Raw genomic sequence first — 115,343 nt, 5'->3', positions numbered from 1 at the left:
CTCGTTGTGTCTCCATATTTGTGCTGAAGCTCTGTCTGTGGTTTTAGAACCATCTTCAAAAGTAAATTCCACAATCAGCGGCATTACCAGTCCGCCTTTGTTGGCGAAGTCTACCTGATAAGCGTAAGTATCTTTAAACTGCTCTTTGTCTTTTCCTGTCAGGTTTTCAGATGCCGGAGTTTTTACTTCGAAAGTTTTGTTAGGATCTACTTTTTCCATACCTCTGTCATATCTCCAGTAGAAATCCTGTGCTTCCTTATCTTTATCGGTATAGAAAGTAATCTTCTTGTCCTCGCGGTTTCTGACTTTTGAAATATCATCGAATACCGGAAGTTCAGGTTTGGCAACTTTTACAGAAGTTGATTTCTCCACAGATTTTGTATCGGTGTCAGCTTTTGCAACGCTTACTTTCTCTATGGCGATATCTACAGGATCCGTTCCGTAGAACCAGCCTCTCCAGAACCAGTCAAGGTCTTCAGCGCTGGCATCTTCCATTGTTCTGAAGAAATCTGCCGGAGTAGGGTGGCGGAAAGCCCATCTTTTAGCATAGGTTTTAAATGCTTTATCGAAAAGCTCGCGACCCATAATGGTTTCCCTAAGAATATTAAGTCCGGTTGCCGGTTTGGAATAAGCATTAGGACCAAAACGGGTAATATTTTCGGAATTGGTCATAATAGGTTCCAGCTCGTCCTTCGGAAGTTTCATATAATCCACAATAGTATGCGCCGGTCCTCTTTTAGACGGGAATTTATTGTCCCAAAGTTCTTCTGTTAAGTATTCCACAAAGGTGTTAAGTCCTTCATCCATCCAGCTCCATTGGCGCTCGTCACTGTTTACAATCATCGGGAAGAAGTTGTGTCCCACTTCATGGATCACCACACCAATCATTCCGTTTTTAGTAGCTTCGGAATATGTACCGTCTTTTTCTGCTCTTCCGTAGTTGAAGCAGATCATTGGATATTCCATTCCGTTAGAGGCTTCTACACTTTGTGCTACAGGATATGGATAAGGAATGGTAAAGTCTGAATAGGTCTTAATCGTATGTGCTACAGCTCTTGTGGAAAACTTGCTGTAGATAGGATAAGCTTCTTTTCCGTAGAAACTCATACACATTACCTTATTATTGTTCTCGGCGATAACTTGTGGCATAGCATCCCATACAAATTTACGGGAAGATCCCCATGCGAAGTCACGCACGTCATTGGCTTCAAAGATCCAGGTTTTTCTTTCTTTGGATTTATTTTTCTCCGCTTTTTTAGCCTCGTCCAGTGTAACGATTTCTATAGGTGCAGTAGCGCTTTGTGCCTTTTGCCATCTTTGTTTCTGTGCAGAAGACATTACCTGGTCGTAATTCTTACATTCGCCGGTAGCGCCTACAATATGATCTGCAGGAACATTGATGCTTACTTTGTAATTACCGAAAGGAAGTGCGAATTCACCACGTCCTGTAAACTGGTGGTTCTGCCATCCCTGGAAATCGCTGTATACACACATTCTTGGGAACCATTGCGTCATAGTGAAAAGATAATTACCATCTTCAGGGAAGTATTCGTAGCCACCACGGCCGCCATCTTTCATTCTATCAGAAATGTTGTAGTTCCAGTCTACTTTAAAGACTATTTTTTCTCCCTTCTTCAGAGGCGTGGTAAGGTCTATACGCATCATGGTTTTGTTGATGGTATATTTTAGCGGACTGCCATTAGCATCCGTAACTTTTTCTATTTTTACACCGTAGCCATTATCTTTTATCGGATATTCCGAAATCTTCAGTTTGTCTGCAGTAACAGCCTGTGGAATCGTACTGGAGAATTCGAATCCTGCATTGTTCACAGAGCTGTGCTCATTTTCATCCAGCTGTAACCACAGATAGTCTAAAGTATCGGGAGAGTTGTTGTAATAAGTAACGGTTTCGGATGCTTTCAGGTGCTGCTTGTCTTCATCCAAGTAAGCGTTGATATTGTAATCTGCGCGTTGCTGCCAGTATTTTTCACCTGGTGCACCGCTGGCAGTTCTGTATACATTGGGAGTAGGAAGTATAGTTCCTAGTTGTTCGAATTTGTTTCCGTGATTGCTGCCCGGATTGTTCTGAATATTCTGTGCAAAGGCACCAAGGCTGCAAAGGGATAATAAATACAAAGACTTAAATTTCATGGTCGAAATTATTTTTATTTCAAAGGTATAAAAATGCAGGTGTATTTTCTGCAAAAAGGAATGAACTTTTTTACAGAATTATTTGATATTTGTTTTATAAGTGTTGAATCCTTAAAAAGGAATTCTTTCTAAAGCCATCTGCAGGGATAATGCAAATACTCCGGAGGAGACAAACATAATCCAGTTTTTACGATCCAGTTTGAAGATAGTTGTTAGTAAAAACAGAATAATAAGAACGGCAAGTACTACAACAATCTGTCCCAGTTCAAGACCTATATTAAAACCTAATAATCCTGTCGCAATGCTTTGCTCTTTGGCCAATGTTATCCGGATAGAATTGGCAAAACCCATTCCGTGGATGAGCCCAAAAAATAATGCCAGAGAGTAGTTGAGCTTCATTTGCTTCTGGACATTGTTTTTGCCAAAAATATTAATCAGTGCAGTAATAGCTATGGTACACGGAATAAGAAATTCTACCCATGCAGAAGGAACTCTAAGAATATCGAAAACACTTAGCGCCAGTGTAAGAGAATGGCCAATCGTAAATGCAGTAACTAAAATCAGTACTTTTTTGAAATCCTGTATGGTATACACTGCGATTAGTACCAGAATAAATAACTGATGATCCAGTGCGTCTTTACTAACAATATGATCCCAGCCCATCCTGAGGTAAAACATAAAATCGTTCATGGCGTCGTTTTTGCGAAAATATTGATTATTTTTGAATTAGCTTAACAGCAAAGCTTCTTAAATACGAATAATTATAAATGTGTGCAGATGAAAATATTTTTTAGGATCTTTTTGTTGATTTCGGGAATTTTGTTTTTTTCTTCTGCAAAAGCAAAAGATGTTCATCCTTATCATGTAGGCTCTGTAGAGTTCAGTTACAATGCCAAATCCCAGACTTTTGAGATTACCGGAAAGTTTTTCATAGACGATATGGAAAATGCTCTGGATAAAAAGTATGCGAAAAAGGTGTTCTTTAATAATCCGAAATTTAAAAGCGATATGCAGGCTCTGCTGCAGAAGTATTTTGAGGAATACCTGAAACTGAAAGTGAATAACAATCAGATCCGGATAAACTTTTTGGGCTACGAAGAAAATTCTGAAGCTGTAGACGTCTATCTGGAAACCGAAAAGGTAGTGAATCCTAAAAAGATTGAAACAGCAGTGAGTATACTGTACAATTTATTCGACGATCAGATGAATATTATACATATTGTAGTCGGCGGACAAAGAAAGAGTACTAAACTATTGTACCCTGACCGCTACCAATATCAGCAGTTCTAAACTTTCAGATTTTCTATGTGACTTTTCAGATCCGGAAAAAACTCATCATAACATTCTTTCAGGAAATATTTTTCTTCCATAAATGAATTGAAAACCGGAATATCTTTTTCCAGATACCTGGCCTTGTTCAGAACATTTTGCAGGCTGTATTTGATACCCCAGTCATACCGGTAATTGAAGAGCCAGTCATCGGCTTCCATTTTAGGGAGAATGTGGAGAAACCTTTCCGGAAGTATTTCTTCATAATTCCACAATGTGTTGTATACATGCTTTGTATGTTTCTTCCAGTCGGTTTCGTCATGTATTGCCACATCGTTGGCAAGAAAGTAATCCATGCTGACATCTACAAAAGCGCCAGAATATAATCTAACCAAAGGCTGAAAAACTTTTTTGGCCTTATGCGTAACAGGATGCTGATCGGTATAGGTGTCGATTTCTCTGTGGATAATAATGCCTTTTTGTACTTCTACAGGAAGTTTTTCCCGGTCGGCATTTCTAACGTAGTCCGCAATCATATTGCCCACAATTTGTCCATCGGAAAACGATAAATAGGAATGAGCAAGGAGATTCATCTTTATTTTATTTGAGTAAAGGTAGCGAATTTGTTCAGAACAAATTGTAAAGGTCTTTTCCGAGCAGCTTAAAGGAATGATCTGATATTTTACCTTTAGGTAAAATTTTTGTGCCCTAAAAACCCTTAGTACATTAATATTTCTTTTGTGCCTTTTGTGGTTTATTCTAAATTCTTAAACCACATAGGAACATAGCATAAGTATCTCTTGTGCCTTTGTGTTGATGTTATAATTTTAGCGAAAGGAACGTAAAGAGTTTTAATGTTTCTGGTTTGCTTTCCGAAAGTCTGTATTGAAATAATCTGAAGCTTCTTTTATAGCGGTTTCAATGGAATGGTACTGTACATTGAGCTCCGTTGCTGACTTGTGATTGGTATAATAATTTTCAATACACAGCGATTCCATATTTGGCGTACACAGATCCGTTTTAATATTCAGCTTTCTTAGCAGATCTCCGAAAAGGCCTGCTATTCTCAGAACGAATCCGGGGACTTTTATCATCAAAGGATTCTGGTTGTTTATTGTATTCAGTTTCTGAAAGAAATCTTTATAGCTTATATTCTCATTGCAGGCGATGTATTTTTTACCATTTTTAGCATGGGGTATCGCATTGATAATGGTTTGTGCAACATCTTTTACATACACGAAGTTCTTTCCGCCCGGTGGATAGAGAATAAGCTTTTTATGAAGCCCCATCAGGATAATCCTGCCAGAGCTGGGTTTGGTGTCAAAAGCGCCTAGCATAAAAGTGGGACATATGATGACCGTTTCTGTAGCATTGTTTTGTTGGAGGAGATAATCTTCCGCCGCTTTTTTGCTCAAAGCATAAAAAGATTTTGTGAATGGGAATTTCATCGGTTTATCTTCATTGCCCAAACCATCTGAATCTGCAAAGCCGGAAGTATTAGCGGTACTCACGAAAATAAACTTCTTTACATCTGATTTTACAGCAGTTTCATATAAATGATGTGTGGCTTCGTAGTTGATTTTATAATAGTCTTCGTACTGAAGTATATTTTGCTTGGTTTCGGCAGCAATGTGGATAACAATGTCGGTATCAGAAAATATTGTGGAATAATCATCGAAAAGGTTACCCTTCAGTAAAGTGAGATTTTCATTTCTGGTGCCTGTAAAGCTGTCGGGATTCCGGATAAGTCCGGTAACTCTGTAGTTCTGTTCCAAAAGAAGGTTGACAAGATTGGTGCCCAGAAGTCCGGAAATGCCGGTGATAAATATATTCTTCATTCTTTTAACGAAGCAGCTCTTGGTACTGCTTTTTTGTGTTCAGTATATTGTTCCAGAATTTCTTTTTTACTGGCTTCGGAAATTAGACGTGTTTTTAACCAGTCCGGAGCATAATTCATCACCAGCCAGCTTAGTTTGTTCAGGATAATTAGTGATCTGCCTTTTAATAGTTGAGCTACACATACTCGGGCATTTCTCTCCGGTGTCGACATCAGAAATTTTCCCAAGGCTCCTTGTCTGTCTAGCCTTTCGGTGTTTTCCACAGTTGTTTTCATTGGACCGGGATGTGCTACACTTACCAGTACATTTGTATCTTTCAGTTCATACCGTAATCCTCTGGAGAAAGAATGCACAAAAGCTTTGGATGCAGGATATACCGTTTTATAGCCAATAGATGCTAAAGCTGCAATACTGGAAATATTTAGGATATATGCTTTTTTCTGACGGATGAGGTTGGGAAGCAGCAGATGGGTGAGTAGGGAAGTAGCCGTTACATTCAGTTGAATAATCTTGCTGATGTACTCTGTCCGCGCTTCTGTAAACTTCATGGAACCGCCAAGACCTGCATTGTTAATAAGAATATAAACTTCAAAATTCTCATTAACCCATTGGGTGAGTTCCATAATATTCCCGGTAATACAAAGGTCTGTTTCGTACGCAATGGCTTCGATTCCGAAATCTGAAATCAAAGTCTGACAAAATGAATCCAGCCCCTGATCGGGAAGGCTTATCAAAATAAGATTGATATGCCTTTTAGCTAATTCCAGAGCAATGTGTTTTCCCATTCCCTGGCTGGCTCCTGTTACAATTGCGTATTTGTTTTCAGACATCTTTGTAATTGGTTCTGCATCATTTGTTTAGATGCTAAACAAATATAAATTATTTTTTTATTGCAATAGTCGGAGGAAACTTAAAAAGATGCTTTGTCTGTATTACAAATCTTTTAAACAGATGTGCATAAGTGGTCGGAGGAATGGCGGGTAGTGACATTTTTTAATATTTGGTTAGCCAAATGTACTGCCGGCAGGCATTCCCAAAGCCCTTGTTTATAAAACGGAACTATATAATAAAGGCTTGTATTAATGGTGGTTGGAGTTATATAGTAGTGCGGTTTTATAAACCAGTATGTAGTTTTCTTGTTCTTAAATTACCTGATTAGGATTTTATATAAATATTTTCGGCTACAACTTTTTGATTGATTACTGTCTTTACACTTACTGTGTCAGGTTGATGGCTGTATTCAAAATCTACATGATGTTCCGGAAATTTATTCTCAGCCAGTATATGTAATGTAATTGAGTTGTCTTCAATTTTTGATTTCAGCTGAACCGGGAAACTATAAGGATTGATAAACTGTAAATCCCGGAAACCATAAACAACAGTGCTGTCGGCACCTAATGGAATATAGCGTTCATCTTCTTTATAGATATCTACAGAATGATGGTGGCGTTCGGTAATAATGAATCCTGCTTTTAAAGCTGCATAATATAACAGAGATGAAAACTGACAAATCCCACCACCGGTATCCTGAGATAGCTTTCCGGCAACAAGATTCCGTCCCTCCTTAAATCCGTTTTTTTTGCTGGCTTTACCTGTAGATTTCCAGAAAGAGAAATATTCACCGGGGTAAATTGTAATGCCTTCCAGTTTTTGCTGAACAATTCTCAGGTTATGGACTTTGTTTTCAAAAAAGGGGCTGGGCATTATCGTAAGCGTTAACTCTGTCTGAATATCCCCAATATCTTTTATGTGAATAATCGAAGCATATTTTTTATTCTGAAGCGTATCCAGAAGTTTTCGCTTCAGAAGGTATAACTGAATTTTAAGAGAATGCGGAATGTATTTTTTGATGAACTTCATGAAAGTTTATTGAGTTTTTTGTAAAACAATAATCTGATATGAAGCCCACTTCTTCAGAAAGGAGCGGCAAAGCCAATTGTCCAGAGGAAGAAATAATCTGCGTAAAGATTTTGGAATGCGGTGTACCGGGAAAAATAAAATTCCTTGGGTCTCGGTAATAGTCCATCGATTCCTGAATAAAAATTTAATTTCCTCAGGATTAAAACTGTTATAAGCATGCCAGCTTTCTGTAGAAGCATGATTTTTTCTGCGTCTTTTAACGGGAAAATCAAAAATTAAAAATCCTTCTGGTTTCAGTTTTTGCCAGGACTCCGAAAGGAATTGTTGTGTTGTTTCTCTGTCCTGATGCATAATGACATGAAAAGAAAAGATACAGTCCATGCTTTCATTTTCAAACGGGATGTCTGTAATGTTTCCTACGGTCAGATTCTTATAAGGGTATTTAGCTTTAGCCTGTGACAGCATTTCTTCACTAAAGTCCACACCAGAGGTTGCAAAGTCTAATAATCTACCAGTCCCGCACCCAAGGTCCAGGGTTTTGTTCAGCCTTTTATACTTATGAAAAAAAGATGTCAGAAAATTCCGTTCCTGTGCATCTATATACTGACCATAAGTATTGCTGAACCTATTTTCATCATAGGTACTGGCCAGCTGATCGTAATATTTTTGGATGGCTTTCTGGTGCATAATCAGAACGGTTTTTCAGGATAGCTGTTTAAATTTCCTGTATCGGCAGAATCGGATTCTTTCTGATTTTTTCTGAATTCAGAGGGTGTTATTCCCATGATCTTTTTGAACATCGTATTGAAGGCTGTTTTTGAATTGAATCCTGATTCAAAAGCGATGCCTAAAACAGACATTTTATAATAAGAGTCACTTAATAATAATTCCTTGGCATGCGTTACTCTGTATTTATTAACAAACTGAAAGAAGTTTTCATTAAACCCATTGTTCAGCAGATAGGAGAGCTGATGCGTACTGATGCCGATAAGTTCTGAAAGCTTTAATAAATTGAGATCGCCTTCCAGATAAGGTTTTTCGTCCTTCATTAATGTTAGTAACTTTTCTTTCAGGCTTTCAAAATCTTCATCCGGAATTAATTTTTTCTTTTCCGTCTTTTCTTCGGATTCAGGTTCTATAGATAACAATTCTTCCAGTTGCATTTTGCTTACAGGATAAATTTCCTTTTGCCGAAGAACATGATAAAAAGTACTGTAAACAATAAACAGGAACAATAAATCCATCACAAGATTCTGATGCATTTTGTAGATAAACGTATTGAAAAGTTCGTAGCAAACTGTTATGATAATCGTTATAAATAACAGGAAGCTTAGCTTAATAAGCCATTGCAGGTTGATGCTTTCAGTATTGGAGGAAATGATTTCAATTCTTTTCTGGTGTTTCCTTATCTTATAATAGATAATGCCAACATAAGGAAGGTTGTGGGCAATTACAATAAGCATTGCAAGGATATGCAGTATTTTGTTTTCCTCAGAGTTGAATAATACAATTAAGTAAATAGCAGGAATAACAAAGCATATTAAATCTTTTTTTCTGAATTGGTAATTGGGGTTGATGAAAAATACAACGCTGAAGAATAAGAAAAGAGGAGTGAATATTAATACAGAATAGACTGAAAATATTAATAAAGGGCCAGGTGAAAATCCACAAATTGTCAGAATGTCTAAAACCCAATAGCCGGACCATAAGAACAGGAATATTCCGAAAGCAAAATTTGCTTTCTTATTAACGTTCATAGGATTTGCCAGCAGAGTGAATGACTGCAAAACCAGACTGCCGTAAAGCAATACAAGAACAAATTTCTGAATATTTTCAATCGGCATTCTGATGTTGTTTTAATTATTTAAAATAGTCTTTCGTGAAAATCTTCAATTTTGCTGACTTCTTCAATCTTTATCGCAAATTTCCGTTTAGGTATTTTATTCAGATTGGAAACGTAGATTTTATCATATCCCAGCTTTTCGGCTTCTGTGATCCGGTGTTCAATCTGGGGAACAGGGCGTATTTCTCCACTAAGACCTATTTCTCCTGCAAAGCAATACTTCTCGGAAATAGCAATATCTTCATTGGAAGACAGAATAGAGGCTACAACTGCTAGATCCAGTGCCGGGTCATCTGTTTTGATACCGCCAGTTATATTCAGGAAGACATCTTTTGATCCAAGCTGGAAGCCTGCGCGTTTTTCCAGAACCGCCAGAAGCATATTCAACCTTTTTGCATCGAAACCAGTGCAGCTTCTCTGTGGAGTACCATATACTGCGGTACTTACTAAAGCCTGAATTTCCAGTAGCATTGGACGGTTTCCTTCCAGGGTTACGGCTACCGAGTTACCGGATAGCTCTTCAAATTTTTTGGTAATCAGAATTTCAGAAGGATTCTTAATTTCTTTCAGACCCTGAGATATCATTTCATAAATACCAATTTCTGAAGTGGAGCCAAAACGGTTTTTATTAGCTCTTAGTAACCTGAAAAGGTGATTTCTGTCGCCATCGAAATTTAGAACCACATCTACCATATGTTCCAGTACTTTCGGACCGGCAATCTGTCCGTCTTTGGTGATATGACCCACCAGAAATACCGGAGTATTGGTTTCTTTGGCAAACTTTATAATTTCTGAGGAACATTCCCGGATCTGAGAAACTGTTCCCGGAGAGCTTTCTATAAGGCTGGAATGTAATGTCTGTATAGAGTCCAGAATCATAAACTGAGGCTGTAACTTTTTCGCTTCATGCAGAATTTTATCCACAGAAGTTTCTGTAAAAAGGAAGCACTCCGGATTTTGGAGGTCGGTAAGACGGTCTGCACGCATTTTAATTTGTGAAGCGCTTTCTTCTCCGGAGACATACAAAACACGCTTGCGCATTTTTAGTGCCAGCTGAAGCAAAAGGGTGGATTTTCCGATGCCCGGTTCACCACCAATTAAGGTAACAGAACCCAGTACAATCCCACCTCCCAATACACGATTCAGTTCATCGCTCGGAGTTGCAATTCTTGGTTCTTCCTGAGCGTTGACCTCAATAATGTTAATGATATGCTGTTTCTTTTCTCCGGAATAATTTTTTGAAGCCGATTTTTCTATAACTTCTTCAACCAAAGTATTCCATTCTCCACAATTTTTGCACTGTCCGTGCCACTGCGGATACTGAGTTCCGCAATTTTGACAGTAATATGCCGTTTTGACCTTTGCCACTTTTTATCTCTAAACCTTTGATTAATACTGCAAATTACAATTTCATTTTCAGTTTTTGCCAAAAAAGTTTTGCTGAGGAATGATTTTGGTGAAGGTGTAATGGCAGAGAAAATAAAGACTTGTTTTATAAAGGGCTGATTAATTGATTTTTAAATCAATTGCATTTCACGTTGCCCAATTGGATGAGAACCTTTAACTTTGCACAAACCTAATCTAATGAGTAAAAAAGCTACAAAATACATCTTCGTCACCGGTGGTGTAACATCTTCTTTGGGAAAAGGGATCGTTTCTGCGTCCCTTGGTATGTTGTTGAAAGCCAGAGGTTACAATGTAACTATTCAGAAACTGGATCCGTATATTAATATCGATCCGGGAACTTTAAATCCATACGAACATGGAGAATGTTATGTAACAGAAGATGGTGCTGAAACAGATTTGGACTTAGGGCACTACGAACGTTTCCTGAATTCACCGACCAGTCAGAACAACAACGTTACGACAGGTAGAATTTACCAGACTGTTATCGATAAAGAAAGAAAAGGTGATTTCCTGGGTAAAACTGTACAGGTAATTCCTCATATCACCAATGAAATCAAGCGCAGAATTAAAATTCTTGCAAAAGAAAACTACGATATCATTATCACTGAAATCGGTGGTACTGTAGGTGATATCGAATCTCTTCCTTATATAGAAAGTGTACGTCAGCTTCGTTGGGAGCTTGGTGAAACCAATTCTATGGTAATTCACCTGACACTTCTTCCATATTTAGCATCCAGTGGTGAGCTAAAAACCAAACCTTCTCAGCATTCTGTACGTCAGTTAATGGAATACGGCGTTCAGGCAGATGTTTTGGTATGCAGAACCGAGCATAAGATTCCAAAAGATCAGCGTGCTAAATTAGCACAGTTCTGTAATGTAAATCAGGCAAATGTTATCGAATGTCTTGATTTACCAACAATTTATGAAGTTCCATTAGAGTTGCATAAGCAAAACTTTGATGAGGTTGTATTAACTGAATTGGCATTGCCAACAACCAATACACCTGATCTGAAAGACTGGAAAGATTTCCTGAAAAAATATAAAAACCCTAAGAAGAGCGTAGAAATTGCTTTGGTAGGTAAATATGTAAGCCTTCAGGATTCTTATAAATCTATTGCCGAAGCATTTATCCATGCAGGTGGTTCTATGCAGACTGAGGTAAAAGTACGTTGGGTATACAGTGGAGATATCGAAAGTGGAGATGTTGCTGAGTTACTAAATGGTGTAGATGGTGTATTAATCGCACCAGGATTTGGTGACAGGGGTATTGAAGGTAAAATTGAAGCAGCAAGATATGCCCGTGAAAATAATATTCCTGTTTTAGGAATTTGCCTTGGTATGCAGATTATGACGATAGAATTTGCAAGAAATGTTTTGGGTCTTGATAACGCCAACAGTACTGAGTTCGATACAAATGCCAAATATCCGGTAATTAACCTGATGGAGGAACAGAAAAATGTTACCGAAAAAGGGGGGACAATGCGTCTGGGTGCATGGAAATGTGCTGTAAAGGCTTCGACTAAACTTTTTGATATCTATAATTCTAAAAATATTTCTGAAAGACATCGTCACAGATACGAGTTCAACAGTGATTATACTTCTGATTTTGAAGCTAAAGAATTTATTCCTTCAGGTAAAAACCCTGAAACCGGATTGGTAGAAGCTTTGGAACTGAAAAATCATCCATTCTATGTAGGTGTTCAGTATCACCCGGAATACAAGAGTACTGTAGCAAATCCACATCCTTTGTTTAAGGCATTGGTAGAGGCTGCTGTAAAATTTCAAACAAAAAAATAATTTTTTAAATGCAACAAAATAATGGTGTAGGCAAAAGCCAACTGATCAGTTTTGCGGTTTTTTCATTAATCCTTATGGGGGTTATGTTTTACTTCCAGTCGAAGCAAAAACCTGAAGACCACGCAAAAACTCAGGTGACACAGTCTGCTCAGAAATCGAATGCTGCACAATTGCAGAATAATGCTAATGCAGCAGGTATTCAGAAGGTACAGTTGAAGAATGATTTACTGACAGTTGATTTTACAACGCTAGGTGGACAAATTTCTACGGTAAGACTTAACAAGTTCAACGCTTTTGATGAAAAGACAAAAGATAAGCCTCTTTTGTTATTTGCCAATAACAATGCTGATTATGGCTTCCAGTTTAAAGACAAATCCGGAAAAGTAATTAATACCAAAGACTTAGTCTTTAATGCAACGGCTAATGGCAATGCTATTACAATGCAGGCTAATGTTGGAGCGGCTACAATTCAGTTTGTCTATACCTTATTAGATAAGTATACTGTAGACTTTAAAGTAAGAACACAGGGGCTTTCTCAGTTAGTTTCTGATAATAAAGCTGACTTTGTATGGAACTATAATGTTCGTGAGGCTGAAAAAGGACGTTCTCAGGAACAGACACATACAGAGTTTGTTTATGCTTTCAATAATTATAAGAGCTATGATTATGACTCCAGAGGCGATATGGATGAAACCAAAGAAAATCTTAACTGGATTGGTGTAAAGCAACAGTTCTTCTCTGCGGTAATTGAAGCTCAGAATGGTTTCAAAAATTCTAAAGGTAATCAGGAAACAATTGAAAAAGGTGAATACCTGAAAAAATTCAACTATAATGGACAGGTTGATTTGGCTGCGAATGAGCTGAATCAGGATTTCAAATGGTATTTTATGCCATTAGATCTTAATCTGTTAAAGTCTTATGATAAAAACTTTGATGAAATCCTTCCTTTCGGATGGTCTTTCATCGGAAGTTTAAACAGATGGTTCTTTATCCCAGTTTATAACCTTCTTTCATCTTGGGGTATTGCTGCAGGATGGGTGATTTTCTTAATGACAATTGCGGTGAAGATTATCCTTTCACCAATTATGTACAAGCAGCATAAGCTGAGTGCTATGATGCGTGTGATCCGTCCGGAAATTGAAGAAGCTCAGGAAAAGTATAAAAATGCTGATCCTATGAAGAAGCAGCAGGCGACAATGGAGGTCTACCGAAAAGCTGGTGTTAATCAGTTTGCAGGATGTCTCCCGGGCTTGGTACAGATTCCTATCTTCTATGCATTGTTCCGATTCTTCCCGAACATGTTGGACTTGAGAGGTAAGAGTTTCTGGTTTGCAAATGACCTTACAGCATATGATGACCTGATTAAATTACCATTTAATGTTCCTTTCTTAGGAGAACATCTTAGTGTTTTTGCATTGGCATGTACGATTGTGATTCTTATCTATACAGTGATGACTGCTGGTAATATGCAGCAGCCTACTCAGGAGGGAATGCCAAATATGAAACCGCTGATGTATATCTTCCCGGTTACATTCTTGTTCTTCTTGAACTCTGCAGCATCAGGTTTATCTTGGTACTATTTTGTTTCCAATGCGATTAACATTGTAATTATCTTAGTCATTAAGTATTTCATTCTGGATGAAAAGAGAATTCATGCTCAGATTCAGGAAAATAAAGCTAAGCCTAAGAAGGAAGGCCGTTTCCAGGCAAGAATGCGTGAAATGATGGAAAAAGCTCAGGATCAGCAAAAGCAGATGGAAAACTTAAAACAACAAAATAAGAAGAAATAGACTTCTTGAAATATATAAGAAACCCTCGGTCAGTGATCGAGGGTTTCTTATTTTTAGTCGCATTCTCTTGGAGGTGGTTGGTTTGGATCAGGGCATGGTCTGCCACATACACATATTTTTCCTCCTGTAATTTGTCTTAATCCTTTTTTGTCCAAAAGTTTTGCATTAGCAAGCTTTGAAAATGTTTTCATATTGTGATATTTATGTTGGTTGTATACCAAAGATAAAAAAATAATCACTTAATAGTGATTATTTTTTTATCTAAAGTAATTTAAAACTCATTCTATGGTATGGGGTAGTACCAAATTCCCGAATAGCATCCCTATGTGCCTTAGTTGGGTAACCTACATTTTTAGCCCAGCCGTACTGTGGATATTCTTCATGAAGTTTTTCCATTAACCGGTCTCTGTAATCTTTTGCGAGAATAGATGCAGCAGCAATACTTAAAACTTTAGAGTCTCCTTTTATTACACACTGATGAGGAATGTAATTGTAGGGATGAAATCTGTTTCCATCTACCAAGATAAATTCAGGACGTACTTTTAATTGATCCAAAGCTAAATGCATGGCATGGATACTTGCGTTCAGTATATTATGTTTATCTATAAACTCCGGGGGTAATTCTGCAATAGCATAATCGCGCGCATTTGTTTTGATATATTCTGCGAGCTCTTTTATTGAAGTTTTTGATAGTGTTTTAGAATCTTTAACAAATAAATTGTTAAATTTTTCATCTAATATAACGCTTGCTGCCACTACGGGACCCGCTAAACAGCCTCTTCCGACTTCATCGCAGCCTGCTTCTGTAAATTTTGTTATAAAAAGTTGCAATATTGTTTTTTTTGTTAAATTTAATGTTAATTTTTTAAACTTAAAATAATTTAATATGAAAAAAACTGTTCAAATCGCATTTTTATTATTTTTTTATGGGTTAGTGTTTGCTCAAGGAAATGATCAATACAGAATTGGTACTTCTGGTATGTCTACCCAAAACAATGATATAAGAGATTATGCAAATAATTGGAAAAATAATATTAACAGATCGGTAAGTATAGACGATCTTAAGAAAGATGTTAAGGGATCACCATATTATGATGATAAATTTTATAGTGTTAAAATTAATGGAGGTGTTGATGTGCCTCAGAAGTTAAGATATAATGCTTTTTCAGATCAGATGGAGTATATGCAAGACCAAAAAACATATGAAATTAACAAATTTGAAAATCTAATTGTTGAGTTTCCATCCATCAAAAAAACATATGTTGTGCTAGATTATCCTTTTGAGGGTAAAAAACATCTTGGTTATTTAGCAGTAGATTTCTATGGAAAAAACTATGGGCTATATACTAAAGAGCGGATAGAACTTAAAGGAGGAACCGGAGCTGATAATGGAATTGTAGATAATACAGGGTATAGATTTGCAAAAAAGAAAGATATTTTCTATATAAGAATTGGAGATAAAATAGAACTATTGCCTGGTTCAACTAAAGAGTTTAATCAAAAATTCACAAATGATAGAAGTATAGCTAATTACCTAAATAATAATAAAATTGATCTTAAAAATAAAGAAAATGTTATTAAAATGTTAATCGAAATTGATAAATAAAATTATGTTATTCTCTTTATATTGAAATATATATTTGTTAATTGAATGTAAAACCTCGTTAATTCGAGGTTTTTATCATTTATTTAACATTATTTAGTTTTTTTTTGATAATATTAAGAAAAATTCACATATTTGTATTGTTGAAAAATTAATTTGATATGAAGAAATTAACAAACAGTGTCTTGGTTGTTGTGATGAGCTCATCCATGGCACTAATATCTGCACAAAAAAAAGTGGCAGATACAACCGCGAAAACCAAAGACATTGGTGAAGTTGTTATCACGGGAGCTTTGGGGTTGAAAAAGAAAGCAGATGCCCAGACTTCTGCTCAGCAGGTGGTTACAGCATCTGAATTGAATCAAGCATCGAGTCCTAATGCTGTTAGTGCACTAACTGGTAAGGTTTCAGGGGTGCAGATTACACAAACAAATTCCAGTGTAACAGGTGATTTTAGTATTGTGATTAGAGGGCAGAGAACAATTACAGGTAGCAATGAAGCATTGGTTGTTATTGATAATGTAATTTCTACTGCAGCCGTTTTGCAACAATTGCCTCCTGAGGTTATTGAATCTGTTAATATTATTAAAGGGGGCTCAGGAGCTGCTTTGTATGGTTCTCAAGGTATTAATGGAGTAGTAGTGGTTACTACCAAAAGAGGAACGAAATCAAAAAGATTATCTGTTTCTTTAACTTCCGCTGTAGACTTTGAAAGTGTAGGTATGATGCCTACAAGGCAAACTATGTATGGTCAAGGATGGTCAGGAAAAAAAGTAAATGTAGAAAATGGCGCATGGGGATGGTCGTTTAATGACCCGAAATATGCAGGAACAATACAGCCTTATGGTATCCCTTTGTATGACTATAATAAAAATGGTGTTATAGATTTTAATCCAAATGATAGTACTCCAGCAGGAGACGAGGCGGCATCTATTATGTCTCCGTTTAAATCGTTTGGTAATGATCAGATTAGAAAGTTTTTTAAAACAGGATCTCTTTATCAGAATACACTTTCGATAAATGCGGGAGATGGGGATGGCTATATAATGTTGACGTTGAATAACGTTAACAGAGATTTTATGATTCAGGATGATATATTAAGACGTACTTCTGCAATGTTAAAAGGGGGGATGAAGGTTGGTAAGTGGAGGTTTGAAGGTATTGTTAATTATAACCATCAAAAAACGTCTACAACTACTCAGGATATTTATTATCAATTGTTACAATCCGCAACAGATATTCCAATTACCAGATGGAGAGACTATACAGATAATGCTTATGCATGGAATGTTTACTATCAAAACCCTTATTGGAATATTAAACATCTTAGATATAATAATTTAAGCAATTATTTTAATGCAATTGCATCTGCTCAATATGACGTTAATTCACATATTAGTTTAATGTATCGTGGTAATGTTCAATATACTAATACAGAGTCTAATAGCCATAATGATGGTTGGAGTTCTTCAATGCTTGATGCTACAGCGATAACTTCTTCTTACTATAAATATAATACTACACTAGCAAACTATTATGGGGATTTGATGGCAAATTTTAACTATGATTTGACAGATGATTTGAATATGATGCTGAATGTGGGACATAATTATCAAGAGTGGAGAACTAATAATATGTCAGCCGGGGGTACGGGGATCCAGATTCCTGGGATATACCAGGTATGGAATTTATCAAACCCGGCTCAGCCATATAGTTTGAATAATAAGTCATTCTTTAGAAATCAACATGCCTTATTTGCAAATTTAGATTTGAATTATAAGAGTTTCTTATTTTTAAATGCATCAGCTCGTTATGAATTAACATCTGTCTTACCAAAGAATAGTAATGGATATTTCTATCCGTCAGTTGGGGTCTCTTTTGTTCCTACAAAAGCATTCAATTTCTTAAAAGATAATTCAGTATTAAATTATTTAAAGGTAGCGCTTAACTATTCTAGAATTGGACAGTCTTCGGCTATTGGTACTTATAGTATATATGATAGGCCTAATTTAGGTTCTGGATATCCTTATGGTACAGGTCCTTTAAGTTTTGTTATAAACCAGTCTCCTACAGATCAGAATATAAAACCAGAATTTACAACGAAGAAAGAGGTTAATCTAAGTTTTTCTTTATTTAAAGATAGAATTAGTTTTGATGGAGCTTATTATCAGGAAGATACGGATGATTTGATTACAAATGCTACAACAAGTAATACTACAGGATTAACACAAAGATTGTTTAATATTGGGAAATTAAAAGGCAAGGGGTATGAATTAAATCTGAATCTGGTGCCAATTAAATCAACTGATTTTAAATGGGATTTGGGGCTTTCGATGTCTCATCAAAAAACTATTATTACAAAACTTACAGATGATGCAAAATCAGTGCGATTGGCAGGAAACAGTTTCTTAGGGTTGTATGCAGATGAAGGAGAAGAATTGACCATAATAAAAGGTATTGCGTATCAGAGAGACCCGCAAGGGCGTATTATTGTTGATTCGAATACAGGTTTACCTCAAGTAACGTCTACCCAGGAAAAATTTGGAAGAACAACTCCTAAATATATATTTGGGTTGACAACAAATATTAGCTATAAAGGATTTAGACTAAGTGCAGTAATGGATTATCGTACTGGTCACAAATTTTATTCAGGTACTTTGCAAGGTTTTACATTTAATGGGTTAAATGTTGCCTCAGCAGTGGACAGAAGTCAACCATATATTGTTCCAAACTCATCATATAAAGATGGAAGTGGAAATTATGTATCCAATACTTCTATTCCTATTTATAACAATTCTAATGGTAAAACAAATCCGCAAGCAGCTCTTGAAAACTATTTTGGGGGAGCAAGTTATAATACGGTTTCTGATAATTATGTTTTAGACGCTACTGCTTTTAAAGTAAGAGAAATTGCTTTGAGCTATACTTTCCCAAAATCAGCTCTCGGTACTACTGGAATAAATGCGTTAACTGTTGGGGTACATGCAAGGAATCCTTTCCAAAAATATTCTAAGGAAAATAAAGGATATAATGACCCTGAAACTGCATTTGATCCAAGATATAGAGGACTTGCTAATGCAGGGCAATATCCTGAGTACAGAACTTATGGGGCTAATATTACAATAACCTTTTAAAGAAAAAATAATGAAAAAAATATTATATATAGCAATCAGTGCAGTTTCTCTTGTGGGATGTAAATTGGATGATAATATTGATCCGAACTTACCTCTAACAGAGGATATTTCACCAAGGCAACTTATGGCTGCTGCAGAAACAACATCTTATGCTGCACAAGCAGGTACAATGGTGTCATTATCTAGAATATGGACTAATGTTGTCGCTGGTAATTATTACTATTATGCAGCTCCGATGACTAATGAATATCAGATGAATGTTACATCTACATTTGCGAATGGTATTTGGAATGGAAATTATTTGGCAATGGCTAATCTTGCAAATATTATAAACAATAAGGATGCTGCTAAATATCCTTATCATGTGGCTATTTCTAAAATTTTATTGGCAAATAGTATGCAGTATATTGTAGATTTTTATGGAGATGCACCTTACACAGAGGCCTTTAAGCAACAACAGAAGATTTCACCTAAGTATGATAAAGGAGAGGATATTTATAGGGATTTGGTTGTGAAATTAAATGAGGCGATTCAAACCATCGATAACGCTAATGTTACTTCTGATAACGAAATTAAAGCCAATGAAGATTATATTTATAAAGGAGATCTTGCTAAATGGAAAATTTTTGCAAATACAATTAAACTGAGATTACTGTTGAGACAATCAAATGTTGCAGATGCGAATGTTAAGCAATTTGTAAACTCACAGTTAGCAACATTGTCTAGTGCAACTTTTGTTTCCTCTGATGTTAAAATTAATCCTGGGTATAATGCCTCTTCTCAATCGTCTATGAGTCCATTGTATTCTAACTGGGGTAGATATAATTTTGACCATTCCGCGAATAATACAGGTTGGAGATATTTTATGTTATCTGATCATTTTGCAAAATTATTAAATGGTGATGCTTCTAAACCTACTTCCGGTGTTGTTGATCCAAGAGGAACAGTAATGTACACTAAAGCTACTACTGGAGCTAGTACAGGTAAATTGAATGGGATTATTCAAGGCAGTGATAAACCCGATGGTTCTGCTGAAGGAGATTATTCTAGGGTAGGATGGACTTATAATACTGCTGAAGGAGTAGGAGGTTTAATGGATGGATACTTGATGTTGGCATCTGAATCTGAACTTTTGCAGTCTGAAGCAGCAATTTTATATCCTCAGTATTTTAACGATGCGCCAGGGCATTATATTAAAGGAGTAAATGCTTCATTTGTATTTTATGGATTAACAACGAGTGCTGCAACAGCTTATTTGGCGAGTTTAGATAGTAAGGCAGTCGGATGGACTGGAGCTCCTGATAAAATGGCTGCTATTCAGTATCAGAGACTTATTGCATTGAATATGGTAAGGCCTTTTGAAACTTATCTGAATTATCTAAAAACGGGATATCCGCAAACGCCAATGGCTTTAACTGCATCCTTCCCTAATAAGCCATATAGGTTAATTTATCCACAAACAGAATATGTTGGGAATTCAGCTAACGTGCCTAATATTACAACTAATGATGTTTTTGCTAAAAATCAGTATACCCCTTTTTGGTTAAGATAAAATAAAATTTTTATACTTTATGATTACTAGCCGGAGAATATATATTCTCCGGCTTTTTATATTAATTTTTTTTAAAAAAATAATAAATAATTGTCTGGCGTATATTTTGAATTTTGCATTAATCAGTTTTAATGTATTCATTTTGTGGTTTTATTGTCATATTGTTAAAGTATTGGTGAATTATTATTTGTTTTTTAGTAATCTCTCAATAATATTGAAATGTTAAAAAAAATGTTAAATTTTTTCTTTGCTATGTTAATAAAAATTCACAAATTTGGAATTGTGAAAAATAATTTGATATGAAGAAACTAACTAACAGTGTCTTAGTTGTAGTCTTGTCGTCGTCTTTTGTGTTTATTAATGCACAGAAGAAACAAGATACTACTAAAACAAAAGATATTGAGGGTGTTGTAGTTACAGCCCTTGGTATTAAAAGAGAGAAAAAAACCTTAGGGTATGCTACTCAAGAAATTAAAGGTGATGTTTTAAGAGAAGGGTCTAATTCGGGTAATATTTCGAGCCAGCTAGCGGGTAAAGCTGCTGGACTCCAGATTACTACAAATACCAACTTTGGAGGGTCTACAAATGTTGTAATACGTGGTAATAAATCGATTTCAGGTAATAACCAAGCTCTATTTGTAATAGATGGTGTTCCAGTTGATAACAGAACCAATACAGATAGTCGATTTGATTATGGTAACAATATTTCGGATATTAATCAGGAAGATATTGAAAGCATTAACGTTCTAAAAGGGGCTGCTGCATCTGCGTTATATGGAGAGAGAGCTGCGTCTGGGGTTATTGTTATTACTACTAAAAAAGGTCGTTCAAGAGATGGTGATAAGTGGGGGGTAACCTTATCTTCAGAATATCAAGTTGGTACAGCTGATAAAAAAACTTTTCCTGAATATCAGAATATGTATGGACAAGGTTATTTTACCAATTTGTCAAAAATTAATTTAAACGGAGTCCAGGTACTTGTTCCTCCTTTTTCTGCTGATGCATCATTAGGGCAACAATTTGATCCAAATATAATGGTATATCAATGGGATGCGTTTACTCCAGGAACAAAAAATTTTGGTAAGGCAAGCCCTTGGGTAGCTGCGAAGCATGGTCCTCTTGATTTTTTCCAGACGGCTCAGACTACTGTAAATACGATTGGATTAGAGAAAGGAAATGAGAATGCCAATTTCCTATTAAATTATAGTAACTACCTTTCTGATGGTATATTACCTAATTCTAATATGAAGAAAAATACACTTTCTTCTAAAATGGGCTATAAAATTAATGATAAACTAGATGCTACTGTATATGCATCCTTGACGATGCAAGACACCAAAGGTAGAAATTCGACAGGTTATAGTGATAACGTTATTACCGGATTCAGACAATGGTGGCCTGTAAATGTTGATGTTTGGGATCTAAGAGATGCATATAATTATGCAAATACTAATGCTTCATGGAATAGAACAAGTTATTCTAATGGAACACCAAAATATTGGAATAATCCTTATTTTGATAGATATCAGAATTATCAGTCAGATAGTAGAACCCGTTTCTTTGGATACGCTCAGTTAAATTATAAAGTAGCCAAAGGTTTTAATATTATGGGTAGAGTTTCAATGGATTTTTACCGACAATTAAATGAAAGAAGAAAAGCTGTCGGAAGTATCCCTGAAGCTTTTGGGTTATCTGGAAATACTACAGGGTCTGGTTATAGCAGAAGAGATATAAATAGTAGTGAAATAAACTATGAATTAACAGGGACGTATAATACTAAATTTGGTGATAATATTTCTTTAAATGCTGTTTTAGGTGGTAATCTAAGGAAAAATTCTTTTGAAACAGTAGATGCATCAACAGAGGGAGGACTTATTTTACCGGGACTGTATTCATTAAGAAATTCTGCTGGTACAACTTTACCTCCATTGGAAGCTATTGCAAAAAGCACATTAGGGGGAGTATATGCACAGGCATCTCTAGGTTTTTATGATACATATTTCGTTGAAGGTTCAATTAGAAGAGATCAATCAAGTAATCTACCAGCAGGAAATAATGCTTATTGGTACCCTTCAGTTTCAGGATCAATAATCCTGTCTAACTTAATTAAACAAGATTGGTTAAGTTTTGCGAAAATTAGAGGGAATTATGCACAAACAGGAAAAACAACTGATAATTACCGATTATATGATACCTTTAATATTGGAGGCTTGTTTAACCAAACTCCTATTATAACCACTAGTACTATTAAGAAAGAACCTAATCTTAAGCCAGAAATATCAACTGAGTATGAAGTTGGTCTAGAAGCTAAGTTTTTGAAGAATAGAATTGGATTTGATGTTGCGCTTTATAAAACTAATTCTGTAGATCAAATTGTTAGAGTTGATGTATCTACTGCAACAGGTTATAGTACACAATGGATCAATGCTGGTAACCTACAAAATAAAGGTATCGATGTGCAGTTGAATTTTGTTCCAATTAAGACGAAAAACTTCACGTGGAGCATGGATGTTAACTGGAATAAAAATGTTAACAAAGTTCTTTCTCTGAAGAATGGACTTGATAATCTTTTATTATATAATGCAGGTTGGGGAACTACTTTTAATGCCAAGGTTGGTGAAGAGTATGGTGTAATAAAGGGTAGTGACTATGTTTATAACGATAAAGGAGAGAGAATTGTTGAGGACGGAATTTATCAAATGAAGCAGGATCAGGTTATTGGTAATATTATGCCTGAATGGACTGGAGGTGTTAGAAATAGTTTAACTTACAAAGGCTTTAATTTTAGCTTCTTAATTGACGGGCAAAAAGGAGGAAGTATTTTCTCACATGATATGTATTTTGGGTTAGATACTGGATTATATAAGGAAACGGGAGTTCCAGATAGGTTTAATATTATTTTACCTGGTGTAAATCCTGATGGTACTCCAAATACAACTCCTCTACCAGCAAAAGATACTGGAGCATTGAATGGTGGAGAATATGCTGTGCCGAACAAAGGTTTTGTATACGATGCTTCTTTTATAAAATTAAGAGAAGCTTCAATTAGCTATACTTTCCCTAAATCACTTTTTGCTAATACTGTTATCAATGAATTAAGAGTTGGTATAGTTGGACGAAATCTGTGGATTATACATAAGAATCTACCTTATGCAGATCCTGAATCAGGATTAAATGCAGGATTAATGTCCAGAGGATATTCAATTGGGTCTATGCCAACAACAAGAACAGTTGGTGTTAATGTAACAGTTAAATTCTAAACAAAATGAAAAAAAAGATATTATTATTAAGTATATTAGGAGTATTATCCTCATGTGGCAGTGATATGACTTCATTGAATGAAGATCCTAAAACGGCAACTAATGTTTCTGCGAATAATGTTTTTGCAGGTGGTGTTTTGGGAACTTCAGATCAGATGAATACATCAAGTATGAATTCTAATCAATTTAGAATGTTTGTGCAACAATTAGCTGATGTGGAATATTTAGAGGGTGGTGCCTATAAAGTTAGAAAAAGATCACTTCCAGATTCGCAATGGGATGCTTTATATAGTCAATTGCAAAATTTTGAAAATGCAAAAGTAGCAGTTAAAAGAGATGGCGGGGATGCTGCGGTGGTAGCGAATAAATTAGCCGCCACAGAAATCATGGAAATTTATTGTTATCAGACATTGGTAGATACTTTTGGAGATGTTCCATATTCACAGGCATTAAACCCTGCTTACACAAGTCCTAAATATGATGATGCAAAATCTATCTATGTAGATTTGTTGAAAAGATTAGATGCTGTAGTTGCAACAATTAATCCGAGTGCCGGGGCTTATGGAAATGATGATTTTCTATACAAAGGGAATATGTCTAAATGGATAAAATTTGCTGCAGCTTTAAAAATAAAGATGGGTATTAATCTTGCAGATTCTGATGCAGCTTTATCAAAAACAGCTGTTGAATCGGGATATCAGTTAGGAACATTTGCTAATCAGAGTGAAAGTGCTAGAATCCAATATAATTCAACAGGTATCTATACGTCTCCTTCATACAGAGATTTAGCACAATCGGGAAGAGTTGATTATTGTCTGTCTAATATTTATTTAGCTGGCTTAACTGCGGATAATGACCCTCGTATATCATCTTACTTCACTACTGTGGGAGGTGTGTTTAAGGCTGGTAAATTTGGAACAACTAATCCAACAGCCGCTTCTGATTTATCTTTAATAAAGCCAAGTGTTTATGCACCTGATTCATATGGGTATTTTTCGGATTATATAGAGATTGAATTCATATTGGCTGAGGCAGCTGCCAGAGGATATGCAGTAGGGGCAGATGCAGCAACACATTTTAAAAATGCATTATCAGCTTCATTAGACCTTTGGGGTGTTGCTGCTGCTGATAAAGCTACTTATTTGGCAGCTAATGATTATAACTCTTTACCAGGTACATTCCGTGAAAAAATAGGAACTCAAGCATGGCATTCTATGTATAATAGAGGATTTGAGGCTTGGACGTTTTTTAGAAGATTAGATTATCCAAAATTAACAACTCAGAATCCAACTTCTGATCCTATTCCAATGAGATTACCGTATCCAACAAAAGAATCTTCTATTAACTCTACGAATATGTATGATGCTATAAATAAATTGCCATCTAAATCTGATTCTCAAGGAGATAGAGTTTTTTGGGATAAAAATTAGTAAATTAAATGAATATAATTTGTCATTAGCAAATTTACAGTCGGAAGATTTTCTTCCGACTTTTTTATTTATTATATGCATGGAAATAAAAAGACAAATATTCTGACAACGAAGTATTTTTGTGATTAATTTAACTTTCAGTGAGTTATTTTTATTGCTTAAAATATAAAATTAACAATGCATTAACTTTTAACTTTGGTATGTTAAGAAAAATTTATATACTTGTGCCAGTTAAAATTTAATTTGATATGAAGAAACTAACTAACAGTGTTTTGGTAGTGGTTTTGTCTTCTTCTTTTGTATTTGTTAATGCTCAGAAGAAACAAGACTCTGCCAGAACTAAGGATATTGAGGGAGTTGTAGTGACTGCCCTTGGTATTAAAAGAGAGAAAAAGTCTTTGGGGTATGCTTCTCAGGAAGTAAAAGCAGACAAACTCTTTGATGGTACTACCAATACGGGTAATATTGCTTCCCAGCTTTCCGGTAAAGTATCTGGTCTTCAGGTAAATACATCTAGTAACTTTGGTGGATCCTCAAGTCTTGTAATCAGAGGTATAAAAAGTTTACAAGGGGCAAATCCACTTATCGTTATTGATGGATCTCCTGTAAACAACTCTTCTACCTATGACACCAAGACAAACCAGGATATGGGTAACCTATTGTCAGATGTCAATCAGGAAGATATTGAATCCATCAACGTTCTGAAAGGTGCAGCAGCATCTGCATTATATGGTGAGAGAGGTCTTAATGGTGTTATTGTAATTACGACCAAGAGTGGTAAAGGAAAAGATGATGGAAGCTGGGGGGTAACTCTATCATCATCTGTACAAGCTGGCTTTATAGATAAATCTACTTTCCCAGAATACCAGAATAGATATGGAGCCGGGTATGCTATGAGCTTCAGTGAAAAAAATGCAAATGGTACACCTTACGGAAATATAGGTGACGATGCTTCATGGGGACCAGAATTTAATCCTAATCAATTAGTATATCAATGGGATGCATTTGATCCTAATTCTAAAAACTTTGGAAAAGCAACACCTTGGGTAGCTGCTAAGAATGGACCTATTAAGTTCTTTGAAACTCCAATTACTTATGTAAATGGTATTACCCTTGAAAAAGGTAAGAAAGGAAATAACTTTATGTTATCATACGATAATATGTTGTCTAATGGTTTGTTGCCAAATTCTGATTTAAGAAAGAATACATTTACTACAAAAATTAACTACGATTTTACACCTAAGTTACATGCTACTGTTTATTCAACATTAGTAGTTCAGAATACTAAAGGTAGAAACGATGCCAATTATTCTGGAAACTTGGTAGGTGGATTCAGACAATGGTGGGCAAACAACGTTGATATAGTTGATCAGAAAAACGCTTACTTTAATAGTGGTGGTAAGAATATTAGCTGGAATCTGAAGAGTGGTGCAAATCCTGTTTTAGGTTTCTGGAATAATCCATACTATCAAAGATATCAAAGTTATAGTAGTGATGACAGAACAAGAAGTTTCAGTTATGCTTCATTGACATATGATTTCAATAAAAATTTCAGTTTAATAGGTAAGGTGTCTTATGACAATGCATCTACATATTTCCAAAACAGATTGGCTCCAGGATCTGTACCAAAAGCATTTGGTGCATCACAAAAACTAGTGAGTTCAGGATATAGCAGACAAAACCTTACTACAACAGAAACTAACTTTGACTTAATGTTAAATTATAAATTTAATATTACAGATAACATCAATGTTAGTGGTATAGCCGGAGGAAACGTAAGAAGAAATTATTATAATTCTATTTATGCGTCTACAGAAGGAGGATTAGAAAAAGATGGATTATATGCTTTGGCAAATTCAAAATTCCCTATTATCCCGCCGGATGAAAATGAATATACAACAGTAACTTCAAGTGCTTATGCAACAGCATCTTTTGATTTCTATAAGTTCTTCTATTTAGATGCTACATTTAGAGCGGATAAAACTTCTACGTTACCAAAAGCAAACAGAGTGTATACTTATCCTTCTTTTACGGGATCATTCATTTTGTCAGAATTTGTAAAGCCATCATGGTTGAGTTTCTGGAAAGTAAGAGCAAACTATGCTGAAGTAGGAGGAACAGCAGATCCATATCAGCTACAGTACTATTATACTTTTGCAGGTACATTTAATAACTCTATTGTAATGCAAAATTCACAGACGCTTCTTGCAAATCCTGATTTAAAGCCACAGCGCTCAAAAGAATTTGAAGTAGGTACTGAAGCTCATTTTTTCAAAGGGAGATTAACATTTGATGCTGCTTACTACAAGACTAAGACATTTAATCAGATTATAAATCTTCCAATTTCTGCTGGATCAGGTTTATTGACAGCAGTTGCAAATGCTGGTAGAATTGATAACGAAGGTATTGAACTACAAATTGGTGCTACGCCAATTAAAACCAAAGATTTCTCTTGGAATATAGATGTTAACTGGTCTAAAAATAAAAATAAAGTTGTTGAATTGTTGCATAATGCAACAACAGATGTTAGCAACTATAACTTAACAAGTATTCAGGGAGGTGCATCTGTTAATGCAACTGAAGGTGAAATGTGGGGTGCAATTAGAGGTAGTGATTACAAATACCTTAATGGGCAAAAAGTTGTTGACTCTAAAGGATTCTATGTTTTAGAAGGTAACAAGGTAATTGGGAACACAACTCCGGATTGGATTGGAGGTGTTAGAAACTCTTTTAGTTATAAAGGAATTAGTGTTTCATTCTTAGTAGATTTCAGAAAAGGAGGAGATATTTTCTCAACCGATATGTATTATGCAACTTCTACAGGTTTGTATAAGGATACTGCAATTGGTGATTATAGAACAGGAAAAGTGGTTCTACCGGGGGTAACCGCTGATGGGCAGCCAAACCAAACAGCAATAGATGCATCTGTATATGGTAATATGGGCTATCAAAAGAGTCCTACATCACGCTATGTTTATGACGGATCTTTTATAAAGCTTAGAGAAGCAAGTATTAGCTACACATTACCAAAGGCTTTATTAGCTAATACATTTGTTAACGAGGCTAAGATTTCTATTGTAGGAAGAAACTTATGGATTATTCACAAAAATCTTCCTTATGCAGATCCTGAGTCTACTCTGGGTGGAGGTGTAAGATCTTTTGGTTATTCTATTGGATCTCTACCAACTACAAGAGATATCGGAGTTAATATTTCTTTCAAATTCTAAATCAAAACAATGAAAAATATATTTAAAGCCTTTTTAGGTTTAACAATAGCTGTAACAACGCTTTCCTCTTGTGAAAGAGATACAACATTGCTAAATAATGATGGAAAACATCCATCTGATTTAAGTTCTGGAGTGTTATTGTCAATGGGGCAAAATCAACAATTTTATAATATAGATAACCCTAGTGTTAATGCAAATAATTACAGATTCTTTGTTCAGCAATGGTCTGAAACAACTTATACTGATGAGGTAAACTATAACTTGATTACAAGAAATCAGCCTAGATTTCATTTCAACAGAATGTATGTCTATAGTTTAAACAACTTCAAAAAAGCGCAAGATGCTTTAGCTACGGAAGTAAATGATCCTGCTGTTGCTGCAAATAAATGGGTGACAAATGAGATTTCTTCTATTTTTGTTTGGGAAAATATTGTAGATACTTGGGGAGATGTTCCTTATACTGAGGCTCTGGCTGCTGTAAACGGTGGTTTTGCACCAAAATATGATGATGCAAAAACTATTTATGCTGATTTATTAAAAAGAATCGATGCAGCAATTGCTAAAATTAACCCTTCTGCAAAGGGTTATGAAGTAAATGACATTGTTTACAAGGGCGATATGTCCAAGTGGAGAAAATTAGCTAATTCTGTTAAATTAAGATTAGCATTAAATCTTTCAGATGTGGATCCTGTTACTGCAAAAGCAGCAGCAGAATCAGCTATTGCATCTGGAGTTATGACTTCAACAGCAGATTCTTATTCTTTTGTTTATGACGGAGTAACGTTTACCAATCCTGTTTTTGACAACTTGGTAGCTTCTAATCGTGATGACTTTGTTCCTTCAAATATATTAGTAGATGTTATGAATACTAATAATGATCCAAGAAGAGACGTATGGTTTACAAAAACAAAAGATGGTAAATACCTAGGCGGTGTTTATGGAATCAAAAATACATACGGAAACTATTCTCATGTAATGGACAGCTTTAAAAAGCCAATAACCCCATCCAATTTGTTAAGCTATTCAGAAGTACTGTTTATGCAGGCTGAAGGAGCTGCAAGAGGATTTAACATGGGAGGTACAGCGGCAGGTTTATATGCCGCAGCTATTACAGAGTCTATGACAGAATATGGAGTAGATGCTACGAAAGCTGCAGCATACATTGCATCGCGTCCGTATGATGCAACAAACTGGAAAAAGTCTATTGGTGAAGAGTCATGGATTGCTATGTACAACAGAGCTTTTGCAGCATGGAATTTTATGAGAAGATTGGATAATCCTATCCTTAAGAATCCAACAAATTCTAATACTAAAGGAGTTCCGGTAAGAATGATTTACTCAAGTGATGAGTATACTCAAAATGAAAAGAATGTTAGAGCAGCAGCTGCCAAGATTGGTGGTGATGATGTTACGACTAAGCTCTTCTGGGATAAAAACTAAAATTTATTTCAATTAATATTTAAACCGCCTTCGGGCGGTTTTTTTATTTCGTAAATTTGCAGCCACAACTATTTTAAGAATGGAGATAAAAAAACAGATTCAGGATCAGATTACTGAGATTATTCAGCAGAAATACCAGTTAGAAGGTATTGCACTAGAAGTTCAGCAAAACAAAACCGATTTTGAAGGAGATTTCACTGTAGTGATTTTTCCGCTTGTAAAACAGGCGAGGAAAAGTCCGGATGCATTGGGACAGGAATTGGGTGAAGAACTTATAGCAGCTACTGATTATATCAGGTCCTATCAGGTCGTGAAAGGTTTTTTAAATCTTTCTTTGAAAAATGATTTTTTTATCAGTCAGGCCCAGGATTTAGGAACTGATTTAGGCAACCTTCCGGAAAAAGGTGAAACCATTATGGTAGAATATTCCTCTCCGAATACCAACAAACCTTTGCATTTAGGCCATGTAAGAAATAACCTTTTAGGTTACTCAGTTGCACAAATACTGAAAGCTGCCGGTTACAATGTGATTAAAACACAGATTATCAATGACCGTGGTATTCATATTTGTAAATCTATGCTGGCGTGGGAGAAATTTGGTAATGGAGAAACTCCGGAATCAACTGGTCTGAAGGGTGATAAATTAGTTGGTAATTACTATGTAAGATTCGATCAGGAATATAAAAAGCAGATTGAAGAACTAAAATCTCAGGGAATAGCAGAAGAAGCTGCTAAAAAGCAGGCTCCAATTATATTGGAAGCTCAGAAAATGTTATTAGACTGGGAAAATGGAGATGAAAAAGTGCGTCAACTTTGGGAAATGATGAACGGGTGGGTGTATAAAGGCTTCAATGCAAGTTATGCCCGTATGGGAGTTGATTTCGACCAGCGTCAGTACGAAAGCAATACCTATATTTTAGGAAAAGATTTGATCCAGGAGGGGTTGGATAAAGGCATTTTGTTCCGCAAAGATGATGGTTCCGTATGGATAGACCTTACAGATGATGGTCTGGATCAGAAATTATTACTGCGTTCCGATGGAACTTCTGTATATATGACTCAGGATCTTGGAACAGCGGTAGAACGTTTTAAAGACAATGATATCCAGCAGTTAATCTATACGGTAGGAAACGAGCAGGATTATCACTTCCAGGTATTATTTTTGGTACTTAAGAAGTTAGGATATTCATGGGCAGATCATTTGCATCACTTATCTTACGGAATGGTGGAGCTTCCTAACGGTAAAATGAAATCCCGTGAAGGTACTGTTGTTGATGCAGATGAATTAATGGAAGAAATGTACCTGACTGCAAAAGAAAAAGCTCAGGAACTAGGTAAGATGGAAAGTCTTACGGAAGATGAAAAAGAGAAATCTTATGAAACGGTAGGTCTTGGTGCTTTGAAATATTATATCCTGAAGATTGATCCAAAGAAAAAAATATTATTTAATCCGGCTGAAAGTATTGATTTCAACGGAAATACAGGGCCTTTTATCCAGTATACTTATGCGAGAATTCAATCCCTATTGAACAGAGCAGAATATAAAGAAGGAAATATTTCAGAGAATTATCAGTTAAATGCTTCCGAGAAAGAACTATTGGTTATGGCTTCTCAGTTTAATGAAGTGATTGCTAAAGCTGCTGAAACTTTAAGCCCTGCACAGGTAGCAAATTATGTGTATGATTTAGTGAAATCTTATAACTCTTTCTATCAGAATAATCCTATCCTTAATCAGGATGATGAAGATGCGAAACAACTTCGTCTTAAACTTTCCAAAGTGACCGGAAATATTATTCAGAAAGCCTTAGGCCTTTTAGGAATAGGAACAGTCAACAGAATGTAATTTCTTAGATTTGAAATATAAAAAAACCTGCTAAAAAGCAGGTTTTTTTAGTCTTTTACTTTGTCTTATTAGGGCCTAATAAGAATTCTTTTGGATGTTTCTTACCGAGTAAATGAGCTGTAAAATAATCCCAACGGCGTCTCATCATATAGTAGGTGTGCTCTCCAAAACCATGAGCACTGTTAGGAAAAGCAATGAAATCATAATCTTTATTCGCTTTTTCCAAAGCTTCAATTACCAGTAATGCATTGTACGGAGGTACATTGTCATCCATCATACCATGTGCAATAAGTAATTTACCTTTCAGGTTTTTAGCATAAAGCTGATTAGCCTGCGATGCATAATCCGAATTTTCTACAAGTCCGTTATATCTTTCACCCCAGTCATCTTCATAATTACGGTTATCATGATTACCAGATTCTGAGATACCAACTTTAAAGAAATCCGGATATCTGAACATGGCTGCTGCAGTCGCAAAACCTCCGCCTGAATGCCCCCAGATACCAACTTTATCTACATCTATAGGATATTTTGCTGCAAGTTGTTTAATGGCAGCGATCTGATCAGGTAAAGTATTGATAGACATATTTCCATAGCTCATATCATGAAATGATTTTGAACGATATGGATTGCTGGTACCTTCCAAAACCAAAACATAAGCACCTAATTCTGCAAGTGCATTGTTATCGCCTTTGGATGCAGAAAATGCCCAGCTTCCGACACTTCCGCCTTGTGGTCCCGGATAGATATAATCAATCATCGGATATTTCTTACCGGCAACAATATTATTGGGTTGGAAAAGAAGGCCATAAACATCCGTAACACCATCACCAGCTTTTAGTTTTACAGGTGTTGGTGCTTTCCATCCGGTAGCTTCCAAAGCTGTAAGGTCAGCTTTTTCTAAATCCATAACTTTCGTACCATCCAGTTTTTTTACTAAAGAAACCGGTGCTACATTAGGTTGTGAATATTGATCTATGAAATGAGTGCCATCAGGTGAAAGGGTAATCTGGTGAGTACCTGTTTCTGGAGTCAGGTTTTTGAAATTTTTCCCGGAAAAGTCGACAGAACAAAGAGAAATAAAATAAGGGTTTTCTTTTTGTAAACCTGCAGCTGTAAAGTATAATTTCCGGTTCTTCTCATCTACCTTTAACAGGTTAGCGACAAGCCAGTCACCTTTAGTAATCTGGTGTTTCACTTTTCCTGTTTTAGCATCATATAAATAAAGATGTCCCCAGTTATCTCTTTCGGAATACCAAAGTATTTCATTGGTAGCTGGCAAATAACGCCAGTTAATAGCATTACGTCCGGATTCGAATTGGGTGGCAACAGTTTCTTCGAAAACTTCACGAATGGAACCGTCTTTGGTATTGGCGATCCTGAATTTTGCATTTTTATGATCTCTGGAGCTGGATACAAAAGCTACTTCAGATCCGTCCGGATTCCAGTCAATGTCGTCGAAAGTTCCACTGGCAGCGATATCATCACTTAGTGTACCTCTATGGAAATCAGGCTTCATTTTGAAACGAACTAAATTTCCATTTTCAGTATCTATAACAACTCTCTGCAACATCGGAAGGATTGTGTCACCAGGTAGAGGATATTTCCATGCTTTTAATTGCGGATGTCCGACATTAGTGGTTACCAGATACATTTCACCCACATTTCTTTCATCCATCTGAAAAGTAGTAATCTTTTTAGAATCCGGTGACCATCTTAGGATAGGGGCATCACTGTGCTTCCAACCTGCATTATCGGTAGCATATCCAAAATCTTTTATTCCGTCAGTAGTCAGTTGTTTTTTCTCATGAGTGGTCGTATCCTCTATCCACAGATTGTAATTGTCGATATAAGCCAGTTGCCTTCCATCAGGAGAAACAACACCAGGTTTATTATTTTTCCTTTGCGGCGGTGTGATTGGAGAGTTGGAATTTTTTGTATTTGCCTGAACAGTAGTTTCAGTCTTAGCCTTTTTCCCGAGAGTTACATAAACATTGGTAAGTTCTCCTGTTGATGAGGTTTTGGTATATTTAAAACCTTTGCTGTCTTTATCCCATATTTGGCCATTCATTACATTTCGGACCAACGGGGCAGTTTTGTAAAATAACCTGCTTTCAGCTCTTTTATAATCTGCAACAGTAACGGAATCCTGAGCATGAAATAAAGGAACAGATACCGACCCTAATGCAATCAGAGCCAATTTTGAATACTTCATATTATTACTAGTTAATTAGAAAAACAAATATCGTAATATGAATGCTAATAATTTAATAAAAAAGCCAGTGAATTAATATTAATTAGTTCTCAGAATTAATTGTACTATATTTTCCCTGCTTTCCTTTACTCAGTAATTCCAATTCAATTCTTATCTTTAAACTATGAAAACAGGTTTACTCACATTATCTTTTATTATTTTCAGTAGTTGTTATCACGCTCAAATAAAACCTGAACCAAAGGTTGAATCCGGTGTATCCTATGAATTAGCTCAGTTTAGAAAAAGTACACTGAGCGATATTAAATACGAATTAGACCTGGATATTCCTGAAAGTAAAACCGACAGAATTTCGGGAACAGAGAATCTAATTTTTAATTATAAAAAGCAGAATACTGCACCATTACAGATTGATTTTAAAGAAACTTCGGCCTCTTTGTTGTCAGTAACTGTGAATGGGCAAGCTATAAAGCCAGTTCTTGAAAATGAACATATTTTAATAGATCAGAAATATCTGAAATCAGAACGTAACCAGATTACTTTTAAATTCTTAGCAGGTAATTCAGCACTTAACAGACGCGATGGTTATTTATACACTCTATTTGTTCCGGACCGTGCGAGAACTATGTTTCCGTGTTTCGATCAGCCTAATCTGAAAGCAAATTATTCTTTAACACTAACAATCCCTGAAAAGTGGAATGCTATGGCTAATGGAGTGTTGAAAGAAACAACCGTAAAGCAGGGAGGAAAAAAGATGAGTTTTGCGCAATCAGATTTATTGCCGACATATTTGTTTTCTTTTGCTGCTGGCGATTTTAAACATTTTAAAGAAAAAATAGGTTTACAGGATGTAGGTATGCTGTATCGTGAAACAGATACCATAAAGATTAAGAATAGTATGGATTCTATTTATAATCTTTACAGAAGTTCACTTGCTTACTATGAAAAATGGACAGGCATTCCGCACCCTTTCCAGAAACATGGGTTGGTTGTTGTTCCTGATTTTCAGTTTGGAGGCATGGAGCATCCGGGAGCTATCCTGTTTCAGAACTCTACTTTATTTTTAGATAAAAATGCTACGCAAAGTCAGCTGAATAATCGTTCTAATCTTCTTGCTCATGAAGTTGCCCATCTGTGGTTTGGGGATATGGTGACGATGGACTGGTTTAATGATGTATGGACAAAAGAAGTTTTTGCCAATTTTATGGCAGATAAAAGCACGGGGGCTTCTTCAGATAAGAGTGTTTATGACCTGAAGTTTCTGACAACACACTTTCCTGCGGCTTACTCTGTAGACCGGACCATAGGAGCAAATCCTATCCGTCAGGTTCTGGATAATCTGCAAAATGCTGGAATGATGTATGGTCCGATTATTTATAATAAGGCTCCTATTATGATGCGCCAGCTGGAATTGTTGATTGGTGAAGATAACTTTAGAAAAGGAGTAAGTGAATACCTGAGAAAATATGCTTACAGCAATGCTACATGGCCGGATCTTATTACAATTTTAGATAATCAGACATCCGAAGACCTGCAAAGCTGGAATAAAGTATGGGTGAATGAGCCGGGGAGACCAGTGATCGATTATACAATAAAATATAAAGGAAATAAGATTGAAAATTTCAAAATTTCTCAATATCCGGAGCATGGAAATGCTCAGAAACTCTGGCCACAAGAATTTCAGGTTAGTTTATTTTATCCTGATAAAATTGAAAAAGTTGATGTAAAGCTTTCCGAAAAACAACAGGATATACCTGAATTGAAAGGGAAACCAAAGCCTTTATTTGTTCTTCAAAACTCGTCGGGGATAGGCTACGGAGTGTTCAAAGTTGATAAGGATTTAATGAGAAGTTTCTCATTGATAAAAGATCCTGTGGGCAGAGCCAGTGCTTATATTTCATTGTACGAAAATATGCTGGGTGGATCAGGTATTGCACCACAAAAATTATTGCATTTTTTTGCGGGACAACTACAAAAGGAAAGTACTGAACTTAACCTGAGGCTTATCACAGGTTATATTTCCGGAATATACTGGGGGTTTCTATCAGAAAGTACAAGAAATAAAGAATCTGAAAGCTTAGAAAATATTGTATGGGATGCTTTACAGAAGCAGGCTGCGGTTAATAATAAAAAGAATTTGTTCGACTGTTATCAGGGAATTTTCCAGTCTAAAAAGGCATATGATAATTTGTATACAATATGGAAATCGCAGACTGCACCACAAGGTGTTACTTTAAATGATGAAGACTTTACAAGCCTTGCATTGGCTTTATCATTGCGAAATAATAACAATAACGATCTTTTGCAGGAACAATTAACCCGAATTAAAAATCCTGATCGAATTAACCGTTTCAAAATTATAATGAAAGCAGCTTCTTCAGATAGACAGATTCGGGATGAATTTTTTAATAGCCTTGCAGAAAAGCAAAACAGATCCAATGAATCGGCTGTTGGTTCCGCATTAGGATATTTACATCATCCGTTAAGACAACAGACTTCTGTTAATTATCTGCCGAAGTCTTTAGAATTGTTGCAGGAAATACAAAAAACCGGAGATATATTTTTCCCGGATAACTGGCTTCGTTCTACCTTTAGCAGCTACCAGAATCCTGAAGCACTTACTGTTGTCGATCAGTTTATTCAGAAAAATCCTGATTATAATTCGATACTGAAGAATAAAATTTTACAGGCCACTGAAAATCTGAGAAGAGCTCAAAAACTGGTAAAATAAAAGTCATGTTGCCCTTTGCAACAGATTGCTGTAAATTTGAATTATGAAGATTGATTTTTCAAAAAATATTAGTGCAGAGAACCTAAAACCTCAGAATGACTTTGAAAAAAAAGTTGAAAACTTTTTAGCAGAGTGGTTTTCAGATTCTGAAAACGTTGAGGTACAGACTTCCGGTTCAACAGGGATTCCGAAAAGATTTCCGATTGAAAAATCCCGAATGCTGAATTCTGCAGAAATGACCTGCAATTTTTTAAATCTGAAAGTAGGAGACTCGGCCTTATTATGTCTTCCTGTAGAATATATTTCCGGCAAAATGATGGTTGTTCGGTCTGTATTCAGAAAACTGAAACTTATAGTTGCTGAGCCTAAATTGGATCCGCTTAAAAATATTGAAGAGCCTATCCGCTTTTGTGCGATGACACCGTTGCAGGTTGAGAACTCTTTGGATAAAATACATTTAATAGAGAATTTAATCATTGGTGGAGCATCTGTATCTGAAAGTCTGAAGAAAAAGCTGAACGATATTTTAGAAAGCAAACAAACGGCATCCAAAGTTTATGAAACATATGGAATGTCTGAAACACTTTCTCATATCGGACTAAAGCGAATCTATCCTGAGGGTGAAGACTATTTTACGCTTTTCGATGGGGTGGATATTTCTTTGGATGATCGTGGCTGCCTTCGTATTTCTGCACCTAAAATTAATGCTGAACTGCTACAGACTAATGATATCGTTGATGTATTGAACCCTAAACAGTTCAGGTTTTTAGGGAGGGCGGATAATGTGATTAACTCCGGTGGGGCTAAAATATTTCCGGAACAACTAGAGGCTCTGGTAAAAAAGAATATTCCGAATGAAGCTGTTTTTCTGGGAATTCCGGATGAGGTACTAGGACAGAAATTGGTTTTGGTTATTGAGGCAGATGAAAACGAAGTACTGAGATCTCAAGTCTTGGATGTTAAATATGAAAAGCCTTTTCATAAACCCAAAGAAATAGTATTTGTATCTAAAATTCCAAGGACACCTAATGGTAAGGTAAACCGAGGAGAACTTCTGAAACTTATAACGAGATAGTCTTTTATCTTTGTTCTTGATTCTTGTATCTTTATAAAATGAAAGATTTCTCTTCAGAATTAAGTTTCAAAACTGCACGAAGTAGTGGAGCAGGAGGACAGAATGTGAATAAGGTAGAAACAATGGTGACTGCGCGCTGGGCTGTATGGGATTCTAGATTCTTTTCTGAAGATGAGAAAAAGCTCATTTTCACAAAGCTTAAGAATAAAATTAGTGCAGAAGGCTATTTACAGGTAAGTGCTCAGGAATCCCGTTCTCAGCTGGATAATAAAGAGAGAGCTATCCAAAAACTGTTGGAGTTGGTGGACAAAGCACTATTTGTACCTCAAAAGAGATTTAAAACAAAACCAACAAAGTCATCTAAAGAAAAAAGACTAAATCAAAAAAAACAGCATTCTGAGAAAAAGGAGAACCGTAAATTCAGAATGTAGAGATATAATAACAATCAGTATTCCACTGTCAAAATCTCAAATCCCAAACTTTATTTTTCCCTATCTTTGCAAAAATTAAATAATAAAAAAAATGAGCAATAGACCCATTTCTGATTTTATAGAAAAATATTATTTACACTTTAATGCAGCAGCTTTAGTAGATGCTTCTAAAGGTTATGTTGCCCACCTTAAAGATGGCGGGAAAATGATGATTACTTTAGCAGGTGCAATGTCTACTGCTGAGTTAGGTAAAATTTTAGCAGAAATGATCCGTCAGGATAAAGTAGCTATTATTTCTTGTACAGGGGCTAACCTTGAAGAAGATTTAATGAATCTGGTAGCACACTCTCACTACGAAAGAGTACCTCACTACCGTGATCTTACTCCACAGGAAGAATGGGATCTTTTAGAAAGAGGTCTTAACCGTGTAACCGATACTTGTATTCCTGAAGAAGAAGCTTTCAGAAGACTACAAAAACATATTCACGAGATCTGGAAAGATGCAGAAGATAAAGGAGAAAGATATTTCCCGCATGAATACATGTACAAAATGCTTCTTTCAGGTGTATTAGAGCAATACTATGAGATTCCTAAAGAAAATTCGTGGATGCTTGCTGCAGCTGAGAAAAACTTACCGATCGTAGTACCAGGATGGGAAGATTCTACAATGGGTAACATCTTTGCATCATACTGCATTAAAGGAGAATTAAAAGCTTCTACAATGAAGTCAGGTATCGAGTATATGACTTACTTAGCAGACTGGTACAAAGGTAACAGCAGCGGGAAAGGAGTTGGATTCTTCCAAATTGGTGGCGGTATCGCAGGAGATTTCCCTATTTGTGTAGTTCCGATGATGTATCAGGATCTTGAAATGCACGATGTGCCTTTCTGGTCTTACTTCTGTCAGATTTCTGACTCTACAACATCTTATGGTTCTTATTCCGGAGCTGTTCCGAATGAGAAAATTACATGGGGTAAATTAGATATCCACACTCCTAAATTTATTGTGGAAAGTGATGCTACAATCTGTGCACCGCTAATGTTCACTTACATTCTTGAGAATTCTTAATAGAAACAGAATATAAATTTCTTAATAAAAGGCTTATCCAATAAGCCTTTTATTTTTTACAATGCAGTCTCCAAACACCGTTAAATACGATGCTCTTACCGGAATGCGTGCTATTGCCGCAATTATGGTATTTGTTTATCACAACCGCAAATACTGGCGCAATGATTTGCCATGGGCAGTAATGCGCTTTATCAGCGAATGGCATATTGGAGTAACTGTATTTTTTGTTCTGAGTGGTTTTCTGTTAGCTTATCGTTATCAGGACAAACCTTTGGAAAGCAAAAAAGGCTACCTAAAATACATTCTGCTAAGAATAGCACGAATATTCCCGCTGTATTGGATTCTACTCAGTTTTTACTTTCTGGATACGGAATATTCTAAGAATGTAAATACCTATTTCCTCCAATATTCACTGCTGTACTCTTTATTTGATCAGTATGTTCTTACAGGAATTGTGCAGGCGTGGTCGCTTAGTGTAGAATTCTTTTTTTACTTACTGTCACCAATACTCTTTCTTTTACTAAAGAAAAATTGGAAGTATTGTGTCTCATTGATGTTGGGATTATTTCTACTCAGTTGCGCTGTCGGTTATGGTTTGCATTGGTATAATTCGAATCCTAAGGGATTCTTGTATCCGCTGAATTTTATTATGAGTAATACTTTTTTCGGAAGAAGTACAGAATTCTTTTTCGGAATGTTACTGGCTTATATGATGAAGCAGGAAAGTAAAGTAAATACATTGTTGAAACTAAAGAGGCCTACATTGTACGGTGGACTTTTAATGCTGCTCTTTACCATTGCTATTGCTTTTTTTGCCAGAAATAATTTTGTGCATGGTGTGGAACGTTGGGAAGGCAGACTAATTCATGAAATATTTCTTCCTGTTGGTATTGCATTATTCTTCTGGGGATTAATGTCCGAAAAAACATGGGTATCCAGATTTTTATCCACAAAGTTTCTTGTTCTTCTGGGAAATGCTTCTTTTGTTTTTTATCTTATCCACATCAGTTATTTTAATCTGAAGCTAAAGTCTTATCTGTACTTACCCGATCGCAATTTTATATTGCTTTGGATTTGTTCTGTCATAATTTATCTGTGGATAGAAAAGCCTCTCTATAAGTTATGCAGAAATTTTATTGCTAAAATTTAGTTTTCCACATTGTAACTTATATTATCTGGATAATTTTATCTTTTCTTCAGTATAAAGAAATATACGATTGATTGTTCATCAATAACCAGTAACTTTAACTTCTGTATGAAAGAAAAAGTATTGATGAACTGGAGCGGTGGAAAAGACTCCGCAATGGCACTTTATAATATACTCAATAATAGCGATTATCAGGTTGAAGGACTACTTACTTCTGTTAATGCCGCTAATCAGAGAATTTCCATGCATGGTGTAAGCGGAGAATTGTTAGTAAAACAAGCTGAAAGTATAGGATTACCACTCACTAAAATTAATTTACCTGAATCATCGGATATGGCTGCTTATGAAAATATAATGGAGCAGACTTTATCCACATTTACGGAGCAGGGAATAGGAGCATCAGTATTTGGCGATATTTTTCTGGAAGATTTGAGGAAATACAGGGAACAACAATTGGAAAAAATCGGTTGGAAAGCAATTTTCCCCCTTTGGAAAAAAGATACCAAAAACCTGGTGTATGAATTTCTGGAACTAGGATTTCGTACCAGAATCTGCTGTATTAATAAACATTATCTGGATTCTGACTTCTTAGGATGTGATCTGGATGAATATTTGATTAATAAACTTCCTGAAAATGTAGATCCTTGCGGGGAAAACGGTGAGTTTCATACGTTTGTATACGCAGGGCCTGTATTTCAAAATAGCCTGAGTATTAAGAACGGAGAAAGAGTGGAAAAGTCTTACAACCACGACGGGAAGTCTTACGGCTATGAGTTTTGCGATATCCTATTAGAGGATCATCAGTAGGTGTATTGTTAGTAAATATTTTTTTAACTTTAGATAAATATATTCTTCATGGATCAGCAATTTAAAGATCAGGTTTTTGAGATTATCCGGATGATACCAAAAGGCAGGGTAACATCTTATGGTGCCATTGCAAAAGCTGTAGGCTATCCTAATCATTCCCGACATGTGGGAAATGCATTGCGGCATTATGATGCAGATTTTCCGGCACACAGGGTTTGTAATTCATCAGGTGTTATTACAGCTGAAGACTGTATTCCGGATTTTACTAAAAAACTTGCCAAAGAAGGTGTAGCAGTAAAGGGAAATAAAATTCAGAACTTCAGAAAAATCTTTTGGGATCCGTTAAACGAAATTTAATAATGTCAGATTTTCTCAGAAAGCATATAGAAAATATTGTCCGCTTATCCGATGAGGAATATGAAGAAATCCTGGGTTTCTTTCAGTTCAGGAAATACAGAAAAAGACAATTCCTGATTCAGGAAAACCAAATGGTAGACGAATTATTTATTGTGAAATCAGGATTGTTAAAATGTGGTATGATCGACAATTCCGGTAAAGAACAAATATTGCAGTTTGCTACAGAAGACTGGTGGATTTCGGATTATACTGCCTTTTATAAACACCATCCGGCGCGCCTGGCTGTAGATTGTATCGAAGACAGTGAGGTTTACGCCATTACTTTTGAGGATATGAATGAAGTATGCAGAAGAATACCAAAAGCAGAGCATTTTTTCCGTGTGAAAAGCAATTTAGGTTATTGCGCATTACAGGACAGGGTTTTGGCGCTCATGACTAAAGCCGCAAAGGAACGTTATGAGGACTTTATTCATCAGTATTCTGAATGGGGAAACAGAATACCCAAACAGCTTATTGCCAGTTATCTCGGTGTGTCCCGGGAAACACTGAGCAGGCTTTATAGTTCCTGAGATGTGACTTACATCACAATTTTTTTTTGAGGTATGTCCTGTGATAATTTTGTTTGCTGACCGAACTTTGTTCAAGTAAATATTAACAATACAAAAGCAAAATATTATGGAACAGAAAAAAGCATTAATCGTTGTAACAAGTGTTGAGAAATATCCTAATATGGAGAGAGCTACAGGTCTGTGGCTGGGGGAAGCTGTGCATTTCTATGATAAAATGATAAATACCGGAAAGGAGGTTGACTTTGTGAGTCCCAGAGGAGGTTATACACCTTTAGATCCTGTAAGTATCCAACAATTTGTACAACCTGTGGACTGGAAATACTATGCTGATGGAACTTTTAGAAATAAACTGGCAGATACTTTAAAACCTGAAGAAGTAAACGCATCAGATTATGATGTTATTTATTATGCTGGTGGACACGGAGTTGTATGGGATTTTCCCGAAGATAAAGGATTACAAAATATTGCAAGAACAATTTATGAAAACCAGGGAATTATCTCCTCGGTATGTCACGGCGCAGTGGGATTGTTTAATATTACACTTTCCGATGGTTCTTTATTAATTAAAGATAAAACAGTTACAGGATTTAGTAATTCCGAGGAGATTGCTGCTGAGTTGGCAGACCATATGCCTTATCTTACAGAAGATGTTCTAAAAAGTAAAGGTGCAAATTACGTAAAAGCTGAACAAGATTTTACACCATTTGCTGTGACAGACGGCAGATTGGTTACCGGTCAGAATCCGCAATCCGGAGGAGCTGTAGGAGACCAGGTATTAGAGATCTTGAATCAATAAAATATTTAATATAAAAGAATTTAAGAGTCTGTTTGAATTTTGATTCAAAATAATATTAGACTTCAATAGTTTAGTTCGTCAAGCTCTTTATAAACTGGCTCACTATAGACTTAACTCAGTCTGACACTCCTAAAAGGAAGATATTTTGAACGAGCAATGTCACTCTGAGCCTGTCGAAGAGTATTAGTAATAAAATTTAAACAAGCTCTAAAAGCCTTGCCAGGGTTTAGAATTCTGGCAAGGCTTTTTTATAGTGTATAAATAAAAATCTAACTCCGGGCTTTCTCCATTTCTTTTTTACCCCATTTCTTCAGGTGAGTAATAAAAGGAATAAGTTCAGCACCCGTTTCAGTCAGATAATACTCAACTTTTGGAGGTACTTCCTGATATACCTTTCTGTGAAGCAAATTATCGTCCTCCAATTCGCGCAGCGTTTGGGTAAGCATTTTTGGGGTAATATCGCTTAGTGTCTTCCTTAGTTCTCCATATCGCATAATATTCTCCAGATGTAAATGCCATAATATTCTGCCCTTATATTTTCCACCTATTCGCTTAAAAGCATAGTCCACAGGACAAGATTCTTCATTGATGTATTTATTATTTTTCATTTTTTTTAAAATTTAATTTACTGATAATCAATAATAGTATATTTTAGGTATGTAGAGTACTAAAAAGTGCATACTTGACATAAAGATACTAAATAATCTACATTTGCTTCATTAATATTTAAAATAAAACTCAGATGAAAGCAATTCTTTTAAATGAAGCAGGCGGAGTGGAAAACCTGCAATTAGCTGAAGTAGAAATTCCAGCTATTAAAAACGATGAGGTGCTGGTAAAAGTAGCATCTATTAGTATAAACCCTGTTGATGTAAAGGCAAGACGCAACGATGGTGTACTAAGTTGGCTATTTGCAGAAGAGCGACCTGTTATTTTAGGCTGGGATATTTCCGGTGACATTACCGAAGTTGGTAAAGATGTAAAAGATTTTAAATCCGGAGATAAAGTATTCGGAATGGTTAACTTCTTTGGAAACGGAAAAGCTTATGCTGAATATGTGGCAGCTCCGGCGAATCATTTGGCACTCATTCCCGCAGGTATATCTTTTCAGAAAGCCGCTGCAACAACTCTGGCAGCTTCTACAGCTTATCAGGCATTAACAGAAATTGGTAAAGTAAAAAAGGGCGACCGGGTATTGATTCATGCAGCTTCAGGTGGAGTCGGACATCATGCAGTACAGATAGCGAAACATTTAGGTGCTTATGTTATCGGGACTTCATCTGCTAAAAACAGAGATTTTGTTTTGTCTTTGGGAGCAGATGAGCATGTTGACTATACAAAAGGAGACATTGGAAATGTAATTAAAGATGTTGATGTCGTATTGGATGGTATTGCTGGTGAAACTTTATTAAAATCATTGGATGTTGTAAAGGATAACGGAATTGTGATAACATTACCTTCCGGAGATATTCAGGATGAAGCGTTGGAAAAAGCCGCACAAAAAAATGTCGATTTACAGTTCTATCTGGTGTCTTCAAAAAAAGAAACAATACAAACTATAGCCCATTTACTAGAAACTAAAGTGCTAAAGCCTCATATTCATCAGGAATTTAGCTTTTCAGAAATGGGAAAAGCTCATACAGAAGTAGAAACCGGAAGGGTAGTAGGGAAGGTAATTGTGAATGTTTAAAAAAGTTTGAGTTCAGGATTTTTACCATTCGGTATTTTAAAATAACAGCTCAGCGATATTATTTTTCTTTTCTGTGGTCGGTAGGGTAGCTTTGAACCATAATTTAAAAATCAAATACTATGAAAGCTATCAAAATTTTCTCCGCTCTTTTTTTATTCTTACTAAGTTTTGCTCATGCACAAATGGACGATAAGTTTTATCAGCCAAGCAAAAAACTTAAACCACTTGAATTTTCAAAGCTTGAATATATTGCTGTTCCTGTGGAACAAGATACTATTACAGCTTATATTGCAAAACCTGAGACTAAAAAGATTAAGAAAACTATTTTATTCTTTCATGGTGCCGGAGGGAATGTTACTACCAATCAGATTATTACAAAACCTTTAGTAGATGCAGGGTTTCAGGTAGTGATGATAGATTTCCGTGGCTATGGAAAGTCGACAGGAAAAGCTACTCACCTGAACGTAGCAGCAGACGGACAAATGTTGTTTAATCAGTTTATCAATAGACCAGATATTAAGAATACTAAAATTTATATCTATGGTGCTTCTTTGGGATCACAAATTGCAACGCATCTGGCTAAAGATAATGTGGATAAAATTTCAGGTTTAATTTTAGATAGTCCTATGGCTTCGTTTACTGATATTGCTGCTTTCTATGCACCTCAGTATAAAGATATGATCCTGAAAGGTATGGTTTCTCCTTATTCAGCAAAAGAAGATATAAAAGGACTTAGGAAGCTTCCTAAAATAGTTGTCCACAGTAAAGAGGATAAAGAAGTTCCTTATGAACAGGGCAAATTAGTTTTTGACAATGCTCCGGAGCCAAAACAATTTATTGAATCTACAGGAGCACATTTAATGGGTATTAAAAATAATTCCGCTGAAGTTCTAAAGGCTATTCAGAGTCTTTAATAAAGGAGAATTAACTTTTTCAAATCTACTTTAGTGTATAAAAATAAAAGGTATATCCGAAGATATACCTTTATTCTTTTTTATTCAGATATTCCTGTTGATACAGCCTGCTGAATATAGGTGAGTAATTCTAATTCTGAATGTGGAAGCAAATCATATGCAATTTGCAAAACATTGCAAAGATCGGAAGTATCCGCATGAGAAGATCCGTTATCCAGACTTTCCAACGCCTGCATGCATACTGCCAAAATAGATTTAATTTTAAAACCTATATCGGAGTAGTCTCGTACTTCGATATTAGCATTCGTGTGGACAGAGCCAGGTTGGCTAATCGAAACAAACCAGTCTTTTAGCTCAACTTCTTTGCCGTTCAATATTACGGCGGTTTTCTTTGAGTTCATAATGTGTAAGTATTAGGAAATGATAAAGCCCTTGGGGCGTAGGTGTCCTAACGCCTTACACGGCGTTTGCAGTTGTTTCCAATACCGCCACCATACCACAAGGGCAAAAAATTTTTCTAATATCATATGTGTAAGTTTTAGGAATCCTAAAGATAGAAAATAAATTGGCCTAAATACAATTTGACACCAAGTTAAATGTATTAAGATTTTTTCACAAATGTTAAAATTTCATAAAAAGTAATTATGTTAAATTGTCTTTTATAGAAGAATGTTTAGATTTGAAATACTAATCAATAAAATAATTTTATGAAAAATTTAAAACGACTTTCTAGAGCTGATTTAAAAAATGTTGCAGGGGGTGCAGCATGTAGTGAATGGTATAGGCATACAGCCGAATGTGGTGCAAGCTATGGTTTATGCTTTGATAATTACAGAAGTATTAATGATATGCAGGATGCTGTAAAAGAGTTAGATAGTATTAAATGCTCTTAATACCATAAGTGCTAAATAAATCAGAGCCACATTTTTATTGTGGCTCTTTTTCTATGAAACTATGAGATTATTCAATTCATTATTTACTTGTTTTTTTGCGATTTTTATAAGCGCACAAGATACTTTTTCACCTAATTTCTCTGTTAACGCAGGGCCTTATAGTATTGAAATATTAGATAAAAGTTATCAGAATATTTATTATAAAGCTGAGTTTGTAGAAAAGCCCAGAAAATCAGATAAAAAGACAGAGGCTTTATGTATTTTACAATTAGGGAAAGATTATTCCAAATTTGTTGATTTTGTTAAATTAAGGAAAGATTCATTGATGGCAATTTATAGTCCCATGGGGAAGGTTGGAGCGAAAGAAGTAAGTAGGTATTTTGCATTGCATGACAACTGGAATAATACTTTAGTAAAAAATATATCAGAGCAAAAAAATATAATGCAGAATTATGTTAAGGCTGATTACCAATATGAGGAGCAACAACCTGTTTTTGATTGGAAACTTGAAGATGGAACCAAAGATATATTAGGATATAGTTGTAGAAAAGCAATTACAGAATACAGAGGAAGAAAATATACTGCATGGTATACTACAGATATTCCTATTAATAATGGTCCATATGTATTCCAAGGATTGCCGGGCTTAATTATGGAATTAGAAGACAGTAAAAATCACTATCATTTTACTGCGGTTGCAATGGATAAAAAAGATGGAGAAATTTACATAAGAAATGAAAAGGAAATTTTTCGTGTAAATAGAAAGCAATTTAGGAAGCTTCAAAAGAGTTATCATGATAATCCTGGCTTTTTCCATAATGGTGCATATGAAGAAGATGGATCTTCTATAAAATTGAAATCTAAACCGTATAACCCCATAGAATTAGAATAGTATTGCTTGATAAACTTTTTATCATACATATCTTTTCAATTGGATATAATCACCAATTAAGGTTAAAATAGTAAAGGAGGAAAAATTGATTTTCCACCTTTACTATATAAAAGACTCTATTAATTAACAATAAAAAAGATTACTTTTTCAGTTGTGCAAAACTTCTCTGGATAAAATCAGTAAGGTCTTTACCTTTCAGTAAGTTCTGAGAAAGCTTAGCTAAATCTAAAGCCTGTTTTACCAAAGCGTTTTTATCTTCAGTGTTCTCGGTTTTCAGGATACCAGTAGCTAAATCGCTGTTTGCATTTACAACAAGATTGTACATATCTGGGAATCCACCCATTGCAAACATTCCGCCGCCACCAGTCATCTGCATGTCTTTCATACGACGCATAAATTCTGGCTGGGTTATAATGAATGGTGCATCATCGCTGTCCAGATCTTCTAATTGTACAGTGTATGTCTGATCGTTTACCGCTTCTTCAACAGATTTTTTCAAAGTTTCCTTTTCTGTGTCATTCAACTTAGCGATTACAGGCTCATCTTTTTTAATCAAATTGTTGATATGGTCTGCATCTACTCTTACAAAAGAGATATTCTCCTTTGAAGATTCAAGTTTCTGAATCAAATGTGGAATAATAGGGGAGTCTAATAAAAGAACCTCGTAACCTTTAGCTTTTGCATTTTGAATATAGCTATCCTGCTCGTTGGTATTAGAAGCATATAGGATAACCAGTTTTCCATCTTTATCGGTTTGTAACGGTTTTATCTTTTCAGTTAATTCTTCCCATAGGTAATGTTTACCATCAGTTGTAGGATACAAGGCAAACTTGTCAGATTTCTCATAGAATTTATCTTCAGAAATCATTCCGTATTCGATAACCACCTTTATGTCATTCCACTTCTTCTCGTAATCTTCGCGGTTTTCATTAATTAATGAAACCATTTTGTCTGCCACTTTCTTTGTGATGTAAGAAGAGATTTTCTTTACAGCACCATCGGCCTGAAGATAAGAACGGGAAACATTCAACGGGATATCCGGAGAATCGATTACCCCGCGAAGCAACATCAGGAAGTCCGGAACAATACCTTTTACTTCATCTGTTACAAAAACCTGATTCTGGTATAACTGGATTTTATCTTTTTCGATATTAAGATTGTTACCCAGTTTAGGGAAGAATAAAACCCCTGTCAGATTGAACGGATAATCAACATTCAGGTGAATATTAAATAAAGGCTCTTCGAACTGCATTGGGTACAACTCGTGGTAGAACTTCTGGTAATCCTCATTTGTAAGCTCACTTGGTGATTTTGTCCATGCCGGATTAGGATTGTTGATGATGTTGTCTACTTCTATAGTTTCAGGTTTAGCATCTTCTGCTGCCCCTTCAGGAAGAGGAAGTGTTTCTGTCTTCATTCCGAATTTAATCGGAACCGGCATAAACTTATTGTATTTTAGAAGTAACTCGCGAATGCGGGATTCTTCTAAGAATTCAGTCGAGTCCTCAGCGATATGAAGAATGATCTCCGTTCCACGATCCGTTTTGGCGGTAGTTTCCTCCAGTGTAAATTCCGGACTGCCATCGCAAGTCCAGTGTACTGCAGATTCTCCCTCTTTGTATGACTTGGAGATAATCTCTACTTTGTCAGCAACCATAAATGCTGAGTAGAAACCTAAACCAAAGTGTCCGATAATTCCGGAATCTTTAGCAGAATCTTTATATTTCTCCAAAAACTCTTCAGCTCCGGAGAAAGCAACCTGGTTAATGTATTTTTCTACCTCTTCGGCAGTCATACCAAGTCCTTGGTCTATAATATGAAGTGTTTTGTTGTCTTTGTCTATTTTAACTTCAATCTTTGGGTTGCCATATTCTACTTTCGCTTCACCAATAGAAGTAAGATGCTTTAGTTTTAGTGTTGCATCTGTTGCATTAGAAATAAGTTCTCTTAAGAAGATTTCGTGATCACTGTAAAGAAACTTTTTGATAAGCGGGAAAATGTTTTCCACCGATACATTGATATTTCCTTTTGCCATAATTATTTAGATTTTTTTTATTTATGATTTACAGATGAATTTTTTCAAAAAAAATACCATCCTGCAAAAAGTGACAGAATGGCATTCTTAGTTATTTGAAGAAACAGGAAGATTATAATTTCAAACCTAACGAAGTGGTTCGGCGAAGCCAAATCTCCAATTTCAAATGGTATTAATTTCCGTTGATCTTTTCTTTGATCTTTTCTTCAAGTTCTTCCTGAAGTTCCGGATTATCTTTGATAACGTCTTTCACCGCATCACGACCCTGACCTAGTTTAGTATCGTTGTAGCTAAACCATGAACCACTTTTCTGGATCACACCTTGTTCTACACCCTGATCCAGGATTTCTCCTACTTTAGAAACTCCTTCACCATACATAATGTCGAATTCTGCTTGTTTGAAAGGAGGTGCTACTTTATTTTTTACAATTTTCACTTTCACACGACTACCTACAGCTTCGTCACCTTGCTTAATTGGAGCACTAGCCTTACGAATATCGATTCTTACAGATGCGTAGAATTTAAGAGCATTACCACCAGTTGTTGTTTCAGGGTTACCGAACATTACACCGATTTTTTCTCTTAGCTGGTTAATAAAGATTACGGTACATTTTGTTCTGGAAATAGTAGCTGTAAGCTTTCTTAGTGCCTGAGACATCAATCTGGCATGAAGACCCATTTTAGAATCTCCCATTTCCCCTTCGATTTCTGCTTTTGGAGTTAGGGCTGCAACAGAGTCTATTACAACAATATCAATTGCTCCTGAACGAATAAGGTTATCTGCAATTTCCAATGCCTGCTCACCATTATCGGGCTGAGAAATAATCAGGTCTTCTAAGTTAATTCCCAGTTTAGCTGCATAATTTCTGTCGAAAGCGTGCTCAGCATCAATAAATGCTGCAATCCCGCCTTGCTTTTGTGCTTCGGCGATTGCATGAAGCGTTAAAGTTGTTTTACCTGAAGATTCAGGTCCGTAGATTTCGATAATTCTTCCTTTTGGATAACCACCCACACCTAATGCAAGGTCAAGTCCTAAAGAACCAGAAGGAATAACTTCGATAGTGTGATCTACAGAATCGTCTCCTAAAGTCATTACAGTTCCTTTTCCGTATGTTTTATCAAGCTTTTCCAGCACCAGGGCTAGCGCTTTTTTCTTATCGTCTGTACTGCTCATTTAATTTTTAATTTTTTCAAAATTACGGAAATAAATATACTAAAACCACTCTGTGGATAAAAAATCCCGTGTATTTTTTGATATTGAAATTCAGTTAAATAACGGTTTTTAGAGAAAAAAGTGTGTATTTTTTTTACGAAGTTCTTGCAAAATAGAAAATTTGTCGTAAATTTGCACCACAATAAAACAGAGACCCATGGTGTAGCGGTAACACTACTGATTTTGGTTCAGTCATCTGGGGTTCGAATCCCTGTGGGTCTACAATATCACTTGATAATCAGTGATTTAAATTAATTACAGCCAATTTTACAGCCAAAAGCAATGTAAAATTGGCTTTTTTATTTTTTTGATATTTCAAGATATTTTAGGAAACATAATTAAAAACCCCGTGAGTTTTAACTTACAGGGTTTTGATTTATTTCTTCTTCTAAAATGATTTAGCCCTTATTTTGTATTGATTTATGAATCAAGACGCCATAATTATAAAATCAAGACAGTTTATTCAGCTTCCTAATTCCAATTGATTTTTTACAAGATTATAATATTCACCTTTATTTGCTGTCAATTGTTGATGATTTCCCTGTTCTACAATTTGTCCATTTTTTAGAACAATGATTTGGTCGGCTTTTTTTACAGTTGAAAGGCGATGTGCTATAATCAGGACTGTTTTTCCTTTAAAGAACGATTGTAAGTTGTCATGAATTGTCTTTTCGTTTTCCGCATCCAATGCCGAAGTTGCTTCATCAAAAAAGATGTAATGTGGATTTTTATAAACGGCACGTGCAATCAGAATACGTTGTTTTTGTCCTCCTGAAATTCCATTTCCTGATGCTCCGATTTTGGTGTTATATCCTAAAGGAATACTGTCGATGAATCCTTCTATATTGGCTATTTTTGTAGCATTTTGTAATCTTTCCCTATTAATTTCTTCATCTCCTGTTGCAATATTTCTTTCGATAGTATCCGAAAAAATATACCCGTCCTGCATCACTACGCCACAATTCTCTCTCAAACTTTTCGGTGAGATGATCTCTAAATCATCATAGTTGTAAAAGATACTTCCCTTAACAGGTTTGTAAAATTTAAGAAGCAATTTCATTATGGTGGTTTACAACTTCCGGAAGCTCCTACTAAGGCAGTTACTTTCCCTCACTCTCCGCAAAAAAAGCCTATAAACAACGTGTTTATAGGCTTTTTAATTTTCGGGTGCTAATTTAGGTGCTAATTTTTCTATATGAAATTTCATTTTAAAAGTCAATTCTATAACTTTAAATTGTGCAATTATTTAGTGTGTTTGAAAAACAATAATTATCTCTTCATTATTCCTAAAATTATCTTGACACTTATAATGTAAAAAATTAAGACTGATAATAGTTTGAATAATTCATTAAAGCTTAAATTAAACTTCCATTGAAAGATTGAGATAACTATTTTATAAATTGTTATGGGAAAATTTATAATTGAATACCAATTTAAAAATATTTGATAATAGAAAAACAGAGCTATCATTACAATGTTAAAGCCCCCATATAAAGCAATAAGATAATCCTTTTTCGTTAGTATAGACTTTTCATTTTTAAAAGTAGATAATAGAATCAATTTTAAGTTGTTCATGGCATGGAAATTAAGATTAGGCTTGTTCAACAAGTCTGACAATATCCAATATCCATCAGCTCGCAAAAATGGGATTAGATTGTATAATGCTTTTACTGAAATAGCCAATGCCAAAATTTCCAGTATATGATATTTTATAAAAAAACCAATAATTAATAGTAATAAGCAAAAAATAATTTCAAAATAAATACCTGCACTATTTACTATAATTCTTTTCCACTTACTTAATCTCCATATATCCGTCACGTCTGCAAAAAATGCTGGTATGAAATACAAGTAAAAACCAAAGCCAATTCCTCCATGTCTTGCCTTGAAAAAATGGGATGCACTTGCATGTCCCAGCTCATGAAAAATAGTACTTATAAAAAGTAGCAATATAAAATATGGCACAAAAGTATTAGAGTTGAGAGTCGGATTATTATAATAATTTGTATAAATACTATATCCAAAAATAATGATTGAAAAAAAAATAACCGAATAAAAAACTTTCCTGACAAACAATAGTTTCAAGAAGGGAACTATTGTTGAAATTACTTCTGGTTTAAGAAAAATGAAACCATATTTTATATAGTCCGGAATTTTTGATTGTTCTTTTATTGAATCATCGTGACCAAAAGTTCCATACTGTTTTAGCTGACCAAAAAGCAATATAATTTGTGAATCTGAAATAGGTACTTTATGGCTTTTTTGAAAATCCATATTAATTTGTGATACTGTTCTGCTCCCATCTGCTAAACTTAATAAATCATAGTATTTCTGATTCAGTTTAGTATATTTATTAAGTTTTACATTATGCAGTAAATATTCACTTTCATTGAATTTTGAAAATTCAATATCTGATGATAGTTTATATACAGGGCTTTCCTCCATTATAGTAAAGCCTTTAATGCGTAAGCAGTAGTAAGCGTCTTACTTTTGTAAGGCTCATGGGCTTTAGGTTTAATAAAATTTTCCGCCTTCCAACTACCATTTTCATGCTGATGTTCTATTAAAAATTGTTGTGCGCTATTTTTCATTTTCTCAAGTTCAGGAAACTCTAATAAATTCATGCAAAAAATAGCAAAAGAAGTTGACAAATTTTTATATTGATTCTCATCAAAACTTCCATCAGCATTTTGGAAACCAATCAAAAAGTCTTTTATTTTCTGCTTGACAGCTCCATATTGTGTAGGAAACTCATTAAGCAACCTCAGACAAACATATGTACCATAAAGTTTACCATAGTACCATCTGCTCTCCCAATACCCTTGCTCTTTTTGCTCTGAAATAATATACTTGATTGCTTTTTCTATGGTGGACTTGTATTTTTCTGAATCTAATAAGGTTAAAGCATATACAAAGTTGGCTACAACTTCCACATCTGCCCCTTTTCCCCATTTGGTAGAATTGAATAAATCCTGTTTTTTCTGTTTTTCAGTAAGATTTACTTTAGGAAGAATCCAAGTTTCTATTCCACCACTAGGCTGTGTTCTTTCAGATACGGCAATACTAATTGCTTTTATACAATATTTATCTACCAATTTCCCATTTCCTGTTTTGATAAACTGTTGCATAATTTGCCCTAGATCGTCAATATCTGCTGCTATTTCCTGAACAGTTGGAAAATAAGACCAAGCTCCAATATTGTCCTTATTTTGTCTTCCTTCTATATATTGATTTTCTTTTTCAATAAAAACTTGAAGATTAAGATTAAAAGAATGTGCAATTTCCAACAAACAATCATTCAATAATGCTCTTTGAAAAGTATCTGAAGAATGGATATCAATTTCATTCTCGAATCCTTCCATACCTCCTAAATACATAAAATGCTTTAAATCAACATAATTTTGAAGAAAATCACTCTTAATGAATTGCAAGCCTTTAAAAAAAAAGTCTATTGTGACTTTATTAAAATCAAAAAAGTAATCTTCTTGAATTAATTTTCTTTTTGTATTTGCTTTTTCTTCTATTGTTTTGACATAACCATTAACTGAATCCTTGGTTTGAAGAATTGTTTTTTCAAAGTCGCAGATTGTATCCAGCCACAAACTATCCGGTGGCAATTTTTCAATTACTTTTTTAGCCTTCTCCAAATAATAAATTGATTTTTCAAAAAGAATAACACTTGTTCCATCTATATAAAACAACTTATTTAAAATATTTACATCATATTTATATTTGGAAAAGTCTAATGTTTTGGATAATTCATATACCGCCCAATTAAATTGTTTTTTGTTAAAGTCCTCTGTGAAATCTATAATATCATCATATAATTGAAACCCTATCGAAAAATATTTATGAGATTCGAGCAGTAAATTATAAATTTCGCTATTGTTACTATTTTCTGAAAAAATAAATAAACTATCAATAGCTACTTTTCCAAAGGCAGATTTCATATCTGCAACTTTATTATAATTCTCTTCACTTGGATTATTCCAAAGGTTTTTTTCTAATGATATTGCCTTGCGAAACTCTCTTTTTCTTGTTTCCCAAAGATTCCAAAAATTGTTACCATCTTCATATATTGTGGATAAAATTTTTATTGCATTCTCTTGTAAATCTAAAACATTAAATATTCTATGATTTTCTTGATTATCAATAACAGCATCTAATTGCAAAATAGATTGATAAAAATAAAAGCCTGCTTTTGAAAGCAGGTCTATTGTCACCTTATCTATATCTGGAAAATAATCGTGAAATAGTTTAGGATAATATTCGTAAAATTCTGGAGATTTCTTTTTATGGCTCATCAATAAATTTCTGTTCTTCTTTGGAAAGTAAAGTATTATTTTCTTTAATCTCTTTATTAGCAATATTTTCGGTTAGATTTTTATTTAAATCAATTTTATTTTTCAATCCTTTTTTATCTGATTCTAAAAATTTTTGAAAATTTATTTCTTGAATAAATGAAACGGGATACTTTTTTTCTTTGTATAGCGCATAACCTTTAATTTCGGTATAAACTAAAGCTGGTAGATATTTTCCGTCTTTTTTATAAAAATCATATTTGATATTATTTGAAGTGGCTACACCTTCGTAAGCTTCTCCTCGTTTGTTCTTGTTCTTGAACGACTGAGACATATTTGTTATATAAAGATCAAAACTACTAATGACTTTGTCTGTTTTGCTATATGTAAATTTTCCTTTATATGTATTTATTTCATCTTTTGTTTCAAAATAAATAATTTGAATGTTCTGGTTTTCTGAAAGTATTTTTGAAACAAATACACTATTTTTTGTATCATTTAAAAAACCAATAATTTCACTATTAAAAAATAACTTCTGAATAAAGTTTTTGGGAGTTATTTGAATATCTGTATTAAAGGGATAATCATTAGAAGATACTTTAGTTTTAAAATATTTAATGTTGTTAAAGCCGATTTGGACAAAAGAGTCGACATTATCTTGTGCCTTAAAATTATAGGCATTTGCTAAAGCCCATATGTCAATATTGGCTATTAAAAGGTTAATCATTTTCCCATCAATATAACCTTTTTGCTTTATTGTAGATTGATATAGAGAGGGCTTACTGTAATATATGCTTAGATAATCTTTTAAAGCATTTTGAAACATTTGCCTTATATCTATTTTGGATATTTTCACCTCTTCAATATCTTTATATAATGGCTTTAATTTTATAATAGGAGTTAAAGACTCCAATGTTAACTCTTCATATCCTTGAGCAAAAATATTCAGTGGTTTCTTATCATTTTTTAGTTCTACTTCCCCATCATCGTTACTATACAGCACCACATTATCAGACATAATTCTAACATTTTGAAGAGGTTTGTTTTCTTCAGAATCAATAATTCTTACTTTGATATTTTGAGGAAAATAAAATTGTAATGATAACCCCAAATAGGCTATTAAAAATAATATGGACTTCATTTAGTTGTATTATCTCTTTGATATATTAATGTTCTATCAAATCCATTTTGAAAATAAATCCGATTTGTAAAATTATCTCTGTAAATAACTTCTTTTTCTTTTCCAAGAGAAAAATTAAAACCACTCTTTTTTTGTGGTTTTTTAAAATCTATTACTATTTCTTTTTTGTTGCTTAATCCTAATATTGCAGTATCTTTTTTATATTTAAGAGAATCAGTATACTTTGGAAGTAACTGTGCGTTAATTTGTGAGGATTATACCCCCTAAAATAAAATGTCAAAAATAAAAATCAAAAAAACAGGGCGCAAATACCGATAAATAAAAGAAAAACGGTGCAAGTAGGCATTCTTATGAAATCAAAATTAAATGTCAAAAAATACCATTTAAATACCGTTTCAACCAAAATTAAATACAAATTAAATGTCCCTATTGGGGCATTTATTGTTTATATATGTAAATATATACTGGATGCCTTATTCATAGGCTATTAAGTAATTCAGAAATAGTCATAAATAGAAGAAACATTTAAATATTGGAACCCTGAAATTTTAATAAGTAAAATATTAAAAGATACCTTTAGGGTTACGTTTAGGGTTACCTTAAATGGTAATTTAAACCCTTTTAAATAGATATATTAATGCTGAAAAATGCATTAAAAAGTATGTAATTGTCGTTTTACATCCCCTATTTTTTAAGCGATAAATCGTAAAATGTCTTTATTTATAAGGGTTTTAAAACATTTAAGTGTTAAGTTGGGTGTTATTCTAATCTTATGACGCCTAGAACACAAGCTATTGAGTAAATATTGTCAAGATGTATATCGAAAGGGTCATAATTAGCGTTATCACTAACTAATAAAATGCAATTTTCTTTTTGAGATTTCTTTACACGTTTTATTAATGCGCCCTGTTCTGTATCTAATACGTAAACCTTATTCCATTGGAAAAAAGTATTCAAAGATATTTTCTTACAGGCTATTAAATCTCCTGAACTGTATTTCGGGTACATAGAAGACCCTTTTACCCTAATCATAAACTCCGCTCTCAACTCTGTAAATTCAGGAACCTCATAATAGCTCGTTTCATAATCCATAATTTGCATTGATCCAGTACCATAACCAGCCATAGCATCAATAGGAATTAATGGAATTCCAGTATTAATTGATTTAGGTTCCTTATAAATCATCTCTGTTTCATTTATTGTATCTGAAGTATAGATTTGTGTCCCATATAGTGGTTGATCTTTTTTAAGCATTTCTCCTTTCCCTGTTAAAAGCCATTCAGAGTTTAAGTCTTGTATTTCCGATAATATATTTTCGATAGCAGTTGAATTAATTGGTGTTTCTTTAGCCTTACCACGAAAACTAGCTGATGTCATACCAATTTTTTTGTAAAAATTTTCTTTTGCAATACCTTTATATTCAACTACTTGTATAATTCTGTCTTTAATCATAGCAATTATTTTTGCGATTTATTTTTTTAATCGAAAATATATTTTCTATATTTGTTCCATAATCGGAATAAATAAAGCAATGAACAAAGAAACAAAAAAAAGAGAAAGTTACAATACGGAAATCATCAATGCTCTTTCTCAAGAATTCTTGGTGTCAACACGATTTGTAAGAATGTGTGTCCGTAAAGAGAAACATAGTTTAACAGCAGAAACCATTCGTAAAAAATATTATGAATTGGCTAATCCTTCAATAAAAGCACTTGAAAACTTCAAAAAACAACCATTATGAAATTATTGCAAAAATTATTGCAGAACATCTTCTGTATTTCAACTTATGAAGTAGAAAATGTTGATAGCCATATAAAAGAGTTGGCAACTTCATACCAACTCTTGGGATTCACTTATAAAACAACCTATAAAGCCCTTTAGAAATGGAAATTCTATTAATTATCTCAAATACAGCATCTAGCATTTCTCAAACATCTTTTGAATCTCAAAAAAAGAAACTAGCTATTTCTATAGAGCAAAAAGGAATATTGCTTCCACCAGAACAGTATGAGGAAGTATGGAAAAAGATTAAAGAAATTGAAAAAACTATTAATCCAAACGAACATTAAGCTTTCTAGCAAGTTCATGGATTAAGGTGCCAATATTATAGTAATCACCTACTCCAATAACCGTTTTACATGAGGTACATCGGATAAACATCATCTTAAAATTAGAACCTTCCGGTGCATCTTCAACCATTTCAAAACGAGAGTTTTCACATTTAGGACATTTTGATCTTGAATAATTAGTCATAACTATATTTTTTAGTGGAATAACAAATATAGTAAATCTCCCGCCACGGCATAGCGTGGATTCGACACCACGGCGGGAACAATTTTTTTTAAACTATGTACGATTTTTATCATAACACTTTAACGATTCCCGGACGAGCCTTGTATGAGGATTTGGGCGTTATGTCTAAATCTAATTATGATAAACAATGTAGACAAGGTAAATTAAATCGAGTTAGACAGGGTAAAGGCTTAGATAACTGTGCTCTTGTAGAGTTTGATAGCATACCGGAACGATTCAGAGTTGAAATTGTAAGAAAGCTTGGTATTCCTCCAAAAAAAGAGGCTCAACATCTGATTTTAAAGTATTACAAGACAGATTATGAAGCGATTGACTTCTATGCGACTCATTTGCTAGAGGATTACAGAAGGCTTTCTCCGGAAAAACAGGATGAATATGTTAGAAATGCTCAGATGATACAAGCTGTTGACGCTTATATGAAGGATATGAAAGCTTTCAGAAAATCCAGAGGCGGATCGATAACAAAAATTTGGCAAGAAGCTGCAATTGCAGTAAAAGAAGTAAAAGGTCAAATCGGGCATACTTTGCCGGGTACAGATCGACGTTTGCGTGATAAACTGGCTGAATTTGCAAAAGATGGCTACAAATCATTGGTTTCTGAAAATTTCGGAAAGAAAAAAGCGATAAAAGTAAAAGATGCTACACAGGAAGCTTTATTGCGCCAATTATTAAGAGATCACCGTAATCTGGATAATGAGCAAATCGCCATGATTTACAACTCAGTTGCTAAAATACAAGGCTTTCCAGAACTATCTGCCGGAACAATTGGCAATTATCGTAAAAAGTGGAATCTGTTAGTATATGCCGGAACCAATGGAGAAAAGGCATTTAATGATAACATAGGTATGCAGGTGAAAAGAAAAGCACCTTCTGCTCCATTATTGTTCTGGACTGTTGATGGATGGGATATCGAGTTGCTATATCAGAGACAAAGCAAGAATTTAAAAGGTGATAAGATCACAACTTATCATAATCGCCTTACAATGGTGGTTGTTTTAGACCCAGTAATAAAATACCCTATCGGTTATGCAATTGGAAGAGAGGAAAGTTCAGGTCTTATACAACAGGCTCTTAGAAATGCAGTTCTACATACTGAAGAATTATTTGGACAAAAGCATAAAGTATTACAGATACAGTCTGATAACTATTCTAAGAAGAAAATGACACCGATTTATGAAATGATGTCTAAAAACTTTACTCCTGCAAAGGTTGGTAATGCAAAATCTAAAGTAATTGAGCCATGGTTTAAATTCTTTAATAAAAAGTATTGCCAGTTAGCACCGAATTGGAGCGGACAAGGGGTGAAATCCGAAACGCAGCCAAATGAAGAATATTTAAATAAGATTCGACACTCATTCCCAGACGAAAATGGTTGTATGACCCAAATTATAACGATGATCGAAATAGAAAGGGAAAGGCTAAAAGAGCAATATATCGAAGCTTATAATAATATGCCTGAGGATGCTAAAAAAGAGATCAGTAATCAGGATTTCCTTTTACACTTTGGAGAAACAACAGGTTACACAAATAAAGTTAATCACAACGGTCTTCATATCGCTATTAATGGTAAAAAACATGAGTACGACAGCTTTGATATTAATTTCAGAATGTATTCGCACCTCGATTGGACGATAAAATATGATAGCAATAATCTCAATGAGGTTCTTGCCTACAATGAAGAACACAATATCAGTTTCATGCTTCAGGAAAAATATGTACAGCCAATGGCTTTATATGACCGCGAAGAAGGTGATGCCGAAGAATTAGCAAAAATAGGTCGCTTTAATAAGGAAATGAAGCAGGTGATTCTTGATACTCAGGCAGAAGATTACAAAGAAGTTAACCAAATGTTTATCCGAAACCCTGAATTAGACGGAACACTGGCAAAGATGGTGATAGTAAATAGCAGAGGGCAACATAAAGACCAACGGAATGCAAAACGTTTAGATCGCTCTAAAAACCTACTCAATAAGCAGGAAAAGCAAATACAACAAGAAAACGATTTTGATTGGGAAAAAGAACAAAATGATTATTACGCAAATAAAGTAAACCTCAATAAATACCTAGATAACGATGAATAAAACTACCAAAGACCAAATAATGGCAGCCGCTGAGTTATGGATGGATGAACATAATTTTTCTGCCAATGAGTTTTCAACAGAAACGGCAGTACCAGCCAATTATCTGTCATACATGAGAAAAAGCCAGTATTTTATTACTGTAAGCGGAAAGGAAGTAGATATTGACGATAAATATTTTCGTATGGTTGCCGATGTAATCGGTTATAACTACGGAAATAAAAGCCACTGGACATTAAAACAAACCCCGCAGCTTAATCAGATGCTTTCTGTCTTAGAAGATGCTGAAAAGTTTGGATATACAAATATTATAATCGGTTCCACTGGGTGTGGTAAAACTTATATAACAGATTTATTTGTAAAGCAAAATCCCAAAAACAGATTTAAAATAACTGTCGGTTCAATGGACACTATCGGAGACCTGTTAGATAAATTAGGATTAGCTATGCGATTACCTATTGCTGGTTCAAAATCCCGAAAAATCCACACTATTACCAAAGAATTAAACAGATTACGACTAAACGGCAGAAATCCATCTGTTATTTGGGATGAATCGGAATATATGAAACAGGCAACATTATGTAATATAAAGGAGTTCCACGATCATCTAAACGGAAAATGCGCACTTATTCTTATTGGTACCGATCAGCTAAAAACAAAGATTGAAAAGCTGAAAAATAAAAATGCAGCAGGGATGCCACAGTTTTACCGCCGTGTAAAGTACGGAATCAGGGAATTAAAGCCAATTGACACCAGATATAAAGAATTTTTGGAAGGTATTGAGGATAAAAATTTGGTTAAGTTCCTTCAAAGAGAGTGTGAGAACTATGGAGAATTACATGATGTATTAGTTCCTGCACTTCGAGAAGCCGAAAGACTTGGTGAACCAGTTACCGAAAATCTAGTAAGAAAAATACTCAATATGCCAAAACAGTAACCATGAACAAAGCCCTATCCTCAACGGATATTCTCAGTAAAAAATATAAGCTCTTTGACTTCGACGGAAAATGGTATGATGCCTTTGACACACCTGAGACTAGTGGCGTTTGGTTCATTTGGGGAAACTCTGGAAACGGAAAAACAAGCTTCATTTTAGAATTAGTAAAGGAACTGAGCAAGTTTGGTCGGGTTCTTTACAACTCCTTAGAGGAAGGAACCAGTCACACCATGCAAAATGCATGGAAACGGCACAGGGTTCACGAATGCGGGCGAAAAGTACAGTTAATATGTGAAGATATGCAGGCTTTAGACGAACGCCTTTCCAGACGTAAAAGCCCTGATATAATAGTAAATGATAGTTGGCAATATACAAATCAAACCTTTCAGCAGTATTTAGCCATGAAACGGAAATATCCAAACAAGCTTTTCATTTTCACCAGTCAGGCAGACGGAAAGAACCCGTCCGGAAAATCAGCAGTAAAAGTAATGTATGATGCAAGTTTAAAAATCTGGATTGAAGGTTTCCGTGCATTTTCCAAAGGTCGATATATCGGACACAACGGAGGCATTTACACCATTTGGGACGAAGGCGCACAAAAATATTGGGGAACAACCGAAACAAAATAAAACCTATGAAACATCAATATTTAACATTATTACAACTCGACAGCATATACAGGTTGCTTACGTGGGACGATAGAATACAAGTTCATTTATTAATGCAAAATAAAACTAAAGATTCTAATGAATCAATACATGTTTTACTTGCGCTAATTGAAGAATTCAGCTGGTATGCTCCCGATATGAGATATGATCAAGACAGATTACTGTACTACTTCGAAGAAGAACAGGAACGCTGGCTTCCAATTGAACAATACAAGAATAACAACCCAGAATTAACCAAAGAACTATTAATATGACGACAGGAGACACCGGAGCGCACATTGTTGCAAAAGCAAATGCCAAAGAACAGGAACGCATAAAAGCATTCGCAGCCCTTGCAAAAGCAAAAGAAATTCAGGCAAAGCGAAAAGGACACTGGGACTATGATCCCAAAATGAAAATCAGAAAATTTATCGTAGATAAAAATTAACAATAAATATGAAAACAATCGACCTTACAACAGTTTCCGCAGAAGCATTAGAGGCGGCACTGGCAGAAAAGAAAGAAGCTGAAAGGTTGGCACGTGAAAAACAGCGTACTGACTATGAAGCCTTAAAAAAAGAAACCATTGAAGAACTGGCACCAATTGCTGAAGATATTCATTTGCAATTGATGCGATACAAGAGTAAAGCATTTTCCCAGCTTGGCGCATTGTATGAACTTTTACAAGTCTACAGTAAACGCCATCAGGATGGAAAAGGAAATTTTGAAATATCTAATGAAGATTACAAAATTCAATTTAAACGCCAAGGCAAAGGAACCTTTGACGAGAGATCACACCAAGCAGAACAGCACATTATAGACTTTATTAATAATCGTTTTGGTGGTGATGAAGACACCAGAGATTTCATCATGTTATGTCTGGAAAGAAAAAAGGGTGCTTTGGATGTAGATCAGGTACAGAAGCTTTATTCCATGGAAGACCGTTTCAATGATGAAAACTGGAAAGAAGGAATTAAGCTTTTAAAAGAGAGTTACAGCTTTATTCATAGTAAAGATTATGTGACTGTCTCTAAAAAAGAGCGAAACGGAGCATGGAAGCCTTTAGTATTAAACTTTTCTTCATTGTAATGTTTTACATAGGAGTAGCAGCCGGAGCAGCAGCAATTATAGCCTTTGTATGCTGCCTAACAACTCTCACATTGATGGGGGTAGAGTTCTGGAAAAAACGTAAAGGCTTTTAAACAATATTTCAAAACAATTTAAATAATCATTATGAACGAGTTAAAAATTCAAATTCCTGAAGGCTTCCAGATTGGAGCTTTCGACAAAGTTACAGGTGTAGTAAAATTCGAAGCTAAACCTAAAGACATTAAAGAACGCATTAAAACTTTTAATGATGTATTGCAGTATCACGGGATAAAATCTGAAACATTTGCAATGGAATGTCTTAGCCTAACAGATGATGAAATTGCATACAAACAAATAAAACTGATTGCATCGGCATTAAATGAAGGTTGGACACCAGATTGGAACGATCGTAACCAGACCAAATATTATCCATGGTTTAGAATGGGTTCTTCGTCTGGCGGGTTCTCGTGCGACGACTGCGATTACGATTTCTCGGGTTCGGCTGTCGGCTCTCGCCTTTGCTACAAGAGCAGTGAGCTTGCAAAATATGCCGGAACTCAGTTTATAAGTATCTATAAAAAATTCACAACCCTTTAAAAAACATTTATTATGAACGAATTAAAAATTGAAATCCCGGAAGGGTACAAAATTGACACTTTTGATAAAGCGACAGGTGTTGTAAAGTTTGCTGAAAAGCCTAAGGATATCAAAGACAGAGTAAAAAGTTTCGAAGAGGCTTGCGATGTTCTGGGAATCACCCCACAAAACCCAGATTTGGAAACTATTCCTACTAAATTACAAAAACCCTTATTCGCACATTACAAGCTATGTATTATTGCAATGGCGTTAAATGAAGGATGGGAACCTGACTGGGATAATGACGACGAGTACAAATATTACCCTTGGTTTGATATGGAAGGTTCTTCGTCTGGCGGGTTCTCGTGCGACGACTTCGTTTGCGTTTGCTCGTATTCGATTGTCGGCTCTCGCCTTTGCTTTAAAAGCAGAGATTTAGCAGAATATGCTGGAAAACAGTTTGAAGCAATTTACAGAGAATACTTTGTGATTGAATAATTGATAATAAGGTTGTGCAGTGTGTTGCTGTAGTTCTTCGTCTGGCAGGTTCTCGTACAACGACTACGATTACGATAACTCGAATTCGAATGTCAGCTCTCACCTATGTTATTTAACACTGCAAACCCTGCCTCTTGGCAAAAAACAACTCACTTTCCAAAAGGCGTTGGTAGGATATTCCGAAAACGACTTTTTTAAAAGCAAAGGCAAAATGAAAAGATTAAACAATCTATACGAGAAAATTATCAGCATCGAAAATTTGATGCTTGCTGATGAAAAAGCCCAGAAAGGAAAGGCTAACAGATACGGCATTATGCTGCATAATAAGAATAAAGAAAATAATATTATGAAGCTTAACACCCAGTTACGTATGAAAAGCTATAAAACATCTGAATACTCAGTGTTTAAAGTGTATGAACCAAAAGAGCGTGAAGTATACCGTCTGCCGTTCTTCCCTGATAGAATTACACATCATGCAGTAATGAACATCTTAGAGCCGATATTCGTTTCAACTTTTACTGCTGACTCTTATAGCTGTATAAAAGGAAAAGGTATTCATGCAGCTTCTTTTGCAGTACGCAAAGCTTTAAAAAATGTCGAAAAAACTACCTATTGTCTAAAATTGGATGTTGAAAAATTTTATCCAAACATCGACCACGAAATACTAAAAACATTACTACGAAGAAAATTTAAAGATACTGATCTGCTTTGGTTGCTGGATGAAATTATAGATAGTGCGCCGGGGCTTCCTATTGGTAACTATTTAAGTCAGTTTTTAGCAAACTTTTACTTAACCTATTTCGATCACTGGATCAAAGAAAAAAAATCAGTAAAGTATTATTTCAGGTATGCAGATGATCTGGTTATTTTATCTGATAGTAAAGAATATCTGCATCAGCTTTTAAAAGAAATTGAAACCTACTTTAAAGAGCGTTTAAAATTAACAGTAAAAAATAACTGGCAAGTATTTCCAGTATCAAAACGAGGAATTGACTTTGTAGGCTACAAACATTATCACTCGCACGTTTTACTACGTAAATCAATCAAAAAACGTTTTGCCCGAATGCTCAAAAAAAGACCAAACAAAGCTTCAATTGCTTCTTATAAAGGTTGGACAAAGCATTGTGATTCAAAAAACTTACTTAAAAAACTGGGATGTTCAACTTTAGCGAATTAGGAATAAAACCAAAAGAAAGCACCTTCATAGGTGATAAAATAAGCATAGATAAAATTATAAACACTGAAATACTGATACTTGATTACAAAGTGGAGCCGTCGAAGGTAAAGCCCGGAACAGAGCTTCTCACTTTGCAAATAGAAAGAAAAGGCGATAAAAATATACTCTTTTGTGGATCAGCAAATTTAATATTCATGATTAGGCAGGTTCCTAAAGACAAATTTCCTTTTAAAACAACCATAGTTAAACAAGATAGAAGACTCGAATTCACCTAAAACTCTACTAATATGATGACAACCCCACACGAACAACTCAAAGAACTATTTGCAGACAGAAAACCAATGGATGTTGCAATAGAGATTAGCGGATTTACCGGGTTTAGAACTTCAAAAATAGATGATCTTTCAACAGAAGAAGCTATAAACCTTTTGGCTATTCATAAGCCTTTACCAAAGGATGTCGAAGCGAGAAATAATGCTTTACTGGAAGAAATACTATGTAAAGAATGGAGAAGCAAAATTTTAGCAGTTGCAGAACAGGAAGGAATAAAAGAATCCGGAGATTTTCAGAAGTTTAATAACTGGATGTTACAGTACTCTGTTTATAAAAAGCATCTGAATTCCTATAATCTATCAGAACTAAAAACTTTGCTGGCACAAATGCAGACATTAAAGTATAACAATGCAAAGAGTGCTGAAAAACCAATGAATGAGGCATGGTGGAGAAAAGGACAAAAACTTAAAAATTTAAATTGATGAAGTTTCTGTTAGTAAATGTAAGCGGTGGGAGATCATCAGCAATGATGGCAAGGCATATTCAAACGTCGGAAAAGTATAAAGACTATCAAAAATTATATGTCTTCTGTAATACTGGTTTAGAGCGTTCAGAAACTATACAATTTTTAAAAGACCAGATTAAATATTGGAATTTACCACTGTATATGATTGAAGGTGTTTATTCTCTTAAATCCGGAGTAGGTGTAAAATCTAAATTAGTTGATTTTAATACTATGGATATGGAAGGGAAAGTCTTTTCTGATGCAATTTCACATCTTAATAAGAATGAATGGTGTGGAGTTCCAAATGAAGCAATACCCTACTGTTCTGATTATATGAAAAAAAGAGTTTCTCATCATTTTGCAAAAGAGGTATTTCAGACCACTAACTTTATTTCTGCTATTGGGTTCCGCCGTGAAGATATGCCAAAGCGAATTACATGGAAAGAGGTAAAAATGAGTAAGAAAAAGATTTTTCCACTTCTTACAGATTTTGGAAATGCAGTAGATCAGTTTGAATTAAACAGATATTTCCAAAAACAACCTTTTAAACTTAAAATTCATTCAAGATTAGGGAACTGTGCTTATTGTCAAAAAAAATCAGATAGAAATTTAATTGAAGCTATACAATTCGATTTACGAAAGCAGAATTTTCAATATATAGATTGGTATAGAAAGGAAGAGCAAAAATATGGCAACCGATTTTTCAGAGGTAATCTATCAATTGATGATTTGGTGCGGTCTGCACAATGTGCTTTAGATGATGGTAATCAGTTAGAAATGTTCTCCGATGTTGGAGAAGCGTGTATGTGTAACAGTTATTGAATAATAAATAATATATGAGTGCAGAAGAAATAATAACCCCAGAAATTGAAATACTAAATTATTTCAATGAGATTACAGGAAAGCGGTTCAAACCGATAAAAAGCAATACAAGCCCGATATCGGCAAGATTTAAAGCAGGATATACAAAAGAGCAAATGCAGGAAGTTATTCAGCTTAAGACCTTAGAATGGAAGAATAACGAAGTAATGGCACAGCATCTTTGCCCAACGACAATATTTCGCCCTTCCAACTTCGATAAGTATGTGAACCAAGTGGAAACAGTGAAAACTAACCCACAACAATACAAAAAGTATTATGAAGAACTCAACAAACCAAAACACAACGATCCAACATCTGCCTTCAGCAAAATTGATGCAATGTTTGGTGGAAAACAATAGTATTGAGTTAGCAAGTATTGAAAGGAAATTGACTATTAAAGAAGTTTTCCAAACAGGTTCCAGTATAGCCCAACTGATAAAAGCTGATGAAAACACCCTAATCAAAACAGTTTACGCAATACTATACAGGTTTAATAATCTGATAAATGTTAGTAAAAAGCTTAATGACGATCAAATGATTGCATTATCTGCCGATCTGATAGAGGCTTTTAAGTATGGTGACACTTTAGAGGATATCGTTTTATTGTTTAAGATGGCAAGAAATGGAAGCTTTGGAGATTTTTACCGTCTGGATCATGTTGTAATTATGGGTTGGATTCCAAAGTATATGGATGAAAAAGCAGAAATACGTGAACAGATAATAGTTTCAGAGCAAAAGTTAACTAATAGACAAATTGAGGAAATCCCAATAAGCGATAAAACCGCCAAAATGTTTGAAAAAATATCCAAAAAGATAAAAGTACCATCTAAGGCAAAAGCAGACCGGAATGACCCTTTATTTAGCTTAGAAGCTTATGTTTCAAGTTTGCCCAATACCGCAAAGCAGATGACGGACAAAGAACTGGAAACAATGATTTCCAATACTTCACAAAGAACTCACCCAGAGGTATACAATATTTTAATAACAGAAAAACAATCAAGAAATGAGAAATCTAAAAACAGTAGCAAATAATTTTATTCCTAAACATGAAAAAGAATGGGATGCAAGGCTATTTGTTGATGAAGCTATAAAAAGTCAATCAGAAGATTGGTTAGAAATTATATGCAGGGCTTTATCTGGTAGTAATGAAATTAAAATTTCAAAAAGTACCGATAGAAGATTTGAAAAGACAAGATGGATAAAAGCTGATGATGGAAATTATTTTAATGTTACAGAGACTTTTCAGTATAGATGCACAATGGATAGATTTGTTTTCCATGGAAACAGTCATTCAGAAATATATTTGGAAATTATAAAATTTTGGATTTCAGGCAGTATATTTCCTTGTGCTGGGGCTTTTAAATCAAATAAAAGTAAAGATGAAAATTCAATATGATACAGCTAACACCAATAAATGACGTTATCAGAATGGAAATAAAAATGCATATTCCGCAAAGCGATATCATCAGTTTTCTACAAATAGAAGGCTACGAAATCAAAGCTTTTGTTCAAAAATTACCCGCTACCGAAGAAATGTTGGTAAATGAGCCAAAAACAGAAGTTTACACCTTTACAGCAACTAAGCCGGATGAAAAACAAAGCGAAAACACATTGTATTTAAAGGTGTTTGAAACAGAAGTTAAAAAGCTTTTAAAAACACTTAATAAATAATTTTAAAATTCCTTACGGATTGCCGTAATAGATAAAAATAATCTGAAATTATCTTTGATTATAAAAACAATGAAGGAGGCTAAGAAGTAGATTAATATGAATGTATCATTGGTTAGCCTCGGGAAACCGGGGCTTTTTTGATAACTTTTAATAAAACTAAAATGGAAGAAATTAAAATAAACGCACAAACAGAAATTATAAAAAATATACAGACAGCATTGAAGGACTGTTCTATTGGTATAGGTATTGCAACTAAAACAGATATTACGATTAAAACTATTGCAACAAATAGCCAGACAATTATTTTTTCACCTAAAATGGGAAAAGAAATTTCAGCTAAAGATTTATTTTGGCTTGGTTACTTTGTAGGAAGAGATTATTAATTAAATTTGAAAAATTTTAAACTATGAAAAAGCTGTTATTATTTCTTACTCTATCAACAATATTTGTTAATGCACAGACATTTCAGCCTGATAATGGGAATTATAATAAGTATGGAAAGCAAGTATATAAAATAGATACTGTAATGGTATCTAACCAAACAAAAGAGAGTGTTTTTAGTAATAGTTTAGCTTGGCTTAGTAATAACTTTAAAGATTCAAGGAATGTTATAGAAACTAAAGACATTAATTTGGGTGAAATTACATTTAAGTGTTTTTATCAAGAAGATTTTTTAACAGGAGTAAAAAAGAATGGTAAAGATACATACCTTCCAATTAAAATATTTTATACAGGGAAATTTCTTATTAAAGATAAAAAGTATAGAATTATATTGACAGATTTAAGATATTCTTATTTGACAGATTCAGAAAATAATATAGACCTAAGTGATGATATCACATATAAATACAATAAAAAACAGATAGATGTATCTCTATCATTTTATAAAATAGTACTTAAAGATATTGTCAATTATCTAAATCGAAAATCAGACAATGATTTCTAGCACAATACAAATAAACGCCAACTTGCACAAGTTCAGGCGTTTTTTTATTTTTGTAGTAATGTCAAGTGTTACTAACATATCAAAAGGTCGCAGCCCGTTCTTAATCCAAAATCGCAACAACAAATTAGCGGCTCGTTTTTATTGGTACAGCTGCCTTTTAGGACTTAATTTCTCTCGTTGTCTTAGCGAATTAGAACAGGAATTCGACATATCAGAAAGCCGCATCTGTGATTTGATCTCAGAATGCGGCGACATTATTTCAGAACTTGAAAGGAACCAGGTATCTATACAACAGTTAAAATCCCGATTCCCTTTTTTTAGTTGGAATTATACATACTCTCCCGCCAAGACGTTGTCCATTGCTGTGCAATCGTCTTTAAACCTTTTCTAAGTTGCTGATCCGTTTTAGCGGTATTGGTAAAGCTTCTAAATTCAGAATCCTGATAACCTTGCAAAATACTATGTATTTTAGTGTTAAGAGCCATATAGCCAAGTCCTTTTTTTCGAACGGCTTCAGGTGTAATATTATTTGTTTCCGAATATGTTTTATCAATTACCAATAGCTGAATATTTCCGATTACAATTTGAAAGACATTATCCACATCTTCTCTAATTTCATTAATACGTACTAAAACCGCAGGGTAAGCCAAAGGGGGTTTTTCTTCCTGAAGTTGTCCGGAATCCAGATCAATATATTTTATCTCCGGAATGGTTCCTAATAATTCTACGATTTTTAAATACAGTTTTTCCATTGTTTAAATAGTTTTTAAATTATTCCATTGCTTTTTTTATTTCATCAAGGCATACTTTTTTAATACGTTCTTTAAGTACCGGGGATTGTTCTTCTGATCCGATAAATTGACGCTTTGGTATATTTTGCTGAATAGTCCTGTTAAAAGCAGAAACCTTTATATTTTTAAAGTTCTTACCTCTTCGGATATGTTCCTTCACCTGCTGATTTATTGTGCCTTTAAAGCCCTCATTGTGTACACGTGCATACGGAACATCTGCACCACCTACTGCAATGGTTACTTTATCAGCTTGAATGGACGCAATCCTGATACTTCTCTTTAATTTTCCAGATTTAACGAGTAATGCTCGCCCTGTATCGTCTTTCTTTCCCCATGCTGTAGGATTTTTCCGTTTTTCCCATGGTTCAAAAGAATCACCCTGCCAGCTTTGTTTTTCAAAATTTTCTAAGGTGAAATTGACCACTTCATTTCCGATAATAGCCGGAAGGTCTCTAAAGGTCTGGGCTAGCCTTTCTTTCTTTTTTGCTAAAATTTCTTCTAATGATTTTGCCATTTGTTTACTTTTGGTGAAATTTTATTTTATGTTTTTACAAGCTTCAAAATTGTATCAGTACAATGAAATGTACTTTACTGAAAACTCAAGATTAATTGCAGATACTAAAAATTTTAATTTTTATCTTGAGATTGATCGCATAGAGAAGATTTCACCACTGATTCGTACGGATATACTTGCTGTGAATCGTGGGAAATTCTTTCATGTACCTTTGTATTGGAGTGATAAAACTGAATTGCAAGCGGCTCTAAAGGCAAACTTATCTTGTAATTACAATCTTTCACCTCTGGAATTATACCTCGAATTTGAGGCTTTGGATTTTTCACAAGAAAGCCCGTTGCCAGAAAGTGCGTTAAAAATATTGAAAGCCTATCTTTAGCAATAGAACAGCTGAATTCTTCCGCATCATTTTCACTCAGTGGATAACTGGCTGTATTTGGGATATAGTCTTTTAAAACACTTTCTCCTTTTTCGTTTTGGATGTCGTATGACAATATTAGTTTGTACATTATTATAGTTTTTAATTGATATTCAGAATATTTTGTATATTTGTGTAACAAAGAGACCAGTTCGGCTGCTCATTGTGCTTAAAACCACTTCCACGGAAGTGGTTTTTTTATGGATAATAGTAAACTTTATCTTCTACGATATAAATGATTTTATCAAAGCGGTAGCTAGTTTGACCGTTATACATTCTAATAGAATTACCAAGCCATTCTATATTAAAAGCGTCACTGTTTGGGAAGTACAGAATTGCAATTTTCGCTTCTTTATCCTTACTATGATTTAAAGCTCTTTTTATTGTATTCTTACCTGTACCCATTATAGAGCTAATATCAAATGATTCTCCATTCAATAATCCATCTACTTTCTTTCCGGGGATATTAGAACTTTCATTTGTCAGAATAATTTCGTCACCCTTTTGAAAAAAAAGATCCTGAACTAGTTTCTCATATTTTCCGGTTATTTTATTGAAGTTATGACCGATGTGAATTGCTTTTAATCCTCCATCCTTTCCAAATTGTACTTCCTGATAGTTTTTATCATTTAAAAACTGCTCATATTTCTGCCAGCGGTTTGCGAACTCGTCTGACATAGCCAGAACCTTTTTAGGGGTATTTTCGATATAAGCATTCTTATCTGTGAAAATTTCACCACTCAGGGCAACATTATTTTTAAAAGCTTCCGGTATTTCCGGCAACTCAACATCAGGTGTAGGCGTACCGTTTCTTAGCTTCCGGAGTGTTGTTCTACAATTAAAGTGATTCGGTGGGAAAAAGTATATTAATCTTTTATCATCAACCGACATAATAACATTGTGCAACGGACTGCATATTTCGCTTGTGTGGTCGTCCATTACGACATCAAACTGTACATAAGGAAAAATATGTTTATCCTGTTGTATTTCCTGCCATAAACGGCTCATTTGTGCCGATGCTACAATTGTATCGTATTCTGTTCTCAGATATCGGTTTGAGGTTCCAACAACGAGCTGCGCTTCTCTTTTAAACTCATTCCATGGGCGAACACTTCCATCAGGACGCAAAAGAAGATTTGAAAGCTTTACACAGTCATTATAGTTTTTAGCTACAGCAAACTTCCAGACGTTTTTTTTCAGCATTTCCCGCATAACATAATCCGGAGAATCATAATCAATCTTTTGTCCGAATACGTTATCTATTGGTTTTACCAGTTCTCGAGTGGTTTTAGTAACAATAGGCTTGTTAATACTTCCGTCATTGCCTTTATTGCGGTAGATGTCCTCTAAAGCATTAATCCATTCATACGCCAATAAATCCGCCCAGTCTGGTTGTGGTTTATGTGAAAGCTGGTGTCCATGGCTACAAATATGCCTGTACTCATTTTCAAGACGTTGCCAGTCCAGCTCCTCATATAGAAAATACTCTACTGAGGAGCGTTGCCGAAAAAATTTAATACCTTATCATACAGAGATAAACTTTTGGCATCTACTTTTTTAGGTTTCTTTTCCTCCTTTGGAGGCTGATCCGCAGGTGCTTCTTCCTTGCTTGGATTCGATTCCTTTGTCTTGGTTTTAGTACCTTTTGGTAAACCGAATGTAGTATAGAAGTATTCATCGTCCACACCTTCTGCGGTCTTTTCATCAACTCTCAGAGCAATATCCAGTTTATCTATAAGAGGCGTATCATCTTTATCTAAGAATTTAAAAAAGCCTGCTTTTACCGGGTAACCCCTTTTTTCAAGTATTGGCACCAAATACGTATTCAAATATCGCTGTACAAAACGGCGATCACTCTCTGCAATTTCTTCTTCTGTTTTCTGGTGTACCTGTGATTGTGATAGACTGGAACCGTTTTTTGTGGTCATTGTCTGTCCGATAATACCAATCAATATTTGTTCATCAAGCCATGAAAGAAATTTGTCGTGTACTACGGTTTTACCTTCGCCACTGCTTATTGGTTTTATATCGCTATTTTTACTCATAACAATAGAACCTCCGGCACCTCGTTTTGTCATTGAATCTTCCATTTCTGTGCGAGCGTTTTCATCCTCCGGATCATAAAGTCCTGCAAGAATGGGAATTCCGAACAACTCACAGAATTGCGCATAATCAGCGCCCCCATTTCTTTTGAATATAACATACGGTGCAACTCTGGTTAAAAAACCTAAATCATCATCCTTTCCGATGTTTAAAATAAAATCATCGTTTTCATAAGAAATGCCATCATCTTGTGAAACGTCCTTTAATATTACTTTTCTTTTGGTATCTAAATTCTGTCTGGGTATCGAATAAATATCAAAAGAAGGATTGAATGCAAGTTCTACAACAGACTTTCCATAAGCTTTGGATAAAATCAATTCCTGCAATAGTTCTTCAAATTTCAAACTGTCTATTAAGTCGAACATTTCATCTATCTCATCACCATCACTCAGAAAAACAATATCGTGGTTTGTTATTTTTCTAATTCTACGGTCTAGTGCATCAGCCATAACCGGATCGAGTAATAAATCATTAATGAGTAATGTTAACGGGCTTCGTTTTCCTTTATCTGCGGATTTTATTGCACTTCGCCATTTTACCACATCTGTTGAATCCCTTTTTGGAGGTTGCACGACAAGAACCTGACTGATTTTTATATTCTGTCCGTTATTACTGCCTTTGGCTTTCGCTGCTAATGTTTCAAAGCCGATTTTTGTTTCTTCCATGATTAGTAGTAATTTTCACGTTTTGGGTTAGAAGTATATTTAAAGGAGGATGCTTCTTTGGTTTCCTTCCGGGGTAAGCTAGTAGGCATTCCTTTGTAAACTGCCGTTAGCCATCCTTTGGCATCCTCATACCGCAATTTCTTATCATCATAATCAATACTCGGGTTTGCTAAGCCAATTAGTTCCCATATTGCAATGTCTTTAATGATTTTAACCAGCAAAGGGCTTCGAGCATCACCCCTTTTGTCAAAAATTTCGGCTGTATCATAGTCTTTCATTAACTTACTTTCTGCAAACTCTATCGCCATATCAATACTGGCAAGTGCAATAGTCTCATCTTCCCGGATAATGGCTTTTATTTCTTCATCGTATGCGTGTGTCCGGAGTTCGTCCGGTGTAATAAACTGGTTCATTTTAGTATCGTTTTTTATTTATTGGTGGTCTGTAATGTGAAGGCGGGGCTGTTTGTATAAGGTTTTTATGATTGATGATCCATACACCACCCTCACAAGCATCTGGTGCATCATCATTTGCACGGCTTTTTGGTGAAAGTGCCAGAAATTGGAATTCAACAGTCTTCATATCCGGTGTACCTTCCAGATAATCTGCGAAAATCAGCTTCACACTACTGTTTAAAGGTTCCAGATTTGATTCTATACGGTAAAATTTATCAGGCTTTGACCTTTCATCTGCTTTTAGATTTAATGTCCGGTTATGGCGTTTATTAGCTTTCTTGATTTCCCTTTTTAAAGTGTCATCAATCCACGGGTATTCTATGTACAGGAATAATGCGCTTTTATCGTTCACGAACTTTAAAGCTTCAAACTGCCATTCGATCATATTTGAAACAGAGGTTTGCTGACATCTAACCCAAAGCACATGATATTCATCTTTGTATTTTCCGATAATAAAGGTTGCTTTATAGTCTCCGTTTTTCTTGTAGGAAGGATCGGTGTATGCTACCAGATATTTATACTTATGTAATGGCTGTACCTTACCGTAGTGCAATTTTTTGAATACCTTACCCAGAACAATAGGATTGTTGAAGTATTCTTTTTGTGCAGATGCTGCTGAAATCTTAGACAGTACCCTGTCAATCATTGCTTCAGTGTTCTTTGTCGGCCATGTAGATTTTCCGTTTTTATCACGGATGTTTACAATCTCGTAGAAATCGGCAATTTCCATTGCCTTTTTAATGCAGCAGTAATCTGCAATGATATTTCCATTGAATATGACTAACAAAGGATTAGAAATTGAACGTGTACCATATACTGCCTGCTCGAACCATTCCCATTTCTTATCTATGATATCAGGGTTTCTGCAATCCTCATCTGTATCGAAGTCGTCCATTACAACACTATCGGGACGGAATTCTTCATTCCTCGCCCCTCTGGGAGCCTGTCCGGCACCTACAGCAATGAACATCGATCCTGAACGGGTTACAAATTCATCTTCTGCCCAGTTTCCATAATTGACCTGATCCCCGTAATCGTTTCTTAAACGTGGGTTTTTCTCAAATGCCAGTTTATAAGGTTTTAGAAGTCGTACCGCTGCATCCTTATTGGCAGAAATCATTAATGTAAACTTCTTTTTACCTGTACAGTGCAAGAATAAGAGTTCCATCATTGTACGCCCGGACTTTGAAAGCTCCCGTGACCATGGTCGAACCTCATAAAATTCTGCATTTTCTAATACCCTGCGAGTAGATCGCTTATGAAAAGGCATAGGTTCAGCAGTACAGTATTTTTCAAAATAGTACTTGAACCATTTTTCAGGGTCTGATTCTAAGCTTTTTATCCGATCCTGCTTTTCTTCGGGAGTTTCGGTAGTATCTACAACTTCAGTATTTTGAAGTGATTTGTAGTACTCATCCCAAAAACTTAAAGCCTCCCTTTCCTCACGGGTAGTAACAAGTTTCTTTTTAATAACCATTACCCCCGGATTTTGTATTTAATAAAAGCATCTGCCAGATGCGAAATTTCCTTTGCGTTTTGCAAATCACTTCTACGAATAAATTTCACAAATGCTGTCATTACGTCAACCGTTCCGGGAATTCCGGAATCATGTTCCAGTACCGCAATATCTTTTAATAAAGACCTTCTCAATTGTGCCTCTTTAAAGTCTGCGAAACGTTGTCCTACGGGCTTTTTCTTAATAAATTCTTTTAGCTCAGCTAATTCATCATACCATGAAGACAACAGTTCATCCCGGGTTAATGGAATGTTCCTTTTAAGTTTTGCCCAGCCTTCCTCTTCAATCCATTTGGATATCGTTTTTTCGGTTACTCCTGTTCTTTCGGAAAGTTCTTTCTGGGTAATGTCTTCAGTAAGGTAAATCAGCTTTGCCAGTTCCTGCTTTTCAAGCAGTTCATCTTTGCTTAATCGTCCTTTCTTTGCCATTGTTTTGGTTATTAGTTGTAGCAAAGTTCCCTTTATAGAAGGGCTTAGAGAAGCTGACGATCTATCATACCCTTAAATCGGGGGTATCATACCCGAGATATCGGGGTATGATACGGAGCCAGCTTTTTATCGGTGATTTTTCAGGCAAAATTTGCATCAACAAAAGCAAATAAAAAAGCTAATAACCATGAATAAAGCTCCGCTATTTATAACCAACGATCAACAAGTCCGAAACTCGTACGGATTCTATGTTGATACCGCAGGAATCGATTTAAAAAGCCGATTCGATACAAATCCGGTTTGTCTCAATAATCATTCTAATGATACAAAGGATGTACTGGGTAAATGGATTGATATCGAAGTTAAGGACGGTAAACTTTTAATGCGCCCTGCATTTGATACAAAAGACCCGGCAGGTGAAGAAGTTGTCAGAAAAGTATTATCAGGAACTCTTAAAGGTTGTTCACTGGGAATTATGTTCGATCCTGCTGATCTGGTTAATGAAGGCGGAAAACTTATTCTTAAAAAATGTGTACTGTTTGAAGTCTCAATTGTAGCAGTACCATCTAACGGTAATGCAATCGCATTATTTAACATGAACGAAGAAAGGCTTTCTGAGGCTGATATCAAATCCCTTTGCCTTTCATTACAAACCGTTAATCCATTTGAAAACAATAAAACAATGAAAATCTTACTTGCGCATTTGCAACTCCCTGAAGGATCAACGGAGGAAGCAATCCTAACCGCTATTAAAGCGACAGAATCACAATTAACAGCGTCAAAAACTCAGTTTACAGAGTTAAAAACAAAATATGATGCACTGGAAGCAAAACAGAATGCCAAGCTTCAGGCTGATTACGAAGGTTTAAAGACTGCGGCATTAAAAGACGGTAGAATCGATGCTGCTGCTGTTCCTACTATTGAAGAATTGCCACTGGAAAAACGCATAGACTTACTAAACACCCTACCAAAGAGAGGTACTGTAAAAGAAGCTATCGAAAGCACCGATGGAAAATCTACGACAGAGAAGTACGAAAAATTAAGCTGGGAGCAGCTTGATAAAGGAAATCACCTTGCGACATTAAAATCAAAGCATCCGGAGTATTACGAGCAAAGGTTTGAACAGCAATATGGTAGAAAACCTAACAAAAAATAAAAATTAATAACCATAAAAACTCATAACAATGCCATTAGAAATCGAAGTTTGGGATTCCACAATCCAAGAAAAACTAACACAAGATAACAGCTTTCTAACACAGGTTGCAGATGTTTCTTCTGATAATATTATCAACGGAACAATTGTTCACCTTCCACAAGCTGGTGATCCTTCTGCTGTAGTAAAAAACAGAACTCAGGTTCCTGCTACTCCAAAAAGAAGGACGGACGGACAAGTTCTTTATTTAATCGATGAGTATACAACAGACCCTGTATATATACCAAATGCTGAAACAGTGGAATTATCCTATGATAAGCGTAGAAGTGTATTAGATCAGGATGTGCAAAACTTATCTGAAGAAGTTGCCGAGGGTATGCTGACAAACTTTATCGTATCACCGACCGGAGATAATGCAACACTGCCAACTGCCAGTATTCTGGAAACTTCCGGAGCAGCTGTTGATTCCGGGTTAGCAGGATCGACAGGAAAAAGAAAAGCATACGCAATTGGAGACCTTCAAAAACTTAGAAACTTTTTGATCAAGCAAAAGGCTTGGAATGAAGGGGTGATGAACGTACTGTTAACTCCTGATGCTGCGACACAAATGTTTCCTGCTGAATCTGCAATTACAGCAACTTATATGGCTGCCGTTACTGAAGCAGAAAGACGTTCAGGAATTATGTATAAGTGCCAAGGCTTTAACATTTTCGTAAGATCAAGTGTTTATACACTGGCTGAGGATAAATCATTTAAAGCTTACGGTTCCGTTGTTGCTCCTACAGATTGCGAAGGAATCTTTGCATGGAATAAAAATATGCTTGAAAAAGCTATTGGTACAACCAAAGCATTTGAAGATATCGGTTCACCAACCATGTACGGTGATGTGTATTCATTCCTTGTAAGAGTTGGAGGGCGTGCAAGACGTAAAAACTTTGAAGGTCTTGTAGTCTTAAAACAAGCTGCATCCGCATAACTCTTCTTCCTATCTATTATACCAACTCCCGGAAGGGTCAAAGCTTCCGGGTGCTTTAAAAAAAACTAAAAACCGTGAGAATCATTAAATACATAGTGCTACACTGCACGGCAAGCCCACAAACACAAACGGTTGAGCAAATTTTGGCATTCTTCAAGAATGTAAAGAAATGGCACAATCCGGGATATCACTATATAATCCGTCCGGATGGCTCCTATGTGAATACCTGTTCTATTGAAAACATTGCAAACGGTGTTGCAGGACATAATGCAAATAGTATTCATATTTCGTACATCGGTGGGATTGATGCAAAAGGAAAAGGTATCGATAACAGAACCACAGCACAGAAAGCTACACAAGTAAAACTATTAACCGAACTTAAAAAGAAGTTTCCTAATGCTGAAATTTTAGGTCATAGGGATTTAAGCCCTGATTTAAACCATGATGGTATTATCCAGCCTTGGGAATGGATTAAAGAATGCCCTTCCTTCGATGTTAGAAACTGGCTTAAATCAATAAACTTTAAAGTATAACTATGAACCCAGAACTACCGCAGCCCTATTCTCAAGAAGATATCAGGAAAGACCCTAAGGCGGTGGTTATTGGGCTACTCATAGGACTTCTATTAATATTTGGAGGTGTTATTGGAGTTCTTTACAACCGCAAAGAGCAGCAAACAGATGACTGCTCAGAGAAAACAGACAGTCTTTATTTTACAATAATAAAAGAGCGTAATAAAAGGATTGACACCTATGAAGCTATGATTTTCTACAAAAAGAAATCAGATTCATTTGAAGAAAAAGACAAGAAAATAAAAGAAAAAACAGAACCATTAGTAAAAAAAGCATTACAATGAAACCACAATCCAACATTCCTGCTTTTATTCTTGTTGTGATCTTACTACTTGCAAGTATAGGATTAAACATCAAACAGGAATTAAAAAGAGCCGAAAAGGAAAAAGAAATGACATCCCTGTTAACTCAGGGTGGCAATAATAAAATTGTTGAAAAATACACTAGAGACAGCGTTACACATACTGTATTTAATGAAAAAATAATCAACAATACTAATTCTGAAAAAATAGCAGCATTAGATAAAACTTATGCAGACAGTATTCAGAAGGCATTAAAAGTTAGTTTAGACAAAATAGATCAGGTCACTAAAATAAACGGTAGGCTTGAAGCACAATTGGCTTTATTAACTAAACAAACCCCCTCAGGGCAAACCATTAAAACACATAAAGACAGGTATCTTGATCTGGCTTATTATCCGGACACAGATTCTGTAAAGATGTCATACAATATAATGATGAATGATGTCCGGTATAAAAAGAAAAACTGGTTTCTGGGTGCAGAACATAATTATATCGATATGTATTCCGATGATCCCAGAGTAACCATAAATGGTGTAAAATCTTTTAGAATCAAAGAAAAGCCCCAAAAGCGGTTCGGCTTCGGATTAAATGCCGGATATGGTATCGCAAAAGACGGTAATGCTATGAAACTACTGCCTTATTTCGGCATAGGTGCCAATTACAACTTAGTAGAATTTTAAAAACTATATCATGTCAAAAACATTTAAAAACGTATTCGCAGCTGCGGCAGTTACAATTTTTGCAGTGCATAAAAACTTAGATGAAATCTTTGTTACCTCTGATGGTCAAGGTTTCACAGACGAAGAGAAAGCAAAGGATCAAGCAAGATATCTAAAAAACAAAGATGTGAAAAAATTCATCAGAGGTTTTGAAGATAGCTTTATTGACGATGAACAGGAAGCTGGTTCTAAAAAAGCTGAGGATGAATCCGGGGGTGAACGCCCAGCTTTAGTTGAAAAATACACGGAATTATTCGGTAAGCCCCCTCATCACATGATTGGAGTTGACAAACTGAAAGCTGCAATAGCTGATAAGGAAGCTGAACAGGTGAAAGGAGGTAACCCACCTCAGGAGTAATTAAAAACTATTTAATAACCATTTAAACATAAATTAAAATGTCAACATTATTTGGAACTAAAGCATTGGAGAGCGCACCTGTAGAAGTTGATGGCTCTATTCCGGCAGATGCAAAGTTTACAGAACTTTGTAAAACTTATCGAAACTCTGTTGAGTTTGTCGATGATGATCTAAACATTCAGGATGAATTCAGCGATCAGGATGATGATCCTATTGAATCTTTGGTAGAACCCGGAGCAACAAACGGGAAATTTTCAACTTTCCAATTCGATACTGCAACCTTACAAAAACTTTTCCCAACCGGAACTGTAGTAGATTCAGCATTTACATTTGGTAAAAACTTAGGATTTGTAACGGCATTACGCTTCATAACGGACAGTAATCACCAGATCACATACCCAAAGGTAAAGATTATCGCAAAGAAAAATTTCAAACTGGTGAGAAATGGTATTGCATTAATTGATTGTACAGTTAAAGTTTTATCACAGCCTCAGCTTAAAAAACTACCATAATGGACGAGAAATCAATTGATATTGAAAAACTCGCTCCCGATCTATTATTAAAAAGAGGTGTTCCAGTGCCAGTCACGGCACCTCTTTTTCTTAGGATATTTAGAAAGAAAAATTTCAAACTGGTACTATTTCACCCTACGGGGCGAACACTATTAAAAATAGCATTAAAGTACCTTTCAATGGGAGCGATCAACGATAAGGATTTGAGCCTTCCGGAAGCAGTGAAAGCTTATGCGGATCATGGAAAGAAAGTACATGAAATAGTTGCTTTAGGTTTTCTGAATTCTCCATACCTAAACTGGTTACATAAACCTTTGGCGTGGTGGTTACGAGGAAGGCTTACTGAACAACACTTTTTATTTCTATTCAATATTTTAATAACCCATGGCGGTGTTGAGGATTTTATCGCCACTATCAGATTGATTCGGAGGACGAGGATAACGAAACCGATGGTCAATCCGAGTCCAAAGGAAAAGGCGAGTTAAAAAGTGAAAGCTTTCATAGCGTCTTAGGGTTCATTTACACGATTGCAGAAAAAACAGGTTGGAGCCAAAACAAAATACTGGATACTCCATTTACACAATTACTCTTAATGCTTGCTGATGCTCCAAAACTGAGAAAGGGTAAAGAAACACCAAAAACAATATCCACCGATGAAGAACTGGAAAATTTCTTCGGTACTGAAATTCAATAATCATGGCTGACGAACAAATTAATATAGAATTCATTCTCAATTCACCCCAACTTCTGGAAGAGTATAATAAACTAATTACTTCCGGAAAAAGTGTTGATGATTCAGTAGCTGCAATCAATAAGCGTTATCAGGAAATGACGGCTGCTCAGGCTTTAGGAGCAAAGGGTGCCGGGGATTTAGTTGAAACAATAAAAAATGTCGGCACTAGTTTAACAGGTGCAAATTCGGTAGAAGAACTTCATACAGTACTTATAAATAGAGATTCTGCATCAACAAGGGCTTTAATTCTTGTAAAAAATTTATGGGTTGCTGTTAATGCACGCCTTTCTGCTTCTTTAGTTTCTTTGGGGCTTTCTGCTACAGCAGCTAACATTGCAGCACAGGCACTTATGGCTACAATTACACTGGGACTTTCGATTGCGGTTGCAGCTATTGTTGTAAAATTTAATGAATGGCAAGAGGAACAGGAAAAGATTGCCGCAGAACAAAAGAAATTGGCAGAAGCTGTTGCAGATTCTGCTGCAAGTATGATTACATCATATTATAGATTGCAAAATCAATGGAATGCTTTAGCTAATGATCTAAAGGCAAAACAAAAATTCATTAATGGAAACCAACAAGAGTTTCACAAATTAGGTGTTGAAGTTAATGGTGTAAATGACGCTGAAAAGCTATTTAAAGACGGTACTGACACTTTTATACAGGCATTAATGGCACGTGCTGAAGCTACAGCCGCCGCTCAATTAGCAGTCGAATCATTCAAAGAATCTTTATTAAAACAATCCGAAGCATCCGAAAGCTTAAATAACCCTACCAGAGGGGATGGTATAAAGTATTGGTTCAATTCTACTTTCTTAGGTAAAAGTGTAGAGGATGAAGTAAAAGATGCTTATAAAGAGTCACAAGAAGCCCGTGATAAAGCAATGGGTTTCATTACCAAAGAAGCAGATGCCCAAAAGCGTTATGATGAACTTATTGAAAAAATGGGTTTGAAACGTTGGTTGGGTAAAGAGAAAAAAACACCAAAAGAGAAAAAGCCAAAGAAATTGGCTGAAGTATTCGACGAAGGTTCCCTTCTAAAATTGCAGCAAGAAATCATGTTATTAGATGGTGCTTTGCAACGTATGGGTAAGAATGGAGAAGTACGTCTCCGTGCCGTTGATAAATACGGTAAAGAATATGCAACAAAAGAAGTTGTTTCCTATCAACAAGCTTATGATGCCAGAAGTAAGTTAAAAGAACAGTATGATGAACTAGAGAAAAAAATAAGCTTTAAAAAGACTGAAGATGAAATTGCCTACAGAGAGGAAGCTTGGCAAAATTATTATAAATATGAAAAAGAATACAGTGTAGAAGCTGCAAAAAAACAGTTTTCCGGTATTAAAGCCGAGGCGGATTCATTCTATGATTGGTTAACTCAAAATAAAATGAAGCTTGATAGTATTGTAGAATCTGGCGGAACACTTTCCGCAAAACAAAAAGCAGACTTAGAACTATACACTAAGAAAATTGCAGAAATACGGGGAGATAAAACCGAAAAGGATAATTTTTCTACAACTTTAGATCACCAACTAGAGAAAGTGCCACTACTTGTGGATAAAATAGAGCTGTTAAGAAAGAAATTATCTGAATTGAATAATGACAAAGGTGTAGATTCTGGAAAATATAGCATTGTATCTAATTTACTAGTAGATTATGAAAACCAGCTGTCCAGTATGACAACTGAGTTTATTAACTCTTTTCAAGATGTTGAAGTTCAAAAAACCGCAATTGTAAAAAAATACTCTGCTATACGAGCGAGTATAGAAAGGCGAGGTTTATCAACACAAGAAACATCCCGTTTATTGGCAGAACTGGAACGTGAAAAGCAGAGTGAAATAAATACTGTACTCTCGGCAGAATATGCTAAATCAACTATTTACGAAAGATTCTCTCAAAACCTAATGGGGATCACAAAGCGAGAATTAGCAGTTCGCATTGCATCTTTAGAGGAATACCAAAGAATATCTAAAGACAATTTAAGTACTGAACAGCAAAAATTTATTGAGTCTGAGATTAATAGAGCAATAGCCATAAAAGCAACCTTCAGTATTGGAGTAGAGGAAAATAGTTTACTCAAGGAAAAAGAAAGATTAATAAAAGATATACAAACAAAGCAATCGAAAGGTATTGCCGATGTTCAGGACGAGAGTAACAAACTTGAAATTGTCAATGGAAAATTAAAAGATATCCAGGCTAAAAGAGCTCAGATGGCTGCAAATATTGCGGGAGCAATGGCTTCTGGTTTTAAAGCTATTGCAGGCTCAATAGATGATACCAACCAAGGGCTTGCTGATACATTGAATACTTTAGGAGAAATTATGGGTATTGCTCAAAATGTGGGAGGTGCTTTTGCTTCATTTGCTTCTGGTGATATTGTAGGCGGGATTAGCCAAGCATTTAATGCTGTTGCGGGAATATTCTCTCTTGGCAAAGCTGCTCGTGAATCAGAACGTAAAGCACGGGAGGAAATCAAAAAATATAATGATTCTATTTTTCAATCTGGTCTGGATTATAACGAAATGCTCCGTAAGCGTATACTGGACGAATTAAAACTGAATGATGTATATAAAGCCCGCATCCAGAATATCAAGGATGAAATGGCAGCCAATACGAAGAATAAAGAATCTATAATCCGTGATCAGGAAGCCGTTTTAAAACGCCTTTTAAATGCCGACACTGTTGTGGGTATGCACACGGAAAAATACGGTGGTTTCTTAGGAATAGGAAGAAAGACAAGAGCCGTAGAAGATATGGCAAAGGTTGGTGATCTGTTAGGCTTGAAAGGCTATAAGATTGCCCCATTCAAAGGGATGTCCGAGTTTATGAAAAAGTTCTTTGGCATTAAGTCACCAGTAAACAACGACCTAACCGAAACCATAGGTTTAACAGATGAACTTTTCGATCGTCTTGCAAAGCTTAACGCTGAAAAGCCACTAACCGGAGACGCTAAAGCAGCGTATGACCAATTACTAAAGCTTCGTGAAGAATACGGTTCTATCGAACAAATGAACCGGGAACTTGAAAAGCAGTATAAAGATACTATTACCGGAGTAACCGCCCAGAATATCGGGGATTCTATACGTGAGGGTATTTTATCCGGAAAGAAATCCTTTGCAGATTTTGCCGATGATATTGAAGATATTTTGCGGAAAGGGATTATTGCCGGAATGGAGGCAAAAGTGATCGAGCCACAAATGCAGAAGCTTCAGGATGCTTTGGCAGAATATCTGGGTGACGGTGTGCTTACGGATGATGAAAGGAAGCAGTTCCAAGAAATGTATATGAAAGTTGCCAAAGAGGCAAAGGATTACATGGACTTAATCAACCAATCCGGAATAAATATCGGTAACGAAATTGGCGGTGCTAATTCCTTACAGGGAGCATATAAAGCAGCATCACAGGAAAGCATTGATTTATTATCAGGTAATACCGCAGGAATGCGTCTGGCTATATTGGAAGGTAACGGAATAATGAAAAATGGCTTTGCAGCAATGATGGAAGTAGCCAGTCGTCAATTAGCCGTACAAATGGATATTGAAAAGAATACCCGTAGAACGGCAGACAATACCGAAAAACTACACGATATCGATGAAGGTATTGATAGTTTGGGAGAATCATTGACTAAAGAATATAAAGCCCTGCAAGCTGCGGGAATAATAAAGTAATAACCATGAATGCAAATAAATTTAAAGATACCCTAAACGGTAAAAATCTGTTATCAGATTTTAATTTAGTTATTCAGACAGGAACTGCCGGGCTTTTAGATTATCCAGAAAGAAAGGAAAGCCTTTCCAATGATTGGGCGGAGGAAAACGGGCAGGAATATGATTTGTCTTCACCAAAATTTAAAGATAAGGAAGTAACACTCAGTTGCGCTATGATGGCTCCGGATGATGGTGATTTCTGGTTTTATTATCAGGCGTTATTTTCAGAAATCGCAAAGCCCGGATGGCAAGACCTTTACATATATGACCATTCCCAAACGTACAAGGTATTCTATAAAAAAACCAGTGGCTTTGTAAAGTCACTAAAAAGGCTCAAAGATGTGCCAACAGTGTTTGTAAAATTTCAATTAACAATACAAGTTAAATTCGCATGAGATACGATATAAAAAGAGGAAATACAGTTATTGCCAATATTCGTCCAACCGGAAAAATAACTTCCCGGATCATGGGTGAGGAATTGGTTAATATGTCCTTTGCATTAGTGCGAAAGATTGAATTTGCTATGGGTGATTATGTAGATGTAAAAGGACGCAGGTATTATCTTTTAGATTCTCCGACTATTGTTCAGAAATCGACAAAAGAATGGCAATACACTCTAAATTTTAAATCAGTTAAATATCGTTTAACTGATGTTTCAATGCTATTTTATGATGAATTAAATAATCTTACTGTTCCCACATTTGATATTATGGGAACGGCTGAAAAAATGATTGATCTGGTAATTACAAATGCAAACAGAGATCAGTCAGGATGGACAAAAGGCATCATTGATAATACCGAAACAAAGCTTGTTAGCTTTGACGATATAAATTGTCTCTCTGCACTTGCAAAAATTGCCGATGAATTTAAATTGGAATACTGGATTGATGCAGACCAAAGCATACATTTTACCGAAAGAAAACCACAGGCAAATATTACACTTGAATACGGGCGTAATAAAGGATTAAAAACACTTACACAAGCACCTTTGGCGGATGCTTCCATTGTAACCCGGTTACGTGTGAAAGGATCAGATAAAAACTTACCGATAAAATATCGTAACGGTCAAAAGAGCCTTAGAATTGATGTTCCATATTTAGAAAAGAATATTGATAAATATGGAGTGATTGAACATACCGAAACTTTTGACGATATCTACCCGCATAGAATCGGAACGGTGACCTCTGTGGATGCAAACAATCCTTTTGTATTTACGGATAACACTATTGATTTTGATTTAAACGCAACCGATGGACACGGTAATACAACAGTACTTATCAAAGGGCTTTCTGCTAAAGTAACTTTCCAAACCGGGCAATTAGCTGGGTATATACTGGAAATTAAAGAGTACGGTTACAATAGCCAAACTAAAACATTTACTCTATTACCAAATAAAGAGGAAAAAGCGTGGAATATTCCGTCCAATGTTATACGTCCGGCTGTTGGTGATACTTATATTTTGTCGGATATCCAAATGCCGGCTCAATATGTAACTAATGCAGAAGCCTTACTAAAAGCCAAAGGACAGGATTATTTAAATTTAAATAGTACTCAGCGTTTCACATATACAGGTGAAAGCGATCCGTTATTATTTAAAGCGTTGAATTATCAGCTTTCTTTGGGTTCCATGATCCGTTTAAAATCTGTTGAATTTAGTCTGGATTCTGATGTTCGTATAACCGGATTAACAGAAGACCTACAAAACCCGTATGATGTACAGCCGGACTTTTCCGATGTTACCTATACTTCATCTATTGTTCGGCAATTTTATAAGCAGGAAAAACAACAACAAACAATAATTAAAGAGCAACGGTACAATGCTGCTGCTGCTCGTGCTGCTTATTATTTCGGATTAGAGCTTTCGGAAAAAACTTTTGATTCCGAGGGTTACTTTGATGTAAACAATATAAAGCCTGCATCCATAAATACAAAGCTTATTTCGTTAGGAGGACGCATGCAGCAGTTCGCTCTGCCTGATGTTAATTTCTACTTAGAAAATAACTATACCTCACTACGATATACTTCCGGGAGAATTGTTCATGCAACAATAGCAGATACGCCCCGCACATGGTACATTCCTGCAACTACAATTTTAAATCTTAGTGCAGTATACCAGTATGTTTATATTAAATGCCAACGTAATGGAACGAATGCAAACATACTTGTAACACCTAATCAAATAACAGTAGAGCAAGACCCGGATTTCTTCCATTTTGAAGCGGGTTATATTTCATCTATCCAAAACGGGTTCCGTGTGTGTAAAATGACGTATGGCTTTGCTCAGATCAACCCGCAAGAAATAAGCATCGGTCGATGGACTTCACCCGTAGGCGGTGATTATATTGCTTTCAATGAAAACGGCATTGAAATTAAGGGAAAAGTAACCTTTGCATCCGATAGCCCGGCACTTAACCAGGTGCAGGAAAAAATTGATGCCATACAGGTCGGAGGTAGAAATTTAATATTACAATCCAAAATGATACCTGTAGAAATGGGCGGAGGAGCTTCATTGCAATTGGAAGCTGGTGGATTTCAATTGACAAATGCAACTGAATATTGCAAGTGGAATACTTCCAATGTTCAACAAGGGTTACTCACTATGTCATTTAAAATTAAAAGAATTGAAGGCTCTGGAGACGGTCGAAATATTAGGTTTTATAATGGTACAGGTTACGAGGAAATACCAAATACTTCTAACATAACAACGGAAACTATTGTTACGTATAGCTTCCGTAATTCCGGGAATATTCAAGGCCTGTATATGACTTTTTTAACTGGCAGAATTGAAATATCATGGCTACAGTTGGAAAGTGGCAACAAAGCCACCGACTGGACACCTGCACCAGAAGATGTGGAATCAAGCATTTTGAAATCCAAAACCGACAGTGTCACAGCCTCCAAGGCTTACAGTGATGCCCAAGATGCACTCAAAGAAACAATAATCAAAGCCTATTCTGATGAAAAAATCTCCGAAGCTGAGAACAGATCCATTATAGATGCTACTAATAAAGCAGATGCAGCTAAAACATACGCAACTGCACAGGATAATCTTCTAAAAATTCAACTAGAAGCCTATGCTGATGGACAAATAGACATCGAGGAAGCCGCAAGAATCCAACAAGCTCAAAATAATTTAGCCGCTGCAAAAGCTTACTCTGATGCACAGGATAATCTTGCAAAAATCGCCGCTAATGCCTATGCAGATGGCGTAGTAGATGCCGAGGAAGCTCGTGCCATTGCGGATGCAACCGCAAAAATGGAGACAGCGAAAAATCACGCCCAAACTTTGGTTAATAATGTACAGGTAGGAGGTCGTAATTTAATATTGCAATCCAAAAAAACACCTGTAGAAATGGGCGGTGGGGCATCATTACAATTGGAAGCTGGGGGATTTCAATTGACCAATGCAACTGAATATTGCAAGTGGAATACTTCCAATGTTCAACAAGGGTTACTCATTCTATCCTTTAAAATTAAAAGACTTGAAGGACAAGGCGATGGTCGAAATATTAGGTTTTACAATGGTACAGGTTACGAGGAAATACCAAATACTTCTAACATAACAACAGAAACTATTGTTACACATCAATTTACTAACAGTGGCAATTTTGAAAAATTATACATGACCTTTTTAACAGGCAGAATTGAAATATCATGGCTACAGTTGGAAAGTGGTAACAAGTCTACAGACTGGACACCTGCACCGGAGGATGTTGATAATAAAATCAAGCAAAACGAGCAGCAGACAGCACTTGCAATGGCACAGGCAAACAATGCGCAGAATACAGCAAACAGAGTAAGTCAGTTAACTTCTTTTATGAATACTACTGTAGACGGCAATGTAGTGGCTTCCGGGACAATGCTCGTAGGTGATGTAAATGGAGGGAATGCCGGAATGACTGGTGTTACTGATCGAGGTAGTGATTCGGTTAGATTCTTTTTAGGTACTAATTATGCGAATAAAAATAAAGCTCCTTTAGCATTTATCGATAAAGGCTTAATTCAGATGCATCACCCGAATGGGGTACTAGGTTTTGAAATGGGCATCGTTAATGGAAAGCTTGTTTTCAATGTCTATGACAATTCTGGCAACAAAACTATGGAAATGGGTTCACAGGGGATTATTTTCTCAAATTATATTCCTGATAGTTGGGACAGCTATACATTGCTTACTATTCCCGCAGGTAGTACCAACACTGATGCTGATTTAGAAAATTTCCTAAGAGGCCAATTGAATATTACTACCCATCAAAATGATACCGAAGGATGGTGTAATGTTGATTTAAATCAAAATACTACTTACTGGAGATATTCAGCTGGGGTTTCTTATGATTCAGCGAATTATAAGCAGTATGAAAAGTTTTACTACGACACAGACAATAGCAAACAAAAGCCAGGACCTTCTACTCCTAAAAAATGGGATGGCTGGTATGCAATGCCTGCTCATGCGCAAGGTTCTGATGCACCTGTTGGTGGAATGTCAAATTGGAGCATTACAATACTATGTATACGGTTGGCAGGAGGCGATCAAGTACAGACAAAAAATATATCCATGTCAGGATCAGAATTTATACACCCTTAATAAATAGCAAACAAAAATTAATATAATGGAAACAACAACAAACACAGAAAGAACAATTATCTCTGATAATCGCCAAATAATTGCAAGAGCTATTATTTCAGGGAATACCGTAACATTTAACTATAATTATGTAGTAAACCCGCAAAAACCACCATTTGTAATCACATTTAGTGTACAAAGAGGAAAAACCGGAGATCAGGATTTTACCGGAAATTTTGCAATGACTGGGTCATATTTTCCAGAGAATGATAAATTCCAATTTGAAGCTACTGGTTCAAAGCCCGGAGATGAAACATTAAGAGAAGGTGTTCTGAATGAATGCAAAGCAATTATTGCAGAATTAACAGTAATAAATTAACTACTGTTTAAACACTATTTAAAAAGCCTTTCAATATTCTTGAAAGGCTTTATTTTTTTTGGACATTCAATTTTATTTTTTGTGAAATTCAATTTTGCCGATTATATTAAAACAATTTTTATTTGCAAATATTTATTAAGTAAACCTTTGAGAAGGAAGATTAATACTCAGCTTAACAAGGGAGAAAAACTCAATGGCCTTAGAGCCTATTTTTGGTTTGGAGGAGATGGGATAATAAGAAAAAAACAAGAAGAAGAACAACAAGTGACAGCCAGATGCTTAAATTTGTTAACAAATATTGTTATTGTTTGGAATACGATTTACATTCAGGAAGTTATAAACCAACTTTATTTTGAGGGGTATGATATCAGTGATGAAGATTTTGAACATATTTCTCCGGCTCCCTTTGAACATGTCAATAGATTAGGAAAATATTCTTTTAGTACAACTTTTGAAGTTAATAATAATGGGCTCAGGCCTCTTAGAATCTATAAAATTTAGTGTTAGTTGAATAAAAAGAATAATATGGCATTGTTGTATCAATAAAATATTCTAAATTTAAAACACAGTAATTTAATTTTTAACATTAAAAAACACAGTCTTATGAATCTAGAAAAATTACAACTTAAAGAATTATCTACAAAAGAAATGAGAGAAATTACAGGTGGCAGTTTCTTTGGTAGAGCTTGGAAATGGATTAAGGAGCACGTAGGGATCTTTGATTACGGAGAAACACTTGAAACAAGTGGATCTGCAATTGGCGTAAAAGTCGGAGTAGATCTATAGTTAAAATGATTATTATGGATTAATAACTTGAAGTTTTAATCCATAATAATATTAATTGGTTTTATATTTTTGAAAATGAATAAACTCCATTATTTTTTGATATTTTTAATGAACTTTTGGTATGCTCAGGTTGTTCCATCAATGCCAAAAGAAGAAAAAAATAAGCTCAAAAAAGAAGAAAAAATCAGTAAATACAATAAAATATCTTTACTGGATACTATAGAGTTCAAACCTAAATATTCACTCCCCATAGATAAAAGCTCTCGCCCATTTGGAAAAATGTATCGAGACAATTTTACCGGTAGAATGTATTTTCAAAATGGTTTTGATAGAACTGTAATTTATTCAAGAAATTGAAATGAATTAATTATACTATGAACAAAAATATATTAACCCTTATATTGGCATTATTTTATTCAATTATATTTTCCCAGGTTAAGAGTGATACGGTTGATATTCCCGAGCTTATCCTGAAAGAAAATAGCCAATTGAATTTTACAAAATTTAATGAGAGTTTAAAATATCATGAACTCTATCCAACTAAAAAGACTCTCTTCAACGGAATCTACAATAGAAAGGGAAGGGGTATTCCTTTTAGTGGAAATTTTGAAGATCATACAAAAAAAGTATCATTTGAAAAGGAACCAGAAAATGATAGCATAAAAAATATTCTGATATCTACAATTATCTCTTCTATAGAAGTGAGAAATTATTATTACAGTCTCATTTTCAGTAAAAAGAATAAAGAAGTGTTATCAAAGTTCTATTGTATAGAGAAAGGAGATAACTCATGGCTTTTTCAAGCAATTAAAGAAGATTTGAAAGACCATATAAAAATAAATCAAGATGCCAAAGTGAATTTTTTCGTGAAATTAACTCCAGACGGCAGATTATTGTATATTAAATCTATTCTAAAAAATAATGATAACAACATAAATAAAGTATACAATCATAACTTTATGTTATCTTTTATTCCTTATAAAAATGGTGTGAAATTTTCGAAATATAATATTGATATTATTAATAACCATAACAAGAACTCAATTCAGATAAATATGGATTTTATAGATTAATCCCCATCTGTAAGATTAAAGTATACAACATTCTCATATTAATTTATAGTGCTATATATACAATATATGTCACATCAAAATATAATTAGAGAGAAAATAATTTCAAATCAAAAAATCATAAGATGCTAATTTATATAGTAAATTATTATATTTATTTCTTGTAGAAGCGATGTTTTTTATTTAAATGAAAAAAAATAAATGCTAAAATATTCAGTAAATTTTTCTGTAAAAAATAATAAAACTGATGATGTTACTCGAGTAAGACTTATAGTGTTTTTTAATGGAAATCGTCCCGAGTTACATGTTGGTGTTTATGTAAAACCTTCAGAATGGGATAAGGAGTCGAGTAGAGTGAGTTCTAGTAATAAAAAAGATACTAGGAATAAAGAGTTAAATAGAATTGAAGAATATATTGATGAAATATTCAAGGAATATGATGCTATTGAAAAAAGGTTTCCAACTGTTGAGGAGCTAAAATATAAATTTGCTGAAAAGAAAGGAAAGGTAAAAGAGAATGAAGCAAAGAAAGAATTAACTTATATTGAAACGATTGAGTTATATTCATCCGAAGTTGGTAAGAAAAATTCCTGGGATAAATCAAACTATAATAGATTTAATAAACTTCGGAATCATATTTTTTATTATAATGCAAAATTAGTCACCAATAAAATTCAAGAGGAGGACTTAGTTAATCTTGTTAAATATTTTCATGAGAATCCTATGTTAATTAGGAGCAATGGAAAAGCAGAGCCTGGACCTCCTCATAAAAATACTACTGTTTCGAGGACATTGAAAGATGTTAGGGCTGTTTTGCGATGGGCACATTCAAAGGGGGTTTATCAAGGAGATCTTCATGAAACATTTCATCCAACTTTAAAAGCTGCGAATTTTGGAATTAATGAACCTGTTTTTTTTACTTGGGAAGAATTAATGTTATTTTATAATTATAAATTTGATATAAAGCAAAAACATCTTGAAGTAACTAGGGATATAGTTGCCTTCTGTTGCTTTACGTCTTTAAGATATTCTGATGTATTTAATCTTAGGAAATCACAAGTATATTCTGATATAATTGTAGTTAAAACTCAAAAGACAGTTGATGCCTTGAAAATTGATATTAATGATTATTCACGGGAAATACTATTAAAATATAAAGATATTAAGGGGTTAAAGGCTCTTCCAGTTAAAAGTGAGAAAGAAATTAATGAGCAATTAAAGGTTATAGGTGAAATTTTAGAATTTGATAGGCCTGTTAATTACACGTATTTCATTGGGGAAAAGAGATATGATGAAGTTTATCCATTTCGTGAAATTATTAGCTCCCACATTGGCAGAAGGACGTTTATAGTAAATGGATTAAATCTTGGAATACCGGCCGAGGTTATTATGAAATGGACAGGACATCAAGATTATCAAACGATGAAGCCTTATATTGCAATTGTTGATAATCTTAAAAAATCTGAAATGAACAAATTTAATAAAAAGTAATGCCCAACTTTTTGCCCAACTAAATAATAGGTTGAATAGGATTGTTTTAAATTGCTTGTAAATCGGAATACACTGGTAATGTGCAATATGAAGTATAATGAACTATAATGATTTAATAGTCTTGATCCCTGTGGGTCTACAGTTTACGACAAGCAATCAATTTTATAATTGGTTGCTTTTTTGTTTTGCTTTGTTTTTATAAAAAGCTCAGGGTTGAGGGGGATCAAACAAAAAGTGGATCGGGCTCAAAATTTTGAGGCTAAGCAAAAGGTTCAGCTAATATGAAGCATTCAAAAATCTAAAGTGTCCTCACATGAACTATTATACTGTCATACTGAACTGGGCCTGTGGTAAGCTTGACGAACTAAACTATCGAAGTATTAGTGAAAGTGTTATAGATAATAGTTTAATAAAATTTAAACAAGCTCTGATAATCAAAAAATTTCAATTCTTTATCTGAATGGTTTTCATTTCTTTTATTAAGATAGCGTTTCTCTGGAACGCTCTGAATTTTTGTAAAATATAATATATAAGGATAAAGCTCCTAACGGAGCTGCTCGGTCATTATAGTGGATCATATTTTCATCATATGAGAAAACAGAAAGATGCGACGGAGGAGCCTGATCTGTGTAAAAAAGCAGGTGTCAGAAAGTAAGTATTCCGGAGGAATACTATCTCGCAACAGGATTATTTCCCCTTTTTTATAATAGGTCAGGTTTTGTCGCCTCATCTTAAGATCTTTGTCTTATAAACAAGGGGTTTTTTTAAAGGAACAGCTTTTATAGCAAAAAGTTATTCAGGATTTTTACATTAAATATCTTTGGCTTAAAAATTAAGATTGGTCGAAATCAGCTCATTATAATCTTAAAATTATTCTATAATTTTTTGATGTAATTTATCAAAGTAATCTCCTAAAGAAGTAATTCGGTCATTATCAAAATCATTAATATAATTTAAAAACACCTGTTCGGTTGAATGTCCTGTGGCATGTAATAGCAAAGGGGTAGGTATTTTTCCGTAGAAGTTTGTAGCAAAGCTCCGCCTTCCTATATGGCTTGTGATCGTTTCCCACTTTTCCATTACAAAAGATTTAGCCCTGTGCCCCACACGTTTTCTTGCGCTCAAAGTATGGTTAATTCCTGCGATCCTGGCAATAAGTTTTATCTGTTTATTATAAGTTACAATATCTAAAGGTTTAGGAAAAGCGTTCTCATTTCTTTGAATGATATTTTTGACGGATGGATGTAAAGGCAGAATAATCTTCTTTTTTGTCTTTTGCTGGATGAATTTAATACAGGTTTTGCCATCTATATTAACCATTTTATCTATGGAAAACTTCATAAAGTCTGAAAATCTTTGTCCTGTATAACAGCTGATTATCAGCCAGTCTTTAGCGGCTTTTAGTTCATCGGGCAGATTGGTGTTTTCAATTTTGAGAATCTCTTTTTCTGATAGAGATACAATCTCTTTTTGTTGTTTCTCTCTTTTAATGTTCATTTCTCTTACCGAGGTTCTGACTCCCTTTTTCTCTACAAAATTCAGGATGGTTCTCACAAAATGAATTGTTCTGTAAATGGTATTCTCGCTATATTTTTCTTCTTTACCGAATGCAATAAACTCCTTTACGAACTCCATATTAATATCCTCTATAAAAAGATGTTTCATCGCATAACCTTCAAATCTCTGTATTAAATTATAGAATACCTTATAGCGCTTATAGGTTGAATAGCAAATAAAGTCTTTTCGATCTCTAATATAATTTTCCATATAAAACAATAAAGAATCCGGAGGATATGAGCCCTGGTTCTGTAATATGAGTTTATGTAACATCTTTGAAAGGGTTCTCTGATTGATTGTCTTTTTTTCTTCAGATTTCTTATGAACATATAAAGCGAGTTCTTTCTTAAGAATATCCAGTTTACAATTAATCTTTTTATGTTTTTTAAGATAAATATTTTTAGGACGCTGCTTCTCTGTATCCCAATCTTCCTGAGGAATTCTGAGAAGGGTATGGAATTTAAAATTAATGTTATCAATTGTTAAGAATAAATTAATATTCTTAAGAATTGTATTGCCTGAAAGAACATACTTCAAAGTCATCGATTGTAATTTTAAAATTGTAATTGTCAATCAATTTAGTGAAAAAAAATAGTACTAGAAAGACTACTTTTTATATGGCAAAACTAATTCATTTTTCTTGAACTACAAAATAAAATTAATCCTGTCAGTCAAGTTGTTGTATTTTTTTATTTTATGATTTATTAGTTATAAATCATTATTAATGATGTTATGTAAAACACTGTTATCTGCCTTTTTTCTGGTTGTAAATTATTCATCTATAAACCAATATATTACAGGTGTAGTCTTTCTAGGACTACATATTTAATGGATTACGATTTTGTAATGAGTTGTTGTTTAGAAGTAAATAATTATTGATCACTACTAAATTGAATAATCAAATAAAAACACAAAAAACACAAAAACACTTTGAAAAAGAGATGAAAGAATCTGATAAATATGTAAAAGCATAGCCCAAATACACTTGTAAAAATCATTATTCATTTGTTTGTGAAAGCCTGTCATGATGTATGTATTTAACTATCATCATTTGTTTGTTTGTTTGTGATCTGGCAGGCTTAGGGGGCTTATATAATATGCCCCCTTTTCCCAAACTAAAGCCCTTCACCAGGAATAAACTTTTTCAAAATTTACAATTGGAAAAGTAAAAGCCAGTAAACACAATAGATATAAAATAAACATTTAAACAAGTTGTATGAAAAAAAAGCAAAACACACACACGCAGAATTTCCTAAAGAAAATGGAGGAAAGAAAGAGTGTATTTTCCCCTTCACTAGATGTGATAGGTGTGGAAATGGAATGCGGAATAGCATCTAGTCCAACAATGGTTTTACCAGGAACTTTCAATGGGGATACCGATCAGGTTCTGGCAGACTGAAATGGAAATGATGATACAGTTATCAAAACACCATTTTAGAAAATTTAAACGATTAAGAAACAAAAAAATGATGAAAAGTTTCCATTTAATCAAAAATTCATTAGGGATAGCTATAATATTATTCTTAGGTTCATGTCGAAGTTCAGATTCTGAAAATACCTTAACCGGAGGCGGAGTTTCGGCAGTTAGTTTTAATCTTCTCGGTGCTGAATATGCTGATTCGGGAAAATTATCGGGTCAGGCTTCTTTAACTAAAGAAAATATAACAAATTCCGGAAATCAGGTTCAGCGCCATAGCATATTAGTAACTCCCGGTAGTGTGATAACAGCAGAGTTAGCACCTTCATCAGATGTTTCAAAGGTTTTACCCAATGCTTCTTCGGGGATGAATTCTATAGCAGCTATTACCGGAAATCCACTTACCCCGGGAATGCAATTTCGTATTATTGCTTATAGAAGCAACGGTAATTATCATACCCATCAGGACTATACGGTAGGACAGTCAGCAACTTCGATGATGCTGGATAATGGGGCTGCTTATAATATTGTGGTGTATTCATATGGCACAGCAAGCCTTCCGGCTATTAGCTCCGGAGAACAGAATAATATCAGTAGTGCCGTTGTAAATTATAACGATACCAACAGGGACTTTATGTACCAGAAGTTGGATTTTACACCTCAGAATTATACGAATAATACTTTGGATATCACCTTAAGACATAAGGTGGCACAAATTACAACTATAGTGAATTCGGGTAGTTTAGGAAGTATTACGAATATTACCGGCGGGGTACTAACCCCACATTATAGTAACGGTGTAGTGCCTTTATCATCGGGTGTTATGTCGGGAAGGACCATATTAAGCACAGGCGTTTCATTAGATTTTTCAGGTTTTAATACATCAACAGCAACTTCTGCACCAGTATTTGTCAATGCTAATACAACAGGAAGTTTCTCGGCGAATATGACTATAGGAGGAATTACAAAAGCATTTAATCTGCCTAATTCTTTTAAAATCACTCCTGAGAAAAAGAGCAATTTAACGATTAATATGGTGAAGTGTGGTGCCTATATAGGTCCAAATACTAATCCTGCTAATTTCAGGGAGTTCATGTGTCAAAATTTAGGGGCTACCGCAGGAACAGATCCATTTGATAATACTAAAGCAGGTAATCATGGAGCTAAATACCAGTGGGGAGCTAATACAGGAGAACTAAACAGATATTACTCCCAGTCGGATGATCAGAGTAACGCGGGAGAGATATCAGGCTGGAGTACAACCTCCTATAAACCTGATGGCTCCTGGAGTGATACGGGTAAAACAGGAAACGATCCTTGTCCTACAGGTTACAGGGTTCCTACTAGTGCACAATGGCAGGCTATTTTAGCAAATAATAATAATAATGTAGAAAGAGTTGGTACTCCCTGGACTGACTCTCCTACTAATTTTGCTTCTGCGCTTTACTTCAGAAATCCTTCCAATGTGCGTGTACTAATGCTCCCTGTTGCTGGTTATCGTGGCTCTAATAAAGGTATACTATCCAGTAGAGGTAGTACCGGCACCTATTGGAGCTCTAGTGAAGTTACTGGTACTAATCGTGGGTACTATATAGACATTAGTAGCAGTAATGCGTCTGTGGGTACTAACCTTCGTGCTAACGGTTTTTCTGTTCGCTGTATTGCAGGATAGACCCTTATTGATTATGATTTATTTTATTATCTGATATTATTTCCGGGGAGAATTATCACTCGATTCGGTTATATAAGCAAGGTTTGTTTTGGGTAGCTTATGAACAGAGTACATGTAGTATTTGGGAATATAAGAGATATAGAATTAATACGACTATATAAAAAGTCTTAAAAAAGATGTTGTTCGTTCAGGTTTTCCGGAATCTGTTTTAGATGAAACTGGAGAAATATATAAGCAGGATGAATTAAAGAGTTCATCACAATATAAATTGTATTTGCTCCCACAAGAACTTAACAAATCTTTAGAGAATTTAAAAGAAGTAATCAATGATTTTATAAACAATACTTAATAATATTAATTATAGTAATGAATTTATTAGTGTTTTTTATATGAGGTTTAAAGACAATAATCGTGAAACTAAACTATCTTATTATTTGTTTGGTGAAAACCTGCCGGAAGTAATTTTTTAATGACTTCGTTTGTTGTTAAGAGGCAGGTTTATGGGGGGAAGTGTGAGTGCGAAATACAAGCCTTCCTCCTTTTTAGCCAAATATATAATCCAATAAAATATTGGATTGTGTCTAAAATTGATTAAAAACAAAAAAAGAGTAAAAAGTACAGATCATCTATTGCAATATGGATCTGAATTTTTTGCAAATAATAATTAAAAACAATCAAAATGAAAAAAAACGATCAAACAACTTTGGAGCATTGTCTCAAGGTCTATGTAAGACCTGAATTAGAAGTCATTTTTGTAGAGATGGAATGCGGGATAGCCGCCAATTCGGCAGCTGTTATTCCTTCAACGGTAGAAACTGAGATTCAGACAGATTGGGAAGGACAAGATGATACAACAATAATAGCACCGTTTTAATACCTGGAAATTATGAGATCAGAACTAAAACATATAGGCTATTTAGCTATTGCTTCTTCTTTTATTATGCTGGGATCCTGTCGTAGTACAGATACGGATAATACACTAGGTCAGGGTGTTTCTGCTGTTAATATCAATTTACTCGGAACATCCTTTCATGATGGGGATCCAGGTTCCTCACAGGCTTCTTTGGGAAAGAACGCATCCGGGACTTATTCCGTGGAGCGTCATAGTGTACTGATCACTCCCAGTACATTTATGGCCGCAGAGCTGTCTTCGGCTTCAGAAGCAGGGCTTAATACTCGGGCATCCCTGGGTAAAGGTCCCATGGCTGTTATTCCGGGCGCTCCTTTAGGACCCGGAATGGCCTTCAGAGTTATCGCTTACAGACAAAGTAGCGGAGCCTATCATACCCATCAGGACTATATTGTTGGTCAGACGCCAGTACCCATGATGCTGGATAACGGAGGTACATATACTATGGTTGCTTATTCCTATGGATCGGCAACTCTTCCGCTTATAAGCTCAGGAGAGAAAACCGATATAGGTAGTGCACAGGTTAATTATAATAATATTGACCGGGACTTTATGTATTACCAGAAGCCAAACTATATACCCACAGAGGCTCAAAACAGACTGGATATTACCTTATCCCATAAAACCACCCTGATCACAACGATCATCAAATCATCAGGCTATGGGACTATTGATAATATAGTCAGTGCCAGTATTACTCCTCATTTTACAACGGGAAACATTCCTTTGGCTACGGGGAATATTACAGGGCGTGGCAGTGTTGTTAGCGAGGCTCTTACTTTTCCGGGGCCTTTTGGCAATACCACTCAGACAGCGACTCCTGTTTTTGTGAATGCAGATACCGGAGGAAATTTCGCTTCGTTTTCTGCTAATTTAACAATAGGTGGTGTTACTAAATCTGTTGACCTCCCGAATTCGTTTTCCATTAAACCCGGATGGAAGAAAAACCTCACGATATTATTTTCTAAGTGTGGGGCTTATGTAGCCACTGGAAAATGGAAAGAATTTATGTGTCATAATCTCGGGGCAGATATGGACGCAAAACCCTTTACACCAAGTGCAGCTATCCATGGTGCAAAGTACCAATGGGGGCATAAGCCGACAAATGATGCTGTATCAGATAATCGTTATCTTACTCAGACAGATGATCAGAATCAGGACTATAACCTCGGCAATAATCTTCCGGCAGGATGGATATATAGAAAACCTGCGGACACGAATACTCCGGCAGAAGATCTTTGGGGTGATGGTACCAAAACGAAAATGGATCCATGTCCGGAGGGATATAGAATACCTTCGTGGGACGAAGTAAAGGATATGCATGCCCTTAATAGTACCACTTCGCTTGGGAGCTGGGGGGGGAGTCCTACGAATTATAGTTCAGGCAATATGGTCGGAACCGGATTATTCTTACCTGCAGCTGGTTCTCGCAGGAGTACAGCTGGTACTTTGCCTGGTAGTACTGCCGAACGTGGCCAATTTGGCAGCTATTGGACTGGTACGCGACAATCGGTATCGAGCGGCCAAAACTACAGTCACGCATATATATTCGTTGCGAATGATGGTGCTACTAATGATGGCTATCCTATAGAATGGGGGAATGGAATATCTGTTCGTTGTATCAAAGAAAATTAATCTTTTTATGCCTTGTCGAGGCTGATTGTTCGTGTGAGAGTCACCTTGGCAAGGTTTGTGGGTGTACTTTTTCTAACAAAGGTTAATGATAATGAAATTAACCTTTGTTAGAAAAATATAAAAATAACAATGAATTATGAAAATATTTAAATATTTATTATTACTATTGGTTTTATTTAAAATGCAGGCTCAGGAGATTAATATGAATTTTCCCGAATTTGCAGGAAAAAGTTATGATTTTATAATATTTCAGGGGAGCGAGCAAAAGACTGTTTTTCAGGGAGTGATTCCTGAGGGTGGAAAATTTACATTAAAAGTCCCCGGGGAATATTCACCTTATAATGGAATGAGCCGCTGGCTTATAACCGGAACTAAAGAAGGCGGAGGGCTGGATATGTATATTCCGGGACATAATTTCTCAGTCAGTTGTAACTCCAATAAACCGAATAATACAAATATTATTTTCAGGGATAATTCCGGTAACACAGAATTAAACGAATTATATAAAGTACAGCAGAAAATCTTAGATCGCTATCAGGTGATGCTACAAGCGGTAAATATCTTCACAACAAATGATCCTAATTATCGAATTTTTCAAAGTGAGTATGAAAATCAAAAAAAGGATTATGAGAAATTTCAAAGGCTGCTGACTAAAAAGGCAGATTATATTAGTGAATTCATCAGAATTGTCAATATTACCAATGGAACAGGAACCAGGTTATACAATAAGGAAATTGAAAAAGCAGATAATATCTCCTTTTATATTGCTCATGACTTAGACTGGAACATATTGTATACATCAGGACATTGGTGGAGCGTTATTAGTGCCTGGGTAAGTATTCATGCAAAAGTTTTAAAAGACGAAAGCAGGTTTATGAAAGAATTTGAATTAATAAGTTCAAAACTTAAAAATGAGGTGGTTTATACGGATTTTATTTCAAGACTGAATTACTTTTTAAAAGAAGAGGGTAAAGAAGATTATATGAAAAAAATAGAATTAATTGCTAGAGATTCAAAGAAAATGGATAATAACAATACTTCTTTAGAAGAATATCCTAAAAATTAAAATAGGATTATATCAGAAAATATAATCCTGCTCCATAAAGAGTTAGAAGTAATATTTATAACAAGCAATCAATTTTTATAATTGGTTGCTTTTTTTTGCACTGTTTTTATAAAAAGCTCAGGGTTGAGGGGTATCAAACAAAAAGCGGATCGGGCTCAAAATTTTGAGGCTAAGCAAAAGGTTCAGCTAATATGAAGCATTCAAAAATCTAAAGTGTCCTGACATAAACTATTATTAAGATAAGGTTCCTCCGGAACGCTCTGAATTTTTGTAAAATATAATATATAAGGATAAAGCTCCTAACGGAGCTGCTCGGTCATTATAGTGGATCATATTTTCATCATATGAGAAATCAGAAAGATGCGACGGAGGAGCCTGATCTGTGTAAAAAAGCAGGTGTCAGAAAGTAAGTATTCCGGAGGAATACTATCTCGCAACAGGATTATTTCCCCTTTTTTATAATAGGTCAGGTTTTGTCGCCTCATCTTAAGATCTTTGTCTTATAAACAAGGAATTTTTTTAAAGGAACAGCTTTTATAGCAAAAAGTTATTCGGGATTTTTACATTAAATATCTTTGGCTTAAAAATTAGGATTGGTCGAAATTAGCTCATTATAATTTTTTGGTATAATTTATCAAAGTAATCTCCTAAAGAAGTAATTCGGTCATTATCAAAATCATTAATATAATTTAAAAACACCTGTTCGGTTGAATGTCCTGTGGCATGTAATAGCAAAGGGGTAGGTATTTTTCCGTAGAAGTTTGTAGCAAAGCTCCGCCTTCCTATATGGCTTGTGATTGTTTCCCACTTTTCCATTACAAAAGATTTAGCCCTGTGCCCCACACGTTTTCTTGCGCTCAAAGTATGGTTAATTCCTGCGATCCTGGCAATAAGTTTTATCTGTTTATTATAAGTTACAATATCTAAAGGTTTAGGAAAAGCGTTCTCATTTCTTTGAATGATATTTTTGACGGATGGATGTAAAGGCAGAATAATCTTCTTTTTTGTCTTTTGCTGGATGAATTTAATACAGGTTTTGCCATCTATATTAACCATTTTATCTATGGAAAACTTCATAAAGTCTGAAAATCTTTGTCCTGTATAACAGCTGATTATCAGCCAGTCTTTAGCGGCTTTTAGCTCATCGGGCAGATTGGTGTTTTCAATTTTGAGAATCTCTTTTTCTGATAGAGAGACAATCTCTTTTTGTTGTTTCTCTCTTTTAATGTTCATTTCTCTTACCGAGGTTCTGACTCCCTTTTTCTCTACAAAATTCAGGATGGTCTTCACAAAATGAATTGTTCTGTAAATGGTATTCTCGCTATATTTTTCTTCTTTACCAAATGCAATAAACTCCTTTACGAACTCCATATTAATATCCTCTATAAAAAGATGTTTCATCGCATAACCTTCAAATCTCTGTATTAAATTATAGAATACCTTATAGCGCTTATAGGTTGAATAACAAATGAAATCGTTTCTGTCTGATATATAGCTTTGTACTAATGATAGTAGTGAATTCTCGAGCTGTACATCTTTATTTTCACTAATAAGTTTTTGAACAACTCTGGAGAGAGATCTTTGGTTCATTTCCCTTTTCTGAATTTGTCTTTGGTTAAGGTACAAGACAAGTTCTTTCTTAAGAGAATCAAGCTTATTGTTAAGCTTTTTATATTCTTTCAGATATATATTTTTGGGCCTCTTTTTCTCTTCATCCCATTGCTCACCAGGAATTCTTAAAGAAGTATGCAATTTAAAATTAAGACGATCTGTATTTAAAATTAAATTAATGTTTTTGAGGACTGTATTACCAGAAAGTGAGAAGTTAAGGGTCATAGCAAGGAATTTTAAAAGGTTATTTCCAAGCTAATTTAACATAAAAGAATAGTCCTGACAAGACTACTTTGTATATGCAAATATAGGATATTTTTCCAATCTACCAAATAGTTATAAAAATCTATAAATCAAAATATTATTTGTTTTGAACGTTACATTGTCGAGCAACTAATATCGTTTAAAAATTATTAAAACTGCCTTTCCGTTTATACGCTGCTCATTTTAATATATTGGTTTAGAAATCAATTAGTTATAAAAATAGTCTTGTCAGGACTATTTTTAATATTGATTACTTTTTAATAAAATATTTTTAATAAATAATAATACATTTTTAAGTTATTAAATGTTAAAGTGATATAAATTATATAAAAATATTAAAGGAGTAGAGGTGATTAAGAAAAATATAAATCAAGGACACAATTATCAGTTATAAGATATTCATTTTGTTTGTGAAAATCTGTCAAAGCCTAAATAGTCATCATCTTTTTTGTTGCCTGACAGATTTAGGGGAGGCTTTTGAGGATGCCTCCCTTTTTAAAACAAAAGGTATTGCTTCAAGCTTTTAATATAGATGAAATATGGTTAGTTAAAAAAATCTTAGCATATAATAATATACACAAAACAAAAACATTATGATCAAAACACAAGACAAACTTCTATTAGAAGTTAAAGAAAAACAGACTAAAAAAGAATACACTCCGCCAACCATAGAAATTACAATGGTTGAAATGGAAGAATGCATTGCTGGTGGCTCAGCCACAGTAACACCTGTTATCAATGAAAATACAAATGTAGACACCGATACACAAACATATGACTGGGATCCATTTACACCATAAGGCCGCGGGTAATATTTATATATCAAATACTAAATTAAAAGATTATGAAGTCAAACTTACTTAAAAAGCGTTATAAAAAATTACTTAACACAACATTCTTAATAACCTCCTTTTTAATTATATCATGCAGAAGTAATGATAATATTACAAATATTGAAGGGAGTAATAACCTTAATGGAAATGCATCTGTATTACCCGGTATTTTTAATACAGCAAGTGAAGATGGCGATATTGAAAAAACAGCATCAATTGATAGATCTGGATTTGGTACGCAAGAAAAAATACAGAATCAAACTGTTAAAGATGAATTTGGGAATTTATATGATATCACTTTAGCCCCAAGCAGGTATTCAAACTTAAAAAATGCTCAGGCATCGTTAAATCCAACTGCTGCATTGGGTACACCAAAAGCCCTAACTAATGGAGTAATGTATAGCGTTCTTGTTTATGATAAAACTACAGGGAATTTTGTAACCTCAAAAAATTATACTGTCGGTTCATCAATAACTCCCATTACAGGTTTAAACGGAGGTCAAACTTATACCTTCATTGTATACTCGGTGAATAGTACAACTATTCCTACACCTACAAACCGAGCTAGTCTTTCTACTGTTGCTTTGACTAATTTAACTAATAATGCGAATAACAGTAACAACAGTGATTTAATGTATTTTATGACGGATTTAACATTAGCCAGTAATTCTAATACCACTTTAACAGGAACAATGCTACATCAATTCGCCAGATTAAGATTACATCTCAATACTTCAGCCTTAAATTCAATAACAGCAACGCCTGGAAATATAACAGAAGTAGGCGGCATTTCAATTCTGCCTGTTGGAAATAGTGTTACAAATTTTAACTTCTCAACTGGTCAAATTACTTATGGTTCTGTAAATAGTGGTTCAACAATAAACTTTACGAATCCTCAATTAGCACGTATCCCAATTACAACAACCTCTGGGTTTCCCGGAAACCCACAATATGATAGCAATGCATTAGTTTTATTAACTCCAACCACAACAAACGGACAGATTATAATTAGTAGAGTTGTCACTGATGGAGGAATGGAATATATGGGAAACATAACTATAAATAATGCAAGGATTACAGAGAAAACAGACTATGATCTAACTATAACACCTAATCTAAGCAATATTGTTTCCATTGGATCATATGGATCTTTTTATAGCAGTTCTTCTGTAGGAAATAGTTTCAATAATGCTTTTTCAGATGTAGTGGCTGGTGGCAGTAACGGAAGCCTGGCTTCTTATTCTGGGATTATGTTAGATGGATATATTAATGGGGCTCCTTATTTTACTCCGATGATCAAAAACATATCCAGTAATCCAATTGCTTATAATCTTAAATGTAGCAGCCGCTATGGCTATGGAAGCACATCTAATACGAGAAATGTGAGCGGAACGTTGAATGCTAATACAAAACTGCAGAATTTAGACATTGATAACATCGTATTCTTTTCCGGATTTAATAATGTAAGCGCTACTGATCGTAATAACACGACAACAGATCAGGAAACATGTGCAGGAACTATAACACCTCAAGGCTCTTCTGCCATTAATGTTGTCTTTAGATGGAGAACTTCCGGATCGGGCTATACTGTTAATAATAATTACCTTACCACATCTATACAGTTAAAATAAATTAACTATTGTATATTTAAAATAATTATCAAACTTTAAAATCATGCAGTAAAGCTGCATGATTTTATTTTTACTACTGTAATTCATTCCATGTTTTTATATTTGTTTATCGTTTGATTTCCTAAACTGAAAAAGAAATTTAGTGATATAAAATCTTCTTTATCGGATAATTGTCTCGAAAAAGTAAGCTGAGCCAGATTTTTTTATGCATGAATGAAAGATCCGAATCAGATGCTAATCTTGGTTTCTATATTTCATTTGTTAATAAAATAATGATTAATAAAGATTATTTTGGCTCAAATCTGCTTGCCGGCTGGTATAAAAGAAATTTAATAATATTCAAAATCAGTTAAAACCAGGCACAAATAATATTTTTATTCTTGTGGACACAGGACAAGCTGTATTCAAACAATTTTTTGAGAATGATAAAAATTTTGAACTTGTTGATCTGACAAAAATCTTAAATTGAAAGTAACAAGGCCGCATCAATAAAATTATAAGCCCGCTTTAGCAATGGTTTTTTTCTTTAAATATGTCGAATCTGTCTGACAGTTTTACCAGTCTACATAGATTTATCTCGATTATTTGAATCATTTATTTAGAAAAAGTATATTTGTCCCCAAAAGGTGAAAAATATTTTTTCTTTAATTAAATAGCATCAAATAATATAAAAAAGATATGAAAAAAATAGTTTTATTAGCTTCTTTAACGTTAATCTTTGTAAGCTGTGGAAGAAGCAGTGATAATACAAATGAAATCATTATTGATCCTGTAGTTGAGGTTCCGGCTTTGCCAACAAAGATTACAGGAGATTCAGATGTGAAAGAGATTAAATATAACGGGAATAAAATATCCGAAATAAGCTCAGCAGTTTCAAGAATGATTTTTGAGTATACGGGAAATTTTATAACTAAAATAATTGTATATAATATACATGGGAAAAAGATGAGATCAGTTGATTTTGTATACAATAATGGAAGGTTGATAACTGCCTATCCTGAGGATGTTGATTATAAAGGAGTTTTCAGCTATTCTTATCCAGAAAGTAATGTTATTAATTGTACAGAAATTACAAGATACGGATCCGGAAACGGGTCGTTGATAAACAAGAAAATAGTGACTTATATTCAAAAAAATAATAATATTATTTCCGAAGAATTAACTTATTATCAGGATGATGAATTGAGAGGAAGTGTTTCTAAAATTTATACCTATGATGATAAAAAGAATGTATACAGGAATATTTTAGGGATTGATAAGATTAAAGCTTTTTTGGTATCTCAGATACAAGATTGGAATATTAGAGGAGATGATAATAATAACTTGACAATGGATGTTGTTAATCCATCTATTAATGGTGAAATTCTTAAATATAAAGCTGTCAATAGTATTAACTATTCCGTGGACAATTATCCTGTAAGGATCATTACCAAAATGTATACAGAAGGTAAAGACATTAGTCAGAATTATATTGGGGTAAATCTTTTTGAATACAGTAAATAATAATCTCTGACACTATATTGGAACATTATCACAAAATTCCCAATTTGTACTAAAGTTTTAAAAATAACGATTGATGAATAAACTATATCTATTATTTGTACCGTTGGTATTTACATTATTTATGTCTTGTAATAGCCGTGATAATAATGATTCTTCGGATCAAAAGAAAATGCTGATCAGTAAAATTACTGTAACCTCTTTTGATAATCCGGCATCTCCATATACGAGTTCAATTTTTTATAAATATAATTCTATAGGAGATGTGGTAGAAATAAGTTCGGGGAATTCCGGTAACTATGTTACCGTTGATTATACTGCTGATAAGAAGATCAGTAAAATGGATCACTATAAGATTAATAAAGGTATTGAGTATACCGAGAATTTTACTTACCAGAATAATCAGTTGATAAAAATTGTAGCGGAATATGAAAATAAAGCATTCAATAGAATTGTTGATTATACATATGATAATAATGGAAATCTGAAGACTACTTCCATATGTGAAGGACCACCTTGTGGCAGCCCTTGGAAAACAACTTTTGATTATACCGGAAATAATGTTAGCAGAAGGACTGAATCAGGGGCTGGAAGTCCAGGTATATCTGTAAATGAATATACTTATGATAATAAATCCAATCCATCTGTCAATATGAATAAATATTTAAGAATTGCTTTTGGTTATCAGGATCTTATTGGGTCAAATAATATCCTTACAGAAAAGATTCATACCAATCGAATGACTATTACCTATGTCATAGATTATAATGCAGAAGGACTGCCTGTCAAAAGTCTAGGAAAAGATGAGAAAGGCAAGAATTGGGTACAGTATAATTATGAATACATAAGGTTATAACAGCTTCAAAACACTATTGAATTAAAATGTTTTTTTGGAAAAACTAAATATCTAAAAGACAGCTAAGTAAATCAGGATAGCCATATTAAAAGTTTTTTTGAATAATTTCCTTAAACGTACTACAGACGAGACTTTCAATTCATGGAGAAAGTCTTTTGTCGTCTGATTCTATAGAGTATATTTACTGGTTAATAATTGGGTAAAGTAATACGAACAAATCACCGATATGAAACTGAAATTAAGCATTTTAGATCAGTCGCCAGTAATTAAAGGAGGTACAGCCGCGCTTGCACTCCGGAATAGTCTAGAACTTGCCAGAATGGCAGATGAGTCTGGATACCATAGTATATTATATTCCGAGCATCACGGAGTCGGAGCTTATGGAAGTTCCAGCCCGGAGTTACTAACAGCAATAGTTCTTGCAGAAACAAAAAGGATAAAAGCCGGAACAGGAGGCATTATGTTACGGAATTATTCTGCATTTAAAATTGCCGAATGGGCCAAAATGCTTGCAACAATGTTTCCGGACAGATTTATATTGGGGCTGGGGAAAGCTCCCGGAGGATTGAAAGATGCTGTTGTCGCATTAAATAACAACAAACCGCCCGTTCTTAACGATCTGAATAAAAAGCTTGAAGAGATAATAGCCTATATTACAGGGCAAAATCCTGTATATGAGGATTTAGTAGCTCAGCCGGAGAAACCTTTAATCTTACCAGAAATACTGTGGTTGGGTTCAGGAGTTGGTTCAGCAAAGGAAGCTGCAGCTAAAGGAGTAGGATATTCAATGGCTGGTTTTATTTCCGACAATGTCGGAGAAGACGCTTATAATATGTATCATGAAGAATTTAATAATAATGGATATACAGATAAATCGGTTTTTCAGGTCGCATTATCAGTTTCAGTAGCCGCAGATACAGAGCAAGCACGGAAAAATGCCTACGGAATGGTATACCAGTTTGTACAATCCAGAAAATTATTAGCTCCGGACAAGCTTATGCCTTATGCTGAAGTGGAAGCCCTGGTTGCAGGAAGTGATGATGAAAGTTTGTTTTACTCCTTGCTGGATAAAGTAGTTGTAGGTACTCCTGATACAATATTATCTCAATTAGAAGAGAAGGCAATTCTGTATAAAACCAAGGATCTTATGCTGCTATGCAATATGTTTAATGAAGAAGACCGGATGTTTACTTACAAAAGTATCATAGAAAACTTTTAAACGGGACATAATTTAGAAATAAGCCTTTGACTATTTTTATTATTTTGTTTACTTTACATTATACAAAGTTTATAAAATCCATCCTAACAGAAAATGAAAACAGTAGTTCAAAAATTGAGAGAACAGCAAAACCTGACTCAAACTGAACTTGCAGAAAAATCCGGGATTTCATTAAGAACTGTTCAGCGGATTGAAGCCGGAAATATTCCGAAAGGCTACACGCTTAAAGCACTCGCTCTAGCCTTGAAAACTACCCCCGAAGATTTAATTGTCAAAAATGAAGAAAAGATTAATGTTGACAGAGCCAAGTTAATTAATCTTTCTGCCCTAGCTGGTCTTGTCATTCCATGTGGAGGAATAATTTTTCCGCTGATATTAACATACAAGACAAAAGATCTTAAAAACAGAGAACTTGGGAAAAGCATTGTAAGTGTTCAGATTATTTTGGCCCTCGTTGTATCTGTTTTTATGATTATAAGTCCTTTCATTCAGAAAGCATTATCTGTCAGATTTCCACTTTTTATTGTTCCACTTATTGTCTTCATCTGTCTGAAATTATTTGTAGTTATCCACAATGGGATTTGTCTTAATAAAAACGGTAGTATTTTTATCAGGCTGAAAACCAGTTTCTTGTGATTTATGACATAAAACTGACGTAAGATTGTCATATTGTTTTTGTGGAAAAACAGATTCATAAATCCGAATCTTGTACAAAAATCTGAAATGAAAATTTTTAAAAAAATTGTACTAACCTTTTTAGGTGTTTTAGTTTTAGCCATAATATCAGGCTATATTTATTTTGACCGGAAATTCACTCCGGAAGATAACTATCTAACCATAGATAAAGAAAGCGGAAAGATCCCTATAATGTGGTTGGGTGAGAATAGAAATGTTCTGTTACTTCCTGTTCATTTTTATGGTGATTCCTCAGTTTATTATTTACAGTTCGATACCGGAGCACCATATACTTTGTTTTATGCCAGAGCGATAAAGAATATAAAAGGTATTGTAACTTCAAATGAACGGAGTAAGGCAACATTTTATCTGGGAAATACAAAAGTAACTTCGGATAAATTCATAATCAAAGATACAGGAGAAGATTCTGATAAAAAAGATTCATTAAAGATCATCGGAACTCTTGGTGCAGATATTCTTGAAGACAGGAAGACCCTGATCTCTTTCAGAGAAAATAATATTGTTTTTAATTTAACAGACACTCCTGTTGGGTTTGGGAAAAATCTGACGGATTTTACTTTTAAGAAAAGGCATATCATTATTCCGGCAATACTAAAAGGTAATAAAGAAAAGTTTCTGTACGACTCCGGGACCAGTGCTTACGAGTTATTAACATCAAAAGAAATATGGGAAAGCCTAAAGTCAAAAGATTCAAAAGTTAGTAAAGAAAAAGCCAATTCCTGGCAGAATGTTTTAACCACTTATACAGCAAAGACAGATAATCTTATAAAAATAGGGAGCAGAAATATACTGCTAAACAATGTTACTTATGTAGAAGGCTTTTCACAGGCACAGTATTCTATGATGAAATTTTCTGGAATGACAGGGATGTTGGGAAATAAAATATTCTTGAATAATAGCCTTTATATTGACTGCCTTAATCATAAACTAGGCGTTGAATAAGGTACATTATTTCTGTTATGTATCACCTTAATATGGTTTTCAGAAAATAGTAAACAGATTTTATTATTATTGTTAACTCAAATCATATTTAGCAATATTCTTTTTCATTTTGTTTGTGAATTTCGTATCTTTAGTAGGTATTAAATAATTGAGCTATGAAAGAGTCTGACAGAAATATACCAAACGGACTTGTGCTTGGTGTTATTGGAGTACTTGTTGTGATGATCATTGTTTATCTCGTTATGGCTTTATTTTTCCCGGATGTTTTAACTTCTATGAGTGAAGCAAAATAGTCCTGAAAAATAAATATGTGTGATCGATACAACAAATGTTGCTTTTACAACGTTATTAATGATGAAAATTAATAATGAGGAAATTATTTTTTGCTTTTTTAGGGGTACTGATCTGGGCAGGAGGCAAGTCTCAGTCCGCTCGTTGTTATGATCTTAGTACGGTTCTTAAGGTGGAACCAACCCCCATTTATAAACAACATCTCGATGCTTCGGCTAAATTTAATATTAACATTCTGGAGAACTCCAAGAGTATAAATAAGTACACTAAAAAAGGAAAGCTTGTTTCTATAGGAAGTCTTGGGAAAGGTTACCGTATTCAGAAACTGGATTATAGCCGGGCTTATTTGGTTCCAAAAGCCAAAACGACGCTTCGGGGCATTGCTAAAAAGTTTAATGCAAATACAAAAGGGAGTACACTTACAATTACTTCTCTTACCAGAACTTTGGAAGATCAGTGCCGCTTGCGGAGAGTAAATCCCAATGCTTCTTTGGGAATCAGTTCCCATAATTATGGTAACTCTTTTGATATTTCTTATGTCCGCTTCAATGACAGACATAAATCTAATCCAAGGCTGGAAGCAGCGCTGGAAAAGGTGCTGAATGTTTACAGAGACGAAGGAAAACTTTATTATATTAAAGAAAGACAGCAGAGTTGCTATCATGTAACAGTGCGAAACTATTAAATAAAAAAGCCTTCAGATTACCTGAAGGCTTTTTCCTAAAATTTATTTTAAAGGCTTCTTTAGCTTAATGAAATAGATTGTGTTTCTATCAATAGTGTTGGACGAAGGGAGTACCTTCTGTTCGTATTTTCCATTACCAGTTACACCGAAGTCGTCATCATTGCTAATGGCGATAGTATTATTATCAATTACAAAGATGCCTTCAGCTTTGTCGTGTGGATAAATCGTATTCAGGTCAGTCATCAGATCAAGAACAAGAGTTTTCTTTACCGGAACTATATTATTCTGTTGCAAACCACTTAAATTAATAAGCTGTTCCAAAGGTTTTCCATTATACAATTTCCCGTTTTCACCATTATTAGGATCAGATACATCCGTAGCACCATCTAGTTCAATCTTGTATACCTTTTTGAAAACAGAAGCTCTGTTTGCTGAAGTAGCGTATTCTCCGTCACGCTCCAATACAAGGAAAGAATTGTTGTCTATAGCTGCAATTTCACTAACTGCCTGTAGGTCTTTATTTTCCATAAGATAAACAAACTGTTGTGTTTTACCGGAAGCAATATCGAAAGTAATGATGCGAATAATTAAAGAACCTTTCATATCAGTTGAAGATGGATTGTACAGGGGAAACTGCATAATGCCTACAAGTGTTTTACCATCCGGGGTAATACACAGACCTTCCATACCGCGATTTGGGCGTCTTTTAGCAAAAACCTTTGGGATTTTTCTCGATGTATTAAATGGATTTATCTTTTCAATAGTGTTTCCGTTTTTATCAAAATGGATAATATGAGGACCATATTCATCACTTACCCAGAATGTTCCGTCCGGAGCTATAGCAAGCCCTTCCGAATCCAAACCATCGATGTCATTGCTCAGAACATTGCCTTTAGTATCGTAAGCAATTTCACCTGTTCCTCCCGAGCCTATAGGGTTAGGTAGTCCTGTAAGGTTTTTACCGGCAGCATTTTTTAACAAAATAGTGCCAATTTGTACTAGTTTTCCGTCTTTTAATTGGAATTTTCCGATTTGTGGTGTAAAGTCGGGGTTGGAAAATACTTTTGAATCTTTAACTGGACCATCAATATTAGGGCCCCTGTCTGTCAGCATATAAAAAACAGATTTGTCCTGCGGATCCTGTACAAGAGACGATCCGTAGCCACCATTATAAACCTTAACACCATTGATGTCGTTGATTATTTTTGGATCAGAAGCCTCTGCCATATCAGGATAACTAACAGATTTAAAAGAGTTGTCGTCATTGTTGCAAGCGAACAAAGCTGCTAATACGACCATGGATAAAAGTTTTTTTCTCATTATAATAGTTGATTAAGTTGCGGCAAAAATATTTTTTTAGTGTTTACAGTATTTTAATAGAATATTATCTTTAGATGAACAAAAAGAAAATCAGGGCTTTGGATAAAAAATAGATTTCCTATTTTTGCAGATTCTTAGAGAGAATCGTTTAATACAGAAAATTATTATGCTTTCAGTACAAAGTTTAGGACTGCATCATGCCGGAAATTATCTTTTCCAGAATGTGAATTTTACCATTAAGAAGAATGATAAAATTGGTCTGGTAGGTAAAAATGGTGCAGGGAAATCGACATTATTAAAAATGCTTTCCGGCGAAATTAACTTCTATGAAGGGGATGTTGTTCCGGATGGTAGTATTACTATCGGTTTCCTGAAACAGGATCTGGACTTTGTAAAAGGAAGAACAGTATGGAATGAAACCATGCAGGCTTTTGAAAGCATCAATGCAATGAAGACCGAGCTGGAAGAAGTAAATGTCGGATTGGCAACGCGTACAGATTACGAAAGTGATGAGTATGCGAAGCTTATTGACAGAATGACGGAACTAAACGACCTTCTTGTTCATCACGATGCATACAACCTGGATGCTGAAATGGAGAAGGTATTATTAGGTCTTGGTTTTAGAGCAAGTGATTTCGAAAAGATTACAGATGAGTTTTCCGGAGGATGGAGAATGCGTATTGAGTTGGCAAAACTTCTTCTGCAGAAGAATGATATTATGCTTCTCGATGAGCCTACCAACCACCTGGATATGGAATCTATTATCTGGCTGGAAAATTTCCTGAAAGATTACCCGGGAGCTATTGTACTGGTTTCCCACGACAAGCAGTTCATGACATCAGTTTGTAATCGTACTTTTGATATCAATAACAAAAAAGTTGACGACTATAAAGCTAATTATACCAAATATCTTGAACTAAGAAAAGACAGAAAAGAAAAACTAATTCAGGCGAAGAAAAATCAGGATGCGGAGATTAAGCATACTGAAGATCTGATTAATAAATTCCGTGCGAGTGCTTCTAAAGCTGCTTTTGCGCAATCCCTTATTAAAAAGTTGGATAAGCTGGAAAGAATTGAAGTAGAAAATGATGACGTTTCCAAATTCAATATTCGTTTCGTACAGTCAGTTGTTCCGGGGAAAGTAATTTTCGAAGCCAAGAAGCTTGGAAAAGCGTATGGTGAAAAACAAGTTTTCGACAATGTAGACTTCTTTATAGAAAGAGGAGCGAAGATCGCTTTATTAGGACAGAACGGACAGGGAAAAACAACACTGGCGAAAATTTTAGCTGGTGAAATCCGTGATTATTCCGGAGAATGGAACCTTGGTCATAATGTAAATATCGGTTACTTTGCTCAGAATCAGGAAGAAGTTTTATCTCCTAATAAAACCGTTTTAGAAGAGGCTGAAGATGCAGCTACAGAAGAAACACGTCCACGAGTTCGAGACCTGTTAGGATCTTTCCTTTTTCAGGGAGAGGATGTACAGAAGAAAACAAAAGTACTTTCCGGAGGGGAAAGAAACCGTCTGGCTCTTTGTAAACTATTATTACGTCCATTCAATACATTGATAATGGACGAACCTACCAATCACTTGGATATTCAGTCTAAGGAGATTATTAAGATTGCATTACAGAAGTTTGAAGGAACTTTGATTCTGATTTCTCACGACCGTGAATTCTTACAAGGATTATCTGATAAGATTTTCGAGTTCAGAGATGGAAATATGAAGGAGTATCTTGGA

At 34.9% G+C, this 115,343-nt stretch carries 109 protein-coding genes, 1 tRNA gene and 1 pseudogene (2 of these 111 only partly in view); 79 read left to right on the top strand and 32 right to left on the bottom strand.

Annotated elements, in window-relative coordinates; all coding sequences use genetic code 11:
• Both AYC65_RS14700 and AYC65_RS14695 read right to left on the bottom strand, forming a co-directional pair.
• Nucleotides 1-2,151 carry the 5' portion of a M1 family metallopeptidase gene (locus AYC65_RS14700; RefSeq protein WP_034866407.1) on the bottom strand. It extends 210 nt beyond the left edge of the window, so only the first 2,151 of its 2,361 coding nucleotides appear in the window; it begins with the start codon at nt 2,149-2,151; its stop codon lies beyond the left edge, outside the window.
• 111 nt (nt 2,152-2,262) lie between these two features.
• Entirely contained in the window at nt 2,263-2,841 is a 579-nt protein-coding gene (locus AYC65_RS14695) for a HupE/UreJ family protein (RefSeq protein WP_034866410.1), read from the bottom strand.
• A gap of 87 nt (nt 2,842-2,928) precedes the next feature.
• Between AYC65_RS14695 and AYC65_RS14690 the strand changes: the two genes are divergently transcribed.
• Nucleotides 2,929-3,441 (top strand): DUF6702 family protein, encoded by a 513-nt coding sequence (locus AYC65_RS14690; protein WP_034866413.1) that lies wholly within the window; start codon nt 2,929-2,931, stop codon nt 3,439-3,441.
• On the opposite strand, the gene AYC65_RS14685 is transcribed toward AYC65_RS14690, so the two are convergent.
• From AYC65_RS14685 to radA, 7 genes are all read right to left on the bottom strand, one after another.
• On the bottom strand, nt 3,438-4,013 hold the full coding sequence (locus tag AYC65_RS14685) for an acyl carrier protein phosphodiesterase (RefSeq protein WP_034866416.1): 576 nt from the start codon (nt 4,011-4,013) through the stop codon (nt 3,438-3,440). The genes AYC65_RS14690 and AYC65_RS14685 overlap by 4 nt on opposite strands.
• A gap of 258 nt (nt 4,014-4,271) precedes the next feature.
• Nucleotides 4,272-5,258: an NAD-dependent epimerase/dehydratase family protein gene (locus AYC65_RS14680; protein ID WP_034866418.1), complete on the bottom strand. Its 987-nt coding sequence runs from the start codon at nt 5,256-5,258 to the stop codon at nt 4,272-4,274.
• A complete protein-coding gene (locus tag AYC65_RS14675; protein ID WP_034866420.1) occupies nt 5,255-6,088 on the bottom strand; it encodes an SDR family NAD(P)-dependent oxidoreductase in 834 nt (277 codons plus the stop codon). Before AYC65_RS14675 ends, AYC65_RS14680 begins: the two co-directional genes overlap by 4 nt.
• 325 nt (nt 6,089-6,413) lie before the next feature.
• Nucleotides 6,414-7,118, bottom strand: coding sequence for a VanW family protein (locus AYC65_RS14665; RefSeq protein WP_034866421.1), 705 nt, complete (start codon nt 7,116-7,118; stop codon nt 6,414-6,416).
• A 6-nt stretch (nt 7,119-7,124) separates the two neighbouring features.
• Nucleotides 7,125-7,805 (bottom strand): class I SAM-dependent methyltransferase, encoded by a 681-nt coding sequence (locus AYC65_RS14660; protein WP_034866423.1) that lies wholly within the window; start codon nt 7,803-7,805, stop codon nt 7,125-7,127.
• Between the two features lie 2 nt (nt 7,806-7,807).
• Complete coding sequence (locus AYC65_RS14655) at nt 7,808-8,962, bottom strand: helix-turn-helix domain-containing protein (protein WP_034866425.1); 1,155 nt, start codon at nt 8,960-8,962, stop codon at nt 7,808-7,810.
• A gap of 20 nt (nt 8,963-8,982) precedes the next feature.
• Nucleotides 8,983-10,329, bottom strand: coding sequence for a DNA repair protein RadA (radA, locus tag AYC65_RS14650; protein WP_034866427.1), 1,347 nt, complete (start codon nt 10,327-10,329; stop codon nt 8,983-8,985).
• 216 nt (nt 10,330-10,545) lie between these two features.
• On the opposite strand from radA, the gene AYC65_RS14645 reads away from it, so the two are divergent.
• Both AYC65_RS14645 and yidC read left to right on the top strand, forming a co-directional pair.
• Nucleotides 10,546-12,165, top strand: coding sequence for a CTP synthase (locus tag AYC65_RS14645; protein WP_034866429.1), 1,620 nt, complete (start codon nt 10,546-10,548; stop codon nt 12,163-12,165).
• Nucleotides 12,166-12,173: 8 nt separating this feature from the next.
• A complete protein-coding gene (gene yidC / locus AYC65_RS14640) occupies nt 12,174-13,955 on the top strand; it encodes a membrane protein insertase YidC (protein ID WP_034866431.1) in 1,782 nt (593 codons plus the stop codon).
• A 53-nt stretch (nt 13,956-14,008) separates the two neighbouring features.
• On the opposite strand, the gene AYC65_RS14635 is transcribed toward yidC, so the two are convergent.
• Nucleotides 14,009-14,146, bottom strand: coding sequence for a hypothetical protein (locus tag AYC65_RS14635; protein ID WP_059333890.1), 138 nt, complete (start codon nt 14,144-14,146; stop codon nt 14,009-14,011).
• Nucleotides 14,147-14,216: 70 nt separating this feature from the next.
• Nucleotides 14,217-14,786, bottom strand: a complete 570-nt coding sequence (locus AYC65_RS14630; RefSeq protein WP_034870944.1) for a ribonuclease HII — start codon at nt 14,784-14,786, stop codon at nt 14,217-14,219.
• A 55-nt stretch (nt 14,787-14,841) separates the two neighbouring features.
• On the opposite strand from AYC65_RS14630, the gene AYC65_RS14625 reads away from it, so the two are divergent.
• From AYC65_RS14625 to argS, 8 genes are all read left to right on the top strand, one after another.
• On the top strand, nt 14,842-15,561 hold the full coding sequence (locus tag AYC65_RS14625) for a hypothetical protein (RefSeq protein ID WP_034870945.1): 720 nt from the start codon (nt 14,842-14,844) through the stop codon (nt 15,559-15,561).
• A gap of 158 nt (nt 15,562-15,719) precedes the next feature.
• The gene (locus AYC65_RS14620) at nt 15,720-18,692 is read left to right on the top strand and encodes a SusC/RagA family TonB-linked outer membrane protein (RefSeq protein ID WP_034870946.1); all 2,973 of its coding nucleotides are present in this window, start codon (nt 15,720-15,722) and stop codon (nt 18,690-18,692) included.
• A 10-nt stretch (nt 18,693-18,702) separates the two neighbouring features.
• Nucleotides 18,703-20,244, top strand: coding sequence for a SusD/RagB family nutrient-binding outer membrane lipoprotein (locus AYC65_RS14615; RefSeq protein ID WP_034870947.1), 1,542 nt, complete (start codon nt 18,703-18,705; stop codon nt 20,242-20,244).
• Nucleotides 20,245-20,543: 299 nt separating this feature from the next.
• A complete protein-coding gene (locus tag AYC65_RS14610) occupies nt 20,544-23,504 on the top strand; it encodes a SusC/RagA family TonB-linked outer membrane protein (protein WP_034870948.1) in 2,961 nt (986 codons plus the stop codon).
• Nucleotides 23,505-23,509: 5 nt separating this feature from the next.
• Nucleotides 23,510-24,934 (top strand): SusD/RagB family nutrient-binding outer membrane lipoprotein, encoded by a 1,425-nt coding sequence (locus tag AYC65_RS14605; protein ID WP_034870949.1) that lies wholly within the window; start codon nt 23,510-23,512, stop codon nt 24,932-24,934.
• A gap of 248 nt (nt 24,935-25,182) precedes the next feature.
• Nucleotides 25,183-28,161, top strand: a complete 2,979-nt coding sequence (locus AYC65_RS14600; RefSeq protein WP_034870950.1) for a SusC/RagA family TonB-linked outer membrane protein — start codon at nt 25,183-25,185, stop codon at nt 28,159-28,161.
• A gap of 9 nt (nt 28,162-28,170) precedes the next feature.
• A complete protein-coding gene (locus AYC65_RS14595) occupies nt 28,171-29,601 on the top strand; it encodes a SusD/RagB family nutrient-binding outer membrane lipoprotein (RefSeq protein WP_034870951.1) in 1,431 nt (476 codons plus the stop codon).
• Between the two features lie 79 nt (nt 29,602-29,680).
• Complete coding sequence (gene argS / locus AYC65_RS14590; RefSeq protein ID WP_034870952.1) at nt 29,681-31,444, top strand: arginine--tRNA ligase; 1,764 nt, start codon at nt 29,681-29,683, stop codon at nt 31,442-31,444.
• A 55-nt stretch (nt 31,445-31,499) separates the two neighbouring features.
• On the opposite strand, the gene AYC65_RS14585 is transcribed toward argS, so the two are convergent.
• Complete coding sequence (locus AYC65_RS14585; RefSeq protein ID WP_034870953.1) at nt 31,500-33,659, bottom strand: S9 family peptidase; 2,160 nt, start codon at nt 33,657-33,659, stop codon at nt 31,500-31,502.
• 163 nt (nt 33,660-33,822) lie between these two features.
• Between AYC65_RS14585 and AYC65_RS14580 the strand changes: the two genes are divergently transcribed.
• The 9 genes from AYC65_RS14580 to AYC65_RS14540 all read left to right on the top strand — a co-directional run bounded on the left by AYC65_RS14580 (nt 33,823) and on the right by AYC65_RS14540 (nt 42,638).
• The gene (locus tag AYC65_RS14580; RefSeq protein ID WP_034870954.1) at nt 33,823-36,387 is read left to right on the top strand and encodes a M1 family metallopeptidase; all 2,565 of its coding nucleotides are present in this window, start codon (nt 33,823-33,825) and stop codon (nt 36,385-36,387) included.
• Nucleotides 36,388-36,430: 43 nt separating this feature from the next.
• Complete coding sequence (locus AYC65_RS14575; RefSeq protein ID WP_034870955.1) at nt 36,431-37,462, top strand: AMP-binding protein; 1,032 nt, start codon at nt 36,431-36,433, stop codon at nt 37,460-37,462.
• A gap of 38 nt (nt 37,463-37,500) precedes the next feature.
• Nucleotides 37,501-37,893, top strand: coding sequence for an alternative ribosome rescue aminoacyl-tRNA hydrolase ArfB (arfB, locus tag AYC65_RS14570; protein WP_034870956.1), 393 nt, complete (start codon nt 37,501-37,503; stop codon nt 37,891-37,893).
• Nucleotides 37,894-37,984: 91 nt separating this feature from the next.
• Nucleotides 37,985-38,962 carry a deoxyhypusine synthase family protein gene (locus AYC65_RS14565; protein WP_034870957.1) on the top strand — a complete coding sequence of 326 codons (978 nt, stop codon included), beginning with the start codon at nt 37,985-37,987 and terminating at the stop codon, nt 38,960-38,962.
• A gap of 61 nt (nt 38,963-39,023) precedes the next feature.
• A complete protein-coding gene (locus AYC65_RS14560) occupies nt 39,024-40,112 on the top strand; it encodes an acyltransferase family protein (RefSeq protein ID WP_034870958.1) in 1,089 nt (362 codons plus the stop codon).
• Between the two features lie 105 nt (nt 40,113-40,217).
• Complete coding sequence (locus AYC65_RS14555) at nt 40,218-40,916, top strand: Dph6-related ATP pyrophosphatase (RefSeq protein WP_034870959.1); 699 nt, start codon at nt 40,218-40,220, stop codon at nt 40,914-40,916.
• 48 nt (nt 40,917-40,964) lie between these two features.
• A complete protein-coding gene (locus AYC65_RS14550) occupies nt 40,965-41,273 on the top strand; it encodes an MGMT family protein (protein ID WP_034870960.1) in 309 nt (102 codons plus the stop codon).
• Between the two features lie 2 nt (nt 41,274-41,275).
• Nucleotides 41,276-41,842, top strand: coding sequence for a Crp/Fnr family transcriptional regulator (locus AYC65_RS14545; RefSeq protein ID WP_034870961.1), 567 nt, complete (start codon nt 41,276-41,278; stop codon nt 41,840-41,842).
• A 106-nt stretch (nt 41,843-41,948) separates the two neighbouring features.
• Entirely contained in the window at nt 41,949-42,638 is a 690-nt protein-coding gene (locus tag AYC65_RS14540; protein WP_034870962.1) for a type 1 glutamine amidotransferase domain-containing protein, read from the top strand.
• Nucleotides 42,639-42,907: 269 nt separating this feature from the next.
• Here AYC65_RS14540 and AYC65_RS14535 read toward each other — a convergent pair whose 3' ends face one another.
• On the bottom strand, nt 42,908-43,246 hold the full coding sequence (locus tag AYC65_RS14535; protein ID WP_034870963.1) for a winged helix-turn-helix transcriptional regulator: 339 nt from the start codon (nt 43,244-43,246) through the stop codon (nt 42,908-42,910).
• 134 nt (nt 43,247-43,380) lie between these two features.
• On the opposite strand from AYC65_RS14535, the gene AYC65_RS14530 reads away from it, so the two are divergent.
• Both AYC65_RS14530 and AYC65_RS14525 read left to right on the top strand, forming a co-directional pair.
• Nucleotides 43,381-44,328, top strand: coding sequence for an NADP-dependent oxidoreductase (locus AYC65_RS14530; protein ID WP_034870964.1), 948 nt, complete (start codon nt 43,381-43,383; stop codon nt 44,326-44,328).
• Between the two features lie 119 nt (nt 44,329-44,447).
• Nucleotides 44,448-45,242 carry an alpha/beta hydrolase gene (locus AYC65_RS14525; RefSeq protein ID WP_034870965.1) on the top strand — a complete coding sequence of 265 codons (795 nt, stop codon included), beginning with the start codon at nt 44,448-44,450 and terminating at the stop codon, nt 45,240-45,242.
• A gap of 80 nt (nt 45,243-45,322) precedes the next feature.
• On the opposite strand, the gene AYC65_RS14520 is transcribed toward AYC65_RS14525, so the two are convergent.
• Nucleotides 45,323-45,643, bottom strand: coding sequence for a hypothetical protein (locus AYC65_RS14520; protein WP_034870966.1), 321 nt, complete (start codon nt 45,641-45,643; stop codon nt 45,323-45,325).
• A gap of 306 nt (nt 45,644-45,949) precedes the next feature.
• Here AYC65_RS14520 and AYC65_RS14515 point away from each other — a divergent pair, with 306 nt between their 5' ends.
• Both AYC65_RS14515 and AYC65_RS14510 read left to right on the top strand, forming a co-directional pair.
• Nucleotides 45,950-46,135 carry a bacteriocin-like protein gene (locus tag AYC65_RS14515; RefSeq protein ID WP_021347326.1) on the top strand — a complete coding sequence of 62 codons (186 nt, stop codon included), beginning with the start codon at nt 45,950-45,952 and terminating at the stop codon, nt 46,133-46,135.
• A gap of 61 nt (nt 46,136-46,196) precedes the next feature.
• A complete protein-coding gene (locus AYC65_RS14510; RefSeq protein WP_034870967.1) occupies nt 46,197-47,027 on the top strand; it encodes a GLPGLI family protein in 831 nt (276 codons plus the stop codon).
• A 139-nt stretch (nt 47,028-47,166) separates the two neighbouring features.
• Here the strand turns inward: AYC65_RS14510 and htpG are convergent, their stop codons facing one another.
• Nucleotides 47,167-49,062 (bottom strand): molecular chaperone HtpG, encoded by a 1,896-nt coding sequence (htpG, locus tag AYC65_RS14505; RefSeq protein ID WP_034870968.1) that lies wholly within the window; start codon nt 49,060-49,062, stop codon nt 47,167-47,169.
• Between the two features lie 172 nt (nt 49,063-49,234).
• On the bottom strand, nt 49,235-50,236 hold the full coding sequence (gene recA, locus AYC65_RS14500) for a recombinase RecA (RefSeq protein WP_034870969.1): 1,002 nt from the start codon (nt 50,234-50,236) through the stop codon (nt 49,235-49,237).
• A gap of 190 nt (nt 50,237-50,426) precedes the next feature.
• Here recA and AYC65_RS14495 point away from each other — a divergent pair.
• Nucleotides 50,427-50,497 (top strand) — tRNA-Gln (locus AYC65_RS14495).
• Between the two features lie 241 nt (nt 50,498-50,738).
• Here the strand turns inward: AYC65_RS14495 and AYC65_RS14490 are convergent.
• From AYC65_RS14490 to AYC65_RS14470, 5 genes and pseudogenes are all read right to left on the bottom strand, one after another.
• Nucleotides 50,739-51,385 (bottom strand): annotated as a pseudogene (locus AYC65_RS14490) (ATP-binding cassette domain-containing protein); the annotation flags it as partial.
• A gap of 159 nt (nt 51,386-51,544) precedes the next feature.
• A complete protein-coding gene (locus AYC65_RS14485; protein WP_028123562.1) occupies nt 51,545-52,720 on the bottom strand; it encodes a zinc metalloprotease in 1,176 nt (391 codons plus the stop codon).
• On the bottom strand, nt 52,720-54,579 hold the full coding sequence (locus AYC65_RS20820; RefSeq protein WP_034975277.1) for a prenyltransferase/squalene oxidase repeat-containing protein: 1,860 nt from the start codon (nt 54,577-54,579) through the stop codon (nt 52,720-52,722). Before AYC65_RS20820 ends, AYC65_RS14485 begins: the two co-directional genes overlap by 1 nt.
• Nucleotides 54,569-55,717 (bottom strand): hypothetical protein, encoded by a 1,149-nt coding sequence (locus tag AYC65_RS14475; protein ID WP_028123564.1) that lies wholly within the window; start codon nt 55,715-55,717, stop codon nt 54,569-54,571. Before AYC65_RS14475 ends, AYC65_RS20820 begins: the two co-directional genes overlap by 11 nt.
• A 759-nt stretch (nt 55,718-56,476) precedes the next feature.
• A complete protein-coding gene (locus AYC65_RS14470; protein ID WP_034870910.1) occupies nt 56,477-57,169 on the bottom strand; it encodes a S24 family peptidase in 693 nt (230 codons plus the stop codon).
• A gap of 79 nt (nt 57,170-57,248) precedes the next feature.
• Between AYC65_RS14470 and AYC65_RS14465 the strand changes: the two genes are divergently transcribed.
• The 21 genes from AYC65_RS14465 to AYC65_RS14370 all read left to right on the top strand — a co-directional run bounded on the left by AYC65_RS14465 (nt 57,249) and on the right by AYC65_RS14370 (nt 69,288).
• Nucleotides 57,249-57,458, top strand: a complete 210-nt coding sequence (locus AYC65_RS14465; RefSeq protein WP_034866325.1) for a hypothetical protein — start codon at nt 57,249-57,251, stop codon at nt 57,456-57,458.
• Nucleotides 57,455-57,598 (top strand): hypothetical protein, encoded by a 144-nt coding sequence (locus tag AYC65_RS20815; protein ID WP_153246861.1) that lies wholly within the window; start codon nt 57,455-57,457, stop codon nt 57,596-57,598. Before AYC65_RS14465 ends, AYC65_RS20815 begins: the two co-directional genes overlap by 4 nt.
• Before the next feature lie 2 nt (nt 57,599-57,600).
• On the top strand, nt 57,601-57,786 hold the full coding sequence (locus AYC65_RS14460; protein WP_034866323.1) for a hypothetical protein: 186 nt from the start codon (nt 57,601-57,603) through the stop codon (nt 57,784-57,786).
• A gap of 279 nt (nt 57,787-58,065) precedes the next feature.
• The gene (locus AYC65_RS14450; RefSeq protein WP_131828167.1) at nt 58,066-60,111 is read left to right on the top strand and encodes a hypothetical protein; all 2,046 of its coding nucleotides are present in this window, start codon (nt 58,066-58,068) and stop codon (nt 60,109-60,111) included.
• Nucleotides 60,104-61,045: an AAA family ATPase gene (locus AYC65_RS14445; protein WP_034866318.1), complete on the top strand. Its 942-nt coding sequence runs from the start codon at nt 60,104-60,106 to the stop codon at nt 61,043-61,045. The genes AYC65_RS14450 and AYC65_RS14445 overlap by 8 nt, the downstream gene beginning before the upstream one ends.
• A gap of 2 nt (nt 61,046-61,047) precedes the next feature.
• Nucleotides 61,048-61,674 carry an ATP-dependent serine protease gene (locus AYC65_RS14440; RefSeq protein ID WP_034866316.1) on the top strand — a complete coding sequence of 209 codons (627 nt, stop codon included), beginning with the start codon at nt 61,048-61,050 and terminating at the stop codon, nt 61,672-61,674.
• On the top strand, nt 61,650-61,967 hold the full coding sequence (locus AYC65_RS20810) for a hypothetical protein (RefSeq protein WP_146343656.1): 318 nt from the start codon (nt 61,650-61,652) through the stop codon (nt 61,965-61,967). The genes AYC65_RS14440 and AYC65_RS20810 overlap by 25 nt, the downstream gene beginning before the upstream one ends.
• Nucleotides 61,964-62,140, top strand: coding sequence for a hypothetical protein (locus tag AYC65_RS20805; RefSeq protein WP_153246860.1), 177 nt, complete (start codon nt 61,964-61,966; stop codon nt 62,138-62,140). The genes AYC65_RS20810 and AYC65_RS20805 overlap by 4 nt, the downstream gene beginning before the upstream one ends.
• Nucleotides 62,141-62,148: 8 nt before the next feature.
• The gene (locus AYC65_RS14430) at nt 62,149-62,781 is read left to right on the top strand and encodes a DUF3164 family protein (RefSeq protein WP_034866311.1); all 633 of its coding nucleotides are present in this window, start codon (nt 62,149-62,151) and stop codon (nt 62,779-62,781) included.
• Nucleotides 62,782-62,925: 144 nt separating this feature from the next.
• Nucleotides 62,926-63,378 (top strand): hypothetical protein, encoded by a 453-nt coding sequence (locus tag AYC65_RS14425; RefSeq protein ID WP_052114589.1) that lies wholly within the window; start codon nt 62,926-62,928, stop codon nt 63,376-63,378.
• A 12-nt stretch (nt 63,379-63,390) separates the two neighbouring features.
• Nucleotides 63,391-63,855: a hypothetical protein gene (locus tag AYC65_RS14420; protein WP_052114588.1), complete on the top strand. Its 465-nt coding sequence runs from the start codon at nt 63,391-63,393 to the stop codon at nt 63,853-63,855.
• Between the two features lie 211 nt (nt 63,856-64,066).
• On the top strand, nt 64,067-65,032 hold the full coding sequence (locus AYC65_RS14415; RefSeq protein WP_059333856.1) for an RNA-directed DNA polymerase: 966 nt from the start codon (nt 64,067-64,069) through the stop codon (nt 65,030-65,032).
• On the top strand, nt 65,011-65,307 hold the full coding sequence (locus tag AYC65_RS14410) for a hypothetical protein (protein WP_034866705.1): 297 nt from the start codon (nt 65,011-65,013) through the stop codon (nt 65,305-65,307). The genes AYC65_RS14415 and AYC65_RS14410 overlap by 22 nt, the downstream gene beginning before the upstream one ends.
• A gap of 12 nt (nt 65,308-65,319) precedes the next feature.
• Nucleotides 65,320-65,787 carry a hypothetical protein gene (locus tag AYC65_RS14405; RefSeq protein WP_131828172.1) on the top strand — a complete coding sequence of 156 codons (468 nt, stop codon included), beginning with the start codon at nt 65,320-65,322 and terminating at the stop codon, nt 65,785-65,787.
• The gene (locus AYC65_RS14400; RefSeq protein WP_034866703.1) at nt 65,787-66,632 is read left to right on the top strand and encodes a hypothetical protein; all 846 of its coding nucleotides are present in this window, start codon (nt 65,787-65,789) and stop codon (nt 66,630-66,632) included. The genes AYC65_RS14405 and AYC65_RS14400 overlap by 1 nt, the downstream gene beginning before the upstream one ends.
• Nucleotides 66,633-66,646: 14 nt before the next feature.
• A complete protein-coding gene (locus tag AYC65_RS14395; RefSeq protein ID WP_034866702.1) occupies nt 66,647-67,030 on the top strand; it encodes a conserved phage C-terminal domain-containing protein in 384 nt (127 codons plus the stop codon).
• On the top strand, nt 66,948-67,703 hold the full coding sequence (locus tag AYC65_RS14390; protein WP_162275843.1) for a hypothetical protein: 756 nt from the start codon (nt 66,948-66,950) through the stop codon (nt 67,701-67,703). The genes AYC65_RS14395 and AYC65_RS14390 overlap by 83 nt, the downstream gene beginning before the upstream one ends.
• Entirely contained in the window at nt 67,675-68,067 is a 393-nt protein-coding gene (locus tag AYC65_RS14385; RefSeq protein ID WP_034866698.1) for a hypothetical protein, read from the top strand. Before AYC65_RS14390 ends, AYC65_RS14385 begins: the two co-directional genes overlap by 29 nt.
• Nucleotides 68,068-68,099: 32 nt before the next feature.
• Nucleotides 68,100-68,342, top strand: a complete 243-nt coding sequence (locus AYC65_RS14380; RefSeq protein WP_234300369.1) for a hypothetical protein — start codon at nt 68,100-68,102, stop codon at nt 68,340-68,342.
• Nucleotides 68,343-68,503: 161 nt separating this feature from the next.
• Nucleotides 68,504-68,725, top strand: coding sequence for a hypothetical protein (locus AYC65_RS14375; protein WP_059333855.1), 222 nt, complete (start codon nt 68,504-68,506; stop codon nt 68,723-68,725).
• 23 nt (nt 68,726-68,748) lie between these two features.
• Nucleotides 68,749-69,288 carry a DUF4468 domain-containing protein gene (locus AYC65_RS14370; protein WP_034869320.1) on the top strand — a complete coding sequence of 180 codons (540 nt, stop codon included), beginning with the start codon at nt 68,749-68,751 and terminating at the stop codon, nt 69,286-69,288.
• Nucleotides 69,289-69,605: 317 nt separating this feature from the next.
• On the opposite strand, the gene AYC65_RS14365 is transcribed toward AYC65_RS14370, so the two are convergent.
• The 8 genes from AYC65_RS14365 to AYC65_RS14330 form a co-directional block, all read right to left on the bottom strand.
• Nucleotides 69,606-70,040, bottom strand: a complete 435-nt coding sequence (locus tag AYC65_RS14365; protein ID WP_034869321.1) for a hypothetical protein — start codon at nt 70,038-70,040, stop codon at nt 69,606-69,608.
• A 19-nt stretch (nt 70,041-70,059) separates the two neighbouring features.
• A complete protein-coding gene (locus AYC65_RS14360) occupies nt 70,060-70,593 on the bottom strand; it encodes a phage virion morphogenesis family protein (protein WP_034869323.1) in 534 nt (177 codons plus the stop codon).
• Between the two features lie 113 nt (nt 70,594-70,706).
• Entirely contained in the window at nt 70,707-71,102 is a 396-nt protein-coding gene (locus tag AYC65_RS20800) for a hypothetical protein (protein WP_131828166.1), read from the bottom strand.
• Nucleotides 71,103-71,209: 107 nt separating this feature from the next.
• Nucleotides 71,210-72,385 (bottom strand): phage minor head protein, encoded by a 1,176-nt coding sequence (locus tag AYC65_RS14350; RefSeq protein WP_052114666.1) that lies wholly within the window; start codon nt 72,383-72,385, stop codon nt 71,210-71,212.
• Nucleotides 72,386-72,498: 113 nt separating this feature from the next.
• Nucleotides 72,499-73,779, bottom strand: a complete 1,281-nt coding sequence (locus AYC65_RS14345; protein ID WP_034869326.1) for a phage portal protein family protein — start codon at nt 73,777-73,779, stop codon at nt 72,499-72,501.
• Nucleotides 73,780-73,781: 2 nt separating this feature from the next.
• Nucleotides 73,782-74,192, bottom strand: a complete 411-nt coding sequence (locus AYC65_RS14340; RefSeq protein ID WP_034869328.1) for a hypothetical protein — start codon at nt 74,190-74,192, stop codon at nt 73,782-73,784.
• Nucleotide 74,193: 1 nt separating this feature from the next.
• Nucleotides 74,194-75,711, bottom strand: a complete 1,518-nt coding sequence (locus AYC65_RS14335; protein ID WP_034869330.1) for a hypothetical protein — start codon at nt 75,709-75,711, stop codon at nt 74,194-74,196.
• Entirely contained in the window at nt 75,711-76,178 is a 468-nt protein-coding gene (locus tag AYC65_RS14330) for a MerR family transcriptional regulator (RefSeq protein ID WP_034869331.1), read from the bottom strand. Before AYC65_RS14330 ends, AYC65_RS14335 begins: the two co-directional genes overlap by 1 nt.
• 187 nt (nt 76,179-76,365) lie before the next feature.
• Between AYC65_RS14330 and AYC65_RS14325 the strand changes: the two genes are divergently transcribed.
• From AYC65_RS14325 to AYC65_RS14245, 17 genes are all read left to right on the top strand, one after another.
• Nucleotides 76,366-77,334, top strand: coding sequence for an HK97 family phage prohead protease (locus AYC65_RS14325; protein WP_034869333.1), 969 nt, complete (start codon nt 76,366-76,368; stop codon nt 77,332-77,334).
• A 28-nt stretch (nt 77,335-77,362) separates the two neighbouring features.
• Nucleotides 77,363-78,307 carry a hypothetical protein gene (locus AYC65_RS14320; RefSeq protein WP_034869334.1) on the top strand — a complete coding sequence of 315 codons (945 nt, stop codon included), beginning with the start codon at nt 77,363-77,365 and terminating at the stop codon, nt 78,305-78,307.
• A 74-nt stretch (nt 78,308-78,381) separates the two neighbouring features.
• Nucleotides 78,382-78,840, top strand: a complete 459-nt coding sequence (locus AYC65_RS14315) for an N-acetylmuramoyl-L-alanine amidase (protein ID WP_034871241.1) — start codon at nt 78,382-78,384, stop codon at nt 78,838-78,840.
• Nucleotides 78,841-78,842: 2 nt separating this feature from the next.
• Entirely contained in the window at nt 78,843-79,163 is a 321-nt protein-coding gene (locus AYC65_RS14310; RefSeq protein WP_034871240.1) for a hypothetical protein, read from the top strand.
• Nucleotides 79,160-79,861 carry a DUF6808 domain-containing protein gene (locus AYC65_RS14305; protein ID WP_034871239.1) on the top strand — a complete coding sequence of 234 codons (702 nt, stop codon included), beginning with the start codon at nt 79,160-79,162 and terminating at the stop codon, nt 79,859-79,861. The genes AYC65_RS14310 and AYC65_RS14305 overlap by 4 nt, the downstream gene beginning before the upstream one ends.
• 10 nt (nt 79,862-79,871) lie before the next feature.
• Nucleotides 79,872-80,258 carry a hypothetical protein gene (locus tag AYC65_RS14300; protein WP_034871238.1) on the top strand — a complete coding sequence of 129 codons (387 nt, stop codon included), beginning with the start codon at nt 79,872-79,874 and terminating at the stop codon, nt 80,256-80,258.
• Between the two features lie 38 nt (nt 80,259-80,296).
• Entirely contained in the window at nt 80,297-80,770 is a 474-nt protein-coding gene (locus AYC65_RS14295; RefSeq protein WP_034871237.1) for a hypothetical protein, read from the top strand.
• Nucleotides 80,770-81,255 carry a hypothetical protein gene (locus AYC65_RS14290; protein ID WP_052114775.1) on the top strand — a complete coding sequence of 162 codons (486 nt, stop codon included), beginning with the start codon at nt 80,770-80,772 and terminating at the stop codon, nt 81,253-81,255. Before AYC65_RS14295 ends, AYC65_RS14290 begins: the two co-directional genes overlap by 1 nt.
• Before the next feature lie 211 nt (nt 81,256-81,466).
• Complete coding sequence (locus AYC65_RS14285) at nt 81,467-85,171, top strand: coiled-coil domain-containing protein (protein WP_079114099.1); 3,705 nt, start codon at nt 81,467-81,469, stop codon at nt 85,169-85,171.
• Nucleotides 85,172-85,176: 5 nt separating this feature from the next.
• A complete protein-coding gene (locus AYC65_RS14280) occupies nt 85,177-85,605 on the top strand; it encodes a hypothetical protein (RefSeq protein WP_034869649.1) in 429 nt (142 codons plus the stop codon).
• Nucleotides 85,602-89,792, top strand: a complete 4,191-nt coding sequence (locus AYC65_RS14275) for a hypothetical protein (protein WP_059333857.1) — start codon at nt 85,602-85,604, stop codon at nt 89,790-89,792. The genes AYC65_RS14280 and AYC65_RS14275 overlap by 4 nt, the downstream gene beginning before the upstream one ends.
• Before the next feature lie 25 nt (nt 89,793-89,817).
• Complete coding sequence (locus AYC65_RS14270) at nt 89,818-90,150, top strand: hypothetical protein (RefSeq protein WP_034868171.1); 333 nt, start codon at nt 89,818-89,820, stop codon at nt 90,148-90,150.
• A 39-nt stretch (nt 90,151-90,189) separates the two neighbouring features.
• Nucleotides 90,190-90,651 carry a Tn3 family transposase gene (locus AYC65_RS14265; RefSeq protein WP_162275842.1) on the top strand — a complete coding sequence of 154 codons (462 nt, stop codon included), beginning with the start codon at nt 90,190-90,192 and terminating at the stop codon, nt 90,649-90,651.
• A 102-nt stretch (nt 90,652-90,753) separates the two neighbouring features.
• Nucleotides 90,754-90,936 (top strand): bacteriocin, encoded by a 183-nt coding sequence (locus tag AYC65_RS14260; RefSeq protein ID WP_034868201.1) that lies wholly within the window; start codon nt 90,754-90,756, stop codon nt 90,934-90,936.
• A gap of 75 nt (nt 90,937-91,011) precedes the next feature.
• Nucleotides 91,012-91,293, top strand: coding sequence for a hypothetical protein (locus tag AYC65_RS14255; RefSeq protein ID WP_131828188.1), 282 nt, complete (start codon nt 91,012-91,014; stop codon nt 91,291-91,293).
• 17 nt (nt 91,294-91,310) lie between these two features.
• A complete protein-coding gene (locus AYC65_RS14250) occupies nt 91,311-92,009 on the top strand; it encodes a hypothetical protein (RefSeq protein WP_059333854.1) in 699 nt (232 codons plus the stop codon).
• 198 nt (nt 92,010-92,207) lie between these two features.
• Complete coding sequence (locus tag AYC65_RS14245) at nt 92,208-93,497, top strand: site-specific integrase (protein ID WP_059333853.1); 1,290 nt, start codon at nt 92,208-92,210, stop codon at nt 93,495-93,497.
• 870 nt (nt 93,498-94,367) lie between these two features.
• Here the strand turns inward: AYC65_RS14245 and AYC65_RS14240 are convergent.
• Nucleotides 94,368-95,597, bottom strand: a complete 1,230-nt coding sequence (locus AYC65_RS14240) for a phage integrase SAM-like domain-containing protein (RefSeq protein WP_059333852.1) — start codon at nt 95,595-95,597, stop codon at nt 94,368-94,370.
• A 673-nt stretch (nt 95,598-96,270) separates the two neighbouring features.
• Between AYC65_RS14240 and AYC65_RS14235 the strand changes: the two genes are divergently transcribed.
• The 5 genes from AYC65_RS14235 to AYC65_RS14215 all read left to right on the top strand — a co-directional run bounded on the left by AYC65_RS14235 (nt 96,271) and on the right by AYC65_RS14215 (nt 101,754).
• Nucleotides 96,271-96,453, top strand: coding sequence for a hypothetical protein (locus AYC65_RS14235; protein ID WP_052114748.1), 183 nt, complete (start codon nt 96,271-96,273; stop codon nt 96,451-96,453).
• 67 nt (nt 96,454-96,520) lie between these two features.
• Complete coding sequence (locus AYC65_RS14230) at nt 96,521-98,143, top strand: fibrobacter succinogenes major paralogous domain-containing protein (protein ID WP_034870587.1); 1,623 nt, start codon at nt 96,521-96,523, stop codon at nt 98,141-98,143.
• 679 nt (nt 98,144-98,822) lie between these two features.
• Nucleotides 98,823-99,017 (top strand): hypothetical protein, encoded by a 195-nt coding sequence (locus AYC65_RS14225; RefSeq protein WP_034870588.1) that lies wholly within the window; start codon nt 98,823-98,825, stop codon nt 99,015-99,017.
• 12 nt (nt 99,018-99,029) lie between these two features.
• Complete coding sequence (locus AYC65_RS14220; protein WP_034870589.1) at nt 99,030-100,688, top strand: fimbrillin family protein; 1,659 nt, start codon at nt 99,030-99,032, stop codon at nt 100,686-100,688.
• Between the two features lie 136 nt (nt 100,689-100,824).
• On the top strand, nt 100,825-101,754 hold the full coding sequence (locus AYC65_RS14215; protein WP_234300350.1) for an alkyl hydroperoxide reductase: 930 nt from the start codon (nt 100,825-100,827) through the stop codon (nt 101,752-101,754).
• A 603-nt stretch (nt 101,755-102,357) separates the two neighbouring features.
• On the opposite strand, the gene AYC65_RS14210 is transcribed toward AYC65_RS14215, so the two are convergent.
• A complete protein-coding gene (locus AYC65_RS14210; protein ID WP_034870590.1) occupies nt 102,358-103,590 on the bottom strand; it encodes a phage integrase SAM-like domain-containing protein in 1,233 nt (410 codons plus the stop codon).
• Between the two features lie 632 nt (nt 103,591-104,222).
• Between AYC65_RS14210 and AYC65_RS14205 the strand changes: the two genes are divergently transcribed.
• From AYC65_RS14205 to AYC65_RS14170, 10 genes are all read left to right on the top strand, one after another.
• A complete protein-coding gene (locus tag AYC65_RS14205; protein ID WP_034870591.1) occupies nt 104,223-104,429 on the top strand; it encodes a hypothetical protein in 207 nt (68 codons plus the stop codon).
• Nucleotides 104,430-104,473: 44 nt separating this feature from the next.
• Nucleotides 104,474-106,093, top strand: coding sequence for a hypothetical protein (locus AYC65_RS14200; RefSeq protein WP_034870592.1), 1,620 nt, complete (start codon nt 104,474-104,476; stop codon nt 106,091-106,093).
• Nucleotides 106,094-106,263: 170 nt separating this feature from the next.
• Nucleotides 106,264-106,446: a DUF5694 domain-containing protein gene (locus AYC65_RS21260; protein ID WP_375600690.1), complete on the top strand. Its 183-nt coding sequence runs from the start codon at nt 106,264-106,266 to the stop codon at nt 106,444-106,446.
• Between the two features lie 325 nt (nt 106,447-106,771).
• A complete protein-coding gene (locus AYC65_RS14195; protein ID WP_059333851.1) occupies nt 106,772-107,596 on the top strand; it encodes a hypothetical protein in 825 nt (274 codons plus the stop codon).
• Between the two features lie 73 nt (nt 107,597-107,669).
• Nucleotides 107,670-108,449 carry a hypothetical protein gene (locus tag AYC65_RS14190; RefSeq protein ID WP_034870593.1) on the top strand — a complete coding sequence of 260 codons (780 nt, stop codon included), beginning with the start codon at nt 107,670-107,672 and terminating at the stop codon, nt 108,447-108,449.
• 226 nt (nt 108,450-108,675) lie between these two features.
• Nucleotides 108,676-109,668 (top strand): MsnO8 family LLM class oxidoreductase, encoded by a 993-nt coding sequence (locus tag AYC65_RS14185; protein ID WP_052114751.1) that lies wholly within the window; start codon nt 108,676-108,678, stop codon nt 109,666-109,668.
• 93 nt (nt 109,669-109,761) lie between these two features.
• The gene (locus AYC65_RS14180) at nt 109,762-110,304 is read left to right on the top strand and encodes a helix-turn-helix domain-containing protein (RefSeq protein WP_034870594.1); all 543 of its coding nucleotides are present in this window, start codon (nt 109,762-109,764) and stop codon (nt 110,302-110,304) included.
• An 87-nt stretch (nt 110,305-110,391) separates the two neighbouring features.
• On the top strand, nt 110,392-111,306 hold the full coding sequence (locus AYC65_RS14175) for a hypothetical protein (protein WP_034870614.1): 915 nt from the start codon (nt 110,392-110,394) through the stop codon (nt 111,304-111,306).
• Between the two features lie 155 nt (nt 111,307-111,461).
• Nucleotides 111,462-111,599: a hypothetical protein gene (locus AYC65_RS20795; protein ID WP_157877520.1), complete on the top strand. Its 138-nt coding sequence runs from the start codon at nt 111,462-111,464 to the stop codon at nt 111,597-111,599.
• Between the two features lie 74 nt (nt 111,600-111,673).
• A complete protein-coding gene (locus AYC65_RS14170; protein ID WP_034870595.1) occupies nt 111,674-112,282 on the top strand; it encodes a DUF5715 family protein in 609 nt (202 codons plus the stop codon).
• Between the two features lie 42 nt (nt 112,283-112,324).
• Here the strand turns inward: AYC65_RS14170 and AYC65_RS14165 are convergent, their stop codons facing one another.
• A complete protein-coding gene (locus tag AYC65_RS14165) occupies nt 112,325-113,602 on the bottom strand; it encodes an esterase-like activity of phytase family protein (RefSeq protein WP_034870596.1) in 1,278 nt (425 codons plus the stop codon).
• Nucleotides 113,603-113,768: 166 nt separating this feature from the next.
• Here AYC65_RS14165 and AYC65_RS14160 point away from each other — a divergent pair, with 166 nt between their 5' ends.
• Nucleotides 113,769-115,343: the 5' portion of an ABC-F family ATP-binding cassette domain-containing protein gene (locus AYC65_RS14160; protein WP_034870615.1), read on the top strand. The gene runs 360 nt beyond the window's last position; only the first 1,575 of its 1,935 coding nucleotides appear in the window; it begins with the start codon at nt 113,769-113,771; the stop codon falls past the right edge of the window.

It is taken from the genome of Elizabethkingia bruuniana (assembly GCF_002024805.1).
Classification (GTDB): domain Bacteria; phylum Bacteroidota; class Bacteroidia; order Flavobacteriales; family Weeksellaceae; genus Elizabethkingia; species Elizabethkingia bruuniana.
This window is presented reverse-complemented; position numbering and strand designations above follow the sequence as displayed.

What these genes read in the sequence shown, in the direction of transcription:
- AYC65_RS14655 (WP_034866425.1), bottom strand. Translation starts at nt 8,962, where the DNA reads ATGCCGATTGAAAATATTCAGAAATTTGTTCTTGTATTGCTTTACGGC.
- AYC65_RS14595 (WP_034870951.1), top strand. Translation starts at nt 28,171, where the DNA reads ATGAAAAATATATTTAAAGCCTTTTTAGGTTTAACAATAGCTGTAACA.
- AYC65_RS14360 (WP_034869323.1), bottom strand. Translation starts at nt 70,593, where the DNA reads ATGGCAAAATCATTAGAAGAAATTTTAGCAAAAAAGAAAGAAAGGCTA.
- AYC65_RS14245 (WP_059333853.1), top strand. Translation starts at nt 92,208, where the DNA reads ATGCTAAAATATTCAGTAAATTTTTCTGTAAAAAATAATAAAACTGAT.
- AYC65_RS14695 (WP_034866410.1), bottom strand. Translation starts at nt 2,841, where the DNA reads ATGAACGATTTTATGTTTTACCTCAGGATGGGCTGGGATCATATTGTT.
- AYC65_RS14375 (WP_059333855.1), top strand. Translation starts at nt 68,504, where the DNA reads ATGGAAGAAATTAAAATAAACGCACAAACAGAAATTATAAAAAATATA.
- AYC65_RS14430 (WP_034866311.1), top strand. Translation starts at nt 62,149, where the DNA reads ATGAAAACAATCGACCTTACAACAGTTTCCGCAGAAGCATTAGAGGCG.
- AYC65_RS14295 (WP_034871237.1), top strand. Translation starts at nt 80,297, where the DNA reads ATGTCAACATTATTTGGAACTAAAGCATTGGAGAGCGCACCTGTAGAA.
- AYC65_RS14615 (WP_034870947.1), top strand. Translation starts at nt 18,703, where the DNA reads ATGAAAAAAATATTATATATAGCAATCAGTGCAGTTTCTCTTGTGGGA.
- AYC65_RS14260 (WP_034868201.1), top strand. Translation starts at nt 90,754, where the DNA reads ATGAATCTAGAAAAATTACAACTTAAAGAATTATCTACAAAAGAAATG.
- AYC65_RS14205 (WP_034870591.1), top strand. Translation starts at nt 104,223, where the DNA reads ATGATCAAAACACAAGACAAACTTCTATTAGAAGTTAAAGAAAAACAG.
- AYC65_RS14465 (WP_034866325.1), top strand. Translation starts at nt 57,249, where the DNA reads ATGAACAAAGAAACAAAAAAAAGAGAAAGTTACAATACGGAAATCATC.
- AYC65_RS14180 (WP_034870594.1), top strand. Translation starts at nt 109,762, where the DNA reads ATGAAAACAGTAGTTCAAAAATTGAGAGAACAGCAAAACCTGACTCAA.
- AYC65_RS20795 (WP_157877520.1), top strand. Translation starts at nt 111,462, where the DNA reads ATGAAAGAGTCTGACAGAAATATACCAAACGGACTTGTGCTTGGTGTT.
- AYC65_RS20805 (WP_153246860.1), top strand. Translation starts at nt 61,964, where the DNA reads ATGACGACAGGAGACACCGGAGCGCACATTGTTGCAAAAGCAAATGCC.
- AYC65_RS20820 (WP_034975277.1), bottom strand. Translation starts at nt 54,579, where the DNA reads ATGAGCCATAAAAAGAAATCTCCAGAATTTTACGAATATTATCCTAAA.
- AYC65_RS14625 (WP_034870945.1), top strand. Translation starts at nt 14,842, where the DNA reads ATGAAAAAAACTGTTCAAATCGCATTTTTATTATTTTTTTATGGGTTA.
- AYC65_RS14300 (WP_034871238.1), top strand. Translation starts at nt 79,872, where the DNA reads ATGTCAAAAACATTTAAAAACGTATTCGCAGCTGCGGCAGTTACAATT.
- AYC65_RS14240 (WP_059333852.1), bottom strand. Translation starts at nt 95,597, where the DNA reads ATGACTTTGAAGTATGTTCTTTCAGGCAATACAATTCTTAAGAATATT.
- AYC65_RS14170 (WP_034870595.1), top strand. Translation starts at nt 111,674, where the DNA reads ATGAGGAAATTATTTTTTGCTTTTTTAGGGGTACTGATCTGGGCAGGA.
- AYC65_RS14485 (WP_028123562.1), bottom strand. Translation starts at nt 52,720, where the DNA reads ATGGAGGAAAGCCCTGTATATAAACTATCATCAGATATTGAATTTTCA.
- AYC65_RS14550 (WP_034870960.1), top strand. Translation starts at nt 40,965, where the DNA reads ATGGATCAGCAATTTAAAGATCAGGTTTTTGAGATTATCCGGATGATA.
- AYC65_RS14175 (WP_034870614.1), top strand. Translation starts at nt 110,392, where the DNA reads ATGAAAATTTTTAAAAAAATTGTACTAACCTTTTTAGGTGTTTTAGTT.
- htpG (WP_034870968.1), bottom strand. Translation starts at nt 49,062, where the DNA reads ATGGCAAAAGGAAATATCAATGTATCGGTGGAAAACATTTTCCCGCTT.
- AYC65_RS14400 (WP_034866703.1), top strand. Translation starts at nt 65,787, where the DNA reads ATGAAGTTTCTGTTAGTAAATGTAAGCGGTGGGAGATCATCAGCAATG.
- AYC65_RS14610 (WP_034870948.1), top strand. Translation starts at nt 20,544, where the DNA reads ATGAAGAAACTAACTAACAGTGTCTTAGTTGTAGTCTTGTCGTCGTCT.
- AYC65_RS14330 (WP_034869331.1), bottom strand. Translation starts at nt 76,178, where the DNA reads ATGGCAAAGAAAGGACGATTAAGCAAAGATGAACTGCTTGAAAAGCAG.
- AYC65_RS14370 (WP_034869320.1), top strand. Translation starts at nt 68,749, where the DNA reads ATGAAAAAGCTGTTATTATTTCTTACTCTATCAACAATATTTGTTAAT.
- AYC65_RS14685 (WP_034866416.1), bottom strand. Translation starts at nt 4,013, where the DNA reads ATGAATCTCCTTGCTCATTCCTATTTATCGTTTTCCGATGGACAAATT.
- arfB (WP_034870956.1), top strand. Translation starts at nt 37,501, where the DNA reads ATGAAAGATTTCTCTTCAGAATTAAGTTTCAAAACTGCACGAAGTAGT.
- AYC65_RS14290 (WP_052114775.1), top strand. Translation starts at nt 80,770, where the DNA reads ATGGACGAGAAATCAATTGATATTGAAAAACTCGCTCCCGATCTATTA.
- AYC65_RS14380 (WP_234300369.1), top strand. Translation starts at nt 68,100, where the DNA reads ATGGAAATAAAAATGCATATTCCGCAAAGCGATATCATCAGTTTTCTA.
- AYC65_RS14620 (WP_034870946.1), top strand. Translation starts at nt 15,720, where the DNA reads ATGAAGAAATTAACAAACAGTGTCTTGGTTGTTGTGATGAGCTCATCC.
- AYC65_RS14440 (WP_034866316.1), top strand. Translation starts at nt 61,048, where the DNA reads ATGAACAAAGCCCTATCCTCAACGGATATTCTCAGTAAAAAATATAAG.
- AYC65_RS14185 (WP_052114751.1), top strand. Translation starts at nt 108,676, where the DNA reads ATGAAACTGAAATTAAGCATTTTAGATCAGTCGCCAGTAATTAAAGGA.
- AYC65_RS14385 (WP_034866698.1), top strand. Translation starts at nt 67,675, where the DNA reads ATGAGAAATCTAAAAACAGTAGCAAATAATTTTATTCCTAAACATGAA.
- AYC65_RS14660 (WP_034866423.1), bottom strand. Translation starts at nt 7,805, where the DNA reads ATGCACCAGAAAGCCATCCAAAAATATTACGATCAGCTGGCCAGTACC.
- AYC65_RS14305 (WP_034871239.1), top strand. Translation starts at nt 79,160, where the DNA reads ATGAAACCACAATCCAACATTCCTGCTTTTATTCTTGTTGTGATCTTA.
- AYC65_RS14420 (WP_052114588.1), top strand. Translation starts at nt 63,391, where the DNA reads ATGAACGAATTAAAAATTGAAATCCCGGAAGGGTACAAAATTGACACT.
- AYC65_RS14675 (WP_034866420.1), bottom strand. Translation starts at nt 6,088, where the DNA reads ATGTCTGAAAACAAATACGCAATTGTAACAGGAGCCAGCCAGGGAATG.
- AYC65_RS14230 (WP_034870587.1), top strand. Translation starts at nt 96,521, where the DNA reads ATGATGAAAAGTTTCCATTTAATCAAAAATTCATTAGGGATAGCTATA.
- AYC65_RS14410 (WP_034866705.1), top strand. Translation starts at nt 65,011, where the DNA reads ATGTTCAACTTTAGCGAATTAGGAATAAAACCAAAAGAAAGCACCTTC.
- AYC65_RS14460 (WP_034866323.1), top strand. Translation starts at nt 57,601, where the DNA reads ATGGAAATTCTATTAATTATCTCAAATACAGCATCTAGCATTTCTCAA.
- AYC65_RS14515 (WP_021347326.1), top strand. Translation starts at nt 45,950, where the DNA reads ATGAAAAATTTAAAACGACTTTCTAGAGCTGATTTAAAAAATGTTGCA.
- AYC65_RS14215 (WP_234300350.1), top strand. Translation starts at nt 100,825, where the DNA reads ATGAAAATATTTAAATATTTATTATTACTATTGGTTTTATTTAAAATG.
- recA (WP_034870969.1), bottom strand. Translation starts at nt 50,236, where the DNA reads ATGAGCAGTACAGACGATAAGAAAAAAGCGCTAGCCCTGGTGCTGGAA.
- AYC65_RS14635 (WP_059333890.1), bottom strand. Translation starts at nt 14,146, where the DNA reads ATGAAAACATTTTCAAAGCTTGCTAATGCAAAACTTTTGGACAAAAAA.
- AYC65_RS14165 (WP_034870596.1), bottom strand. Translation starts at nt 113,602, where the DNA reads ATGAGAAAAAAACTTTTATCCATGGTCGTATTAGCAGCTTTGTTCGCT.
- AYC65_RS14605 (WP_034870949.1), top strand. Translation starts at nt 23,510, where the DNA reads ATGAAAAAAAAGATATTATTATTAAGTATATTAGGAGTATTATCCTCA.
- AYC65_RS14325 (WP_034869333.1), top strand. Translation starts at nt 76,366, where the DNA reads ATGAATAAAGCTCCGCTATTTATAACCAACGATCAACAAGTCCGAAAC.
- AYC65_RS14225 (WP_034870588.1), top strand. Translation starts at nt 98,823, where the DNA reads ATGAAAAAAAACGATCAAACAACTTTGGAGCATTGTCTCAAGGTCTAT.
- AYC65_RS14405 (WP_131828172.1), top strand. Translation starts at nt 65,320, where the DNA reads ATGATGACAACCCCACACGAACAACTCAAAGAACTATTTGCAGACAGA.
- AYC65_RS14390 (WP_162275843.1), top strand. Translation starts at nt 66,948, where the DNA reads ATGAAGAACTCAACAAACCAAAACACAACGATCCAACATCTGCCTTCA.
- AYC65_RS14395 (WP_034866702.1), top strand. Translation starts at nt 66,647, where the DNA reads ATGAGTGCAGAAGAAATAATAACCCCAGAAATTGAAATACTAAATTAT.
- AYC65_RS14525 (WP_034870965.1), top strand. Translation starts at nt 44,448, where the DNA reads ATGAAAGCTATCAAAATTTTCTCCGCTCTTTTTTTATTCTTACTAAGT.
- AYC65_RS14340 (WP_034869328.1), bottom strand. Translation starts at nt 74,192, where the DNA reads ATGAACCAGTTTATTACACCGGACGAACTCCGGACACACGCATACGAT.
- argS (WP_034870952.1), top strand. Translation starts at nt 29,681, where the DNA reads ATGGAGATAAAAAAACAGATTCAGGATCAGATTACTGAGATTATTCAG.
- AYC65_RS14530 (WP_034870964.1), top strand. Translation starts at nt 43,381, where the DNA reads ATGAAAGCAATTCTTTTAAATGAAGCAGGCGGAGTGGAAAACCTGCAA.
- AYC65_RS14690 (WP_034866413.1), top strand. Translation starts at nt 2,929, where the DNA reads ATGAAAATATTTTTTAGGATCTTTTTGTTGATTTCGGGAATTTTGTTT.
- AYC65_RS14600 (WP_034870950.1), top strand. Translation starts at nt 25,183, where the DNA reads ATGAAGAAACTAACTAACAGTGTTTTGGTAGTGGTTTTGTCTTCTTCT.
- AYC65_RS14345 (WP_034869326.1), bottom strand. Translation starts at nt 73,779, where the DNA reads ATGGAAGAAACAAAAATCGGCTTTGAAACATTAGCAGCGAAAGCCAAA.
- AYC65_RS14320 (WP_034869334.1), top strand. Translation starts at nt 77,363, where the DNA reads ATGCCATTAGAAATCGAAGTTTGGGATTCCACAATCCAAGAAAAACTA.
- AYC65_RS14565 (WP_034870957.1), top strand. Translation starts at nt 37,985, where the DNA reads ATGAGCAATAGACCCATTTCTGATTTTATAGAAAAATATTATTTACAC.
- AYC65_RS14190 (WP_034870593.1), top strand. Translation starts at nt 107,670, where the DNA reads ATGAATAAACTATATCTATTATTTGTACCGTTGGTATTTACATTATTT.
- AYC65_RS14585 (WP_034870953.1), bottom strand. Translation starts at nt 33,659, where the DNA reads ATGAAGTATTCAAAATTGGCTCTGATTGCATTAGGGTCGGTATCTGTT.
- AYC65_RS14555 (WP_034870959.1), top strand. Translation starts at nt 40,218, where the DNA reads ATGAAAGAAAAAGTATTGATGAACTGGAGCGGTGGAAAAGACTCCGCA.
- AYC65_RS14535 (WP_034870963.1), bottom strand. Translation starts at nt 43,246, where the DNA reads ATGAAAAATAATAAATACATCAATGAAGAATCTTGTCCTGTGGACTAT.
- AYC65_RS14220 (WP_034870589.1), top strand. Translation starts at nt 99,030, where the DNA reads ATGAGATCAGAACTAAAACATATAGGCTATTTAGCTATTGCTTCTTCT.
- AYC65_RS14560 (WP_034870958.1), top strand. Translation starts at nt 39,024, where the DNA reads ATGCAGTCTCCAAACACCGTTAAATACGATGCTCTTACCGGAATGCGT.
- AYC65_RS14445 (WP_034866318.1), top strand. Translation starts at nt 60,104, where the DNA reads ATGAATAAAACTACCAAAGACCAAATAATGGCAGCCGCTGAGTTATGG.
- AYC65_RS14645 (WP_034866429.1), top strand. Translation starts at nt 10,546, where the DNA reads ATGAGTAAAAAAGCTACAAAATACATCTTCGTCACCGGTGGTGTAACA.
- AYC65_RS14235 (WP_052114748.1), top strand. Translation starts at nt 96,271, where the DNA reads ATGAAAAAAAAGCAAAACACACACACGCAGAATTTCCTAAAGAAAATG.
- AYC65_RS14545 (WP_034870961.1), top strand. Translation starts at nt 41,276, where the DNA reads ATGTCAGATTTTCTCAGAAAGCATATAGAAAATATTGTCCGCTTATCC.
- AYC65_RS14285 (WP_079114099.1), top strand. Translation starts at nt 81,467, where the DNA reads ATGGCTGACGAACAAATTAATATAGAATTCATTCTCAATTCACCCCAA.
- AYC65_RS14470 (WP_034870910.1), bottom strand. Translation starts at nt 57,169, where the DNA reads ATGATTAAAGACAGAATTATACAAGTAGTTGAATATAAAGGTATTGCA.
- AYC65_RS14250 (WP_059333854.1), top strand. Translation starts at nt 91,311, where the DNA reads ATGAACAAAAATATATTAACCCTTATATTGGCATTATTTTATTCAATT.
- AYC65_RS14450 (WP_131828167.1), top strand. Translation starts at nt 58,066, where the DNA reads ATGTACGATTTTTATCATAACACTTTAACGATTCCCGGACGAGCCTTG.
- AYC65_RS14580 (WP_034870954.1), top strand. Translation starts at nt 33,823, where the DNA reads ATGAAAACAGGTTTACTCACATTATCTTTTATTATTTTCAGTAGTTGT.
- yidC (WP_034866431.1), top strand. Translation starts at nt 12,174, where the DNA reads ATGCAACAAAATAATGGTGTAGGCAAAAGCCAACTGATCAGTTTTGCG.
- AYC65_RS14415 (WP_059333856.1), top strand. Translation starts at nt 64,067, where the DNA reads ATGAAAAGATTAAACAATCTATACGAGAAAATTATCAGCATCGAAAAT.
- AYC65_RS14275 (WP_059333857.1), top strand. Translation starts at nt 85,602, where the DNA reads ATGAGATACGATATAAAAAGAGGAAATACAGTTATTGCCAATATTCGT.
- AYC65_RS14475 (WP_028123564.1), bottom strand. Translation starts at nt 55,717, where the DNA reads ATGAAGTCCATATTATTTTTAATAGCCTATTTGGGGTTATCATTACAA.
- AYC65_RS14680 (WP_034866418.1), bottom strand. Translation starts at nt 5,258, where the DNA reads ATGAAGAATATATTTATCACCGGCATTTCCGGACTTCTGGGCACCAAT.
- AYC65_RS14665 (WP_034866421.1), bottom strand. Translation starts at nt 7,118, where the DNA reads ATGAAGTTCATCAAAAAATACATTCCGCATTCTCTTAAAATTCAGTTA.
- AYC65_RS20815 (WP_153246861.1), top strand. Translation starts at nt 57,455, where the DNA reads ATGAAATTATTGCAAAAATTATTGCAGAACATCTTCTGTATTTCAACT.
- AYC65_RS14210 (WP_034870590.1), bottom strand. Translation starts at nt 103,590, where the DNA reads ATGACCCTTAACTTCTCACTTTCTGGTAATACAGTCCTCAAAAACATT.
- AYC65_RS14280 (WP_034869649.1), top strand. Translation starts at nt 85,177, where the DNA reads ATGAATGCAAATAAATTTAAAGATACCCTAAACGGTAAAAATCTGTTA.
- AYC65_RS14335 (WP_034869330.1), bottom strand. Translation starts at nt 75,711, where the DNA reads ATGGTTATTAAAAAGAAACTTGTTACTACCCGTGAGGAAAGGGAGGCT.
- AYC65_RS14520 (WP_034870966.1), bottom strand. Translation starts at nt 45,643, where the DNA reads ATGAACTCAAAGAAAACCGCCGTAATATTGAACGGCAAAGAAGTTGAG.
- AYC65_RS14270 (WP_034868171.1), top strand. Translation starts at nt 89,818, where the DNA reads ATGGAAACAACAACAAACACAGAAAGAACAATTATCTCTGATAATCGC.
- AYC65_RS14425 (WP_052114589.1), top strand. Translation starts at nt 62,926, where the DNA reads ATGAACGAGTTAAAAATTCAAATTCCTGAAGGCTTCCAGATTGGAGCT.
- AYC65_RS20800 (WP_131828166.1), bottom strand. Translation starts at nt 71,102, where the DNA reads ATGTACAAACTAATATTGTCATACGACATCCAAAACGAAAAAGGAGAA.
- AYC65_RS14255 (WP_131828188.1), top strand. Translation starts at nt 91,012, where the DNA reads ATGAATAAACTCCATTATTTTTTGATATTTTTAATGAACTTTTGGTAT.
- AYC65_RS14510 (WP_034870967.1), top strand. Translation starts at nt 46,197, where the DNA reads ATGAGATTATTCAATTCATTATTTACTTGTTTTTTTGCGATTTTTATA.
- AYC65_RS14540 (WP_034870962.1), top strand. Translation starts at nt 41,949, where the DNA reads ATGGAACAGAAAAAAGCATTAATCGTTGTAACAAGTGTTGAGAAATAT.
- AYC65_RS14310 (WP_034871240.1), top strand. Translation starts at nt 78,843, where the DNA reads ATGAACCCAGAACTACCGCAGCCCTATTCTCAAGAAGATATCAGGAAA.
- AYC65_RS14365 (WP_034869321.1), bottom strand. Translation starts at nt 70,040, where the DNA reads ATGGAAAAACTGTATTTAAAAATCGTAGAATTATTAGGAACCATTCCG.
- AYC65_RS14200 (WP_034870592.1), top strand. Translation starts at nt 104,474, where the DNA reads ATGAAGTCAAACTTACTTAAAAAGCGTTATAAAAAATTACTTAACACA.
- AYC65_RS14575 (WP_034870955.1), top strand. Translation starts at nt 36,431, where the DNA reads ATGAAGATTGATTTTTCAAAAAATATTAGTGCAGAGAACCTAAAACCT.
- AYC65_RS14195 (WP_059333851.1), top strand. Translation starts at nt 106,772, where the DNA reads ATGAAAAAAATAGTTTTATTAGCTTCTTTAACGTTAATCTTTGTAAGC.